89 protein-coding genes and 3 tRNA genes (2 of these 92 cut by a window edge) are annotated in these 115343 nt (G+C 57.1%); 38 read left to right on the plus strand and 54 right to left on the minus strand.

All coding sequences use genetic code 11. The annotated features are described in order from the left end of the window. Window positions 1–193, minus strand: partial view of a malate:quinone oxidoreductase gene (locus B3M52_RS05305; RefSeq protein WP_075194831.1) — the 5' end (the start) only. Its footprint begins 1256 nt before the window's first position; the window shows 193 of its 1449 coding nt (coding positions 1–193); it begins with the start codon at window positions 191–193; the stop codon falls past the left edge of the window. Window positions 194–418: 225 nt separating this feature from the next. Between B3M52_RS05305 and B3M52_RS05310 the strand changes: the two genes are divergently transcribed. The 5 genes from B3M52_RS05310 (at window position 419) to B3M52_RS05330 (ending at window position 7372) form a co-directional block, all read left to right on the plus strand. Next, window positions 419–1681: an MFS transporter gene (locus tag B3M52_RS05310; protein ID WP_127401235.1), complete on the plus strand. Its 1263-nt coding sequence runs from the start codon at window positions 419–421 to the stop codon at window positions 1679–1681. A 351-nt stretch (window positions 1682–2032) separates the two neighbouring features. Beyond that, window positions 2033–2938, plus strand: coding sequence for an ABC transporter substrate-binding protein (locus B3M52_RS05315; protein ID WP_227517740.1), 906 nt, complete (start codon window positions 2033–2035; stop codon window positions 2936–2938). A gap of 83 nt (window positions 2939–3021) precedes the next feature. Then, complete coding sequence (locus B3M52_RS05320) at window positions 3022–5025, plus strand: HAMP domain-containing methyl-accepting chemotaxis protein (protein ID WP_085680735.1); 2004 nt, start codon at window positions 3022–3024, stop codon at window positions 5023–5025. A 110-nt stretch (window positions 5026–5135) separates the two neighbouring features. Beyond that, window positions 5136–6056 carry a peptidoglycan-binding domain-containing protein gene (locus tag B3M52_RS05325; protein WP_286749058.1) on the plus strand — a complete coding sequence of 307 codons (921 nt, stop codon included), beginning with the start codon at window positions 5136–5138 and terminating at the stop codon, window positions 6054–6056. A 92-nt stretch (window positions 6057–6148) separates the two neighbouring features. After that, on the plus strand, window positions 6149–7372 hold the full coding sequence (locus tag B3M52_RS05330; RefSeq protein ID WP_051946929.1) for an MFS transporter: 1224 nt from the start codon (window positions 6149–6151) through the stop codon (window positions 7370–7372). Here B3M52_RS05330 and B3M52_RS05335 read toward each other — a convergent pair. Continuing rightward, the gene (locus B3M52_RS05335) at window positions 7356–8297 is read right to left on the minus strand and encodes a DMT family transporter (RefSeq protein ID WP_051946927.1); all 942 of its coding nucleotides are present in this window, start codon (window positions 8295–8297) and stop codon (window positions 7356–7358) included. The genes B3M52_RS05330 and B3M52_RS05335 overlap by 17 nt on opposite strands. A 247-nt stretch (window positions 8298–8544) precedes the next feature. Here B3M52_RS05335 and B3M52_RS05340 point away from each other — a divergent pair, with 247 nt between their 5' ends. Further along, complete coding sequence (locus tag B3M52_RS05340; RefSeq protein WP_286749059.1) at window positions 8545–9432, plus strand: LysR family transcriptional regulator; 888 nt, start codon at window positions 8545–8547, stop codon at window positions 9430–9432. Between the two features lie 19 nt (window positions 9433–9451). Here the strand turns inward: B3M52_RS05340 and B3M52_RS05345 are convergent, their stop codons facing one another. The 3 genes from B3M52_RS05345 to B3M52_RS05355 all read right to left on the minus strand — a co-directional run bounded on the left by B3M52_RS05345 (window position 9452) and on the right by B3M52_RS05355 (window position 10884). Next, window positions 9452–9604: a hypothetical protein gene (locus tag B3M52_RS05345; protein ID WP_167603990.1), complete on the minus strand. Its 153-nt coding sequence runs from the start codon at window positions 9602–9604 to the stop codon at window positions 9452–9454. Window positions 9605–9755: 151 nt separating this feature from the next. Beyond that, complete coding sequence (locus B3M52_RS05350) at window positions 9756–10010, minus strand: YdcH family protein (protein ID WP_036207155.1); 255 nt, start codon at window positions 10008–10010, stop codon at window positions 9756–9758. 91 nt (window positions 10011–10101) lie between these two features. Next, window positions 10102–10884: a hypothetical protein gene (locus B3M52_RS05355; RefSeq protein WP_286749060.1), complete on the minus strand. Its 783-nt coding sequence runs from the start codon at window positions 10882–10884 to the stop codon at window positions 10102–10104. Window positions 10885–11070: 186 nt separating this feature from the next. On the opposite strand from B3M52_RS05355, the gene B3M52_RS05360 reads away from it, so the two are divergent. The 4 genes from B3M52_RS05360 (at window position 11071) to B3M52_RS05375 (ending at window position 15369) form a co-directional block, all read left to right on the plus strand. Next, window positions 11071–12039: a beta-ketoacyl-ACP synthase III gene (locus B3M52_RS05360; protein WP_075194819.1), complete on the plus strand. Its 969-nt coding sequence runs from the start codon at window positions 11071–11073 to the stop codon at window positions 12037–12039. A 78-nt stretch (window positions 12040–12117) separates the two neighbouring features. Continuing rightward, on the plus strand, window positions 12118–13599 hold the full coding sequence (locus tag B3M52_RS05365) for a flavin-containing monooxygenase (protein ID WP_286749061.1): 1482 nt from the start codon (window positions 12118–12120) through the stop codon (window positions 13597–13599). An 88-nt stretch (window positions 13600–13687) separates the two neighbouring features. After that, window positions 13688–14368, plus strand: coding sequence for a FadR/GntR family transcriptional regulator (locus tag B3M52_RS05370; RefSeq protein WP_286749062.1), 681 nt, complete (start codon window positions 13688–13690; stop codon window positions 14366–14368). Next, the gene (locus B3M52_RS05375; RefSeq protein WP_286749063.1) at window positions 14365–15369 is read left to right on the plus strand and encodes a bile acid:sodium symporter family protein; all 1005 of its coding nucleotides are present in this window, start codon (window positions 14365–14367) and stop codon (window positions 15367–15369) included. The genes B3M52_RS05370 and B3M52_RS05375 overlap by 4 nt, the downstream gene beginning before the upstream one ends. Here B3M52_RS05375 and B3M52_RS05380 read toward each other — a convergent pair. Continuing rightward, window positions 15340–16008: a J domain-containing protein gene (locus B3M52_RS05380; protein ID WP_286749064.1), complete on the minus strand. Its 669-nt coding sequence runs from the start codon at window positions 16006–16008 to the stop codon at window positions 15340–15342. The genes B3M52_RS05375 and B3M52_RS05380 overlap by 30 nt on opposite strands. A gap of 129 nt (window positions 16009–16137) precedes the next feature. On the opposite strand from B3M52_RS05380, the gene B3M52_RS05385 reads away from it, so the two are divergent. The 3 genes from B3M52_RS05385 to B3M52_RS05395 are packed head-to-tail and all read left to right on the plus strand — an operon-like array spanning window position 16138 to window position 21291. Further along, window positions 16138–18333: a TonB-dependent receptor plug domain-containing protein gene (locus B3M52_RS05385; RefSeq protein ID WP_286749065.1), complete on the plus strand. Its 2196-nt coding sequence runs from the start codon at window positions 16138–16140 to the stop codon at window positions 18331–18333. A gap of 35 nt (window positions 18334–18368) precedes the next feature. Continuing rightward, window positions 18369–19355 (plus strand): ABC transporter substrate-binding protein, encoded by a 987-nt coding sequence (locus B3M52_RS05390; protein WP_286749066.1) that lies wholly within the window; start codon window positions 18369–18371, stop codon window positions 19353–19355. Further along, window positions 19348–21291, plus strand: a complete 1944-nt coding sequence (locus B3M52_RS05395) for an ATP-binding protein (protein ID WP_036207124.1) — start codon at window positions 19348–19350, stop codon at window positions 21289–21291. The genes B3M52_RS05390 and B3M52_RS05395 overlap by 8 nt, the downstream gene beginning before the upstream one ends. A 19-nt stretch (window positions 21292–21310) precedes the next feature. On the opposite strand, the gene gorA is transcribed toward B3M52_RS05395, so the two are convergent. The 11 genes from gorA to gspE all read right to left on the minus strand — a co-directional run bounded on the left by gorA (window position 21311) and on the right by gspE (window position 31250). Continuing rightward, a complete protein-coding gene (gene gorA, locus B3M52_RS05400; protein ID WP_036207121.1) occupies window positions 21311–22672 on the minus strand; it encodes a glutathione-disulfide reductase in 1362 nt (453 codons plus the stop codon). A 33-nt stretch (window positions 22673–22705) separates the two neighbouring features. After that, entirely contained in the window at window positions 22706–23371 is a 666-nt protein-coding gene (locus B3M52_RS05405; RefSeq protein ID WP_041334903.1) for a GNAT family N-acetyltransferase, read from the minus strand. Window positions 23372–23393: 22 nt separating this feature from the next. Beyond that, complete coding sequence (gene gspM, locus B3M52_RS05410; RefSeq protein ID WP_085680760.1) at window positions 23394–23924, minus strand: type II secretion system protein GspM; 531 nt, start codon at window positions 23922–23924, stop codon at window positions 23394–23396. A 4-nt stretch (window positions 23925–23928) separates the two neighbouring features. Beyond that, window positions 23929–25233, minus strand: a complete 1305-nt coding sequence (gspL, locus tag B3M52_RS05415) for a type II secretion system protein GspL (protein ID WP_085680762.1) — start codon at window positions 25231–25233, stop codon at window positions 23929–23931. A gap of 77 nt (window positions 25234–25310) precedes the next feature. Continuing rightward, window positions 25311–26324 carry a type II secretion system minor pseudopilin GspK gene (gspK, locus tag B3M52_RS05420; RefSeq protein WP_164732127.1) on the minus strand — a complete coding sequence of 338 codons (1014 nt, stop codon included), beginning with the start codon at window positions 26322–26324 and terminating at the stop codon, window positions 25311–25313. Beyond that, window positions 26317–27117: a type II secretion system minor pseudopilin GspJ gene (gspJ, locus tag B3M52_RS05425; RefSeq protein WP_286749068.1), complete on the minus strand. Its 801-nt coding sequence runs from the start codon at window positions 27115–27117 to the stop codon at window positions 26317–26319. Before gspJ ends, gspK begins: the two co-directional genes overlap by 8 nt. Next, complete coding sequence (gene gspI / locus B3M52_RS05430; RefSeq protein ID WP_036207111.1) at window positions 27117–27491, minus strand: type II secretion system minor pseudopilin GspI; 375 nt, start codon at window positions 27489–27491, stop codon at window positions 27117–27119. The genes gspJ and gspI overlap by 1 nt, the downstream gene beginning before the upstream one ends. Beyond that, window positions 27488–28042: a type II secretion system minor pseudopilin GspH gene (gene gspH / locus B3M52_RS05435; RefSeq protein ID WP_052479533.1), complete on the minus strand. Its 555-nt coding sequence runs from the start codon at window positions 28040–28042 to the stop codon at window positions 27488–27490. The genes gspI and gspH overlap by 4 nt, the downstream gene beginning before the upstream one ends. Further along, a complete protein-coding gene (gene gspG / locus B3M52_RS05440) occupies window positions 28024–28461 on the minus strand; it encodes a type II secretion system major pseudopilin GspG (protein WP_164732128.1) in 438 nt (145 codons plus the stop codon). Before gspG ends, gspH begins: the two co-directional genes overlap by 19 nt. Window positions 28462–28525: 64 nt before the next feature. Next, window positions 28526–29737, minus strand: a complete 1212-nt coding sequence (gspF, locus tag B3M52_RS05445; RefSeq protein ID WP_036207105.1) for a type II secretion system inner membrane protein GspF — start codon at window positions 29735–29737, stop codon at window positions 28526–28528. Between the two features lie 4 nt (window positions 29738–29741). Beyond that, complete coding sequence (gene gspE, locus B3M52_RS05450) at window positions 29742–31250, minus strand: type II secretion system ATPase GspE (RefSeq protein ID WP_036207103.1); 1509 nt, start codon at window positions 31248–31250, stop codon at window positions 29742–29744. Window positions 31251–31444: 194 nt separating this feature from the next. On the opposite strand from gspE, the gene B3M52_RS05455 reads away from it, so the two are divergent. The 7 genes from B3M52_RS05455 to B3M52_RS05485 all read left to right on the plus strand — a co-directional run bounded on the left by B3M52_RS05455 (window position 31445) and on the right by B3M52_RS05485 (window position 39254). Then, a complete protein-coding gene (locus B3M52_RS05455) occupies window positions 31445–32107 on the plus strand; it encodes a type II secretion system protein N (RefSeq protein ID WP_075194812.1) in 663 nt (220 codons plus the stop codon). A gap of 8 nt (window positions 32108–32115) precedes the next feature. Next, a complete protein-coding gene (locus B3M52_RS05460; protein ID WP_041334914.1) occupies window positions 32116–32778 on the plus strand; it encodes a transglutaminase-like cysteine peptidase in 663 nt (220 codons plus the stop codon). Window positions 32779–32905: 127 nt separating this feature from the next. Further along, window positions 32906–34501 carry an FAD-binding oxidoreductase gene (locus B3M52_RS05465; protein WP_286749070.1) on the plus strand — a complete coding sequence of 532 codons (1596 nt, stop codon included), beginning with the start codon at window positions 32906–32908 and terminating at the stop codon, window positions 34499–34501. Beyond that, complete coding sequence (locus tag B3M52_RS05470; protein ID WP_286749072.1) at window positions 34501–36129, plus strand: glycerol-3-phosphate dehydrogenase/oxidase; 1629 nt, start codon at window positions 34501–34503, stop codon at window positions 36127–36129. The genes B3M52_RS05465 and B3M52_RS05470 overlap by 1 nt, the downstream gene beginning before the upstream one ends. Next, a complete protein-coding gene (locus B3M52_RS05475) occupies window positions 36126–37688 on the plus strand; it encodes an FGGY-family carbohydrate kinase (protein WP_286749073.1) in 1563 nt (520 codons plus the stop codon). The genes B3M52_RS05470 and B3M52_RS05475 overlap by 4 nt, the downstream gene beginning before the upstream one ends. Window positions 37689–37797: 109 nt before the next feature. Continuing rightward, window positions 37798–38640, plus strand: coding sequence for a cytochrome c oxidase assembly protein (locus B3M52_RS05480; RefSeq protein WP_286749074.1), 843 nt, complete (start codon window positions 37798–37800; stop codon window positions 38638–38640). After that, window positions 38637–39254, plus strand: coding sequence for an SCO family protein (locus tag B3M52_RS05485; RefSeq protein WP_414673595.1), 618 nt, complete (start codon window positions 38637–38639; stop codon window positions 39252–39254). The genes B3M52_RS05480 and B3M52_RS05485 overlap by 4 nt, the downstream gene beginning before the upstream one ends. Before the next feature lie 12 nt (window positions 39255–39266). Here B3M52_RS05485 and B3M52_RS05490 read toward each other — a convergent pair whose 3' ends face one another. From B3M52_RS05490 to B3M52_RS05515, 6 genes are read right to left on the minus strand one after another with little or no spacing between them, the layout of a single operon-like run. After that, window positions 39267–40490: a CaiB/BaiF CoA transferase family protein gene (locus tag B3M52_RS05490; protein ID WP_286749075.1), complete on the minus strand. Its 1224-nt coding sequence runs from the start codon at window positions 40488–40490 to the stop codon at window positions 39267–39269. A gap of 31 nt (window positions 40491–40521) precedes the next feature. Continuing rightward, a complete protein-coding gene (locus B3M52_RS05495) occupies window positions 40522–41148 on the minus strand; it encodes a condensin complex protein MksE (protein ID WP_286749076.1) in 627 nt (208 codons plus the stop codon). Continuing rightward, window positions 41141–42541 carry a hypothetical protein gene (locus B3M52_RS05500; RefSeq protein ID WP_286749077.1) on the minus strand — a complete coding sequence of 467 codons (1401 nt, stop codon included), beginning with the start codon at window positions 42539–42541 and terminating at the stop codon, window positions 41141–41143. Before B3M52_RS05500 ends, B3M52_RS05495 begins: the two co-directional genes overlap by 8 nt. After that, window positions 42534–45473 carry a hypothetical protein gene (locus tag B3M52_RS05505; RefSeq protein ID WP_286749078.1) on the minus strand — a complete coding sequence of 980 codons (2940 nt, stop codon included), beginning with the start codon at window positions 45471–45473 and terminating at the stop codon, window positions 42534–42536. Before B3M52_RS05505 ends, B3M52_RS05500 begins: the two co-directional genes overlap by 8 nt. Beyond that, window positions 45466–46248, minus strand: a complete 783-nt coding sequence (locus B3M52_RS05510) for a hypothetical protein (protein WP_286749080.1) — start codon at window positions 46246–46248, stop codon at window positions 45466–45468. Before B3M52_RS05510 ends, B3M52_RS05505 begins: the two co-directional genes overlap by 8 nt. Window positions 46249–46292: 44 nt before the next feature. Continuing rightward, window positions 46293–46523: a hypothetical protein gene (locus B3M52_RS05515; RefSeq protein WP_051946922.1), complete on the minus strand. Its 231-nt coding sequence runs from the start codon at window positions 46521–46523 to the stop codon at window positions 46293–46295. A 191-nt stretch (window positions 46524–46714) separates the two neighbouring features. On the opposite strand from B3M52_RS05515, the gene B3M52_RS05520 reads away from it, so the two are divergent. Beyond that, window positions 46715–47590, plus strand: coding sequence for a hypothetical protein (locus tag B3M52_RS05520; RefSeq protein ID WP_156105494.1), 876 nt, complete (start codon window positions 46715–46717; stop codon window positions 47588–47590). Between the two features lie 4 nt (window positions 47591–47594). Further along, window positions 47595–48413 carry an SDR family NAD(P)-dependent oxidoreductase gene (locus B3M52_RS05525; RefSeq protein WP_286749084.1) on the plus strand — a complete coding sequence of 273 codons (819 nt, stop codon included), beginning with the start codon at window positions 47595–47597 and terminating at the stop codon, window positions 48411–48413. A 62-nt stretch (window positions 48414–48475) separates the two neighbouring features. Here B3M52_RS05525 and B3M52_RS05530 read toward each other — a convergent pair whose 3' ends face one another. From B3M52_RS05530 to B3M52_RS05630, 20 genes are all read right to left on the minus strand, one after another. Next, window positions 48476–52324: a DUF3427 domain-containing protein gene (locus B3M52_RS05530; RefSeq protein WP_286749085.1), complete on the minus strand. Its 3849-nt coding sequence runs from the start codon at window positions 52322–52324 to the stop codon at window positions 48476–48478. A 140-nt stretch (window positions 52325–52464) separates the two neighbouring features. Then, the gene (locus tag B3M52_RS05540) at window positions 52465–54849 is read right to left on the minus strand and encodes a DNA/RNA helicase domain-containing protein (protein ID WP_339664918.1); all 2385 of its coding nucleotides are present in this window, start codon (window positions 54847–54849) and stop codon (window positions 52465–52467) included. Window positions 54850–54858: 9 nt separating this feature from the next. Continuing rightward, window positions 54859–55269 carry a nucleotide pyrophosphohydrolase gene (locus tag B3M52_RS05545; protein ID WP_007152292.1) on the minus strand — a complete coding sequence of 137 codons (411 nt, stop codon included), beginning with the start codon at window positions 55267–55269 and terminating at the stop codon, window positions 54859–54861. Window positions 55270–55312: 43 nt separating this feature from the next. After that, complete coding sequence (locus B3M52_RS05550) at window positions 55313–57952, minus strand: AAA family ATPase (protein ID WP_286749086.1); 2640 nt, start codon at window positions 57950–57952, stop codon at window positions 55313–55315. Further along, window positions 57949–59094 (minus strand): metallophosphoesterase family protein, encoded by a 1146-nt coding sequence (locus B3M52_RS05555; RefSeq protein WP_286749087.1) that lies wholly within the window; start codon window positions 59092–59094, stop codon window positions 57949–57951. The genes B3M52_RS05550 and B3M52_RS05555 overlap by 4 nt, the downstream gene beginning before the upstream one ends. A gap of 176 nt (window positions 59095–59270) precedes the next feature. Then, the gene (locus tag B3M52_RS05560; protein ID WP_036207907.1) at window positions 59271–59981 is read right to left on the minus strand and encodes a hypothetical protein; all 711 of its coding nucleotides are present in this window, start codon (window positions 59979–59981) and stop codon (window positions 59271–59273) included. After that, window positions 59978–60538, minus strand: coding sequence for a hypothetical protein (locus B3M52_RS05565; protein ID WP_036207909.1), 561 nt, complete (start codon window positions 60536–60538; stop codon window positions 59978–59980). The genes B3M52_RS05560 and B3M52_RS05565 overlap by 4 nt, the downstream gene beginning before the upstream one ends. A gap of 83 nt (window positions 60539–60621) precedes the next feature. Then, window positions 60622–63507 carry a formate dehydrogenase subunit alpha gene (gene fdhF / locus B3M52_RS05570; protein WP_286749088.1) on the minus strand — a complete coding sequence of 962 codons (2886 nt, stop codon included), beginning with the start codon at window positions 63505–63507 and terminating at the stop codon, window positions 60622–60624. A gap of 10 nt (window positions 63508–63517) precedes the next feature. After that, window positions 63518–65233 (minus strand): NADH-ubiquinone oxidoreductase-F iron-sulfur binding region domain-containing protein, encoded by a 1716-nt coding sequence (locus B3M52_RS05575; RefSeq protein ID WP_286749089.1) that lies wholly within the window; start codon window positions 65231–65233, stop codon window positions 63518–63520. 184 nt (window positions 65234–65417) lie between these two features. Next, entirely contained in the window at window positions 65418–66647 is a 1230-nt protein-coding gene (locus B3M52_RS05580; protein ID WP_286749090.1) for a hypothetical protein, read from the minus strand. Continuing rightward, window positions 66644–66958, minus strand: a complete 315-nt coding sequence (locus tag B3M52_RS05585) for a hypothetical protein (RefSeq protein ID WP_286749091.1) — start codon at window positions 66956–66958, stop codon at window positions 66644–66646. Before B3M52_RS05585 ends, B3M52_RS05580 begins: the two co-directional genes overlap by 4 nt. Next, the gene (locus B3M52_RS05590; RefSeq protein WP_286749092.1) at window positions 66959–67675 is read right to left on the minus strand and encodes a sulfite exporter TauE/SafE family protein; all 717 of its coding nucleotides are present in this window, start codon (window positions 67673–67675) and stop codon (window positions 66959–66961) included. 14 nt (window positions 67676–67689) lie between these two features. After that, window positions 67690–71541 (minus strand): hypothetical protein, encoded by a 3852-nt coding sequence (locus B3M52_RS05595; protein ID WP_286749093.1) that lies wholly within the window; start codon window positions 71539–71541, stop codon window positions 67690–67692. After that, window positions 71538–75332, minus strand: coding sequence for a hypothetical protein (locus B3M52_RS05600; RefSeq protein ID WP_286749095.1), 3795 nt, complete (start codon window positions 75330–75332; stop codon window positions 71538–71540). Before B3M52_RS05600 ends, B3M52_RS05595 begins: the two co-directional genes overlap by 4 nt. Window positions 75333–75343: 11 nt before the next feature. Further along, window positions 75344–76306, minus strand: a complete 963-nt coding sequence (locus B3M52_RS05605; protein ID WP_286749097.1) for a hypothetical protein — start codon at window positions 76304–76306, stop codon at window positions 75344–75346. Then, entirely contained in the window at window positions 76303–78339 is a 2037-nt protein-coding gene (locus B3M52_RS05610; RefSeq protein ID WP_286749098.1) for a hypothetical protein, read from the minus strand. The genes B3M52_RS05605 and B3M52_RS05610 overlap by 4 nt, the downstream gene beginning before the upstream one ends. Before the next feature lie 59 nt (window positions 78340–78398). Continuing rightward, window positions 78399–88226: a DUF6603 domain-containing protein gene (locus B3M52_RS05615; RefSeq protein WP_286749100.1), complete on the minus strand. Its 9828-nt coding sequence runs from the start codon at window positions 88224–88226 to the stop codon at window positions 78399–78401. A gap of 1 nt (window position 88227) precedes the next feature. Beyond that, complete coding sequence (locus B3M52_RS05620; RefSeq protein WP_036207957.1) at window positions 88228–88824, minus strand: hypothetical protein; 597 nt, start codon at window positions 88822–88824, stop codon at window positions 88228–88230. 311 nt (window positions 88825–89135) lie between these two features. Beyond that, window positions 89136–89209 (minus strand) — tRNA-Cys (locus B3M52_RS05625). Window positions 89210–89275: 66 nt separating this feature from the next. Then, window positions 89276–89351 (minus strand) — tRNA-Gly (locus tag B3M52_RS05630). A gap of 182 nt (window positions 89352–89533) precedes the next feature. Between B3M52_RS05630 and B3M52_RS05635 the strand changes: the two genes are divergently transcribed. Genes B3M52_RS05635 through B3M52_RS05650 form a run of 4 tightly spaced genes read left to right on the plus strand, consistent with a single transcriptional unit; the run spans window position 89534 to window position 93047 of the window. Further along, the gene (locus tag B3M52_RS05635) at window positions 89534–90658 is read left to right on the plus strand and encodes an MlaE family ABC transporter permease (protein WP_286749101.1); all 1125 of its coding nucleotides are present in this window, start codon (window positions 89534–89536) and stop codon (window positions 90656–90658) included. Next, window positions 90655–91452, plus strand: a complete 798-nt coding sequence (locus B3M52_RS05640; RefSeq protein WP_091642133.1) for an ABC transporter ATP-binding protein — start codon at window positions 90655–90657, stop codon at window positions 91450–91452. The genes B3M52_RS05635 and B3M52_RS05640 overlap by 4 nt, the downstream gene beginning before the upstream one ends. 48 nt (window positions 91453–91500) lie before the next feature. Beyond that, window positions 91501–92439, plus strand: coding sequence for an MlaD family protein (locus B3M52_RS05645; protein ID WP_286749104.1), 939 nt, complete (start codon window positions 91501–91503; stop codon window positions 92437–92439). After that, window positions 92436–93047: an ABC-type transport auxiliary lipoprotein family protein gene (locus B3M52_RS05650; RefSeq protein ID WP_286749105.1), complete on the plus strand. Its 612-nt coding sequence runs from the start codon at window positions 92436–92438 to the stop codon at window positions 93045–93047. The genes B3M52_RS05645 and B3M52_RS05650 overlap by 4 nt, the downstream gene beginning before the upstream one ends. 4 nt (window positions 93048–93051) lie before the next feature. Here the strand turns inward: B3M52_RS05650 and pgsA are convergent, their stop codons facing one another. The 5 genes from pgsA to B3M52_RS05675 form a co-directional block, all read right to left on the minus strand. Beyond that, complete coding sequence (gene pgsA / locus B3M52_RS05655; protein ID WP_036207967.1) at window positions 93052–93609, minus strand: CDP-diacylglycerol--glycerol-3-phosphate 3-phosphatidyltransferase; 558 nt, start codon at window positions 93607–93609, stop codon at window positions 93052–93054. 7 nt (window positions 93610–93616) lie between these two features. Continuing rightward, window positions 93617–95494: an excinuclease ABC subunit UvrC gene (uvrC, locus tag B3M52_RS05660; RefSeq protein ID WP_091642127.1), complete on the minus strand. Its 1878-nt coding sequence runs from the start codon at window positions 95492–95494 to the stop codon at window positions 93617–93619. Continuing rightward, complete coding sequence (gene uvrY, locus B3M52_RS05665; protein ID WP_036207973.1) at window positions 95478–96143, minus strand: UvrY/SirA/GacA family response regulator transcription factor; 666 nt, start codon at window positions 96141–96143, stop codon at window positions 95478–95480. Before uvrY ends, uvrC begins: the two co-directional genes overlap by 17 nt. Before the next feature lie 110 nt (window positions 96144–96253). Then, complete coding sequence (locus tag B3M52_RS05670) at window positions 96254–96505, minus strand: hypothetical protein (protein WP_036208476.1); 252 nt, start codon at window positions 96503–96505, stop codon at window positions 96254–96256. A gap of 99 nt (window positions 96506–96604) precedes the next feature. Next, window positions 96605–98212 carry a methyl-accepting chemotaxis protein gene (locus B3M52_RS05675; RefSeq protein ID WP_286749107.1) on the minus strand — a complete coding sequence of 536 codons (1608 nt, stop codon included), beginning with the start codon at window positions 98210–98212 and terminating at the stop codon, window positions 96605–96607. A gap of 211 nt (window positions 98213–98423) precedes the next feature. Here B3M52_RS05675 and B3M52_RS05680 point away from each other — a divergent pair, with 211 nt between their 5' ends. The 3 genes from B3M52_RS05680 to B3M52_RS05690 are packed head-to-tail and all read left to right on the plus strand — an operon-like array spanning window position 98424 to window position 100289. Next, window positions 98424–99023, plus strand: coding sequence for a DUF938 domain-containing protein (locus B3M52_RS05680; protein WP_286749108.1), 600 nt, complete (start codon window positions 98424–98426; stop codon window positions 99021–99023). 31 nt (window positions 99024–99054) lie between these two features. Continuing rightward, a complete protein-coding gene (locus tag B3M52_RS05685; protein ID WP_036207982.1) occupies window positions 99055–99330 on the plus strand; it encodes an acylphosphatase in 276 nt (91 codons plus the stop codon). A gap of 11 nt (window positions 99331–99341) precedes the next feature. Beyond that, entirely contained in the window at window positions 99342–100289 is a 948-nt protein-coding gene (locus B3M52_RS05690) for an AEC family transporter (RefSeq protein ID WP_036207984.1), read from the plus strand. A 46-nt stretch (window positions 100290–100335) separates the two neighbouring features. Here B3M52_RS05690 and B3M52_RS05695 read toward each other — a convergent pair. Continuing rightward, window positions 100336–100426: transfer RNA gene (locus B3M52_RS05695), tRNA-Ser, on the minus strand. Window positions 100427–100631: 205 nt separating this feature from the next. On the opposite strand from B3M52_RS05695, the gene B3M52_RS05700 reads away from it, so the two are divergent. The 3 genes from B3M52_RS05700 (at window position 100632) to B3M52_RS05710 (ending at window position 104306) form a co-directional block, all read left to right on the plus strand. Next, entirely contained in the window at window positions 100632–101162 is a 531-nt protein-coding gene (locus B3M52_RS05700; RefSeq protein WP_036207985.1) for an isochorismatase family protein, read from the plus strand. Window positions 101163–101776: 614 nt separating this feature from the next. After that, complete coding sequence (locus B3M52_RS05705; protein WP_075196818.1) at window positions 101777–102838, plus strand: Glu/Leu/Phe/Val family dehydrogenase; 1062 nt, start codon at window positions 101777–101779, stop codon at window positions 102836–102838. Window positions 102839–102899: 61 nt separating this feature from the next. After that, entirely contained in the window at window positions 102900–104306 is a 1407-nt protein-coding gene (locus tag B3M52_RS05710; RefSeq protein WP_286749109.1) for a sodium-dependent transporter, read from the plus strand. A gap of 4 nt (window positions 104307–104310) precedes the next feature. Here the strand turns inward: B3M52_RS05710 and B3M52_RS05715 are convergent, their stop codons facing one another. From B3M52_RS05715 to B3M52_RS05725, 3 genes are read right to left on the minus strand one after another with little or no spacing between them, the layout of a single operon-like run. Continuing rightward, a complete protein-coding gene (locus B3M52_RS05715) occupies window positions 104311–105501 on the minus strand; it encodes an MFS transporter (RefSeq protein WP_286749110.1) in 1191 nt (396 codons plus the stop codon). A gap of 9 nt (window positions 105502–105510) precedes the next feature. After that, window positions 105511–106338, minus strand: coding sequence for a CheR family methyltransferase (locus B3M52_RS05720; protein WP_036207996.1), 828 nt, complete (start codon window positions 106336–106338; stop codon window positions 105511–105513). Between the two features lie 41 nt (window positions 106339–106379). Beyond that, window positions 106380–107312: a chemotaxis protein CheV gene (locus tag B3M52_RS05725; protein ID WP_127401150.1), complete on the minus strand. Its 933-nt coding sequence runs from the start codon at window positions 107310–107312 to the stop codon at window positions 106380–106382. Between the two features lie 198 nt (window positions 107313–107510). On the opposite strand from B3M52_RS05725, the gene flgA reads away from it, so the two are divergent. From flgA to B3M52_RS05740, 3 genes are all read left to right on the plus strand, one after another. Continuing rightward, on the plus strand, window positions 107511–108215 hold the full coding sequence (gene flgA / locus B3M52_RS05730; protein WP_136632845.1) for a flagellar basal body P-ring formation chaperone FlgA: 705 nt from the start codon (window positions 107511–107513) through the stop codon (window positions 108213–108215). Between the two features lie 178 nt (window positions 108216–108393). Continuing rightward, the gene (gene flgM / locus B3M52_RS05735) at window positions 108394–108720 is read left to right on the plus strand and encodes a flagellar biosynthesis anti-sigma factor FlgM (RefSeq protein ID WP_286749111.1); all 327 of its coding nucleotides are present in this window, start codon (window positions 108394–108396) and stop codon (window positions 108718–108720) included. A 7-nt stretch (window positions 108721–108727) separates the two neighbouring features. Beyond that, entirely contained in the window at window positions 108728–109198 is a 471-nt protein-coding gene (locus B3M52_RS05740; protein WP_036208010.1) for a flagella synthesis protein FlgN, read from the plus strand. Between the two features lie 42 nt (window positions 109199–109240). On the opposite strand, the gene B3M52_RS05745 is transcribed toward B3M52_RS05740, so the two are convergent. Continuing rightward, a complete protein-coding gene (locus B3M52_RS05745; protein WP_036208013.1) occupies window positions 109241–109978 on the minus strand; it encodes a hypothetical protein in 738 nt (245 codons plus the stop codon). 241 nt (window positions 109979–110219) lie between these two features. Here B3M52_RS05745 and B3M52_RS05750 point away from each other — a divergent pair, with 241 nt between their 5' ends. The 3 genes from B3M52_RS05750 to B3M52_RS05760 are packed head-to-tail and all read left to right on the plus strand — an operon-like array spanning window position 110220 to window position 113473. Beyond that, window positions 110220–110837, plus strand: a complete 618-nt coding sequence (locus B3M52_RS05750) for a peptidylprolyl isomerase (RefSeq protein WP_286749112.1) — start codon at window positions 110220–110222, stop codon at window positions 110835–110837. A 29-nt stretch (window positions 110838–110866) separates the two neighbouring features. Continuing rightward, window positions 110867–112780, plus strand: coding sequence for a bifunctional tRNA (5-methylaminomethyl-2-thiouridine)(34)-methyltransferase MnmD/FAD-dependent 5-carboxymethylaminomethyl-2-thiouridine(34) oxidoreductase MnmC (gene mnmC / locus B3M52_RS05755; protein WP_339665096.1), 1914 nt, complete (start codon window positions 110867–110869; stop codon window positions 112778–112780). 60 nt (window positions 112781–112840) lie between these two features. Continuing rightward, complete coding sequence (locus B3M52_RS05760; protein ID WP_126812834.1) at window positions 112841–113473, plus strand: CBS domain-containing protein; 633 nt, start codon at window positions 112841–112843, stop codon at window positions 113471–113473. Between the two features lie 25 nt (window positions 113474–113498). On the opposite strand, the gene B3M52_RS05765 is transcribed toward B3M52_RS05760, so the two are convergent. Continuing rightward, window positions 113499–115343: the 3' portion of a hypothetical protein gene (locus B3M52_RS05765; RefSeq protein WP_126812836.1), read on the minus strand. Its footprint extends 906 nt past the window's final position; the window shows 1845 of its 2751 coding nt (coding positions 907–2751); the start codon falls outside the window, past its right edge; it ends in the stop codon at window positions 113499–113501.

Below are 115343 nucleotides of genomic sequence, written 5' to 3' on the forward strand. Positions count from 1 at the left end.
CGTCCACCGGCGTGTAATTCAGCTCGCAGTTCGCCTCATGTCCCGTGCCGGCGTTGTTGAACACCCACGAGTTACCCTCTCCAGCGCTCTCCAATCTCTCCAGGATGGTGATATTCAACTCAGGAGCCAGCTCTTTTGCCAACGTGGCAAACGTGGTTCCCATAATCCCCGCGCCGATGATCATTACGTCCATAGAGTCTATCCACCCGCTTTAGTTTTCTGATATCCAACGATAAAGTTTGCTTGCCCGAAGGTACCACGCTTCCATCGAACACTGAAAACCTGCCACATTCCTGTTTTTCCATCTGGGCACTTCATCTGGCGTCCAGTTTCTACGCCAAATGCCGAATAGTGCATCAGTATACTGTGCCAGCCGGTCAGTCTACACTGATGGCCGCGACGGATATGGAGCGCATTTATGACGTCTGGACAATTTGAGGGGGCTACCCCCATCCCTTCAAGGTTTTTGCGCAGGCTTGGCCCCGTTGCGACAATCGCCCTCGCCCAACTGTTCGGAACATCGCTGTGGTTCAGCGCCAATAGTGCTACGGATACCCTGATGACCAGTTGGCAAATCAGTGCTGCTGATATTGGCTGGCTGACCAACGCAGTTCAGGGCGGCTTTATCCTGGGCACAATGATCATGGCTTTGGGAGGCCTGGCAGAGCGGTATCGTGCCAGTCTTATTTTTGTGGTGAGTGCGGCTTGCGGTGCTTTGTTCAATGCCTGCTTCGCCTGGTTTTCGGAGGGTCTGGCCAGTGGCATTGTGTTCCGCTTCCTGGTTGGCCTGAGTTTGGCGGGCATCTACCCCGTAGGCATGAAGTTGATCGTCAGCTGGGCTCCCGAGCGGACCGGGCAGGCCCTCGCCCAGCTTGTCGCCATGCTGACGCTCGGCACCGCACTGCCCCATGCATTGCGAGAAGCCGGTGCGGACCTGCCATGGCAGTACGTCATCCTGGCATCATCGCTACTTGCGCTATTTGGCGCCGTTCTTATCCATCTGCTTGGAGATGGCCCTCATTTACCAGGTGCAGGCCAGAAAAAACAATCATCGGGCACCGCCTCCGAGCGACCGCTGACGGTCTTTGACGCCTTCAAGGTCAATCGATTTCGTGCTGCAGCCCTGGGCTATTTCGGGCATATGTGGGAGCTTTACGCGTTCTGGACGGTCGTACCACTGCTTGTGGCCAATACGGCACTCATCAGTGAATACTCGGCCGTCGGATTATCCGGTATGGCGTTCAGTATCATTGGCATCGGCGCTTTGGGGTGTCTTGTTGGGGGATTCCTGTCACGTCGTATTGGGAGTGCAAAAGTTGCGGTCGGTGCACTGGCCTCCTCTTGTGTTTGCGCAGTGGTGTTTGCTCTCTTCTGGCGTGACTTGCCTGCCATGTGGCTGGGAATACTCCTACTCGCCTGGGGCGCGACCGTGATTGCGGATTCTCCCCAGTTCTCCGCCCTGTCCGCGCAAGCTTGCCCAAAGGAAGTAGTTGGTGCCGCGCTGGCGATTCAAAATTCCATCGGCTTTGCGATTACCGTGGTATCGATCGCTGCAACCACCGCGCTGTTCGATCGTATCGGTCTGGACGCGGCCTGGCTGCTGGTTCCCGGCCCAATTGTCGGATTACTGGGGTTCGCCTGGGCATCCCGCCGAGCCTCGACGTTCGAAACAGACGCCTGAGCCACGGAGACCGTCCCAACTTACCCTACCGAAGTCCGGATATCAGGACAGCACTGTCCGATAAATCAGACAGCTTTATCCCCATTCTGAACATTGTGTCGCTAAAACCAGACACTCAGAGCGGATGTTCCCAATCCCAACGCCTACCAATTCGCAAATGCTTCTATAAAACAATGACTTAGAAATCTGGCACGGTTCCTGTTTGGTTCAACGGAATAACGATAAAAACAAGCGCTTTCAACAAGAAAGAACGGGTGCAGACTTCACTCGGACAATAATAAGGAACACCCAATGCGTACGCTCCTCCTGGCTCTTCTGCTAGTAAGCCCCCTGTGTTTCAGCAAAACTGTGGTGATTATCGAGAGCTATCATCAAGGCTATAAATGGGACGCTGATTACATCGCCGCCGTCCAATCAGTGCTGGGCGACGACCACGACATTCACGTGCTTGCCCTCGACACTAAAAGATTGCCGAAATCAGAATGGCCCCAAAAAGTAGCCAGCCTCCAGCAATCCATTACCGAGATCCAGCCTGACATTGCCATTCTGGGAGACGACAACGCATTCTCCCTCATGGCCAACCACTTGGTTGAGCGGAAGATTCCGGTTGTTTTCCTGGGTGTCAACGGCGGTCCCGCGCAGCACCCTACCCTGGAACACGATTTGGTCGCCGGTTTGCTGGAACGGCCATTTTTTGAGGAGAGCATCCGTCATCTTCAGAAAGTATTGAAAGTGGATAAACACTTTCTTGTATTAATGGACGACTCACCCACCATGCGAAACGCAGTCAATGAATACTTCGGCGACAAGAGAAGTGCCGAAATATATGGCTCCAAACTGGACATCGTCCTTACCAACGACAAAGACACCTGGTTGCAGTCGGTTGTTCGGGCCCACGAACTGTACGATGCAATCATCGTTGGCACCCACCACACCATCCGGGATGCAGAGGGCACCTACATCGCACCGGACGAACTCATTACCAGAGCGTTCAATCAAAGCCGGGTTCCCATCTTTTCCTTTTGGGATATCAACATTGGTAAGCAGCAAGCCATTGGCGGCTTCACCATTTCAGCTCACCAGGAGGGCATTACCGCCGCTCGCTTGGCATCCCTCATCCTTAATGGAGTCAAGCCCGCCCGCATTCCGAAAATGAATTCCCTGAGCGGGCACTACATCTATAGCCGAAGCGGCATGGCTCATTGGAACCTGGAGCTTTCCCCCATGATTGCGACCCAAGCAAACTTCGTTGAATAAATTGGTTGGGCGGCTCCAGATTATGCCGGAACAGCCGTTAACCAAGAGATCTCGCACGCATACACGCATAGAGGGGCAGACCAGTGGCTGTAGAAAAACTAGAATTCATTGAACGCCGGCTTGGTGTAAGCGGAAAACTCCTGATAGCACCTGTTTTCATTCTGCTTTTGTTCGCCCTCGTCACCTTTTACAGCATCCGGGAATTTCAGAGCCTTGATGCGCGAATGGATACGGTGGCAAGGGATCTGGCACCGGAAACCGCCGTTGCGACCGGTGTGCTTATCAACCTTTACACCATGAGACTGAGAGTCTTCGACTACTACGCCACCGGTAACGAAGACATCCTGGCCCGCTTCGAGCAGTTGGAGACAGATTTCTTCAGGGAGTTGTCGGCAGCGCAACAGACGATCAAAAGTGCCGACCGTGTGCAACTGGTTGCAGAGATCGAAGAGGCGACTTTGCAGTACGCGAATGTCTTCAAAAGCGAACTGGTGCCCGCCAAGCAGCAAGTAAAAAATATCATTGCCGACGAACTGGACCAGTACGGCCCCACAGCATCAGAGGCACTGCGCAGGGCCATTGATGGCGTTACCAACAGAGAACCGGATAGCCGGTTGCGCGTCGTTCTGGAACAGCTGATTCACGATACCCTCATGATGCGAATGGCCTCACAGCGCTTCTTTGCCGATGGCGACGAATCCTCGGAAACTGCATTGGGTTATGCCATGGAGGATATTTCCGATGCGCTCGAGTTTCTGGACATGGATTCGGTCCCCGACTACGTCAGGCAGTATTTCGATACCGCGATAGCGGCACTCGAGAAATACCAGGCTTCGGTCAACGAGCTGCTGGTTCAGCAAAAGGCGATGATCCGAACAAAGGAAGACAGGCTTGACGTACTGGGCCCCCAAATCACTGACATGGCGAGGAATCTTGAGAAAGAGGTTTTTGCCTCCCTCGAAACCGTGGCCGACGAAGCGGAAGCAGAGACCGAGACGGCACTCAACCTGACACTCGCCGCATTCGTTGCGTCTGTCGTTCTGGGCCTGGTGGTCGCCCTGCTGATGAGCCGTATGATGGGTAACAGCGTCAAGCGTGCCCGGTCAGAAATTCTGGGTTACCTGGAAAACATTGGAAATAACGAAGGCGACGTTTCTACCCGGCTGACCAAGGGCCGCCCTGACGAGATTGGCGATTTCATCTCAGCGGTCAATGCCTTCCTGGAAACCCTGGAAGACATCATTTCCCGGATTGTCGCGTCGTCCCGGCGTCTCAGTACGGAATCTGAGTCATTGTCTGGCATTACAAACAGCACCACTGCCAATGCCGAACAACAACGGGACCAGGTGACTCAAGTTTCGGCGGCGATGCAGGAAATGGTCTCCACCTCCGACGAAATCGCGTCCAACACCAGTGACACAGATGAATCCGCACGCCAGGCCGCCGAGCTGGCAGGAACCGGCCAGGAAACGGTGTCGACCGCAGTTAAATCCGTTTCCCGACTCGCAGAACAGGTCGAGGCAGGGTCAAAGCGCATCCAACGGCTTGAGCAGGAATCCGGTGAGATCGGTAACGTACTGGACGTTATTCAGGCTATCGCAGAACAAACCAACCTCCTCGCCCTCAATGCCGCCATCGAAGCAGCACGTGCGGGAGACGCAGGCCGTGGGTTTTCGGTGGTTGCTGATGAGGTCCGGGGGCTTGCCAAGCGGGTTCAGGATTCAACGGTCGATATCGAGCGAATCGTCTCGAATCTGCAAAGCGGTGCCGCCGGCGCGGTGGTTGATATGAGCAAGGCCAAACAGATGGCCTCTGAAGCCAGTGAAGAAGCCGGCAAGTCTGGCGCTGCTCTGTCAGAAATCATGGCGGCCGTAAACCGGATTGTGGATATGACAACGCAGGTTGCAAGTGCCACTGAGCAACAGCGGGCGACCGCTGCTGAGATGACTCAGAACGTGGAGGCCAGTAGTAGTGCCATCGACAAGCTCACCGACGATATTGCCCACGTTAACCAATCCAGCAATTCCCTGGCGGAGATGGCGGAAGACCTTAACGGCCTGGTGCGTCGCTTTAAAACGTCGAACTAGGACCCTTTTCCGCTTGTGTTAACTGCGTCATGGGCGACATGTTCAATTACTGATACTTTCAATACTCAAACAATAGCTATAAATACAGCGTATCAGGGAGAGATTCACCCATGAGCCATTCACGTTTTACCAGGATGCCCGGCTTTCTTGCGGCGCTGACGGTGTCCTTTTGTGCAGTCGCTCAGGCCGATCCTGCCGACACCATCTTTGCTGCTGAAAATGCCCTCTACGGTGCTGGCTATGATATTGGCAAGGCCGATGGGTGGATGGACGACACCCTGCGCTCGGCCATCCGGAAGTATCAATCCGGTCGAGAGGGGTTGCAGGCCACTGGCGATCTGGACCCACAAACGTTGTCTGCCCTGGGAATCGCCGTTAAGGATGGCGATGCCGTGACTGGCAACAGCGCGCGAAGCCGTGAGGGGGCGATGGCTGACGCGGGAATCAGCAAGCAGCGTTTCGGGTCACCCAGTGCAAAACAACCCATTGCAGCTGCGCCTGAACCGAAGGTTAAGCCGGAGCCAGTGCCAGTATCGACTGAAGCGCCAACCTTGGAAGAAGAATCAGCACCTGCTCCGGAGACCATCGTAGCAACAAACGATAAGCCTGTGATTCAGCCCGAAACGGAATTAGCTAAAGATCCAAAGCCTGAACCTCAAATCGCAGAGGAACCTGAAACCGAACCCGTTGCAGTTGCGGCTGTTGAAGAGCCCTCAGCCATGGAGAAGCCCCAAACCATTGACGAGCCCTCAATTGTTGAAGAGACATCAACGGTCGAAGAGCTCTCAACCGTTGATGCAGAACCTTCCGTGGCTCTCAATGTGCCTTCCGAGGCGACCGAAGAGACATCAACGGATGTTGACTACCAGTTGCCAGAAGAACCGACGGCTTCTGGCAATCCGGAGATTTCGGAGTCATCGCAGGCAACGAGTTCGACCTCAGACAACACTTCGGAATCCACCACTGTCGCGAAAAGCAGTGGCGGTTTTTTCAGCTCGTTATTCGACTTCCTCTTCGGCTGGCTGATCTGAGGACATACGCGTATTCCGAAATGCGTTGGATTAGCTCACACTGGGCGGCCTTGTTTCAAATTTACTGACTTGCAGCCAAGGCCAACCACCCCATGCCCTCTCAATTGCAGGAAGCTCCCTACTCTCCCGCCAGGATTACACTGATCATATTCTCACTCGCCATGGGCGGGTTTGGGATAGGTACGGGAGAGTTTGCCATCATGGGGCTGATGCCCGGCGTTGCCGCGGATCTGGGGGTTACGGAACCACAGGTCGGCCACTTGATCAGTGCGTACGCGCTGGGCGTTGTCGTGGGAGCGCCGCTCCTGGCCATTGGCGGTGCCAGGCTTTATCGGCGGCACCTGCTGATCTTGTTGATGTCGTTCTACGCGCTGGGAAATATTGCCAGTGCCCTGGCGCCGGGGTACGGATCACTTCTGGTGTTCCGGTTCATCGCCGGCCTCCCCCATGGCGCCTATTTCGGTGTTGCCGCCCTGGTTGCCGCCTCACTCGTACCTTTTAACAAACGCGCCAAGGTCGTGAGCCTGGTCATGATGGGGCTTACCCTCGCGCTGTTGATCGGAAACCCACTGGCAACGATTCTTGGGCAACATCTGGATTGGCGGTATGCCTTTGGGTTTGTGGGTGCTATCGCAGCCCTTACCGGATTGATGATTGTTCTTTTCCTGCCTCTCAATCGACAAGAGGAACGGCAAAGCCCATTCTCGGAAATCCGGGCGTTCAATCGCCCGGAAATCTGGTATCCGCTCGCCATCGGCTCCATCGGGTTTGCCGGCATGTTTTGTGTATTCAGCTATATGGCTCCAACATTGTTGGAAGTCACCGGGGTCAATCCCTTCTGGATTCCAATCGCACTCGCGGTCTTCGGGCTCGGAGGATTCGTTGGCAACATCCTCGGAGGTTGGCTGTTTGATCGCCTCCAGTTCCGCAGCGTTGGCTGGATGTTGTTGTGGAGCATCAGCATGCTGCTTCTGTATCCCTACGCCACAGAAACCATCTGGACCATGCTGGTGATGTGCTTCCTGGTCGCCTTGATGGTTGGCCTTGGGCCCGCGCTGCAAACCCACCTGATGGACGTGGCGCACGGTGCCCAGACACTGGCCGCCGCCTCTCACCACGCAGCGTTCAACGTGGCCAATGCTCTTGGACCCTGGCTGGGCGGGATGGCTATCAGTGCCGGCCTTGGATGGCAGTCCACAGGGTATGTTGGTGCCACAACCGCCGTTGCCGGGCTCGCGATATTTCTATTGGCATGGCGTCAGCAGTCCGGCCCAGAGCGTGTCGACGACGACGTTGCGCTTAGCCAGGATTCCTGACCGCGTTGCAGGTTTTGCGTTCACGGGTGGCGCCGTTTGCCAGTACAACACCTATCAAGAGCAGCACCACGCCACCCCACACGGCCCAACCATAAGACTCACCAAAGAAAACGATCCCGAACAATAGGCCAGCGGGTGTAATCACGAACCCCAGTTGGCTGAGAAACGTTGGCGATGTCCGCTTCTGTAAGTGAAAGAAGCCGCGATAACTGATCGCAGTCAGGACAGACTGAACGGCCACAATGGTCCAGAGATCCATCCCGCTAACAAGCAGCGAATGTGCGCCCCCAGTCACCACGACCACCAGTAAAATCAGTACGGCACCGGCGAGAAGCATTCCAGGGGCCAGCTGCTCTGGAGTAGCCCCTTTCGGCCAGTGAGACGTGCGATACACATTGCCAATAGCGAGGGACAGTGGAACCAACATACCTAACAGCAGCCATGGCAGCGAGTCCGGATTGATGCCCGCCGGATTGGGCGACAGAATCCAGACACAACCGGCAACGCCCAGACTCAGCCCAATGGACTTTTTCCTGCTCAGTGTTTCCATGCCCAGAATGACGGAGATCCCGTAGGTGGCAAGGGATGGCAGCGCATAGAGAGTCGCCGTCAGGCCGGACCCAATATTCGCAACAACAATGAAGGCCAGCGCATTGGGTACGGCAATGGCGGTCAGTCCGCTGATGCCAAAGTATTGAAACAGGGGCCTGCTGAATCGCACCGGGGAACCCCGGCGACCGCAGAGAACCAGCAGGATACCGCCACCCAAAGCCTGCCAGAAGGCGTACGCCAGTGGTGTCATGCCGATGTCCATGGCGGCCCTGGAAAGCGGCAGCATCAGGGCAATCAGTACGCCAACGCCCAATAACAGAAGCATGGATGTTACATCGGGTTGATGAGATGCGGTACTCGCATGTTGTTTCATGGTTTTTTCTCCGTTGGTTGCGAGCCCTATCATCCCGATGCTGCGACCACGGATCACTACACGTTTCGTGAAAACTCCTTTGCCGATATGCGCGTCGATTCCCCGAAACTCATCGGTTTTTGTCAGCGCAGGCCCCTGTTTTGACGATTCAAAGGGTCTGGTCGGCAGACCCGGTAGAATTCAGCCACACTCTGGCGCTTGCCTGTATAATTCCCTCATCAATCAAGATCTGATGTGGAGCGCCGGCATGGACCGCCTCAAGGGTGTGGAGTATTTCAAGCGAATTTACGAGCTGGGCTCGTTTACGGCTGCTGCCGACGAGTTCCACTGCTCGAATGCAGTTATATCCAAGTATGTCCGGTTCCTCGAATCCTGGACGGGCTCGAAGCTGATCAACCGCAATACCCGTACGATCAGCTTTACGGACGAAGGCGAGCGATTCTACACCTATTGCCTTTCTATCAATGAGCAAACCAGCGAAATGCTCGATTCCGTTGCTGATACCGGCGATCTGTCGGGCGAGTTGGTTGTTGCCAGCCCGGTTTCCCTGTCCATCAAGGTTCTCAGCCCGTTGATTCTCCAGTTCAAGAAAGAACACCCGTCGCTGTCCCTTCGGCTACAGATGAGCGACCAACTTACCGATCTGGTTGGAAGCGGCGTTGATGTGGCCATTCGGGGGATAGAAGCACCGGAAGACTCATCGCTTGTTGCAATGCGGCTGGGGTCGCTCGATCGTATTCTGGTGGCGTCACCAGGTTATCTGGCCGAGGCAGGTGTGCCCGCCACGATCGATGATCTGCCTTCCCATCAATGCCTTGTGTACAGCATGAGCCCAGATGCAAAGCGATGGGAGTTCCTGCTCTCGACTGGCTCGGGCCAGACAAAATCTGTCAGCGTCGCCGGTCCGCTGGTTGCGGACAACTCCATGATGTTAATCGAGGCGGTAAAAAAGGGGCTGGGCATCGCAATGGTGCCTCGCGACTATGTGGCCGCGGAACTTGGAGCCGGCACGCTTCAGCATTTAAAGCTTGGCGCGGAGCCGGTACCCCGCTCGATCTACGCAATGTATTCGGATCGGCGGTACCTGCCAAGGCGTGCCAGGGAGTTCATCCAGTTTCTAAGGATGTCTCTATAGTCATCTGTTTTATAACAGATCAGAACTTCCAGAACGGTGTATCCAGACGCTGTGCAACAAGCTCAGGTGGGTAACCAACGTCCTTCAGAAGACGGGGTTCCATGGTCAGGACCAGGTGGAGGAAGTTACGCTTCATTCTCCACCCTTTGTACAGTGATGCGGCTCTTTTCATTTCAATCATCCATCTATCGATAACAACAAAGGGTTAAACCGTAATCGGTTTTAAGTAGTTACCATATTTTATGGATGATTCCTGTCCGGCCCCATACTTGGAAACCACTACGAGGCCTTGTTTTGGGGCCTTTGAGCCTAGCAACTTGTACCTATGCCGCCCCGTTCGACTTCTTTACAAGCGTCTTATACAGATCATCTTTCAGTTGCAGTCGCTGTTGTTTCATCTGGTGCAACTGATCGTCTCCGATCGGGGCATCCCTGCGTTCCAGGCCTTCGATTTCCTGGTCCAGCTCTGCGTACTGCCGAAAATGGTGCTGGAACGTCGGGTCGTTCTTTCTCAGTTCGTCGATCAATTCGCCAAACTGGGGGAATTCGTTATGAAGTTCGTGGTTGGAAATGCCCATTACCTCGTCTCCTTCTTTTCGCAGAGTGGTTAGTCAGGATGCCATTCATCACCGGGAGTTGTGAACCGTTAAAACGTTATAAAGCAGCTCCCTATAAATCCGAATCAAGCCGCTCCAATCCGAGAGTAGCTTTAAACTCAAGATACTCGTCACGATAGACAATGGCACCGAGAGCCATCGCAGCCTTGGTGGCCATGCGATCAAAGCTCTCCCGGATCAGTCGTGGGATCCTGGCTTTTGGTCTCACGCTGGCCGTTTCAATCAGCACGGCGCCCATAACGAGCAGTGCATCAATTCGACGGTTATCACGGTCGCCATCCATTATGTGGCGGGCGACCAATTGCGCATCGTTCAATATCACCTTCTCGTCGGCGTTCAGTGTGGCGCCGTCGAACGCCATAAAGCTTTGATAGCGACGTGCCCGCTTCAGCATGAAGGCCTCGCGCACTGCAGGGTCCGGTTTGCCGGAATCTGGTTTAGTGTTGAGAAGTCCGTGAAGACGGAAATCCACCTCCCCCGCTTCCCGTTTTTGTTCGAAGACGTGCTTGATATCTGCTCGCGCGATATCGGACGTGGTTTCCAGGGCCTCGGCGATCACGGCATCGAACGTGGTTTTCTCGACCACATCCAGGACGCGCCGAATGGTATGGATAGATTTCATAAGCTCCGACCACAGGCGCGGGTCCGCCTGGCCAGGTTCGTCCGGCATCCTGCTTTCGAGGGCCCGGGCGCAGAAAAACGCCTTTTCAACGTCACGAATCGCAATGCCCGGTTCGTTCGCAATCCATTTGACGCCATAGTCATTGAGGTCTTCAATCAGGCTTGAGGTGAGAATAAGCAGGTAATACTTCATACCGAGGGGAAGGTCTGTCATCAGCAGCACTCCTTCACAACAAGAGTTCCTGTCTACAGGTATAGCTGATTACAGGCTGAGTACCAGCTTTTCCGGGGTATCTCCCGCTCATCTTTGACAAAACGCTAATAGCTGGGGGCGATCAATAGGGTATAGGATGATTGAAAGAATCTGAGTATTGATCCGTTCACCTGAGGAAACTAGCACATGACGTACGCGCGAATTGTCGGCACGGGCTCCTATCTGCCTGAGAATGTCATGACAAACGAAGACATGGAGAAAATCGTCGACACCAGCGACCAGTGGATTCGTGAGCGTACCGGCATTGAGCAGCGACACATCGCTGTAGAAGGTGAAACCACCGTCGATCTTGCTGAAAAAGCATCCCGCAGGGCCATTGAAGCCGCCGGACTTCAGCCTGCCGACATTGACCTGATTGTGTTCGCCACATCCACCCCTGACAAGATCTTTCCCAGCTCGGCGTGCATTCTACAGGCGAGACTCGATATCCATGGCTGCCCGGCTTTCGATATCCAGGCTGTTTGCAGCGGGTTTGTCTATGCGTTATCGGTTGCTGACAAGTTCATCAAAACCGGCAGCAGCAAGAAGGTTCTGGTGGTTGGCGCAGAGCTGTTCTCCCGCATTCTGGACTGGGAAGACCGAGGCACCTGTGTGCTGTTCGGTGACGGTGCCGGCGCCGTAGTGTTGGAGGCCAGCGAGGAAACCGGCATTCTCTCGACCCACATCCATGCTGACGGCAAATACGAAGACCTGCTCCACGTACCCTTTGGTATTGGCGATGGCTTCGACCAGGTTCGGGCCGGCAAAGGCCATGTTCACATGAAGGGCAATGAAGTGTTCAAGATTGCCGTGAACACCCTGGGCAGAATTGTGGACGAAACCCTGGAAGCCAACCAGATGAAGAAATCCGATGTGGACTGGCTGGTACCGCACCAGGCGAATTTGAGGATTATCGCGGCCACGGCTCGCAAGCTGAACATGTCCATGGACCAGGTGGTGGTGACCGTCAACAAGCACGGTAACACCTCTGCTGCGTCAATTCCGCTGGCGCTGGACGTTGCCGTTCGCGATGGTCGCATCCAGAAAAATGAGGTGCTTCTGCTGGAAGCCTTTGGCGGCGGGTTTACATGGGGTTCTGCGTTAATCCGGTTCTGACCATCTACCGCAAGTCGCGTCAGACGTATACTCTACCCGGTATCCGAATTCCCATAATAACGTCAAAGGGAAGATTCCGTGAACGAGAGTGTCCGCAGTACCACACCGTCTGTGATCATCATTGGCACCGGTTTTGGCGGCCTGTGCATGGCCATCCAGCTCCGGAATGCCGGAATAGAAACCTTTACCCTCCTGGAAAAGGCGTCCGGGGTTGGAGGCACCTGGCGAGATAATACCTACCCCGGTGCGGCCTGTGATGTTCAGTCTCACTTGTACTCCTTCTCCTTTGAGCCCAAACACGACTGGTCAAGAAAGTTCGGATTGCAGCCGGAAATTCTTGATTATATGCAGCACTGTGTTGAGAAATATGATTTAGCGGGGCATATTCAGTTTAACAAGGAAGTCGCCAGCGCGGTTTTCAACGAAGCCACCAACACTTGGACCGTCACCACTACCGACGGAGAGTCTCAGACAGCCGATATCATTGTCACCGCTACCGGCCAGTTGAATCAGCCAGCATGGCCAAACATTCCCGGCCTGGATACCTTTGCAGGCACGACGTTCCATTCCGCCCGTTGGGACCATAACTACGACCTGAGCGGCAAGAATGTTGGCGTGATTGGCACCGGTGCCAGCGCCATTCAATTCGTGCCGGAAATAGTGCCAAAGGTAAGATCTCTCAGCCTTTTCCAGCGCTCCGCTGCCTGGGTGCTGCCGAAACCCGACCGACCGTTCTATAAATGGGAGCAGGCACTGTTCCAGAAGGCTCCAGCCTGGGACCGCATCTATCGTTCCCTGATCTATTGGAAGAATGAAACTCGCGCCCTGGCATTCACCCGTTTTAACAGCTTGCTCGAAATCTTTGCCTGGCAGGCGAAGCGTTTTGCCAAACACCAGGTTCGCGATCCCGAGAAGTTCAGGCATCTGGTTCCGGACTATAAGATCGGCTGCAAACGAATACTGATTTCCAACGACTGGTATTCAGCCGTTGATCAGTCTCACGTTGAGCTCGTCACCACTGGCATTGAGCGTGTCGTAGAGGAAGGCGTAATTACCACCGACGGCGCTCTGCACCGGTTAGACACGATAATCCTGGGGACCGGATTTGCAGCCTCGGAATTCCTGTCGCCGATGAACATCACCGGCCGCGACGGCGTGTCGCTTAACCAGGCTTGGGCCACTGGGTCGGAGGCCTACAAAGGCATTACAGTGTCCAGGTTCCCCAACCTTTTCATGCTCTACGGGCCCAACACAAACCTCGCCCACAACAGCATCGTGTACATGCTGGAATCTCAGGTCCGGTACGTGCTCGGTTGCATCAATACATTGAACGCAACACCCGGCACGGCGATGGATGTAAAACCAGATCGGCTTCGAGCGTTCTCTGAGGGCGTTCAGACAAAGCTTAAAAACAGCGTTTGGGACTCTGGTTGCCACTCCTGGTATCTGGACAGTGATGGTAAGAACACGGTGAACTGGCCCGGCTTTACCTTCACCTACCGCAAGGCCACGCGAGAGGTGAACCCGGATGACTACGAGTTCCTGAACCCTTCCGTTTAGCCTCTATTTGCTCTGTCCAAGCCCATTGATTTGACAGCTCGAGTTTATTCGTAGGATGATTGGGTCATCATTTACCAGGATCTTAAACATGCAGCTCGCCAGAATCTCCAAGGGTTCTCTCGTCGAAACCGCCATAGAAAGCCTGCGCCAGGCCATTGAAAAAGGGTATTGGGCGATTGGCGAACGTCTGCCCGTTGAAGCGCAACTGTCGGAGTCCCTCGGCGTGAGCCGTAACACCGTTCGTGAAGCGGTGAGAGTCCTGGTACATGTCGGCATGCTGGAGACACGTCAGGGGGATGGCACCTACGTTCGAGCCACAAAGGACGCGGGTGAAACCCTGCGAAGGATCAACCGCGCTCAGTTAAGAGACAAGCTCGAAGTAAGGATCATGCTGGAAACTGAGGCAGCGAAGCTCGCTGCGGAGCTTAGGGACGCAACGGACCTGGAGAAAATGACGCTTGCCCTGGATGAACGGGCGAAAGCCGGTAACGATGTTGAAAGCCGAATCCGTCACGATCATGCGTTTCATACGGCCCTGGTCGCAGCGTCACACAACCCCGCCCTGTCGGAGCTGTACGACTATTTTGCCCATTCGGTGACGCAAACTATTGAACTGACCGAACTCGACTCAGAACTTCCTGAACCTTCCCAGGAGGATCATGAACTGCTACTCGCCGCGATCCGACGACAGGACCCCGTGAAAGCGGAAGCTCTGTCGAGGGCCTTACTGCAGCCAAGCCTTAAAGCCTTGGGGAAAAATCGTCGATGAAATTCAGGCTCGATACTTTCACGCTACTGCTTTTGGGTGCGATTGTCCTTGCCACGTTCCTGCCGGTGCGTGGTGATGCCGCCAACGCCCTGGCAACCGCAGGCACTGTGGCCGTGGCACTCCTGTTTTTTCTTCATGGCGCGGCGCTTTCACGTGAACAGATCGTGGCCGGTGCCACCCATTGGCGCCTGCACATCATCATTACCGCTTTCACCTTCGTTTTTTTCCCCCTGGTGGCACTACCCATCAACGAAATCAGCCGCTTTGCGCCTCAGTGGATGCCGGCGGACCTGGGATTGGGGTTCCTGTATCTGGGCGTACTGCCGTCGGCCGTTTCTTCCTCGATCGCCTATACGGCCATGGCGAAGGGCAACGTGCCCGCCGCCATCTGCAGCGCCGCCGCTTCCAATGTGTTTGGCATGATGTTGACGCCATTCCTGCTGTTGCTACTGGTGAGCACGTCGGGCGACGGCGGGTTTTCGGTCGCTGAGGCGCTCAAAGACATCGTGCTACAACTGCTTCTGCCGTTTGCGGTTGGACACGGCCTGCGCCCTCTGCTGGGTGGTTTCCTGGCACGGCACGAAATGCTTGCTTCCCGCTACGACAAATTCGTGATCTGGCTGATCGTGTATTCCGCTTTTTCCCATTCCGTTGCAAGCGGCCTGTGGCAAAACCTGCCTTTGAAGGCGATTCTGCTGGCCATTGGGTTGTGCTTCGCGCTGTTGGGGTTCTTTATGGTGCTGGCGATGTTTGTGGTTCGCCGGTTTGGATTCAGCCTGGAGGACGAAGCCGCCGTGGTGTTCTGTGGCTCAAAGAAAAGCCTGGCCTCCGGTTTGCCCATGGCCAAGGTGCTGTTTTCCGGGCATCCGGGATTTGGCATGATCGTGCTGCCGATCATGTGTTACAACCAGATCCAGGTTATTGTAGGGGCGATGCTGGCCCAAACCTATCGCCGCAGGATTGAGGCTGCGTCAGCCGCCGCCCCCCATTCCACTGAATAAGGTTGCTAATACGGCCAAGCCGACAATCCAGCCTATCACCGCGGGCCAGAAGTTAACCATCTGCGGCGGCAGTTCTTCCTGTGGCTGCTGATCACCCGTTGGCGTTTCCGCCTCCATGTCCTCCTCGGCGTCATGCTCCTGCGCGTCCCGCAGGCTATACCAGTCGAACCATCCCGCCAGAAACTGCACAACCGGCGCCGGGAAACTGCCGTTTTCCGCCATCGGCCGAACCTGAGGCTCCAGCGCGTCGGCAATTTCCTTGCGAACATGAGGCTGATCTGCAGGAGGCTCCCCGAGAATGGCTTTCCAGATCTGCGCGTCCTTACTGCGGCTGGAATCGTTCAGCAGAGCTCGGACCTGAATCACGACCTCTCGTACCACCTGTCGTTCCGAGGCATCCAGCTCCTGGTCCTCCTGCCTCACTGCCACAGGGGTATCAGCAACCTGAGGCTGTTCTTCATTACCGGCATCGGACGGTTCGTTGTCCGTTTGCGGCTCGCCGCCCGTTGCTTCCTTGAAAGCCTGCCGCAACCGTTCAAGCTCCTCCCCAGAGGCGAACTTTTCCTGTTGCTCATAAGCCGCCCTGATACGGGCATGATCACCGGTGGGCTCGATACCCAATACTTCCCAACAATTCATAGAGTTATAACTCATTCATCAGACTTTCATTAAATTTTAGAGAGACAAATGTAATCTGGTCACATAGGATATAAAAAAAGCGTTCACCATAAAAAAATCCCACACTCGGCAAAGTATAAAACGACACTCATGCCCGTTACGACCTATCTCATTAAAATTCCGGGGCTTGTTCGCCCTAATGCGTATCGCAGTCGCCTGATCTCGGTGTTTGCGGGCACGTTCATCGCCGTTGTTCCGGTGGTAGCGGCGGTAGCGGAGGAAAGCAACGAGCAAACTTTCGAGCTGGCAGCGCTTGGCGATTCACCGGAAGCCTTTGAAATGGATTCCAGAATTCCAGAGGTACTGACCACAACCCGTCTCAGGCAACCGAAGTCACGTGTGCCCGGCACGACCACCATCATCACCGGCGAAATGATCCGGGATCTCGGCATCATGAACCTGGTTGAAGTATTTCGCCTGGTCCCTGGCATGACGGTAGCCGAGGTTGGGAGCAACAACCCGGTGACCAGTTACCACGGTACTGTACATTATGAGCAGCGCCGATTGCAGGTTCAGGTCGATGGCCGTACGTCATACCGCCCTAACCTGTCCGACATGGACTGGAATACCATGCCGGTTCCCCTGGAGCTGATAGAACGAATCGAGGTCAGCCGCGGCCCAAACAGCGCCGCGTATGGCATCAATGCCTTCCTCGGAACCATCAATATCATCACCCGCGCGCCCGAGGATACGGCCGGCGTTGAAACCCGCGCCATTACCGGTTCCAGAGGCTATAAACGGGTGTTTGGTTCCGCCGGCAACGTCTCAGGTGACTATAACTGGCGACTGGCCTACGAGAAACGCAAATCTGACGGTTTTGACGAGCAAGTAGACGACGACATCTACTACCCTTTCCATGATGGCTATGACATCAACACCTTTAACTACGACAGCAGTTTGTTCCTGAACAGCCAATACAGTTTGGACCTGCGCGGCGGTGTGGTGGATGGCGTCAATGAGGAGGACCAGATCAAGAACGGTAAGCTCGGCGCCGATGACCATCCTGACATCATCGTCGACGACTACTATCTACAAACCCGCCTGAACGTGACGACCTCCGAAAACCATTTCTATCATGTTCAGGCCAGCTTCCAGAACTATGATCGGCGGCAGCGCTGGAGCATATGCATTCCCGGGGATACCTTTAACAATATTCTTCAGGGAAACAGCTTTGATCTCGAACCCTGCACTGCCAACGAAGTAGACCCTTTCAGGGCAAATTTGAATGAAGACATTGAGGAATCCCGCCTGGAGTTCGAAATCCAGGATACCCTGTTGTTCAACCGGGATCTGAAGTTGGTATCGGGTCTTGGTTATCGTAAGGATACCTATCGATCAGAGACCTATTTCAATGGCCGCGGTAACAACTACCAGTCACAGGTTTTTGCGAACCTTGAGTACTCGCCTTTACGTTGGCTCACCCTGAACGCCGGCGGCAACTGGGAAAAAACCACCACCACGGACGAAGGCTACTTTTCACCCAGGGTGGCGGCCAACTTCATCCTGGCCAACAACCACACGCTCCGATTTGTCTACTCCGAGGCAGTACGCACACCGGATGCGTTCGAACAGAATCCGGACTGGTCCTATCGTCCCAGGAATGTTCAGCCACCGTACACGTTTCTTGAAGGGCAACGATTCCTGGTCGCGAATCTGGTCGACCCCGCCACGTCGACGTATGGTAAAACACTTGAAGAAGAGCACATAATCTCCCGGGAAATAAGCTATTTTGGCCAGTACTATCTGGACAGTTCCACCTTGTCACTGGAAGTTCGCTATTTCAACGACAAGCTTCGGGACATGATCAGCGGTATCATCAATGAAGAAGACTGGACCATCGACAACAATGTCGCACTCGATCAGAAAGGCTTTGAAGTAGAGGCGTCACTGGACTTTCCCGATACAAAACTGAGGATGAGCTATGCTTATCTGGATCAGGACGGCCGCTATACCGGCGCCAATGATCGTGATGCCGGTGACAAACAATATGCCATTGACCTGTTGGGGCGTTTGTCAGTCAGGCATTCAGGAAGTTTTGCGTGGATACAGGATCTGCCTTTCAACCTGACCTCATCGGCGGCATTCTATTTTGCGGATGAATTCCGGCGTTCACAGTTCGAACGTCTGGACCTGAGGCTGGCAAGGCACATTTTCAAAACCGGCTACAGCTATGAGTTTGCCGTTACCATGCAACACTATCTGGATAAGGACACGACGGATCTGAGTCCTGATAACATCATCAGGGATCATAACCAGTTCTTCGCTGAAGTCGGCGTAAGATTCTAAAGGCATCACACGGACGATACCCGACCCTGGACGGTATGAAACCAACGTACAACACCAAAATGGGGAAAGAATCAGGCGGCCATGCCAGTCGGCGCGCCCTGGGCGGTGCCGTACTGTTCCTGCTTTTCGTGTTGTCTGTGCCTTTTCAGCCTGTTTACGCGCAATCCTCGTCGGGTTCCCAGGTGTATCTGGCCGGTTCCGAGAACTCCGCTCTGAACCGCCGCATGATCACCCTTCTTAGGGAGGCGCTGGGCAGCACCGTCAACATTCGCTCCTTCAGCAGCGGCCAGACGTCTCAGGACAAAACCACGCCCGTTATTACGCTCGGGCCAGAAGCCTTTACTCGAGTTCGGCAAGAGAATCGTGATGTGCCTATCCTGGCTTTGCTTGTGGATCAATCGTTTATCAGTGGATATGCGGGACGCTCTGAAGGTTCGGTTTCAGGCATATTGTACAACCCCCCATTAATCAGGCAGGCCGTCGCTGGAAAGGAGATCCTGCCTCATGCCACCCGGGTGGCGATGCTTGCCCGTCCCGAGACCGTCGAACTCTACGAGTCCCTGGTTGATGAACTTCCAGCTTATGGGCTCCGGGCGCGAGTATTTGTCGTCAGTTCCGACAACGACCTGATACCAACACTCATTCACGCGCTGAACTACGGTGACTTTATTCTCGCCGCACCGGACAGTGGTATATACAACCCCCGAACCATCAAGCACATCTTGTTGACGGCCTATCGTCGTAACCGGATTGTCATCGGCCCGAGTCAGGCTTATGTCAAAGCGGGATCGCTGGCGTCTACCTATACCCCTTTAACCGAGATTGCCAAACTGGCAGCGAATTACATAGAACAATACCGCCGCGATGGTCAGTTCCCCCCGCCCGCCTATCCCGATGTCTTCAGGATTGAGCTCAACGACCAGGTTGCGCGTTCCCTGAACATTCCGCTGCCCGACCGTCAGGAGATCATCAACTCTATTAGCGAGCGGTTAGCCGGTTCTGAGGAGGCGTCTGATGAGTAAGCGTATGGGCAGGCCAGTCTCCCTCACGCGGAAGCTTCTGCTACTGGGTGCCGCACCAGCGATCGTCATGTTTATCGTATTGATGGTGTTCTTTACGTCTGCTCGGCTTGATGACGCCCGCAAGGACCTGGCTGACAGCAGTCAGATGCTGGCTGACAGCCTGGCGCCGGCGGTTGAATACGCCGTCGTTTCGGGGAACACGGCGTCCCTGGAACAGATACTGTCGCAATCGCTGCGGCGCAGCCGCGCCCAATGGATACGCGTCTCCAACGTGGTGGGCGAAGAGGTTGGCTTTGTGTCCACGGACGACCCGGGCAATATCAGTGCCGAGGAAACCTTCGACGTCTTCGAATCTGAGATACTGCAGCAACCGCTCGATCTGGGGGAGGATCGCCAGACCGAATGGTTTGAGCCCAACTACGGATTCGGGTCAGGAGCGCTTCGCGTCGGTACTGTTCAGGTGGGCGTCAACAAAGCCCAACTCGCAGCACGCCGGCAGGATATACTCTGGACATCACTGGCGGTTGGATTTTCACTGCTGCTGTTTACGCTACTAATCGTCAAACACTCGCTGAACAGTATCGTCTCACCGATCCATGGCCTGTCCCGCCGAGTTGCAAAACTGACCAATCGGGAATACGAGGAAGTTGAGGTCGGCCTTGCCGGCGCCACCCGCGAAACCCGGGAACTGGAGGAAAGCCTCAATGCTCTCTCCAGGCATCTGAGGAACCTTAAGGCATCCCGGGACGAAACCCTGGCTTCTTCTGAAAAAGCCCGGGAACGCGCGGAGATGGCGAATCGAGCCAAATCCGAATTTCTTGCCACCATGAGCCATGAGTTACGCACACCGCTCAATGGTGTTCTGGGAATGATCGAACTTGTGACCGACGAGGCCCTGAGTGCTCGGCAAAAGGACTATCTCCAAACGGCGCGGCAGTCCACTGAGGACTTGCTGACGGTCATCAATGACATCCTGGACTATTCCCATATTGACCGGGGTACGCTGGAACTGGATAACCGCGAGTTTGACCTGAAAGAACTCATCACCAACTGCACCGCCAGCTACCGTCATGTCGCCGAGCAGCAAGGTTTGGCGCTGTCCACCAAGTTTATCGGAGACTGGCCGGATCGCCTGCTTGTGCTGGGAGACTCACCACGCCTGCGCCAGATCCTGGCGGGTCTTATCGATAATGCCATCAAATTCACAGGCGACGGCTTCATCAAAGTACAGGCAAACTTTTTCTCTGTTGAGGATAACTGCCTGGTGCTCAACTGCACCGTCAGCGATTCCGGCTGCGGCATTCCTGTCGAACGGATTCACGACATCTTTAACTCATTTGAGCAACTCGATACGGGTGATTCACGCAGTTATGGTGGAACCGGCATGGGGCTTTCGCTGGTCCAGAGACTGGTTGAGCTGATGGGCGGTCACGTCAAAGTCGAGACCGACATTGGGAAAGGGTCGCAGTTCCGCTTCGAGCTGCCCTTTGAATTGGCAAACCGGGTCGATCATGTTGAGGCCGCAGATCAGGGCCCCATCAAAACCGGAGGCGAGCAAGCCCGTGCTCTTGTGGTGGAGGACAACATGGTGAACCAAAGGGTCGCCACTGCCCTGCTCCGGCGGCTGGGCTTTGAGACAGACGCTGCAGCCAATGGTGAGGAGGCACTGGAACTGGTTCGAACCAATCACTCCGGCTACGACGTTATCCTGATGGATTGCCAGATGCCGGTGATGGACGGCTATGAAACCACCCGCTGCATCCGGGAATGGGAAAAGAGCAACGGCCAGGGCGGAACTCCCATTATCGCACTGACAGCGGACGCCCTTCCGGGAACCGAGACCAGCTGTCGAGAGGCAGGCATGAACGATTACCTCGCCAAGCCAGTGAGAAAAGAAAACCTGAGAACGGTACTCAGCCGCTGGATACGGGTGTAACCAGCGGCTTTTAGCAAGATTACGCGACGGGCTCGCGCATGGTGACGAACTCTTCAGCGGAGGTCGGATGAATACCAATAGTGCTGTCGAACTGCGCTTTGGTCGCGCCAGCTTTCAGGGCAACCGCTATCCCCTGGGTTATTTCTCCGGCATCGGGCCCAACCATGTGAGCACCCAGCACCCGGTCAGTGTCAGCATCCACCACCAGTTTCATCAGTGACCGCTCATCCCGCCCACTCAAGGTATGTTTCATCGGTTTAAACTCCGACTGGTAGATACGGAGCTTATGCCCGGCTTCCCTCGCCTCTGCTTCCGTCAGGCCGACCGTTCCGATATTGGGCTGGCAGAAGACCGCCGTAGGAATGCAGGTATAGTCCATCTCGCCCTGGCCGTCTCCGAACAGTCGGCGGGACAGTACCATGCCTTGGGCAAGCGCCACCGGCGTCAGTTGCGGGGTGCCGATAACATCGCCAAGAGCTGTAATCGAGGGTACGGCGGACTGAAAGTGATCGTCCACAACCACATGGCCCGAGGCACTGAGCTGAACCCCAAGCGCCTCAAGTCCCAGGCCGTCCACCAACGCACGGCGCCCGGTCGCCGCCATCACAAGACCGGTATTCAGCCGGGAGCCATCGGTCAGGTTGACGTTGTAGTGAGTGTCCTCGCTCTCGATGGATTCGATATTGACGCCAAAGCGCAGGTCCACGCCCTTTTTCCGCATTTCCTGAGCGGTAAACTCACGAACGTCGTCATCGAAGCCCCGAAGGAACAGATCACCGCGATAGAGAAGTGTTGTCTCGACGCCAAGCCCGGCAAGAATACCGGCAAACTCCACCGCTATGTAGCCACCACCCCAGACCACTGCCTGCCTCGGCAGTTGCGGCAGATAGAACATCTCGTTCGAGGTAAGAACACATTCCTTGCCTGGCACATCCGGGACCACGGGCCAACTGCCGGTGGCAATAGTGATATGCTTCGCGGTATAGGACCGCTCTCCCACTACCACCGTGTGAGCATCGGTCAGTGTCGCGGTGCCTTCGATAACCGTAACGCCGGCATTGGCAAGCATGCGCCCATAGATACCGTTAAGACGTTCGATTTCGGCGTTTTTGTTGGCAACCAGCCTGGTCCAGTCAAAACTGACCTGATCTCCTGGCACGTTCCAGCCATAGCCCGCAGCGTCCTCGATGTCTTCACCCGCGTGGGAACCATAGACAAACAGTTTCTTGGGGACGCAGCCAACATTCACACAGGTTCCACCAAGATAGCGCGATTCCACCACAGCCACACGAGCGCCCTTGGCCGCGGACATGCGTGCCAGCCTGACACCACCGGAACCGGCACCCACAACAATAAGATCAAAATCCTGTCTGTCAGACACAGCGTCTCCTGTCTTTTTCGACAATCTGTTCGTTCAACCGGAGACCGCCGCCTGTTCGTCGGGGCGGACCTCACGGAATAGTATGTGATCCTCAAAGCTTCCCAGGCGAATGGTGCCAAGGCTCCGGAACCCTTCGGACTCGTAGAACGGAAGGTAGCGGCTGTTGCCTGTATCCAGGACAAGCCCGCTTCCCCGGGGATTTTCCGCACAGAGCTTCTCAACCGTGGATAACAGCAGTCGCCCATACCCCTTGTTCTGATAGTTCGGATTCACTCCCATCAATGGCAACTGGTGAGCCAGAGGCTGGGGTAGCATTTCCCGAATTTTCTCATGGTAATCCAGGTAACGACGGGTAGAGGCAAACCCGGCTGTCAGAACCATGCGAATGCGCCAGCTAAGCTGCTCCGCGAGGTTCAGCCGGAGCTCCGGCTCGCCAATGAAGGCAACGGCAACAAGTGTATCGTTCACCAGCACACCCACCGCATCCTGATTCAGACCAAAATAGAGATCAATCAGTTCCCGCACCGTGGCCCGCACGCGCTGCTGATAGCCAGGCCGACGATGATCAAACAGGTACTGGAACGTCGGTTCATCCCGATACGCATGGACTAATATGGAAATCGCCTCATTTCGGGCACTTCCATCGAGTCGAACAATGACTGGCTCCTGGCTATTCTTGTTCTGTGTGCCGTCACTCATCACATGTTCTCCAGTATCTGCCTCAAATCGTTAACGTCAGACGTACGGATACGATCCCTGGATCGTTCTGTCGGTCCATGGACGCTTGATCTATCTGAACACCGTGGCTAGTGTTCAGACGTTCCAACCAGTTGGCCACCTCGGTGAACGGTGCACCCTCGAGCCAGACGCGAATGGCGTTCTCACCACTGGGCTCGAAGCGCTGAAGCGAAAGGCCTGATTCGCTGGCACTGCGCGTCACCAGCGCCATAAGTGCTCTACCGTCTACCGGCGTATCAGAACCTGCGTCCCCCGAAGACGAGTTGGCACTGGACAGACGCTCCAATGACTGACGATTAGCCTCAAGCCACGCCAAGAGTTCAGTGGCACGCTCCCTAGACTCGACAGCTTCGTTGTGAAAACCCGTGGCAGGGCGCCAGACTCCGAAGTAGAGAATGCCGAGGAGAACGGCCACCGCAAGAACAGACAGAGCCTGCTGGTCCCTGCGAGGCAACTGGTCATACTGGGCGATGAGCTTTCCGACGGCTGGCTGCTCCTTGATCCTGTTTAACATGCCATTATCCTCCGGAAACCGTCAGACGCCCGCGGGCGCCATTGGATTCATTAACCACCGAGCCGATCTTCGCTTCCAATCCGCGACTGGTCAGGCCATTTCTCAGGGTGCTGAGCTTGTCATAGCTGTCTGCACGCACATCGACCACAAGTTCCCCGCGATTCTGGCTGTAGTTCACCGAATTGAAGGTGACAGCGCGTGAATCGGGAATCTTCGAGTACTGTTCACCCGTGTACTTCATCAACGTGAGAAAACCGGCGTTTGGCCCTTCCGCCTGAAGTTGACGCAACTGTCCCTCAACAACCCGGCGCACGTTACCGGAATGGGTCCTGGCGTCTCCCGGGAAAGCCTCACGATAAACTGCCATCGCCTGCTCCTGGATATCATCGGCTTGCTGCTGGTAGTAGAATCCCATGCCGACTTCCACGCCAATCTGGATCACAAACCATACGCAGGCCACGGCAACCAGCGGTTTCCATGCGCCCAGCGCACTCGATTTGCCCGTGCGGATGCTGTAGGCCCCCTGGCACAGGTTGATCGGTTGGCAAAGGTGATGATGGTGGGAGTGTGCCAGCAGTTCCAGTGGCATCAGTTCCAGCGTTTCCTCGCGAACTACCAGGCGCCCTGACGATTTCAGCTCGCTCAGGTCCGCCTGCTGGTGCTCAAATTCCTGCTCAGTGCCGTAAACGGTCACCGGCACCTCGGCGACCACCTCATCAGACGGTGGAAGCGCCAGCGTCTGCGCAAACATCGCGAGATTTCGCGCATGAACACTGAGCCACTCCCCCTGATCACTGGAAAGCATGGCGGAATCGCCATCCAAGCACACCGACCAGCCGCCTTCAGTCAACGGCAGCAAGCTTGAATCCGGGTAGATCGCATCCAGCTTAAGATGATTCCAACCACTGAACATCACCACCCATTCGGCCATTTGCCCGTGGTCTATGGCCGCCACCCGAAAACCTTTCTCCGTGCGGTTACCCAGGGCCAGATGAACACTTTCGATGTCCTGGGCAACCTGCTCCTCAACCGCGTAAGGGAGCGCCTGATGAACAAATCGCGTTTGTTTGGCGGGAATGTCCGCTACGCAGAAGAGCGCCTCGTCGCCGGGAATGAGACCCACCAACAGCACATTCTCAAGATCGTTCTGGGTCAGAGTCTGCTCGATGGTGTCTCGTGAATCCGCGGTTCCCCGGGCCTGGGCATCTCCACTGGCATCCACCAGCACCCAATTGTACAACTGGGCTTCCGGGTTGGCGTCGAGGTCCGCGAACGGTGGCCGTGGCCTGACGTAGAGGCGATATGACATTCTGAACAGTTTCCTTTTTCGAAACCCTCTGGGGGTTATCGGTTCTTTTTGTAACGGTTTTCCGGCTCCGGACTTCCCTATTCCCCGGAGATCGTGAACGGTTCCTTGGTAATACGATTCTTTTGCCCGGTGTCACGAGACACGGTTTGCATCTCGCCTTCCGGGCTTCGATAAACCGTGCTGACCAGGTTGGCAACCCGGTTATCGTAGGTAATCCGCGATACTACTTCAAAAAAACGGGTTTGCAGACCGAGGCCCGTGGGTTTCATCCCCCTCCCCGCAAATTCATCTATTGCCAGGAAGTCCTGTACATTCTCGAAGCGCTCTTCCGTGCGTCTTTCCAGAATAGCGTCTGCCTGAGCCTGTGTCAGTTCCTCATGGAGAGACCTGAGCACTGGTGCCGTCGCGGTGTTGACGTTGATGCCCAACCCCGTCACCGGTAACGCCGTTACGTGTGGTCTCAGTGCCCGATAAGCTTCCTCGGTCATACCATCAATCATGCGAAGCTCAGAAACATCAACAAAGGGTTGATTGCCGGCCCGGTAGGCCGGATCCGCAGAAAGGTACTGACCGTCCTCGGCCCCATACGCGCTGACGGTCTGGTCGTTCGGGTCGATCCAATCCACCAGCGCATCGACATTGACCGTGGTGATTTCGAGCACCTGGAGCAAACGGGCGATTCGATCACGAACAATGGGGTCGACCTGCCCGTTGGCGCTTACCAGGTCGTTGAGGTTGATCCTGCCACCGAGATCATCAATCTGGACCTCCGCCACGCCGTTGTCGTCCAGCGGGAGGATGGCGGCATTCTTTGCCCAGAATTCGTCCAGGCTGTCGACCATGAGGTTGTTCTCCTTGTCGTCCTCAAAGTCGCGCACCAGAATCTGGCGGGCAAAGGCTTCCGCACCCAGGGCCACGCTGTGCCCCTGCTGCTGGGCAAGGTAGTGGCTGGCTCGGAATACCCGCACGCTCTGCTGCTGTGTCATGCCTGTTGCCAGCATGACCACCAGCGCCATGGCGAGGAGCACCATGATCAGTGCAACGCCACTCTGGCGACCACCGTGCCTACCAATGAATGGATGTTTAGCCACCCGTCACTCCTGTCCCCGATGAGTCCTGGCCAGGGTTTGGGTTTGGATTCTGATCCTGATCCTGTTGTTGATCATCGTCCTGATCGTCTGCGGCATCGTTGACGCTATTCACCACACCCTGGGCAACGTCGTTGTCAAAATCAGGAAGCGTGAAGGTTCTTACCAGCTCTCCAAAACGTTCATGCTCAATGGTGACCTCAATACCCAGCGGTAAGGGAATATCGGGGCGCGTACCCGGTGTCATATTGGCCATACTCTCTTCATCAGGCCATTCATCCCGCCAGTTTCGCTGATCATCGAGAAAACGAACCGTGAACTCAGTGACGTTCGAGAGCAGAAGAAGGTCCTGGCTGTTGTCTTCCTGCCCCCTGTCGACGGTTACCCAGTACCGCCGGCGCAATTCATCCCCGGTGTATTCCCAGCCCACCCGCTGCAGACTGCTGCGGCGAGTGCCCAGTGGGTTGCGCCAGCCCTGGCGGGTGAGAATCAATGAAAACTCTTCCTCACGGCTGGTCAGAGCAGGACGGAAATCGCCGTAAATGTCACGGGCGGACCGGTTCACCACCTGGGTAATGTCCCGCTCCAGCAAGAGCATGGTGCGTTGAATATTATCAAACTGTTCCGCGACTTCGTTGACCCGGTCCCTGGACGAGACCACACTGCCCAACACCTGCCATACCCCTAGGCCGATAACAGCGGTGATGGTAACCGCGATCAGCACTTCCATCAGGGTAAAGCCAGCTTGGGCGGAGGGACGCGACCTGTGTTGAGCAATGATCATGGGGGCCGACATCAGTTCTCACCAATAAACGCAGACAGCGTGTGGATCGGGGCGGGCTCAGGTCTGTTGCCGCGATACTGAGCCACGGTGACCTCAACACGGAGAATGGACGGGTCTTCGGTGGCAAGGACAGCAGTGGTTACCTGCCATTGATACGAGCCGTATTCGATGTCTTCCGAGTTCTCTGAAATAGAGGGCAGGTTTTCCTGAAGCCGGATTTCGTTGATGCGATTGTCCGCCACCCAGCCAGCCAGTGTTTTGTCCCGAATCCGCTCATAGCTGGAAATATACTGACTACCCACCTCAGCGGCTGCGGTGGCAATCAGGCCGAAAACCAGCAGAGCCACCAGGACCTCAATCAGTGTGAAACCGCGCTGGCCCTTCATTCTTCCTCGACCTCCTCGCTTCCGGGATGGCGCCATTCCAAGGGAGAGACGCCATCAGACGCAATGGTATGCATCCGGGAATCATCGCGGCCAACAAGGAACTCAATCTCAAAGGGCGTGGTTTCGCCGCTGGAGAAAAACACCACATCCGGCCTCAGTTCATCTTCGTCAGACGCCAGGCGTGGGGTATCGCTTTCGATGTATTCAGTCGCCGTGATCCATTCCGGAAAACTCCGTGTCCGGAACATCCGCTCGGCTGGCTGTTTCCATTCGCCACTCAACTCTTCCCAGGCGACGAAACGATAGCTGTCTTCCTCGAGGATCAGGCCCAGTTCAGTATTGTTCAGTATCGCCTGCTCCGAGGCGGTCTGCATCAGCAGGTAGAGCTCGCGTACTTCATTTTCCATCTCGCGATCACGCGAGCTACCACCCATCGACATAACCGCAAGCGCCGCGAGCAGCCCAACCACCACCAAGACAACGAGTATTTCGATCAGTGTGAAGCCCGACTGTCGCGTCCTGGAGAGCACTATCAGTCCCTGACCTTCCATACGCTGATGTCGGCGTTATCACCGTCACCGCCCTCTCGGCCATCGGCACCGTACGAGTAGAGATCATAAGGGCCTTCCGTGCCTGGGTTCACATACTGGTATGGTGCACCCCAGGGATCTTCGGGAACGCTGTTCAGGTACCCTTCCGGATTCCAGTTCCGCGGCTCGGGGCTGCCACTGGGCTTGGACACCAATGCCTCAAGGCCCTGCTGGGTTGACGGGTAATGGCTGTTATCAAGGCGGTAGAGGTCCAACGCGTTAGCGATGTTGCTCATCTGGGTTTCGGCGACGGTCACGCGGGCCTGGTCACTTCGCCCCATGATGTTGGGAGCCACAATGGCTACCAGCAAGCCCAGAATAACCATGACCACCATGATTTCGATCAGGGTAAAACCCCGTTGTGCCATTTGATGTTTCATTGTTTCGCTCTTCATCTGTCCCTATCTCTGGGTTTGGAAATGGGGTTGGCCTGCCGGTCCTGGCCTAACCAACCAGGTTGCTCATATTCAGGATCGGAAGCATGATTGCCAGCACGATAATCAACACAACCACGCCCATCAACAGCAGCATCATCGGCTCGAACAGGCCCACGATGGCGGCAATCTTGGATTGCAGGGTGTTCTCCTGCATCGTCGCAGTCCGCTCCAGCATGCTGTCCAGCTCGCCGCTGGCTTCACCGCTGGCGATCATGTGCAGCATCATCGGTGGAAAGTACCCCGTCTGGTCCAGCGAGCGATGAAGGGAACCGCCTTCACTCACCTTTCTTGCTGCATCCCGCAGCTCCTGACGCAGGTGGTCATTTGAGAGCACCTCACCGGCAATACGCATGGCTTCCACCAACGGTACACCGCTGGTGGTCAGAATGCTCAGTGTACTGGCATAGCGTGCGGTGTTGACACCGCGAACCATGCCTGAAAACAGCGGCATGTTCAGCAGGCTTTTATGGAAGCGGAGCCGGAACGAGGGTTTCTTCAATGACCACCGGAAAACAACCAGTGCCATAATGATCAGTATCAGCAGATAGATACCGTAGTTGCCCAGAAAATCAGAGACTGCCAGCATGGCGGCCGTCAGCGCCGGAAGCTCCTGCCCCTGCTTTACAAACACCTCGATGATGTCCGGCACAACATAGGTCAACAGGAACACCACAATGGCAATGGCCACAACGCTGAGAATGATTGGGTAAATGGCCGCCAACTGGATTTTCTGACGGGCCTCCTGCCGGGCCTCGGTATAGTCCGCCAGCCGGTTGAGCACCAAATCCAGGTGCCCGGCGTGTTCACCCGCAGCCACGGTGGAGCGATAGAGCCGTGGAAATGCCCGTGGGAATTCACCCAGGCTGTCCGCCAGGCTGTACCCCTCCATGACCTTGGCGCGTATGGCAATCAGCATGCTGCGAATACGAGGCTTGGAAGACTGCTGGGCGGCCGCCGAAAGCGCCTGTTCAATGGGGATGCCGGACTGGATAAGCGTCGCCAACTGACGGGTCACCAGAGCCAGGTCCGCCGTTGCCAGGCTGCCCCGGCTGCTCAGTGGGTTGCTCCGCGCCTGTTTCTCCGAGGCCGGCTCCACCGCCAGGGGTGTCAGGCCCCGTTCCCGTAATTGCTGGCGAACCGCCCTTGGTGCATCGGCCTCGACAACGCCCTGTTTCTGTTTGCCGCGACTGTCGAGTGCCTTGTAATCGAATGCTGGCATGGAGTTACCTGCTCCGGTGGGTCACGCGAAGGACCTCTTCAACCGTGGTCACCCCATCCAGGATTTTCTGGACGCCATCGGCATGGATGCTCGGGCCATGAAGTCTGGCTTCGTGTTCGAGATCCAGCTCCCCTGCCCGCTTATGGATCAATGAGCTGATCTCCTCGTTGACCTCGACCACCTCGTAGATACCAATACGGCCCCGATACCCCAACTGGTTGCAGTGTTCGCAGCCCTTGGCGCGATGAATCGTCGGCGGATTGGCCGGGTCCTGCTGCAGGAATTCGCAATGCTCTTCGCTCGGTGTGTAGGGTTCACAACAGTCCTTGCAGAGCACGCGCACCAATCGCTGGGCCACGATGCCCACCAGACTGGAAGAAATCAGGAACGGCTCAATGCCCATGTCCATCAAGCGGGTAATCGCACCCACGGCGGTGTTGGTGTGGAGAGTCGACAACACCAGGTGCCCGGTCAAACTGGCCTGAACAGCGATTTCCGCCGTTTCCAGGTCACGGATTTCACCGATCATGACCACATCCGGGTCCTGACGCAGAATGGCCCGGAGCCCACGGGCGAAGGTCATATCCACCTTGGTGTTGACCTGGGTCTGGCCGATACCAGGCAGGTTGTACTCGATCGGGTCCTCAACGGTCAGTATGTTCCGGCTGCGATCATTGATTTCCTGCAGCGACGCATACAATGTTGTGGATTTACCGGAACCGGTGGGACCGGTTACCAGCAGGATGCCATAGGGCCGATAGATCAGCCGGCGCAGTATTTTAAGATCGCCGCCCGCCATACCAAGGGATTCCAGGCGAATGCTCCCGGCCTGCTTGTCCAGAAGACGCAATACCACCCGTTCACCGCTGGATGACGGCATGGTGGACACACGAATGTCGACTTCACGTCCGGCAACCCGCAGGGCGATACGACCATCCTGTGGCACCCGTTTCTCCGCGATGTCCAGCTTGGCCATAACCTTGATCCGCGACACCAGCAAGGGCGCCAGCGCTCGCTTGGGCTGTACCACTTCCCGCAGAACACCATCCACCCGGAAGCGAACCACAAGTCGTGTTTCGTAGGTTTCAATATGAACATCAGAGGCGCTGGTTTTGACCGCCTCGGTAAGAATGGCGTTGATAAGCCGAATGATCGGGGCGTCGTCTTCCTGCTCCAGCAGATCTTCGGTTTCGGGCACCGAATCCGCCAGCGACGCCAGGTCCATATCATCGCCAATACCTTCCACCATCTGCATGGCTTCGGCGGAATCATTCTGGTAGGCGGCGTTCAGCGCGGCGTCGAACCGGGCCGGATCAATGGGAGAAAACCTTGCACGCCCCCCGCTGATGCGGTTGGCTTCCGCCAGCGCTGAGTGACCCGCCCCGGGCCGTACCAGGATTACAGGGTCGCCATCGTCGTCACGTGTCAGAATCACACCGTTGCGTTTGGCGAACGTGAAAGGTAGACGGCCCAGCGGAGCATCCTGCGGCTGAAGTTCTGTGTCTGTGTCCACGGTCGTCCTCGTTTTGTTGCCGGGGCGGGAAGAAAAAAGTTCCGGAATCCCTTTCTATTCAATTAATTCAGAAAGGCTACCATAGGATATGGAACCGCTGAATAACTCTATACACTATACTGCCAATAAATCGTTGCAGTCTGATAACCTGTGAGCCTTTTGCCGGCCCACACCTGCTCTTTTCGGGACATTCAATGCTTTTTACCAGTTCAAGGTTACCACTGATACTCACCATCGTCGCAGGCATCGCCATGATCACTGTGACAGCGTGGCAGGGCGTTCGTTTCTGGCAGAATGAAACCAGTGCCGGCGACACCACTTCCACTGCTGACATGACAATGGCGGAAACCGACACCCGGAAGGTGCCAGAGGTAAACCTGGCCTCTTTTGCCTTGTTTGGAGAACCCGGTAAAGAGGCGCCCCAAACGGAACCCGATACTGAAAACCTGCCGGAAACCAATCTGCGGCTGTTTCTTCGCGGTGTGCTGGCCGCCTCGGGCGACTTTCCTGGTAGCGCGTTGATTGAAGACGACAAGCGAAACACCGAAGCCTATCTGGTGGGTGATGAGTTGCCTGGCAATGCGACCCTTCGTTCTGTTCGCCCCAATCGCATCATCATTGAACGCAGCGGCAAACTCGAGAACCTCTATTTTCCCGAAGATGAAGACAGAACGGGGCTCTCCATGGCTTCCACGCAAACCTCCAATGAGCAGGAGGAACCCAGTGGCACTCAAATTCGTCCAACTGGTGTGGACAGACGATCTACCTCCACCAACACAGACACCAGCGACCAACGCCGCGAGGAAATCCGGCAGCGCCTGGAACAACTTCGCGAACGCCTGAGAACCAACAACTGAGGACAGCCATGGAGACGGCCGCATCGAATCCTCGCCGCAGCGGCTCCCTGCTTTCCATGCTACTCATGGTCATCACGTTAACGGTGGCCGCCTTCGAACTCAGCGAACGGCTCATGACCTACGTGCGTTCGGAATTCGGCCAGGAGGCCCAGGACCGGCTGGAAACCTGGCAAAACCTTCACGATATGGCTTCCCGGGCAGCGGTCGACCGCCAGCTCCGGCTCGTGAATTCCTTCTTTAACCGGGTCCGGTTTGTCAGCGACATTGCCCACTGGGGCGAGGAAGACTACTGGGCGACGCCTGTTGAACTGCTGACCACCAATGGCGGCGATTGCGAGGACTTCTCCATCGCAAAATACCTCACCCTTAAATCCATGGGCGTTCCCGACGAGCAACTCCGCATCGTTTATGTCAAAGCTCTCAAGCTGAACCAGGCGCATATGGTACTGGCGTGGTATCCCGAGCCCGACGCTGATCCACTGATCCTCGACAACCTTATCAACGAGATCAAACCCGCGTCCCAGAGGCAGGACCTGGAACCGGTCTACAGTTTTAACGGTGACGGTCTGTGGCTGAACCGTTCCAGTGGTGACTCCGAACGAATCGGAGAAGCGAGAAAACTGGAGCAATGGCAGAGCCTCAATGATCGCATGGTGGACAGCCTTCGCTAGACTCGCCGCTGTCGGCATAAGACACAAGACTTGTCGCCAGGCGACACTGCGTTAACAGTACCCGGCGGTACAATCTGCCCCACGAGTAATCAGACGTACACACATTTACCAACGAGGAACGGCCAACATGCGACGCTGGAACGGCTGGGGAGATGACCAGTTCAATCTTGAATTACCCAAAGAGGGGCAGCGGTTTCTGGACGAGCGCGTAGGGAGTGCCGTTCCACTGGCGGATGTATCTCTGGATCAGGTTTGTGCCCAGGTGCCAGACAGTAAGCTGCCGCCAAACCCGGCCTGTATCGACGCGGCCGAAGATCGGGTGCGTCACGCCCGCGGGCAAAGCCTCGCCGACTGGCTCGCCATGCGCAGCGGCGACTTTGGCGTATTTCCCGATGGTGTTGCCTATCCGGAGTCGTCCCTGGATGTTCAGGCTCTGCTTCAGTATGCCGAAGAGAACGATGTTGCCCTCATCCCCTATGGCGGCGGCACCAGCGTGGCAGGCCACATCAACCCCGTGGACGGTGACCAGCCAGTGCTGACCGTTGATATGGGGCGGATGAATCGCCTGATAGACCTGGACAGGGAAAGCCAGATCGCCACCTTTGGGGCTGGCACCCCGGGCCCCTTGGTGGAGTCACAGTTACGGGCGCTGGGTTATACCCTGGGGCACTTTCCGCAGTCTTTCGAACTGTCCACCATTGGCGGCTGGGTCGCCAGCCGATCCAGTGGTCAGCAATCACTCCGTTACGGCCGTATCGAGCAGTTGTTTGCCGGGGGCCGCATCGAAACCCTGAAAGGTACGCTGGACATCCCCACGATTCCCGCCTCCAGTGCCGGCCCGGACATCCGCGAGATGATCCTGGGCTCCGAGGGTAGGATCGGCCTGATCACCGAAGTGAAAGTGCGCGTCACGCCACTGCCTGCCCATGAAAGCTTCCATGTCATGTTCTTCCCGTCGTGGGACAAGGCTCGAACAGCCTGTCGCAAGCTGGTGCAGAACCGCACCCAGCTCTCGATGCTTCGCCTGAGCAACGCCACCGAAACTGAAACCCAGCTCGCCCTTGCGGGACACCCCGGGATGATTGGCCTGCTGGAGTCCTATCTGGGCCTGCGGGGCGCCAAAGACGGCAAATGCATGATGACGTTTGGCCTCACAGGCAGCACACGCCAATGCCGGAACGCCCTCAAGGAAACCCGGGAACTCTGCCGGGAGTTTGGTGGGATCTACACCGGTAAAAAACTGGGCGACAAATGGGCCGCCAAACGCTTCACCATGCCCTACCTGCGAGAAGCCCTCTGGAAACTCGGGTACGCCGTCGACACCCTGGAAACCGCCACCGACTGGGACAACGTCGACAAACTCTTAAACCAGATTGAAGAAAACCTCCGTAACCAAGTGAATGAAAAGAAAGAGCTGGTTCATGTTTTCACCCATCTTTCGCATTTCTATACCCAGGGCTGCAGCCTCTACACCACCTATGTGTTCCGGGTGGCCGACAGCTACGAGGAAACCCTGGCGCGCTGGAAAACCCTGAAAACCAGCACGTCGGACATTATCGTTAACAACCGGGGCACCATTAGCCATCAACATGGCGTTGGCAAGGATCATGCGCCCTTCCTGCCCGTCGAAAAAGGCGAACTGGGCATGCTGGCCATCGGATCTCTTTGCCAGACATTCGATCCCGCCGGCTTGATGAATCCACAAACACTGGTTCAGAAGTAATGCCTCTAACGCGCGAACAAAAGCTTGACCAGCTGGCCCGTGGCGACGCCGCCTTCGATGTGGTTGTGGTCGGCGGGGGCATCACCGGAGCGGGCATCGCTCGCGAAGCCGCCGGCAGCGGCTTGAGCACCTTACTGGTGGAGCAACGGGACTTCTCCTGGGGGACCTCCAGCCGTTCTTCGAAAATGATCCACGGTGGTCTGCGCTACCTCGGCAGCGGGCACTTTCGCCTGACACGGGACGCGGTGCGGGAACGGGAGCGCCTGCTGGCAGAGGCGCCGGGGCTAATCGACCCCCTGCGCTTCATAATGCCTCACTACCAGAAACAGTTCCCCGGCCCTAAGCTGTTCCAGCTGCTGCTGCGTCTGTACGACCGACTTGCGGGCAAGCCGTCCAGGCATCGACTCAGCCCGGCAGACACATTGCAGTGGGTGCCGGGCCTCTCCACCAGCCATCTGACCGGTGCCAGCGGCTTCACCGATGCCGTTACCGACGATGCGCGTCTGGTGCAACGTGTACTCGAAGAAGCCGAGGCCGATGGTGCGATCTGCCTGAACTATATGCAGGCGCAGGCAGTTCTCCGCAACAGTGAGACCAACGCCGTCACAGGCGTTCACCTTCTGGACACCAGCGCGGATTCCCAAACGCCGGAAATGACCGTCAACACCCCACTGGTTATTAACGCCACGGGTGCCTGGGCGGGCCAGTTGAAGCAGACCGATAGTAGTGACACCCGAATACGTCCCCTGAGGGGAAGCCACCTGGTTGTTCCCTATTCGCGGCTTCCGGTGTCCTGCTCGGTGTCGCTGTTTCATCCGGAGGACCATCGGCCTGTATTTGCCTTCCCATGGCAAGGCACGACGGTGCTGGGGACCACGGACCTCGACCACACAGAGTCGCTGTCCCGTGAGCCGGCCATCAATCGGGAGGAGCTGGACTACCTGCTGCAGATCTCCTCAAGGCTGTTTCCCGCCAGTGCCATCACCGAGCGCGACGTGATCGCAACCTGGGCGGGAGTGCGCCCTGTCGTCACCCAATCACCCGTGCTTAATCAATCAAAGGGAACGCGAAAACCCTCAAAGGAGAATCGGGAACATGTGATTTGGTCCGACAATGGCCTGATCAGCGTCGCCGGTGGCAAGTTAACCACCTTCCGGTTGATTGCCCGGGAAGTACTCGAACGGGGGCAAATGCCGGGTTTTCACCTCAGAAACAATGCGCTGCCGGTATTTGCATCGCCCCCGGACCTCGAACGTCCTGACGCCATCAGCCATCAGAACTGGCATCGTTTGCAGGGCTTCTACGGCCCTGCTCTGCCAGAGGTCCTGCGTGCCGGCACTCATGAAACCGTTGCCGGCACCGACACCCTGTGGGCGGAGTTGGCCTGGGCGGCCGCCAATACCGGCGTGATCCACTTGGATGACCTGATGTTGCGCCGTACCCGGCTCGGGCTGGTGCTTCCAAAAGGCGGTGAAGACCTGCTCCCGGACATACGTTGCCTGTGCAAGCCCATCCTGGCCTGGGACGACACCACCTGGGAACGGGAAGAGGCACGTTATCTGGAACTCTGGCGATCTTGCTACTCGCTTCCGGCCACATTTCCGGCCAAACAAGAGGCCACTGGATGAACACGACCGAACCGCTCATCCTGGCTATCGACAACGGCACCCAGAGCGTGCGGGCCCTGCTGTTCGACACTCAGGGCAACCTCGTCGGCAAGGGCAAACAGGAGATTGAACCCTACTTCTCCGAGCAGCCGGGCTGGGCGGAACAACATCCGGAGTACTTTTGGGAAAACCTCGGTAAAGCGTGCCAACTGCTCTGGAAAAACACCGATGCATTGCCGACTCAAGTGGCCGGGGTAACGCTGACCACCCAGCGTGGCACCGTTGTAAATCTTGACGAACATGGCAATCCACTCCGGCCAGCCATCATCTGGCTCGACCAACGTCACGCCCGAGTTGAAGGGCCTGTGCCCGGTTTATGGGGCTGGTTGTTCAAACTGCTTCGTCTGGAATCCACCGTTGACCGCTTCCGAGAAAAAACCCAGGCCAACTGGATTGCCCAGAACCAACCCGAGATCTGGGCGGCCACCCGGCATTACCTGCTGCTGTCGGGCTACCTGAACTACCGTCTGACAGGCCAGTTCAGAGACTCCGTGGGCAGCCAGGTGGGGTATATCCCGTTCGACTACAAACGCCACCAGTGGGCCGGCCAACGCGATTTCAAGTGGCTCACCATGCCCGTTCGCCGAGAGATGTTGCCGGAACTGGTCAAGCCCGGCGACAAGATCGGCGACCTCACCGAAGACGCGGCCAGGCACCTTGGCCTGTCGGGGCCACTCCCGGTGATTGCTGCAGCATCGGACAAGGCCTGCGAAATCCTCGGCTCCGGTGGCCTGACACCAGATGTCGGCTGCATGAGCTACGGCACTACCGCTACCATCAACACCACCAGCAAGCGTTACCTGGAACCGGTGCGCATGATGCCCCCCTATCCCTCCGCCCTGCCCGGTCACTTTTCCACCGAGGTGATGATCTACCGGGGCTTCTGGATGGTGAGCTGGTTCAAGCGCGAATTCGGTCTGCGGGAACAGAAACTGGCGGAGCAGAAAGGCGTGGAGCCAGAAGTCCTGTTCGATGAACTGGTTCGGGCCGTTCCGGCCGGTTCCATGGGCTTAATGCTGCAACCCTACTGGTCACCCGGGGTTCGCCAGCCCGGGCCGGAAGCCAAGGGCTCCATTATCGGGTTTGGCGATGTCCACACCCGCTCCCACATCTACCGAGCCATACTGGAAGGCTTGGCCTACGCCCTGCGCGAAGGCAAGGAACGGATCGAGAAACGCAGTGGCGTCCCTATCCGTAGGCTGAGAGTCGCCGGGGGCGGTTCCCAGAGCGATGCTGCCATGCAACTGACCGCCGATGTTTTCGGACTGCCCGCAGAACGGCCTCATACCTACGAAACGTCCGGTCTTGGCGCCGCCATCGACGCCGCCGTTGGCCTGGGGCTTCATCCGGATTTCGAGACGGCGGTGAACGCAATGACCCGAGTGGGTGATGTCTTCCATCCGCAGGCCGACACCCAGAAACTCTATGAGCGCCTGTATCGTGAGGTGTACCTGAAGATGTATCCCCAGCTTCAGCCGCTGTACCGTAAAATTCGGGATATTACGGGGTACCCCGATTAACACAGCAAACCCAACAATCTCTTGAATTTAGCCGTCACTCCGGTAAAACTCTGGATCAGTCACAACAACAATCACCCGGTTCCACCCCCAGAGCACAAAGGCAAGCCCGATGTCGGCCTTAGACTACCTCGTACCCTATGACTTCTCGCCGCTCACCATATTGAGTTTCGTGCTCGTTCTGGCGTTCTACGGGTACGGCCTGGTCAGGATGCCTGCTGACGACCGGCCCGGAAGCGGCCGGATACTGGTGTTTGTGGTGGGCGTTATGCTTTGCTACGGCGTGATGCAAACCCGTTTCGATTACTACTCCCAGTACATGTTCTTCGTTCACCGGGGCCAGCATCTGATACTGCACCACCTGGGGCCGATCCTGATTGCCCTGTCCAATCCCCTTCCGGTGATGCGATTCCTCTACAGCCTGATCAATCCAGGCATACGGCGAGCGCTAATACCGCTGGGGTGGATTTACCGTTTTCTCCAGCACCCGGCGATTGCCTCATTCCTGTTTGTGGGGCTGATCTACTTCTGGCTCTGGCCGCCAATCCACTTCGACGCCATGCTCAGCCGGGATCTGTATTGGGTGATGAACTGGAGCATGCTACTGGACGGCATGCTGTTCTGGTGGTTGATCTTTGATCCACGTTCACCCGTCGTCAGCGACGCTCTGGGCTACGGCAAACGCATCCTTCTTCTGGCCCTGGTTGCCATCCCCCAGATGATTCTGGGCGCCACCATCGTGTTCTCAAGGGGCATGGTGTACGACGTGTACGAAGTCTGCGGTCGCGCCTGGCCAATGCCGCCAGAAACGGACCAGTTGCTGGGCGGATTGCTGACCTGGATTCCTCCGGCCATGATGAGCATCCTCGGCATTCTGATTATCCTTCGACGTGCCATGCGTGAAGATGGCAAGGTGTCGCCCTATAACGAAAAGCTGAAGGCCAGCCATTCATGAAAAACCGGTTCCTACCCTGCAGTCATAAAGCGATCTCTGCCATGGCACTTTTGGCGTCCCTGGTGATGCTCGGTGGGTGCTTTGGCGACGATGAAAACTGGAATGGCAAAGACATCAGCGGGCTGATGCCGGAACTGGCCTTCGAGCTGACTGGCACCTCCGGCGACACGGTGACGGCCAAGCAAACCGACGGCAATATCCGGCTGCTGTTCTTCGGCTTCACATCCTGCCCTGATATCTGCCCCGCCACACTCCAGAAACTGTCCAGAGCGGTGAAGGATTTGCCCGCGGAAATGCGAGCAAACACGCAGATTGTCTTTGTCAGCGTGGACCCACAACGGGACACCCCAGAACGCATCGACAGCTACGTAAGCTTTTTCAGCGACCGGGCCATCGGCCTGACCGGCGAGGAACCAGCGCTCAGGGAACTCAGTAAGCGTTACCGCACCACCTTTGGTTACGACGAGCCAGATGCGGAAGGCAACTACAACGTCTCACACAGCGGCGCCGTGTATGTGTTCGACCGCGAAGGAAAGGCCCGTCTGTTGATCCGTCCAGAGCTGAGCGTGGAGGATATACGTACGGATCTGGTGGCGTTGGCTGAGGAAAGCTAACGCAACACCAGATCACGAGACTATGCCGCGCTCCCTTAGGCTCTCTATTTCGCCAGAAGAGAGGCCAACAATAGTCTCAAGGACTTGTTTTGACTGTTCCCCCAACAGCGGAGGCGCCGTCCTGTAACTTACCGGTGTCAGCTTCAGCCTGATCGGATTGCCAACCGTCGGGACATCGCCCAGCGATGGATGCTGAACAGACTGTTTCATTCCCCGCGCAAGAACCTGTGGGTCTTCAAATACCTGATCCAGAGTGTTAACCGGCCCGCAGGGCACCCCTGAACGCTCCAGAATTTGTACCCATTCCTGTGTTGACCGCATCACCGTGGCCTGCCGCAGCCTGGGAATCAATTCCTTTCGATTCGCTACGCGGGCCCGATTTGTCGCAAAACGCTCATCGCTCGCCCACTCAGGATGCCCGAGCACATCGCACAACCGGGAGAACTGCTCATCGTTACCGACCGTTAGCACCATGTTGCCGTCTGCGGTAGGAAAATCCTGATACGGGACGATATTTGGGTGGGCGTTCCCCATCCGCCCCGGCGCCTGGCCCGTGGTCAGGTAATTCATGGCCTGATTCGCCAGACAGGCTACCTGCACATCCAGCAGCGCCGCCTCCACATACTGCCCCTCACCCGTACGGTCACGGTGACTCAGCGCAGCGAGCACACCAATGGTGGCATACAGCCCGGTCATGATGTCCGTCAGTGCCACGCCGACCTTCATCGGCCCGGCGCCGGGCTCGCCGTCCGGTTGCCCGGTGATACTCATAAGCCCACCCATGGCCTGGATCAGGAAATCATATCCGGGCCGGTTCGCGTAAGGGCCATCCTGGCCAAAGCCGGTGATCGAGCAGTAGATGAGTTTGGGGTTGATTTGCTTCAGGCTGTCATAATCCAGGCCATAACGTTTGAGGCCCCCGACCTTGAAGTTTTCAAGGATGACATCCGACTCTGCGACCAGTTTTCGGATCAGTGCCTGTCCTTCTGGATGGGCGATATCGACCGCCAGGGACTGCTTGTTTCGATTGGCGGTCAGGAAGTAGGCAGAGAGATCTGCGTTGCCATCGGCCCCCTGAAGATAAGGCGGCCCCCAGGAGCGCGTGTCGTCCCCGGATTTTGGGCGTTCAATTTTGATAACCTCTGCTCCGAGATCCCCAAGGATCTGCCCTGCCCAGGGACCAGCCAGCACCCTGGAAAGATCCAGGACACGCAAGTGAGATAGGGCACCAGTCATTTAATTCTCCTTTACTCAATCAATTTAGCTCCTATCCCCCCTCATACTCCCGGACCAGTGCCTCCAGAAAATAGAGACCAGCGGAGCTCAAAAAGCAGCGATCAGCTCCGGCGCGAAACAGCAGATTGCGTTTATCCAGATAATCCAGGGCTTCCGGCACCCCTTTTTCAAAGCGTGCCGCCCTGAGAATCTCCTGATACTCCTCATCGCCCGCCAGAGCCGCTAGGTCCTGCTCATTCAAACCGGCATCAGGTCGCCCAAGGTATTCGAGGTCTCGACCGCTGCGCGCGAAATAACGCCCGATCAGCAGCAAGATCACCTGCACCCGGAAGGCGTTCTCATCGTGCTCTTCGTTCTCTTCGTCACTGCTTTCCTTGAGAAAGAAAAACGCGCCGCGTTCGTTAAACACCAGCTCGCTGCCCAAGTGCTCGTAGAATGTCCGGAAATGGGACAGGTGGTTGTACAGCAAGTTGTAGAGCGGATTCGCCCGCAGCTCGGAGCGGTTGCTGTCCCACACATCCCGCACAATCACCCGGCCGGCCTGAAATTCCCGGTAGATCGCGGCGCTGTGGGCCGGCAGGATCTGCTCGAAGCTGCTCGAACTTTGGGTCTGGTCCGGGGATTCGGTGGTGTCCATCGCGTCAGAGAATTCAGGCATGGTGTTGCTCCAGGCGGCGCTTTCGGTAGACAAACTGTTCGCTGTCCGATGACTGGTCCAGGATTCGGAAGCGGTTGGTGGTCACCACTTGCAGTCTCTCCGGTGGTGAATTGATCAGCCGGTTCAGGGCTGCCAACAAGTCCGGAAAGCGATAACCGGGGATAAAACCGTCCAGGCGGCCGTGCAGCTCCCGCACAAGGTCCGTGGTGGGTCGCAGTTCGAGGGTTTCCAGCCATTGATACAGCTGGTTGATCCGCTGAACATCAATCCGGGTATGGCGGCCGCTGCCGTCCACGGCTGCCAGAACCGGTACCTCGGCTTTGCGACGAAGATCATTCAGGCGCAAGTCCAGCTCGCTGAACAACAACTGGTAGTAGCTGGACGATTCACCGAAAGCGTAATGCTTCGGGCGCTGCTGGGCCCGCAGGCCAACAAGGAAACCGGTGCTGCGGGCAAAATCACCGCCTTCCAGCCACTTTCGTTTCAGACTAAGGGTCTCAGTTTCGTCCTTGAGTGCCTGTAGTTTGGCGTAGAAATGCTCCATGGCGTTGTACTGAACCATGCCCTGGCGGGTCTTGCGCAGGAAGTGCTCCACCTCCTGGGCCACCGCCTGAATGGGTTTGTAGAGGGCGTTGAGGCTGATGGAGGAGCGGAACAACTGGTCCGCCAGGCTCTGGTCGTCGTGGGTTTCCAGCAGCCGGACGATGGCTTCCAGGGTCTCGAACAGGTTACTGCCGTCGGGCAGTCGCGTATCCGGGTTCAGAAACACCAGGGTCGGTTTGATGTGGCGCTCGTACAGGGTCACGATCTGCTCGAACAGGTTCTGGCGGAACTCCAGGTATTTCTCCGGCGCCCGGCTAGCGTCGCCGGACAGGTCCGCAAGTTGCGCACTGATCGTCTGCATGCGCAGCACATTCTGGCGCAACAATCCGATGAGCTGACTGACCCGCTCGTTCAGATCGTCCCGCAGTTCGGTGTAGTCCGGGTCCGCATCGCTGAAGCTGCTGGTTTCCAGGCGATTACGCACATCGCGCAAGGTCACCAGATGTCCTCTGAGCCTGGCATCGGTCAGTTCCTGATACAGCGAGGCGTTGCAGGCCCGCATCAAGTTGATTAGGGCATCCTGGAACACCAGTCGCCGCTCACCCTCGGCCTTGATGATGTCAATCACCAGGCCGCTGCGGAACAGGTTGTCAGTGTTCAGCGCCAGTCGCACCCGATCCCGGTCGGCCTTGCCGAGGGTTTGGGTGTAGTCCATCACCTCGGCCACCAGGTCGCTCTCGCGAATATACCGGGCCTCGTTCCGATCCATCCGCTCAATCATCCGGAACAGAATCTTCGGGTGCTCGAACAACAGCCGGGTGGTGTCCAAGGTGCTGAAGCGCTTACTCATCCGCCGGCTCCAGCAGGCTGTTCTGGGTCTGGTCACCCCAGTGGCTGAGCGATTCGCCGTTGGTGAACCCCTCGGCCCCGCCCCAGAACACCAGGGTGCGCTGCGGGCTGTAAGGCCTTGCCGTGCGCATCTGCCCTACTTCCAGGTGCCGGCCAATCAGATAAATCACTTCCGCACTGGCACTGTGGGTGGCGGCTGAGAACAGATTGAAGCCCTGGTTGCGCAACCGTTCCAGCAGCGAAGGCATCTGGCTAATGTCCACACTGGCCAGCTCGTCCAGCACCATGGGGAACGACAGCTGCACGCCGGGATACAGCACCCGTTTCAGCAGCCGGTACACCAGTTCCAGATTGATCAGCGCTGTGGTGGAGGTAGACTGGCCCTTCTTGTCCAGGTTCGCGGCGTTCTCCTTGCGGGTGCGGTAGGAAATGCCGGTGATCACCCGGTCCATGGTCAGCCGCTTGCTGCCGCCCTCCCCGAAAAAGTCCGCCACAAAAACCCGCAAACGATCATAGAACGCATCGGACTGCAGCTGGTTGCCATAAGGGTCGATGTTATTGGCTTCTTCCACCAGATTGCGGAATTTCGGATCGGTGTGAATATCCACCCGGATTTCCACCAGATCGTTGATGCGAACGCCGTCCAGTTCCCGGTTAAGCTGTGCCTCGAAACGGGCAATGTGCTCGTGGTTGGATTTTAGGGCCTGGCGGTAGCTGGCCACGGTTTCGTTGTGAATACCGACCTGCTGTTCGAGCACATTCCAGCGCTCGGCCATGCCGGCAAACAGGTCCGACAGGCTCTTGAAGGTCTCACGGATAACCGATGACGCCGGGCCGTCTTTCTGCAACTCACCTTCGGCATCGTCATGGATGCCCAGATACACGAACTGACGAAGGTGATCGAGGATGTTGCGGCGGCGCTCTTCCAGGTCGTCCAGTTGGGTTTGCAGATCGTCAAACGCCGCAACGGACACCTTTTCCATGTCCAGCGGCTGCTCCGCTTCCACGGTCTTCAGATGCGGGAAACGATGCTCCACGGTGCCCACGCTGCGGCTGAGGCCAGCCAGTTCCCGTTCCCGCTCTTCGATACGTTCCTTCTCGGCTTTGGCCCTGGCCACTTTTTGCTGTACGGCGTCCTGCTTTTCGTGCTCCAGCCTGGCCTGCTCTTCCAGCTTCGCCAACTGCTCCTCGGCGGCCTGCTTTTCTTCGGTGGCATCACGCAACGTGGTCGCCGACGCCGGATAACGGCTCAGGGTGTCCAGGTCTTTCTCGATGGAACGGATTTCTTTCTCCGTGCGCTCGATCAGCCGGGGCCGGTCATGTTCCTGATTGGCGGTGTCCGCCAATTCCGAGCGTTCCTTTTCAAGGCCGTATAGCTCGCCCTCAATATGCTGGCGCTGCTCGGAGAAGTTGGTTTGGCGAGCCGGCTGGGCCGGGTATTCGGCGTCGAACCAGTCGAAGCCCTTGTCATTGGGCACAAACAGCCGGGCAAAGGCTTCGATGGCGGCCTTGCTGTCGGCATCCAGATCCTGCCCGGGGCTGGCCATCACCAGACGGGCATCCACCGCCCGAAGTGGCGCGGCGGTGGCTTCATCCAACTGGTTCTGCAGTTGCCATTGCTGCTTGCTCTCGCGCTCCTTCAGGGCATCCAGCTTCCGGGTCAGATCCTGCTTCTGCCGCTGTAACTGCTCCAGCCGGATTTCTGCCTGGGCGGCGCTCTTCAAGGCGGCCAAGTGCCCTTTTTTGCTCTCGAGTTCCTCCTTCTGGATGTCCTCGATTTCCTGCAGGGTCATCTCGCCGTACTGGGACACCAGAAGGTCACCGTCTTTCTGGCTTTGCTCGGCCTGCTTGATGCGACGGTCGGCGGAACGGATCTCACCTTTCAGGCCGCTGGCTTCCTGCTCAAGCTTTTTCAGGGCCTGCAGCACATGGCGCAGGGTGTCGTTCTGTTCGTTGAACGTGGCCGCGGCAGCCGTGCGCTTCGCGGCAATGTCCTGCAAGGCATTCGTCACGCCATCCCGGAAAGCGGCGAAGTCATGCTGGCTGCTGAGCAGGGTCTGGTAGGCCTGGTAATCCCGGTACAGCTTCTCGAACCGGGGGCGCTCTTTCTCGATGCGGTTCAGTTGGGTCTGTTGCTGTTTCAACTGATCGTGGCGGTTGAGGAACTCGTCAATGTTGAAATCAAAGGCATCATCGGCAAACTTCTTGTCCGCCTCTATGATACTGGCCACCGCATTGGCCATGGCCTGGTCGTCTGCCTTCATTTCAAACAGCAACAGGATCAGCGTGCGCAACGACTGCACCCGCCGCTCGTCGGACTCACCCAGCGGCAGCACGGAATAGCGCACGGCATCTGCGTTCATTAGCTCGCTGCTGTAGAGCATGGATTTGAGTTTGGCCGGGTCATTCACCAGCCGGGTCTCCTTGGAGAGCTTCTTCAGCGTTTCCGACAACCGGCTGAACGACAGCTCCGGCACCGCCCTGCCAATGCCGTCCTCACCTTCACCGTTCCAGAACAAAGGCCGCAATTGATCGTAGCTGACCGGCACAAAGGCGCGGCCGTAGCTAAGCTGGCTGGCGCTGTCCCGGTACAGAATCTGGCAATGCACCCCGGCCGGGTTCTCCGCTTCCATGATCAGGAAGCTGAACTGACTGGGGAAATAATGCTGGTAGCTTTCTTCATTGCTGTAAAAGCTGCCGGCACTGGCGTTGCGAAAAGCAAACTTCTTGCGACTGTTCTTGAAGTTGTTTTCTGGCAACAGAAACAGGCGCAGGGAGTTCAGCAGACTGGACTTGCCCAGATTGCCCGGGCCCAGGATCAGCCCGTGGTTGTCCACCGGAATTTCCACGTAACAGAAGCCCGCCGAGTCCACCAACACCAGGCGGCGGATGCCAAAATTGAAATTGCCCGGGCTCCCCTGGGAGTCACTCATCCAGAATCATCTCCTGTTCCATAAATTTGCCGGTGGCCCGGAACGCCTCTGCCAGCGAGACGAACCCAAGCCCCTCCGCCAGCGCGATGGCTTTTGTAAATCGCTCGGTGCTGTCCGGTGTCTTGCAGAAACGGCCCTGCCAGGGCTGCCAGTCGCTGGGCTGCACAAACCACGCTTTGTTACCCAGAGCGGCAGCCATCGTCGAGAACATCTGCAGGCCACCCGCATCATAATCGAATGCGCAGAATACGTCTTTGTAGCCGGTCAACCAATCAAGGATCGCGGCCCGGGTAATCCGGTTGCCGCCCCCCAACACCACGTCACACTGAGGCAGCTCCAGGCGCCTGCCCAGAGCATCACCGGCAAAGTTCAACATGTCTCGATATTGGTAGAAATTGCGTTCGTTCTCAACGACCAGAACAGAGCTGGCGCGGTGAAAACCGCTATCAACGGAATCGTTACCGACAACCACCACATCCGGCCGGCTGGAAGCCAGGGCCTGGTGGTAAACGAGAAGGAAACTGACCTCGGTGCCATGGCGGTGAGAGTCGCCCTTTTTCGCGGCATCTACTCTGCTTACTGGAGCCTCGGCAACGCGCTTCAGCTCGGCAAAAGCAGTTTCATCCAGGACCGTGACCATCCAGCGATTGGCCTGGACTTTCTCCGTGGCAAACAGCTCTCTGTGGCGGCGGCGGAACTGCTCTGGGAGCTTCTTTAGAAAGGCCTCATAATTTATTGGCTGGCCTTTGAGGATTTTCTGTAGGTAGTTGTTCAAAATTGCTCCATGGGCCACTCCCCCCGCCTCGTGACCTGTCGCTTTCACTCGATTCGAACCGTTTCCAAAATGGAAACAGTTGCCTCCCGTTCAAGTTCCCCATCTTCATAAATATTTTTCAGGTGCTTGGAGACGGCTGCCTTCTGCACGTCAAAGATCGATGTCATCTGATCCTGGGTCAGCCAGACAGTTTCCTGATCGGCATCCAGCCGAACCTCGACCGCCTGATCGGCATTTTCATAGATAACAATGGGGCTGCTGTTTTCTTCACTCATGCTATTTTTCCATCCTTGAAAATTCACAACCGATCTTGGTTATATGGCTGGTGGCCCCGCTTATGAGACCGCCCATCAATTCCATTTCCAGAAATTTTGTTAAGCTCTACTTTAAAGCTCTATCGCAGATTCGCAATGATGCAAACAAAACGACTAGATAACGGCAGCGGCTTTCGCCTGAGGATGCAGGATTGGGTTCTGTTCTGATGAACCACAAACCGGTGATGAGCACAAATACCTTTTCCCTGAAGCTACAACAGCCCTTCAACCTGCGCATGACGGTGGAAAGCCACGGTTGGTGCCAAATTGCGCCCTGGCACTGGGACGGTCGGAGTCTTGAGCGAACAGTAAGAATAGGCACCAACGCAGAATGGGCCCGCGTTCACCAGCCCTCTGAAGATCAGCTTCTTATCGAAACCTCCTCATCAAGCACCGACGCAGTTTCCGAACGCGTCGCCCGCTGGCTGCAGCTGGACTGGGATCCCTCGGAGTTTCTTGCCCTTTGCGACAGGAACGATCCGGCCATCGCCCGCTTCATCCGGTCCGGTGGCGGGCGGTTCCTGCGGGGCGACACCTTCTTTGAGGATCTCATTAAAACGGTTTGCACCATCAACACGACCTGGAAACAGACCAAATCCATGGTCGCCTCTCTGGTTGCTTTGGGCGACGGCCTGTTCCCTGAGCCTGGAGAACTCCAGACGATCGGGCCCAGGCGATTGGCCGAGGAGTGCAAGCTGGGGTTCAGAGCCAGAACCGTCGATACAGTGACCGATCAATTACTGCAGGATCAAGCCATTCAAACCGATGGTTCAGCCCATAGTGACATCATTGACTACGACTACCTGATCTCCCTGAAGGGCATCGGGCCCTATGCCGCAGCACACACCATGATGCTTATGAGAGATTTTGAGACGCTTCCGGTCGACTCCGAAGTCAGCACCTATCTCCGGCAGCAAGGTTTCGACCCGAAGGATGCTCAAAGCGCGTTTCAACACTGGGGCGAGTACCGGTTTCTCGGCTATAAGCTGAAACGCATTGTCGATGAAGAAAACTGGATTGGGGAATGATGCAATGACCAAACTAGCCCTGGTAACCGGCGCCAGCGCCGGCATTGGCCGTGAGGCCTGCGCCCTCTTTGCCCGCAAAGGTTACCGGGTAATCGCCCTGTCCCGACAGCCGAGTGGCGTTGAGTCCGCTTCTATGGAACTGGCCCTGGATCTCGAGTCCTTTGAACAGATTGAAGGCCTTTCGGGCGCACTGGAGAGCGAAATCGCGGCCGCCGAGCGGGTTATTCTGGTCAACAACTCCGGTTACGGGCAGTTTGGGGCGCTTCGCGACCTGTCCGAATCCATGTGGCAAAAGCAATTCAGCACCCACGTATTCGGCCCGATTAAGCTGGCTGCTGTCTGCCTGAGGCTCTGCGAACAACTCGGGATACCCTTGCGGGTCATCGCCGTAAGCTCCGTTCTCTCCATCGCTCCCCAGAAAATGAAAGGCGCCTACTGCGCCGCCAAGTCCGCGATGAACACGGCCCATGAAAGCTTCTGGTTTGATGAACAGGGCAGCAAAAGCCTGGAAAGTGTCTCACTGGTGCTTCCCGGGCCCGTGAAGACCCGGTTCAGAGAACATGCCCTGGCCGCTTTGCGACCCGTGCTTGGCCGGGCGAGCGTGGTGCACCGGGAAAAGTACGAAGCAATGGAAGCAGCACTCGCGCCGGGCGCCAGAATAAAGCCCTTTACAGCCAGTGCGTCGGACGTCGCCGAAAAGATCTACCGGGCGGCCGAAGCGGCACGTCCCAAGCCTCGATATCTGGTTACACCGCAGACTTACATTGCCGAATTTATTACTCGATTTCTGCCCCATTCTATCCAGCGGAGAATATTGAGTTAGTTGTTTATTTTGCAGTTCGTTTTGGCGATGGCCGAATTACTAACTTCGGAGTCAGTTTGAACTCAATCCGTGGAACCAAGGCTGAACGTCACGCTTATTGGGCTGCTCCCCTCATGGCTCTGATACTCAACTGGGCCGAAATAAGTGAAGGGAGCAGCTTTACCATTACGTAGCTTATTTTCACGGACAAATAAGTGTACCGAGAGTCCAAGCTTTTGGTGTTCGATCAGTTCCCGGCCACGCTTGCTTTGAGGCGTGGTTGAGTTCTGGCTCTGCCAATGAAATGTTTGCTCATCAATCCAATGATCAACATAGCGGTGCTGAACGCCTTTTCCCTGTTTATTTAACGTCACAAGCAAAACATGTGCATTGGCATCTTTCAGAAAGACGTGACCGCTTTGCCAATTGCCAGGATTAAAAGTCGCTCCGAATAACGCCGGAATCTCCTCTCTCGGGATTTCCTGTCCGACAGCCATTTCCAATGGATCTATAATCTCGCAAAAGCGTGCGAACGTTCGAAACTGTTCGATGAGTTCGGGGGTGACAATGATGTCTTCATAATCTGGGTTAGCAGCTTCGAGCCGATATTGACCGACGGCGGACTTACGAACCGTCCGAAGAAGGTATTGTGTGTCGCCTGCCTCATCCATCCGTTCAATCGCGAGCGTTTTACCCGTGATCGATCCAGCTTGATTTGGATTGATCTGCTCGAGCAGCAGATAATCACCGTCTTGAATCGGCTGCTTTCCGCCATTCATAGAGTTACCCGATGCTCGGGCAATGAAATGACGATTTGGTTCTATCCGCCCGTGCCCCAATCCGATGGAACGGTACTCCGGCTCTTCCGCGTTACTGCTTCTAAAGTGCCCACACGCAATCTTCAAGGATGGGAAGTAAGGCAACTCCGTTCCTGAAGGAGTGAGCGGGACTAAATTTTCAGACGAAGATTGCTCTTGCTTGGAAGACTGCCGTGCTTCGTATGAGGCCAGGCGATAATCAATTAACTCCTGCACCATCTCCTCGAAAGGCGGTATCTGTTCACCTTCCAGCCCAATGACGGGCTTAAAGTGATCGCTCTCGACCTCAAAAACAGCTGGGGATTTATTGGTCCAATGATCGACCGGGTTCTTCTTCCAGTACTGTTGCCATTGAGGCGAGGAACCACCCACGTCCTTCACTGAAGAAGCAATTTCTTGATACAGCCTGGGACGGCGTTTCAGTGTTTCCCAAGATGTCTGGGCCAGTTTCGATAGCTTTGGCGGACTACGCCATCCGCTTAGCTGCTGGAACGCGTCTAGCAATATCATTTTGAATGATTTGCTCATGGCTGTCGTTTCAACTTCCAGCAAAAAGCTTTCGTAGAGGGACAAGAGTTCTGTCTCAATCTCGGTGAGATCGTCCATGTCCCGAACCAATCCAAACCAGCTTCCGTGCAGTTTGCGAGTTTTAGCGATACTGGCACCGAAATGATAGTACTCAGTGAGTGTTGGGCGACGACCCAACGTATCCTTCAATACTTGATAGTCTTTTTCAGCGCCCTGATGATCAAGGCCTTTAAGGAAGTCGATCACCTCCAGATCGTAATTGATAAAGCATCCGTCTGGCAGGTCCAACTGGTTCTTTTCAGCTTTCCTGGCAAACTCCGCTAACTGCCGGTGATTCATTGCCTGGCCAATAAGCGCCTGAGGTTTGTGCAGGAAACTCTGGTGGTTACCAACAAAATCCAGAATCACAAGCTTGTCTTTGCCAGTGGCCGCGCTTTTCCGTAGGCCCCGACCGATCTGCTGGAGGAAAAGGATCTTGGATTCCGTTGGGCGCAAGAGCAGCACCGTATCAATAGCGGGCAGATCGACACCCTCGTTGAACAGGTCAACGGAAAAGATCACATCGAGCTGACCGTTCTCCAACTTCTCCAAGGCCTCGCCACGAGACATCCCTGATTCACCGTGGACGGCTGCAGACCTTACTCCCTTTTTAGAGAATTGGTCTGCCATGAAATCAGCATGAACCCGCGAAACACAAAACGCCAAAGTCCGGCTTTGCTTCTGCTCGCCCCATACCCTGTGCACGTGTTTGGCACGTCCGTATGTAGCCAGTTTATTCGCGAGCAGATTGGGATCGAACTTTCCATTACGCCAGGGGATCTCGGTGTAATCGACAGTCTCGTCATAGATGCCGTAGTAGTGAAACGGCACCAGGAATTCTCCCTTAACGCCCTCGAACAACGGATACTCGAATACCAGGTTGTCATCGCATAACGACAAGATATCGGAGCGGTCCGTGCGATCTGGTGTCGCCGTTAATCCCAGTAGAAACTGGGGTGCGAAATAGTTCAGAAGCCGATGATAGACAGGCGCGGCGGCATGGTGGAATTCATCAACAACGATGTAATCGAAATGGCGTGGGTCGAATCGTTCCAGGTGGGTTTCTTTGCCGAGTGTCTGTACCGACGCACAAAGGATATCCACCGTCCGATCGCGCTGCTTACCCATGTAAAAACCAACGCGGCTATTCGGCTTGATCCGCAAGTAGGTTTCAGCCGCCTGATAAAGAATTTCTTCGCGGTGGGCGACAAAAAGAATCCGACGCGCACCCATTTGAACGGCATCAAACGCAGATAGCCAGGTTTTACCCAAGCCCGTTGCTAACACGACCAAGCCTCTTCGGTACCCTTCCACGCGTGTCAGGTCCAGTGCCTCTAGCGCTTCTTGTTGCACGTCATTAGGTGTCGGAACGTCCTGTTTCTCATCACTGCCCGGTTCCAGTGACTGTTCTGGTGGCTTTCTCCTTTTCTCGTACTCATCGATCCAGTTGTCAGTTAGCGGCACAACATTTGGGTGCTGAAACAGTTCATCGAACCTACTGGCAGCCTCGAGGTACCCCGAGTCGGGCGGGAAATCCACCTGATAATTCCATTCCACTCCGTCCTGAAGTGCTTGCCGGCTGATATTGCTGGAGCCAATAAACGCCCTACCCCACATTTGCCGATTCTCAACATGGCCAGCGAAGAGGTAAGCTTTCAAATGAAAACTGCTCCCCTGGCTCTGGTAAACACGTACCTGAGCTCCATGGTCATGCAACAGAACAAGCTTTCTTAGCGCCTCAGAATCAGTGATATCCAGATAATCGCTTGTGAGAATGCGGATACGGGCCGGATCAGATTCTCGCTGGAGCGCGCCCACCAAATCAGGAAACAATAGATTCAAGCCAGTAGTTTTCACAAACGCTACGGCCATCTCTATTCGATCAGCAGCTTTAATTGCCTGGCACAATTTCGGCAGAAAATGACGATCTTTACCGCCCGTCGTTAACTTCTCCGGTGAAGCCGGAGACTTGTTCAGAAGAATGTTCAACCATTGCTCATGCCTATCGGGGCGTTGATCATCAGTGCGCCACATCCGACAGGATTCAAATCCTGGCAGGTCCTGGACCCACTGCTCGGCAATCGATTCATCAGCATCAGTGAAGTGCCGGCCATTGTGGTTGCGCTCCCCCTTCCCAATCTTGAAACTCATGTAGAAGACGCCATCCGGTTTCAGGGCATTCCACAACCGGCCAATGACTTTTGGCACATCGCCAAGAGGCAAATGCAGAAGGCTTGCACAGGCCCATATACCATCGTAAGTATTGGATTCATGGATATCCGAGAAATAGCGATGCCGAACCGATAAACCGGTTTTTTCGCTGGCTAGAGAAGCAATGGTGCCTGAACCATCAAAAGCCGAAACACGGTAGCCCTTTCGACTGAAAAACAACGCGTCCCGACCCGAGCCACAGCCCGCATCTAGAATGTGTCCACCTTCGAGAACTAGCGGCAGGAACTCCTCGTATAGCTCTTCCATGCTGACTTCAAACGTTGACTCGACAAACTCATCGGCATGGCTTTCGTAATAGCTCAGCGTATCCTGCATTAGGTAGTTCCCTTGCGACTAATTAGCCTGGAGTCGATCTCGACCAGGCTACCAGGTGGACAAGTCGTCGCCAACAAACTCCTCGGATCTACTTCTGAACTTCATTTCAGTGAGCAGGACGGCTTTCAACTTAACTGGCCTCAGGCCAATACCGCAATAAACTCTCCAACGACTCTCAAATCGTGAAGATCATCGTCCTCAATAACGATATCCCGATAACCATGAGCGCTAGTGACGGGCCTCAAGATGACTTTTTCGTTAACGAGTTCATCGCCAGAAATCGTTTTTTCACTGCGATACAGTTTGACGGTAAGGCAACTGCCGTTGTCAGGGTCTTCAATAGCACGATGCTGCACCAAAACTATTTTGCCATTTCGCGTTCCGCCCGGATTGGCACTAAAGAGGCACCATGCGCCGTTAGGAATCCGTTTGTTCATGGACTCACCAACAACCTGAGCCACAAACTGGCCCGGTCTGGTGGCAAAATGTTCGGGCAATTTTACCCACTCAAAATCTTCATCGGGAGATTGGAGTTCACTGAATTCGCCTGCTGCTGCCTGTAGGTCGTAGAGGGGCACGAAGCCTTCATAAGGCAGTGCTGATTCATAATCAACTACTTCATACGGGACTTGCAGAGCGGAAACATCATTCTTCTGTTCCGCTATCTGGGTCTCTACAAAGCTACGGAAATGTTGTCTGGTTTCCGCATCGGCAGAGTAGATGTAGCACCCTTTCATGCCTCGCGTCATAAGGGTCCGGTAGGTGTTCTTGATGATCCTATCAGCATCTGCAAGAGCACTCTCCCGATCCTCTTTCAGCCTCTTCTTGTAACCACGTACGGACCGATCGGATTTTGAGCGCGCGCTAGCGTTTGTGACCGCAATCCCGTCCCGGATTACAAAATCATCTCCGATAATCACGCCTACGTAGTCGAGCTCTAACCCCTGGCAGGTATGAATACAGCCAATCTCACTTATCGAATCCTCAGCGATCAGCCATTTTGGGCCGTGCTTGTCCAGATTCCATCTTGCTCTGAAATCATGCTCAGGGAGCTCAATATCGAACTTTGCTGGATCCTTCCTGCTGGTCCAATCCCAGCAATACCCAGCCACCAACCGCGCCTTGTTGGCCCGGCGATTTTTCTCTTCAATAACATTCCGCAGCTCGTTCGGGTCGTCAAAGACCCGAAAATCATAGTCGATGCCATCCAGCGTTGTATTAGCTGTTTCCCGAATTTGCAGGACATGATCAATCCACGCCAGATAGCCATCAGAACCGTTGCAACGGAATTGTGAGCTCAGCTCCAGAACAGTCACTTCTGAACCTGCTTGCCTCGCAAAATGCCTGATCTCTTCCACCGTGCCGATATCTGAGAGTGTGACACGCTGGTCTTCATCAATAAAAAAGACTGAGGTTCGGGCGCTATTGATCAGCTCTTTTATCTGGTTCTCCCCGAGATTCCCATATAGGCCAGACTTCTCGTTTAGCCTGTGGGCCTCGTCAACGACCAGCAAATCAAAAAAGTTTGTCTCAGTATCGGTATAACCACCAGAACCACGAAACAGGTTATCGATGTGGGTTTTGCGCATGGTTCCTGTCAGACGGGCTTTGAAAACTTCCCGCGGCGCGGAATTCTTACTGACAAACTGGGTCAGCATCTCCCTATTGGTTGCTTCAACAATAAGGTTGATTGCAACAACGGATTTCCCCGTCCCCGGTCCACCCTTGACGATGAAAGTCTGCTTTGGATTTTCGCGCCCTTTTTCCGCTAGCTCCAGCGCGGTCTCGTAAACCAGCTTCTGCTCATCGAGCAGAATGAATTCCCTGTTGCCCCGAAGCATCGAGGCAAGGCTGTCAGCTAGTCCTTTTGACGGCTTGATCACACCATGTTCAATTCGATACATGATGTTGTCGCTATCGCCATATCGAATATTCCGCCTGAGGAAATCCGACAACTTCTTAGCATCGCTTGAAATAAAAACCGGCGCCCTATCGGTATGCTCATGATAACGGGAGTCATTAATCGCAGCTCCACTGTCCATATTATGCAGATAAGCGCAGGGCTGAAGACTGATATGTTCTTCTCGGACCGTTTCGTTATAGTCCTCAATCAGGGCTGAGTAAGACCAGGCCTGATAGGAAGGATGGTTAACTTCACGAATGGATCCATTTAGAAATGTTCGGACAATTGCGTCTTTGTCCGTAACCTCTGCCTCAGACCATTGTTTCAGTTCAACAATGATTGCTGTGTCATTGCGCGACGCATCTTTGCCCGTCAGAATAAAGTCCACACGGCGACTGGTCAGTGGAATCGTATACTCAACGGCTACACCTGCAGACGGTGGGATACCCTGATCCAACAACGCGTTAAACATGTACTGAAGTGAATTCTTCCAAGAAGCAATTTCGGATTTTGGGGTTCTTCGTTTGAGCCTTCTCCAGACCTCTTCCTCGATAACCTTCTCGATCTGATTGAACTTCACATGTTCAACGAATTCCGCCTTCGAAGCTGAATAGACGATCACAGATATCCCCTACAACTCATTATATTTATTGGACCTGCCTTTGGCTTTGGCAACAGGATATTTGAGAGCATTTGCCTCTATTTTTCGGGCAGATTCTTCAGCAATATCGACACCCAGAGAATCCGACAGAAGGATAAGGTACAACTGGATATCCGCGATTTCGTCTTTAACGGCTGCCAATCGCTTTTCACTTAGGTTTTTCGAATCTTCCTCGCTGAGCCATTGGAACTGCTCCGACAACTCACCCGCTTCACCACAAAGCGCCATGGTCAGGTTTTTCGGTGAGTGAAACTGACGCCAATCCCGTTCTTCAGCGAATTGCTTCAATTTCAGGCGCAACTCTTCCAGCGAATCCATTTTGATCAAAACCCCTTTGTTGATGCCATAATCATTTGCTCGATCTATTCGCACATTAACCATACTCGAGTGCACCGGTCCACATAATCCACGACGAACATGCAGGCTAAGAACGCTGCTCCTTAGATGCCTGAATATCCACCGGCGCAACCCCCAGGTCCTGCCACTTCTCCGGATGGCAAGTAAACAGCAGTATCTGATGCCGGCTGGCCGCATCAAAAAGAATGCGTTTCATATCTTCGAGCCGCTCGCTGTCACTGTGCACCAGGGTGTCGTCCAGTATCACCAGCGTCGGCCTTCCGGCTTCCCGCAGCAGATCGGCGTAGGCCAGGCGGCTGATCAGTCCCATTTGTTCCCGCGCACCAAAACTCAGTTCGGTGATCTGGCCCAGTTCGCTGCCCCGGCTGAAGGTGCCAGGCCGGAGCTGTTCGTCGACCTCCAGGGAGGCTTCCGGGAACAGCACTGACAGGTAGTGGTTTAGGTGCTTTTGCAGCGGTGCCTGTAGGCGACGTGTGAGGGCCTGGCGTTTTTCCGTGAGCAGGGTCAGCAGCAGATCCAGTGCCTGGGCACGGCGGTGCAATTCCTGATAGCGGCGGTTGCACTGGTCCAGCTCGGCTTCTTTTTCATTGAGCTGTTCTTCCAGCCCTTCCGCACCCCAGGCTTCCAGCCTGACCTTGATGTCCCGGAGTTCCCGCCCCCGGTTTTCCTGGGTCTGGCGCAGGTTATTAACCGCGTTCTGGTAGCGTTCGATGTCCTGTTTGAGAAACTCCGGGCGGGCTTCGCTGATTTCCCGTTCGCGGCGTTCGAGGCTGGCTTGCAATTCGGTCTGTTGTTTTTCGATGTTCGCCAGGTCGGTGGTTATCTGCTGAAGTTGCTGCTGGCGTTCCGGGCTCTTTTCTTCATCCGCCAGCCGCTGCCATTCGGTTTTGGCGTTGTCCCGGGCCTGTTTCAGTGCAGACAGCGTCGCCTGATGCTCGCGGTCATCGGATTCGGCCTTATCCAGCGTGGTGCCCGCCTGAACAAAAGAGGCCTCCGCTTCTTCCAGGGCGGGTAGGTTCTCTTTCTGGTCCGGTTCTGGCGTGGCCTGTAATTGGCTTCTGGCTTTCTCTAGCTCGCTTTCTGATTCACTCTGTTCGTCGACAAGTTGCTCGATGCCGGCCGGTGCCACGGATTTGAACAAGTCTTCGGCATGTTTCTGAGCTCTTCCGGCACTTTCAAAGGCTGAGAGGCGGTCCTCTGCCTGTTCCACCGATGTCACACTCAGGGTCTTCAGCTGTTCTGCAAAGCTGTCCTGGAGGATTTTGAGCTTCCTGCGGGTGCTGGCCAGCTCTTCGCCACCGGGGGTTATGTCCAGGGTACCCACGCCGGGGATAACCACGGTGGATTCTTCCAGAAGTTGCTGCTCGCCTTGTCCGGTCAGCTGCTCGTTGTTCAGTGTTAATGACGCGCTGGCGTCCAGCTGCCAGCTCAACCGGGTGGCGATGGTTCGTGAACGGATGGTTTCTTCGTTCAGGTGGTTCGCGGTCGCTTTCAGGTTTTTGACCGCTGCGGAATCAATCCGGTTGTCCCTAGCCTGCTGCCTGGCTTGCTCCAGCTGCTGATGGTAGTCCTTGGCTTTGGCGAGGTTCTGGGTCAGCACCTGTTTGTGCTGCTCAAGCCGTCGGACATCCTGCTCCAACCGTTCCCGGGTTTGCAGCAAACCGGCAAGCTTGCGTTGCTTTTCTGCCTGTTCGTAGGCGGTTCTGGCTTCGGCCAACCGACCGGTAATGGCCGGGGTCTGTGCTTCTGCCATGCTGAAATCGCGTTCGGCGCGGTCCAGTTCGGTTTTTCGGCTCTCCAGTTGGCGGCTCAAGCCTTCCAGATGTTCTTTGTTCTGCTGCGACAATCGGTGGTTCTGCTGCAGCTGGGAAAGCGTGGCTTTTTCCTGAGCTTGCTGTTGTTCCAGGCGCTCTACCTGCTGATAGCGCGTGCGGGCTTCCTCCAGCTGTCGCTGGGCGTCTTCCCAGGGGCGCTCGGCCTCTGCCTGATCGTAGTCCCGGGTGAGCTTGCCGAGTCGGTCGACCTGTTCCTGATATTGTTGTACCCGTTCCTTCAGCTCTTCGATGTCACGCTCATACAGGGCACGGTCTTTTTCCAGTTGCAGATAGTCGCCACGGGGCTTGCCGGTTCCGGTCAGCAGGGTGTCCCGTTGGCTGCGAACCGTCTCGATCAGGTCGTCGCCCCCGGAGCTGGCCACCTCTCCCACCATGGAATTCAGGGCGGACTTCAGATGATCACCGGCATGCTCTATGGCCTGTTCGATGTCCTGCCCGGTGCCCTGCTCCACCCACAGCAGTCCGGGTATGCCCCAGTGTTCGGCTTTGCTGGCGCCGCGTTTCGGGTACTGGTAGCCCAGTAACTCGGCGAGTTTTTCTTCCGCGTCGTCTTCGCTGTAGCTCTCGGTGCCGACGGTCAGGTCGCAGCGTTTGCGCTGCAGGAAGCTCTTGGTGAGATGCCAGTTCCGGTTGTCGTGCTCGAAATCCAGTTCGATGGTGGGCGCCGCGGCGGAATCGCCCCAGGGGCGAAGGTCGTCAACGGCGGTTGAGCGATAGCGCTCGAAAAAGGCCGCCCGGATTGATCGCACCAGGGTGCTTTTGCCGGACTCATTGGGGCCGTGAATCAGGTTGAGGCCGGGTTGCAGGTTGTCCAGCACAAAGGGTTTGCGGAACTGACGTAGCTGCTCAATGCGCATTCGCTCCAGTTTCATTGGCTGGCCTCCTGTTCCCGCTCTCTGAGCAATCCGGCCAGAATGGCCAGCGCATCCCGGGCGGCATCATCCTGTGCGCCTTCCTGCCCTTGATCTTCTCCTTGCCCTTGACGTTGCCGCAGGCTCTCAATCACTTCGCCTACATACCCATCGGCTTTGAGGGCGGCAATGTCTTCATCGGTGGGGGCAAGCTGTAAGCCGCTGCGCTCGCAACGGAGGCTGCGGAATTTGGCTTCCGCGACCGAGAGAGCCTTCAACAGTGTTTCCTCGCCGGCCAGGGTGACCGAGCCTTCGAGTCGCAGGTCGACCACGGCGGATTCGGGCAAGGCATCCAGCCGCTCCAGCAGTTGCTCAAGATCGGACTGGACCGCCAGGGTTTCCCGCCACTGGTGCCATTGATACCGCCCCGTTGGTAATTGGGTGACCTTGGGTGTTGCGCCGGGTTCGGCAACCTCAACAATCAGGGCATTGCCTGCTTCGTTGTTACGGAACCGTTCCGGCTCGGGGGTGCCGCTGTACCAGGTGCGGTCATTGATCTGCTTGGTGCCATGCCAGTCACCCAGCGCGAGGTAATCGAGCCGGCTGGATTCGGCACGGTCTGGCGCGATGGGGTTGGTGGAATCAATCTCCTCAGACAGCAGGCCCTGGACACTGCCGTGGGCAAGGCCGATCCTGGGGAAGCCTTCCGGCGACTCGTAGCCGCTGAAGGGGTCGGTCAGATCGCCGTAGGTATTGCGCTGGGTCAAGGGTGCGCAGAGTATGCTGAGTTTCTGAGGTTCCAGATCGATGACGCCGGGCTGAAGTGCAAGGTGTACGTTCTCGGGCACCGCACCCAGGCGCTGGGCTCGTGTCCAGACGCTCTCCGCGAGGGCGGCATCGTGGTTGCCAGGCAACATGACCCAGGGGCCGGCAAACGCCTTTGTGGCGTTGAACACCCTCCTGATAGTGCGGTCGGACACCGTTTGCGCATCGAAGACGTCACCGGCCACCAATACCGCATCGCACTGATGTTCATTGGCCAGTTGAGCAAGCGTTTCAATGGCCTCAAAGCGGGCCTCAACCAGGGCTGCACCGTCTTCGGTTTCAAAACGGGTAAAGGCCCGGCCCATCTGCCAGTCTGCCGTGTGCAAAAACTTTGGCATTTTAGGGTCCTGAAAGATCTGGGAATTTTGGCGCTATTCTAGACTACACACGGATACATTACAGGCGTGATGCGACACTGGAGGTCGTTCTGTAAGAGATGGCTTGCTTCGGACGCTAAACGGAGCTCAACCTGCACGTCGCATACTTGAACTTCGGAAAACACTATCGCTTCGCATCAATGCCCAAAATGGGTGAGAGTTTCAATCCGTTCAAACAAAATTTGCTCTCGCTCTGCATTACCACCCGTCTGGCTGTTAACGGCGTACTCAAAGTTGGTGTCTTGCAATAATTGGCTGAATTCCTCTGCCAGGTAACCTCGTAATTCTTCGGGCGCAGTTTTGACCTCATCGATCAATGACTCACGGCCATCAATCAAGGTGAGCAAGTCTTCGATGTCGTGGCTCGAGAGCGGGTCGCCCTTACCTCGGCCCTTGTATGCCTCCAACTTTGTCGCCAGAAAATACGGCGGATTTACCAGTCTGACGGAGAGATCGTCAGACAATTCGTAAGGCATGGCAGTCTTCAGCGCATTGCCATACCAACGGTTGCTGAACCCCAGGACCTGTGGATCGTCCGGCATAAAATCCACTCGTAAATCGCCCAGCTTCATAGCACACACGGGGGCGATTTCTTCCGGGTCTGGCGGCATGTCTTTAAAGCCTTTTGCTCTCAATACCTGCTGCAAAGTATGAAATCCCGGATAGCCCATTACATGGACGATCAGATCCACATCCTCGGTGTGGCGAACTTTCTCAAGTACGAACTCATCGGTTAATAAGAAGCTGGTGGTGCAACCTCCTACGAAGGCCACCTGCTCTCGCAGGTCGGGGCCAAGCGCCTCAGCAACTTTGCCGACCATCCACTTTTGTAACGTCGGTATGCTCATTCACTCACTTCCATGTGTTTTTTCAACAGGTCTTTTGCCAGATTTGCCTCACGCGGGCTGCCTATGCGTATTGCGTCTACCAGAGCCAGTAATGCGTAAAGCTCCGGGTCCCGGCGAACCGCGTGGCCTAGAGTTTTAAATAAAGGGGGAATCTCCAAGCCTTTGTTTTTGCCTCGCGCATCTGGCCATACTGGTAAAAGCTCGCCTGCGCTGAACACTCGATTTTCCAGCACGGGTGCGGCGAATGCAGTACCAATACCCCGCACTAACTGACCGGGTTTGGCAGGAAACACGTACTTGGCACCGTAGACGATGAATTCAAACAGGCTTTTTGTGTTGACACGAGGCACGCCGGAATTGCGATCCTTTTTAGCAAGGCCAACCTCAAAACAGCGGCGCAGTGAGTTGCTGACCTGGGATTTCCCGATGCCTGTTTCCAACTCGAGATTTCGCACTGTGTAGGCTGATGTGTCTACAACGCCTTCTGTCGCTTCTTGCTTTCGCAGCGAAACCAACTTAAGCAACAGGCCGAGATCTTGACTCTTGATTCCATCCATAGGCTGGATGTCCCTAGTTTTTGGACACGGGACAAGCGTTGCTTAGATCCAGATTAATTGCAAGCCCTCACCAACAGATTCCATTACGCCGGGCTCAGACTGCACGCCGCATACTTGAACTCCGGAATCTTCCCAAACGGGTCCAGCGCCGGGTTGGTGAGCAGGTTGGCCGCCGCCTCCACAAAGGCGAAGGGTATGAACACCATGCCCTCGGGCATGGCCTGGTCGGCCCTCGCTGTGAGGGTGATGCTGCCACGCCGGGTAGCAACCTGGATGGCCTCGCCCGGTGCAATGCCCAGTCGAGCCAGCTCCGCCGGTGCCAGATAGGCAGCCGCTTCGGGCTCGCGCTCATCCAGTACCCGGCTGCGACGGGTCATGGCGCCGGTGTGCCAGTGTTCAAGCAACCGCCCGGTGGTTAGAACGATGGGATAGGCCTCGTCCACCGGCTCGTCTGGCGGCAGCGGCCGGGTTGGCGATAGCTTGGCCCTGCCCCCGGCGCGGGGGAAGGCATCGGAGAAGACCACATCGTGCCCTGGCGCGTCGTCGGCCGGGCATGGGTAGGTTACGGAACCCTCCCGCTCCAGGCGGGACCAGGAGATATGATCCAGTGAATGCATGCCCTGTTTCATCTCGGCGAACACTTGCTCAGGGCCAGCGTAGTCCCACGCCAGTCCGAAACGCCGGGCGATTTCCTGGATGACCCACCAGTCAGGCTTTGCCTGCCCCGGAGGCGTCAGTGCGGGGCGGCCCATTTGCACCTGGCGGTTGGTGTTGGTGACAGTGCCGGACTTTTCCGACCAGGCGGCGGCAGGCAGGATGACGTCGGCAAACTGGGCGGTCTCGGTGACGAACAGGTCTTGCACTACCAGATGTTCCAGCGCGCCCAGTGCGGCCCGGGCGTGGGTCAGGTCCGGGTCGGACATGGCGGGGTTTTCACCGAGGATGTACATGCCCTTGATGGTGCCCGCCGTGATGGCGTCCATGATCTCCACAACGGTGAGCCCAGGCTCTGGGTCCAGCTCGGTGTTCCAGAGTTCTTCAAAGGCGGCGCGCAGCTGGGTGTCACCCACCGGTTGATAGTCGGGCAATACCATGGGAATCAGGCCGGCGTCGGAGGCGCCCTGAACGTTGTTCTGGCCACGCAACGGATGCAGTCCGGTGCCTGGCCGGCCCGTGTGGCCGCAGGTCAGAGCCATCGAGATCAGGCAGCGGGCGTTGTCGGTGCCGTGTACGTGCTGGGAAATGCCCATGCCCCAGAAGATCATAGCCCTTTCGGCGCCGGCGTAGGCGCGGGCCACTTCACGAATGGTGTCTGGTTCAACGCCGCAGATTGGGCTCATTGCCTCTGGCGTCATCTCCGCGACACTGGCTGCCAGTGCTCCGAAGCCTTCGGTGTGGGCATCAATGTAGGCCTGATCGTAGAGCCCTTCGCTGATGATCACATTGAGCATGGCGTTGAAGAGCGACACGTCGCCACCTGGCGAAAAACGCAGGCTGCGCCAGGCATAGGCATCCAGCGCCTGGCCCCGGGGGTCGATAATGATCAGTTTGGTGCCGTTTCGAGCAGCCTGTTTGAAGTAGGTGGCGGCGACCGGGTGGTTCACGGCCGGGTTGCAGCCGGTGAGGATGACCACATCCGACTGAAGCGCCTGCATGAAGGAGGCGGTAACGGCGCCGGAACCCAGGCATTCCATCAGCGCCGCCACGGAGCTGGCGTGGCAGAGCCGCGTGCAGTGATCCACGTGGTTGGAGCCGAAACCGGTGCGCACCAGTTTCTGGAACAGCCAGGCTTCTTCGTTGGAGCACTTGGCGCTGCCAAAGCCGGCGAGCGCACTCGGACCGCGTTGGCTTTTGAGTTCTGTCAGCCCGGTGGCCGCAAGTTCCAGTGCCTCTTCCCAGCTTGCCTCGCGAAAATGCGTTAAGGGATTGGCCGGATCAAAGTCGGGGTCGATGCCTTTGGCCACGCCCTCCTTGCGGATCAGCGGCCGGGTGAGCCGTGCCGGGTGCGAGGGATAATCGAAGCCAAAGCGGCCTTTTACACACAGCCGTCCCTGGTTGGAGGGGCCGTCTCTGCCTTCAACAAACAGGATGCGCCCCTGCTGTTCCCCTGCCCCGTTTTGGGCTGGCTCGTCCTTGACGTGATAGGTGAGCTGGCAGCCTACGCCGCAGTATGGGCAAACGGAGTCCACGGTGCGATCAGCTGTGGCGGAGTCGCCACGGCCTTCGGCATCGATCAGGGTGGCTGGCATCAGTGCCCCGGTCGGGCAGGCCTGCACGCATTCGCCGCAGGCCACGCAGGTGCTGTCGCCCATGGGGTCGTCAAAGTCGAAGATGACCTTGGACGCGGCGCCCCGGTGTGCGAGACCGATAACGTCATTGCCCTGCACTTCCCGGCAAGCGCGCTCGCACAAGCCGCAGGTGATGCAGGCGTCCAGATTGACGTTCATGGCCGAATGGGTGGCGTCGTGGCCCCGGGCGTGGGCCAACGAGTCAGACCGTAGCTCGACATGGTGCACCGTAGGCTCATTGCGTTCTGAATGAGCCGGGATGCGTTGGCGCACGGCACTGGCATCAATGGCCAGTTGATCCGCCGTTTGCCACAGATGGCTGGAGCGATCCGGGCTGTCTGCGCGCTCGGGCTGATCGGCCAGAAGCAATTCGAGAACGCCTTTGCGGGCTGCCTGAACACGTGAAGAGCCAGCGCTGCGAACCACCATGCCGGGCGCCGCCTCGCGAATGCAGCTTGCTGCGAGCACCCGTTCGCCCTCCACTTCCACCATGCAGGCCCGGCAATTGCCATCCGAGCGGTAACCTGGGGCGTCTTTGAAGCAAAGGTGTGGGATGGTCTCGCCGGCGCGTTTGGCGACCTGCCACAGGGTTTCGCCGGGGTGGGCCTGAACTTCGACATCGTCCAGTGTCAGGGTAAAGCTGGTGGTCGCATCGTTCATGCTTTTGCTGGAATGGCTCATGGCTGCCTCCCTACCCTTTGGCGATCAGGTTTTGGCTGGCAAGTTCGCTGCGGAAGTCTCGCAGCAGGCTCAGCACCGGATTGGGAGCGGCCTGGCCGAGACCACAGATGGAGGCATCCGCCATCACGCCGGCCAGCTGCTGGAGCGTTTCCTCATCCCAGGCATCCCGCTCCAGCAACGTCAGCATTTTCTCGGTACCTACACGGCAGGGGGTGCACTGCCCGCAGGACTCATCCGCGAAGAAGCCCAAAAGGTTGGCGGCCGCGGCTTGCAAATCGTCCTGATCGGAAAGAACGATCACGGCGGCGGAGCCGATAAAACAGCCGTGCTCCTGCAGGGTATCGAAATCCAGGGGAATATCGGCTTTCCTGGCCGGCAGTATCCCACCGGAGGCCCCGCCGGGCAGATAAGCGAGGAGACGATACCCTTCGGCCATGCCGCCGCAATATTCCTCGATTAATTCATTGAGGGTGATGCCCGCTGGCGCAACATGCACACCGGGCCGTGCGACCCGTCCGGACACTGAAAAGCTGCGAAGCCCCTTACGACCATGGCGTCCCTGGCTGGCGAACCATTCGGCACCCTGGGCGTGAATGCGCGGGATCCAGTAAACCGTCTCGACGTTGTTAACCAGCGTGGGCTGGCCAAACAGCCCTTTCTGGGCAACGAACGGCGGGCGGTGGCGTGGCTTGCCCGGTTTGCCTTCCAGGGATTCGATCAGGGCAGATTCCTCACCGCAAATATAGGCTCCAGCGCCGCGGCGCAGGATGATAAAGCCTGGCTCGACGATGTCGGCCGCTTCCAGCTCGGCCATGGCCTCTTTCAGAACACGGTGCAGGCCGGGGTATTCATCCCGGAGGTAGATGTAGAGGGCTTTTGCCTCGGCAGCCCAGGCACTGATTAGCGCACCCTCCAGGAAAACATGGGGTTCTCGCTCAAGGTAGTAACGGTCCTTGAAGGTGCCCGGCTCTCCTTCGTCGGCGTTGATCACTGCATATCGTGGCCCTGGCTCAGCGCGCACAGCCTGCCATTTGCGATAGGTGGGGAATCCGGCACCGCCGAGACCCCGCAGGCCGGCGTGCTCGAGTTCCTTGGCCAGCGATTCGACGCTCACCCGGCCTTCATGGCAATCGGTCAACAGTCCATAACCGCCGGTGGAACGATAATCCGCCAGACGTTTCCACTGGATTTCTTCGGGGTGAATCTGGCCCTGTTCTACCGCCGCTCCCACGGTCTGGGCATTGGCATGGCAAACGTGATGATGGCCGACTGCAACCACTGGCGCCGTGTCGCAGCGCCCCATGCAAGGTGCACGCCGCACACGCACATGGGCGGGATCGGCCCCGTCAGAGAGCGCCTGGTGCAGCGCCTCGGCTCCGGCCAGTTGGCACGAAAGCGAATCACATACCCGTAGGGTTATTGCCGGTGGTGGCGTTTGTTCATCGTGAACAACGTCGAAATGGGCGTAAAAGGTGGCCGTTTCATAAATGGCGGCCATAGGCAGGTTCATGAAAGACGCCAGGGCCCGGAGGTGAGGCATGGAGAGGTAACCGTAGGCATCCTGAACAACATGCAGGTGCTCGATCAGACGATCCCGGTGGCGCAATGACGAATCGGTACGTTCGTCACCGATCAGGTCCCGCAGCTCCGACATTACAGCCGGCTCCAGCTGCCGGCCACGAAGAGCGGAGCGCCGGCGTTTGACCATCTTATCGTCTGTGCTCATTGTTGTTGACCAGGCGCCGAGGAGCAGAAGACAGCCTTGTTGGCTGGCCTGACTATTTAACAGTCATTGAAGCATACCCGGCAGGATTGCCGCCAGCAGCCTGTCGGGTATGCACCGAACAACGTCGTTTTTAGTTGGCCTGTTTATAATGATTTGAGCTTCCATTGCTGCAATTTACGATTTTCTAGGGCTTGAACGTCAAAACCTGCGGAACAATGTTCGCCCTTCCCCCACCTCCCTGAAGTGTAAAGGCAGACGCCATCCAATAGGTTTTGCGGCGCGGGTCTGATTGGATATCGAGGTAGTCTCCCCATGCCCGAGCGTCGGGCTGGTGGGATGAGGCAGCGCCCAGAGCCATCTGCCAGTTTGGCAGAGCACTTGAATCGGTCTCATCCAACCATCCGACTCCCAGCGTCGGATGGCGGCCACCGCCACCACACACCGCGACTATGCCCACATCGCCCCGTTGGTTCGGGCAAACTGACGGATAGGCCCAGGCCCGGTCCGAATTCCATAAATCCGGCTCATCAATCAGCTCGTTCGTGCTCTTCTGAATTCTCACCACGCGCACGAAGGGAAACGGATGCTGACTGTCCGCCGAAGCTGCCCAGACGAAACCCAGAATACCGCCTGCCTCCCATGCGCCAAGAACGCGATCATCCATTCGGTTCATCCATTGGCTCGTCGCATCGTCGGATTTTGCGTACGGGCCGTCGCCCCACTGTCTGACCGTAACGGAAACTCGCGAAACATCGTCCTCACCGTCTAGCCAGCGAAACACCTCAAGAGATGGCTGAAGGTAGCTCAGGCTGGCGAAGATCGCCGTGCTTCCCATGCCGCGACAAAAACGGAGTGACCCGAATTCATCCGTCGACCAAGCTTCCTGAGACAGCTCTTTGCACGCTTTCAACTGATCCAATGACAGACGCAGCACCACCGCTCTCTGCCATCGGTCGGTGGTTGTGCTGAACACGTTGAATGACAGCAAGAGGTGGTGTTCTGATTCGGCCAAGTCTGGGTAGTCTAGCCAGGTTCCCGCCCACTGGTCGTCGATGTCAGTCGGAGTCGTGTCCCACCAGGTCCATGTGCCTGGCTTGCCGGATGAACTGACTGCGACGCGAATCAGATTGCCGCTGGTGGTCTTGGAAAACTGCAGCAGCCAGATCCACAGCCGTCTTGAAGAGCAGTAGTGAATGAGTTGGTCACAGCAAAATCCAGCACCCGCAGGAGGCAATTCGGTATAGGGGTCAACAAACGCCCAGTTGTCGCCGCCATCGGTAGACCGGGAACAAAACCAGTTGCCTGTCACGATAATGCGTTTGCCGGAGCACGCTAAAGCCGGTTCCAGAATGGTACCTGCCTGCCCTCCGATGTCCGTCTGGCTCAACCGCTTCGTGTCGACGATGGTCGTCATCGTTTTTTGCCTTTCCGACTTTTTGTAACCTCGTCAATTATGGCCTCGGGTGGTGCAGGTGTTTCCTCTTCCGATTCGCCTCCAGCTTCCGGCTCTGGCTGGCTTTCCGATGCCGGGCGAGAGGTTCTGCCGGGCCCCGGCGCCTTTCGGTACGGAGAAATGTTTTGATCTTTCTGATCGAAATCTGGTTTCCCGGGCGTTTGGTCCGAGGCCTCCTGTTCGGCTGTCTCCTTCGCTGGTCGTTTTTCAGGTGCCTGGTCAGTCAAAGAATGACGTTTTCCCACACCTTTCTTTTCTTTGGGCTCTGTCATTCACGCCACCAGTCGCACAATATATCCACCCATTACGGACCAGAACAGGACGCTATACCAGCGCTCTCCCAGCTCTCTGTTTATGGTCTTGCCCAGAAAAGTACAACCCGCCATAACCGGGATCAGAATACCTGCCAGCATCAGATGCTCGGTTTGAAGCAAACCGGCCTGACTGAAAACGAAGGCTTTGGTCATATCGCCGACCAGGGACACCAGCGAGGCGGCACCTACAAGGTAGAAGCGTTCGAGCTGAAGGCTGCGCAGGGCGACACCTTTCAGGGGCCCCGACGTGCCCGAAATACCCGAGGTGCCGCCAGAGAAAAACGCAAGGCCAACGCCCCAGGCTTTTTTCGCCCGGTGATGTGATGAGAATTCCCACAACAGGGTCGCAAGAATCATCAGCGCAACGGCATATCGAACCCACAGTTCAGGCAGTTGGAGCATTAAGGTCGCTCCCAGTGCACTGCCCAGAAAAACGGCGACAATGACAGAGCCCGACGCTCGCCATGGCAGGTTTTTTCGATACACCGCCACCTTCGCAACGTTGTTGCAGGCTAACAGCAAAGCGGCCACGGCAATTCCCTCTTTGGTGCCGATCGCCATCATCATGGCGGGCACCAGAATGAGAGAACCGCCAAGACCAGCCGAAGCGGAAAGAACAAACGAGGCCGGGATCGCCAGCGTCAGAATGATGATCGAGATCGTGTCGATTTCCATAAGGGCACCCTTGCTTAGGGGAAAAGTTGATTGCCAGGCCGCGGCCAGACACTAACGACCCGTGCTGCAGCGTGAGGCCAGTTGCGCACCAGATTCTCGACCGAGGTGACTGGACCCGTCGGCACCGCCGAAAACACGTCATTGGTTGAACCGACAATGGCCAGCAGCAGTACCCGATGCCCCGTCGACACAGCAGAGAAATCCACATTGATGGAAACAGCTCTGGGCATACGCGCGGCCAGGTCGACCGACAACCGGTTCAAGGGTGTACCGTCAGCCGCCAGAGATACGTTCCACCCTGCTGGTGTGGGCTGCGGTGCTCCGCCGGTCAGGCTCCGGACATAGGGCAAAAGGTTTGTGCAGTCTGTTCCCAACAGAGTGTTCTGTGACGCTCCTGATCGCCATAACAGCACAGAAAAAGCGCCATTGGCGGCAACCGGGCGGGTGTCCCGATGATGCAACAGTACATCCACCGTGCTGCGCTCTCGATACACCTGCCAGACCGAGTTCCTGTCACGCCGAGGCACCACCGTTTCCATCAGATCAATCTCCGAACCGGGTAGCGCCGGTACGGCCGCGTTTTGCCACGGTGCCCTGTAAACACCGGGCGAGCCGTTCTCGTCCAGGGCGTTGGCCATCACATCCGTCCACAGGGCGGCATCTATTCGTCTTGCGCCGGGGTTTGCAATGCCTCTCAGGCGGCGGTGGCGTTCAACAAGATCACCCATTTGATCGCTCCACTCACCGTTTGGAATCACGCTGGGATAAAGCCACCGAAAGGCGGTTTGAAACGTCCAAAGTTGATAGCGTAAGTTGCCGTTCCAGATGTTGGTTCCTCGAAACGATGGCGTGGTGCCTACCGGGGCCTCTGGCCGCACAACGATATCCGGACTTGCAAAGAAAGGCTCTGCGGTGGCCCCCGGACGACGACGGGGATTTTGCATGGGCGTCGGAAACATTCGGCGGTCGTCCCGAAGATGAACCCGCACATAGGTTCGGGCAGGCTCAGGCGCAGCAAGATTGACCTCCCACACGCCTCGGGACTGCAACGTGGCTCTCATCAAACGGGGTGACGTGGCCGCGCCTGCGGGGTCCTGCCAGATGTGAAGATCCTGCACGACCGCTTCCGGTAACCCGTTCACGAATAGCTGCCAGGGGCCGTGGGCGTTACCCGCGATTTTGGTTGAGGTCCATACGGCAGTAGACGTGCCGACATAAACGGTATTGGGGTTGGCCGGGTCAACCGTTACGGAGTACGCCGGATCGATCGGGCTGGCCGCAATCGGTGGCATCGGCGGCAAGGCCTGACCAAGACCGGTCAGCCGGCAACCGCCGGCGGCATCATCGTAGTAGAAACAGGAGTCTGCAGCGGCGGTTGGCGAGGCGGCGGCCACGGCTGCGGATGTCGGCGTTGCGGGAATGGCCGGGGTCCAGGTGTTGGTTTGGCCGGTGGTGACCAGATAAAAATCGCTGGTTCCCGGTACCGGAGCAATATCCGTAAAAAACGTTGCCTGTGGCGTGACCAGCGGTGCTGCGGGTGCCGCAACCCCCGGCCCAATCACCGCTGTTGAGGTCCAGCGACCCGGATTCCCCGGATCCTCGCTGTAACGGATAACCCCCTGGTTGAATAAAGCCAACAGATTGCGTTCATCAACCCATTTCACCGTGACCACCGGCCCAAAACCTGCTGGCGGCACCCCAAAGGCCATATTGGCCGCTGTACTCGGTGTTCGATTGCCCGGACGGCCATCCCGCCACTGCACGAACGTTCCGACGGCGGTAATGGGCAACACTCGCCAGGTGTTCGGATTGCTGGTACCCAGATTGTCGGTCACCCAAACCCGATTGGTTCCCAATGCAATTCTCGCCAGGTTGCCGGCGGCTCGTCGCACAGTGTCGATGCCTGAGTAAAAATTACTCGCCCCGTTTGCTTGCTCCGGGTCATTGTTGACCAGATTACACGGCGCTCGATATCGGCCCGCCGGGTCACAGGCCCAGTCTGCGTTAGCGAATTGCCCCATCACGTAATGGGACTGAACGGGATGAAAAGTCACACCACCGCCGTCGCCCTGCATGGACGTTTTCATCTCCCAAACGGTGCTCCCCACCCTGACCTGCCGGCCATTGTCCTGACACCCGAGCATCGAAAAATGACTGGATGTGGGGTGACTTGCGCTGAAGATGGATTCGATGGAGGCAAGACCCACGTTTCGGCTGCTGAACGTGTTGGTTTGCCCGTCACGGAGGGAAACGAATACCCCGCCATCGCAACCCACCCAGATTTGTCGGGATCCGTCCGCATTGGTGGCTTTCTTAAGAGCATGCACGTCCGGGTGGACCGCATCACCGATCAGTCCTGGCTGAGTGGCTCCCGCGTTCGTACCGACGGGCTGATCCGATACGGCCGGCGATGGCACGAGGTTATTGCCGTTCACATCGAAGGCCCAAATCGACGCGTTCCAATTATTGACCTGAATCAGCGACCCGCCGATATAGACCCGGTCTGTCCGAACCGGCGGAGGGGCCAAAGCGGTATTACGGGTCGTGACGACGATGGCCTGATCATAATCACGCTGGCCTGGCCAAAGATTGGCAGCAGATGGAACGTTATTCAGTGGGTTAGCAACCGGCGCAGGATCGCCGGGGTTGGCGATCTGCCAGACATGGGGTACGGGATTACCGCCGGGGGGATTGGTGTTGACTTCACCCAGCACATAGAGGGTGTTGTTGTCGTCGTTCACCGCCATGCTCATTCTTCCATCCAACCGTCCCGTGGCCGGAACCGTCGGCGCTGGGAGAAAGTTCTGCGTAATCCAGTTGAAGGTGTTGCCGTGATCGTCCGAGAACGCGATACCTGAACTGCGGAAACACACGAACAGTCGATTGCCGACATAACACAGGTCTGTGGGGGCCCGGTTAACCTGGGCCATGGTTGCGGCGTTTGCAGGCGGCGACGGTGCTGGTACAGGCAGCGGCAAAGCCGCCCAGGTAAACGCCAGGTCACCACCCACCATGGATCGCGTGCCCAGATAAAGCCCCCCGCCCTGGGTATTCCAGTTAAGATCCAGGCCACCCGAGGTTGCGGCAATCACCCGGTCACCGGCAGCACCGGCTGCAGAGCCCGGAACCCGAACCATCCGTGAAATAGAGACTCCCTCCAAAGCGGCAATGCCCGCTGAGGTTTCCCACGGGTCCGAACTGACCGTGCCGGCTGCGGGTCCTGTTGCGGCAAGAATGCCAACGCCGCGAATAGGGTTCGCACCATCAACGCCCTGCATGGCGTCAAATTCACCGGTACCCACCATCACAGAATCAGCAGCGGCGCTAGCACCGAAGTTCACCAGCAAACACCCACAAGCGAGGGCGCTGGTGTTCCCGCCAAACCGGCGGGGCTCGTTGGCCCAGCCGCCCACGGGTTCCCAGGTAGCACCGCCGTCGTCGGTATACCAGACGCCGCCTTTGGCGGTACCTGCGTAGGCCCGTTGGCCATCGGGGCTGATGGCCAAATCACGAATTCGCCCGGAAACTCTCGGCCTTCCCTCAGCCTGCCCTTGGCGAACAACCGAGGGCCCGATGGGTACCCAGCGATTGGCATTGTTCGCAGGAAACGCCATGGGGGCTGGACCGGGGCCCGCGGCAGCACGTGCAGAAGGGCTGGCCGGTGGTTCACCGAATGGACCAACACCCTCACGCTCCATGAACGCTCTCATTGAGTCGGCCAGCGCCTGTTTGTCCGGTGAACCTGATATTGAATTCAAAAAACTGTCTCTCGCGACCGCATTTTTTCGTTTCTCGGCTTTCCGTTTGCGGCGCCTTTCCAGCGCCTGCTCCTGAGCGAGAGTCGGATCTGCAGGCACATCACTCATGACTGATCCTCCTCAATGATCCGAATCCAACCCTCCTGGAACTCGTGGGGCGTTCGCGGCAGCAATGCTGACTGTGTAGCGGAAACGATGGGGTCGTCTCGCCAGGTTAACGGGCCGGTGCGGCGTGTGAATTGTTGTTTCTCGCCCAGAAGATTGACCTTGGGTAGCCTTATCTCTTCCGGATCAACGAGCACCGGACCTACACGGATGGAAGGAATCACTCGTTTTAGACCCTGATTGATCCAGGCGTCATTGAGGGCCAGGGACTTCTTTGGCAGAACTCCGGAGGTTAGATGTACCTTGCCAGCAGGCAGCATCAGTAGCGTCAGGGTATGGCAGGTGCCGGGCCGAATGTAGAAAAGATCTTCTTCGATCAGATAAGGATGGCTGAGCGGCTGGACATCGGGCACGCGAACCTTGCCCAGTAAACCCAACTGCCCACGCCGACGGCCGCTCTCCCGGGCTAACGCACCGACGGCTTTGTCGACGAGATGGAACTGGTCATAGTTGTCATCCACGAAATAACCGAGCAAACAATCGTCACTGCGCTGGAGATCCCCCAACCGTACTGGAAATGCCTGATCCCGAAGCGCCTCGAATGCGGCCTTCCGCGTATTCGCCGTGTCGACTGAATCCACCCGCACATCCTCGAGATCGTCAGGCACATCCAATCTCAGCGTCGCTTTAACCACAGCGATGGGACGACCTACCAGGCCGGCAATCGACGACGACCCCAAAGTGCTGTAGGTATCCACTGTCCACAATGTGGTGTCGATTGCCCTCAGCAAACCGGTCAGAGAGCTTTCGGTGTTTGGCAGCTCTCCCTTCCGATGCTGCACGTCCGTTCTAATAACACCAACAACAAGATTGCCGACGGGCGCTGCATCGGGCGGGAGATCCGCCATAGGCCCAGCGCCCGGGGGCAAGGGCCGCCCCGGAGCGGGCTCCCAGCGAACCGCGCCGGTCAGCTCATGATGACTGATCTGGCCCAATGGATTGCCCCGAGTATCGAAAGCTTCGAGAGATTCATCAATATGGTCTGGCAAAAGGAAGCCAGCGACAGGGTTAACCGCCAGTGTTGGCTCCAGCTGATTCACAAAAGCTTCTGGAGCCAGGGCCGGGGCGCCCTGATACGCAGGGTCAACCAACCGGAAAAGCCAGCGTCCGCCGCCTTGTATGCGTAGTGGCATCTTCATGGCAGACGTGTCATCTGGAATTTCCAGTGGTGTGGTGGTTTGAATGTCCGTGGTGGGCACATCGAGGACACGTCCAAACGCATCCACCAAACGCAGTGCCTTGAAGGAAATGGTTCCCCCAAACAGGGTCAAGGGATCGGCAATGACCTCCGGTCGGTCATCGGCACCAGGCTCGGAGAAAAAACCGCCCAGATAGTCCAGACCCAGGAGTTGTTCCCTGACGCCGTCCAAAGAGGCCGACGCCAGATCCTGTGGTTTGATGAAATCCGCCAGGGTATTCAGCGTGTTTTCCTGTGAGTCCGTCAGAGTATCGCCTGTGGCTTCCCGTTCCTGCTCAGCCGCAACCCAACGGCTGATACCTGCCTGAAGAGCCGTCCCTAAACCCCGGTGGAGAGGGCTACGTCCTATAATTTCAATCATCTGGACATCATTGGCGTCGGTTCTTCGAACCATCTCCAATTCATCGAGCTGCCAATCGCTCAGGCGAGTCGAGCCTTCCAGTTCGATCCGCCATTCCAGCCAAAGCGGCACCCATGGCTGACGCCAGGCAGTAACGCCCAGTGGGCTCGGGCTCAGACCATCAAGGTAAGAAGCAACCGCCAGCTGAGCCGCGACCTGCCTTTTCAATGACGTATTGCGGAAGGAGAATTGCTGCCAGGTTTCTTGTCCTGGCGCTTGCGGATTCGACAGACTGCCGGACAGTGTGTATTCCCCACTGCCGTCATAGCGGCCATCTGCAGAGTAAAGCCGGAGCATTTCTCCTTCGATGCGGCTCTGATACTGGGGACGAGCGTCTTCTTTGTCGGTGGCGGCATTGGCCAGCCAGCGGCTGCAGTATGGGTTCAAAACCAAAGCTTCACGAACAATGGTCAACACTTCCGGAGGGATTGCACCAGATCCCAGCGTGGGCACCAGGTCCTTCGCCTTGACCACACCCTTGATGCCTTTCACTGCCTCATTGGGATAACGGCAGCGCAAACGGCCGTTATCGTCGTGCAGTCCGTCATAATGATGGCGAAGGCTCGGCTTCGCGCCTTTTATGGCGAGCGACGGCGGCTGGGGAATGAAAAGACGCGGGGCGGGTCGTTCAACGGTGCGCCGGTCTTTGAGAGCGTTCTGAACCGCCTCGGATTTAAGCTCGAACGGGGGGGCTTTCGGCGCTTTCATCTCCTCACTGAACACCACTTTGTCGCGCCAGCGAGGCAGCGGCGACACCAGCTCCGCGGTGCTCTGCTTGCTCATCCGCGCCCGACCTTTTCGCCCGACCGACGTGGCGTTAACCGAGGCAGAGTCCTCGACGCGCAAATGATCGAGCTTGGCAGCAGGCAAGGGTTGGCCAGGACGAGAGCTGAACATGTCATCGTGCTCTCTTTCGGCAATATCCCGAAGCCCATCTTGAGTGCCCATTCGGTCCATCAAATCGCTGGTGAATGCCGCGGCCAGCATTTCAGCGGCGCGTCTCTGGGAAACGCTGTCACCGATGACATCCGCACCCAGGGCGGTAACAAGATCGTCGGTATCAAACCCGGCCGCCACCGACAGGGCATCTGAAGAGGGGCGCTCGTCAATGGCGGGCAGGCTTTCCCCGATGGGCACGCCAGAAATCATGCCGTGGAAGAGTGACATGAAGGTGGGAGATTTCTGGGCAATAAACAACTTGGACGCTTTATCCACCGGCAGGCCCATTTCCGGCGTCATGTCGGCATAGGTGAAAGATTCGACCCGCCCTTTTGCCACAAACTTGGTTGGCGTTGCCTCAGCTGGTTGCTTCATTTCCCCTTTTGATAACAAGCGTTCCAATACCGCCAGATCCGGTTCATTGCTGGGCGGCTCGGCTTCCGGGTCCAGATACCAGCCAAGATCGGCCATAACATCCAGCAAATCTTTTTTGCTGACCACGGCCAGAGGGTCGTTGTCCATGTCCGTATACCAGCCCGCCACGGTGTAGGTGGCGGCGTCTTTCTCAAAGCCGTCTTTGGCCGTTTCTCGAAGATCTGGCAGGTCTTCCAGGGCGTCATGAAACGCGAAACGCGAAGCGCTGGCGTGGTAGGACGCGGTCCAGAGCGGTGATCCGCCGACAGTCCCATCCAACGGGTCATAGGTGGGTTGTTCTGAGGTGCCGAAATTCGATCCATTAAAGGAACCCAATGGACGAATGCTCGTGGTTTTCGCATCGATCACCCAGCCTCTGATCATCGGCCGTTTAATCCCGACGGGGAAAAGCGCTCGCACCACGACCCAGTGATTGGGCAGCTCTGTCATTTCCAGCTCGCCGCCTGCTTCTGATTCTCCACCCCGGAGAAGGGCATCGGGAAGCGCCCAGTGCAGGTGAACACCGTTTGCCGGAACCTGCCCCTCGGCAAAAGGCACCGGATCGCCTGGTCCGCCGGTTACGGGCACCAACGGTTCCGGATTGGATTCGCTTGCCACATAAGCCTGAACGTCAATAGGAACGAATATGCGTTTGTTCCGCCGCAGGTCCGGGTCCCAGGTGTTGACGGCGGCCAGATCGGTATCAGCGCGAACCAGCCAGGCCCAGCGCTCGTCATACACCGCTTTGGTGAGGGTCTTGTTCTTCAGTAGATGTTTGAACATAGTCCGCCATCTCAAAGCTTGAATGTGGCGTTAACCATGGGCTCATAAGCCACGGTTGCGCGGAACATAGCGGATATCGGAGGCACCTGGACCTCACCAAACACCTGCCGCCAGGGGAATCGAATCAGCTGCAGAGCGTACTCCGCGCTATCGAGGCCATCTCCCGCGCCGGTTTCCTCATGCTCTGCCAACGCAGCGGATAGCCGGCGAATATCCACAACACCGGATGACCCCACGCGGAACGGCACGTTTATGTCATCCACGTCGAGGTAGCTAAAGTCCTCTTTGTCGCGAGGGGTCAGCGTGGCCGAACGTTGGTTGCCGTTATCCTCGTGTTTGAAGCCGAACTGGATGCCCTGGCGCGGCTCTTCCAGGTGAACCACTTTGGGAATGCCATCAAACAGGCAGAGCAACACGGCGGGCGCCAGTCTTTCCAGCCGCAACAGCCGGATTCGTCTGGGATCATCCTCATCAAACCGGGCTTCGTCGCCCTCCTCCGGGTCTACGTCGAAGGCTCGAACGTGCATGCCCGGCCAACCAGAAACGGCGGCAGAGCGGAGCAGAAATCCGGTTATAGGTCCTGTCTGTCCACTGAGACGCGTAGCGCCTTTGCGACGACGCACGTTGCGTTCTTCCGTATCCAGTTCCGCACGGATGGCGTCGTATTGGGCATCCAGTTGAATGCGGTCATCACTGTTAACGGTGCCAACGCTTAGCGCGCCCTGAACCAGCGCATCCGTCCAACGTCGATCCATGTAGAACCATCGAATCGACTCCTGGGGTAGTAATTCCGAGTCCGCCACCAGGTTGGCAAAGGGAACCCCATTGAGGAGGCGCAAACTGACCAGCCAGTTCCGTAACTCCGCAGGCATCGCGGTGTTTTGATCAAGCTTGAATTCAGTGAGCGGAGCCCGAGCGGTTCTTTCCAGTTCGCGGCCCAGATTTTCGAGAATGTCCTGGTTTTTATTGATCATGACTCGTCCTCATCCGTGAAATCTCTGGGACGGTCCCGCAGGATCACGTCGAGATTGTCATTGAAGTCCTCTCTGATCAGTCGGTCGGTCACCGGGAATGCCGGGCCGGTCAGGTGCTCGTTGATCAGTTCATTGGAGAGCGTGCTGGACACCAGATCGACACGCTGCCGGTCCAGATCCGCCTCCAGGGTTTCACGCAAGTCGACGCGGCCCAATTCCCGGGTAAGCAGAACTTCTTTTGGCACTTCAACTCCCTGCAGGCCTTCGAGGACTTTAGTGAGGTCGCCAACGAATAAAGCAGGCTCCAGCCCCAGTCCCCGAGCCAACACAGCAGTCGGTTGCCCATCGAACTCCAGTGGCCGCCCCGGGCGGACTTGCGGCATTGGGTTTCCCAGAAACTTTTCGGGGGTTCTCACCACGGCATCGGCAAAAAAACGTCCGGCCAGCCGGCCCAAATGGCGAAGATCGATCTGGTCGATGCCTACGCCGAGCACCTCCTCCCAGAGGGCCTTGTTCTTTATGAGTAAAGATTTCAGTCGAGCGGCGTGATAATCGCCCTGTCGCCAGCGCATCAACGAAGCGATGATCGACGGTTGCGACAGCGTGAGAAGACGGCCGGTTTCAAAGGCGGTGGCCAGAGACAGATCCTCCCGGCCATCCGGTATAACCACTCTGAGCTGATCTGAACTGTGCGCCAGTTTCAGCCGGTCAGCTCCGGTATTACGGGTGGGATGCGGCACCAGCGGTCCACGGTACCAGGACCGCACCTTGTCACCTTCCCGAGTTTGGTGGCCAAGGCCGACATGTCCGCTTTCAGCGACTTCCAGAGGCAGGCGGCCACTCGGGGCTTTCTGGCCCTGCCCGACATCGCCAAGCAAGCTGGAATCCAGGTTTTCCATCAACGATCGGAAAGTGGTATCGCCGGTGGTCGTAAAACTCCAGTGCAGCAGAACCGGGAAACGGTATTCGGGATCCAAAAGGAGCGCTTCAAAAGTCTGAATAATCCGGAAGGGCTCGGCCATTTTGAGCGCAACATCTGCAGACGTGGTGCCCTTTGACTTTTTGATGGCCCAGGTACCGGACCCGGAATAGGGAGTTGCTCCCGCAGTCGCCGCTGCCCCGGATTTGAATTGGGTGGATCGTGAACCTTTCACGCCGGGCGCCATGGGAACAGGCTGCGTCAGATTCTCAAGGTCGCCGGGATTAATGCCCGGACTTACTGGAGCCAGCGCGGTGCCCATCACCTGATGGTCATCGTAGGTAGCCATAGTGTGGTTGACGGTGGTCTTGACCATGAACGACGTGACAAACGATGGCACCGGATCCGGAGACCGGTCCAGCAACACATCGTACTGGCCCTCAAGATTTACCAGGCAGGCCAGATACTTCACCGGGGCATCATTGCCCTCCTCGTCCTTACCGGGCACCGGCAGGCGGTTGCTGATGACGACCGACAGAAACCCGTCATCATCACCCATCATCAATTCGGTATCGTGGATGTCCACCTCCCGGGCATGGGCCAGCAGGTCAACGTCGTTTTTGGTGGGGAATACCTTGTCGATGATCGATTTCCTGACGGCCAGACAGTTGCCCTTGGCGACTTCTTTTAATCCCTCGAGTTCAACCCCCTCCGTTACGCAATTTGCGACATCAACTCCGGTTTCCAGCCTGGCTTCGCCTTCGGCAATCAGCACAAGCGCCAACCAGGGCGTTTTGGCGGGTGCACCGTCCAGGCGACGCTCCCAGGGCAGAGTTCGCCTTTTGATGACCACTTGAGGCAGGCGGCTGCCATAGCTTCCAAAGGAATTGGCCGGTGGATAGGTCGACAGAATCTGGTCCGGAGGCAGAATGTAGCGTGGCGACCGAATCCTCAGGTGGATATTTTCCTCGTCCACTTTCAGCGCGCTGGCGTCGAGGCTGGCCTCTGGCGTTTGCGCTGAAAACTTCTGGTTGGCCCGTATTCGCCACAGTCCGGCTTCCAGAGGCGGATTCAGCTTGGCGTAGAGCTTGAACTTTCCTTCACCAACAGGCATCGCTTGCTTCCTTTTCTTACTAACCGTTTTAGCCGGCCTCTGCGCGGATCTGCCCGGCGTTAATCATCCTGTGCAGCCACCCACTCGATCTCGCAGTTGCTGCCGCCAACGGCACGCAGTCGTGAAACCGTTGCTGGCAATCCTTTTTCAGCGATCAATTCCGCCATCGCCTCAGCCGACGCGTTCGCCCCAATCATTCCCGCGATTTCACGAGTGCCCCCTTGAAGGGCCCGAACGGAAATACCGGAATGGCCGGCAAGCGCATTGATTTCAAACAGCAGGACCGAGCGCGCCCCTGCCTGAACAACCACCGGCTGAACCGGCTGCTGACGATGCCGGGCACCGTGCAGCTCTATTTCCACATCACTGGCAGACCGTCCCTCGCCAGCTTTCAGAATCACACCAACACAGGTGACGGTCTGGTCGAACCGGGTGGACACCGCAGCCGCACCGCGCACCAAATCCTGGCCCAGGTGCCATCCCACCGACGCTTTACCGGCAGTGCCGTTGAGCGACAGGACACAGCCGGCCCCGAGGGCTGACCGACCGGTCAGGCGAACAAGTCTCGATTGATCGTGCCAGCCCAAAATTCTCAGCCCGGTGGGGCGACCATCGCCTCCACCACTGGCCTGAACGGCAATTGTCGCTGCGTGTTTGGGAACGGCGATCTGACGATCCGTAACCTGCTCGTCTGCAACCACAGCACCGTTCCCCAACAGCATGACCACCCGCGCAGCCCCGGTGATCCGAAGCTCGGGACGCGCATCTTCCCCATCAATTGCGGCATCCGGGGAGCGCATGGTGACGATATCGCCCGGTCGCAGTTTGCTCTCAGGCGCTTGCGGAACAGGCCCGACTGCTCTGCCAAAGCCCTTCACATAGGCATTCCCTGCCCCCGATCCAACCCGGCCGCCGAGGTAGGTCTGGCTGGCACCGGTAACGCTGGTACGAGGCACAGAGCCGCGAACCACCACCGTCAGGTCGTTAAAGGTCGAGGGGGCATGGGTTGTGTTCAGTTTGATGGGCAGGCTGCGGCCGAGACGACCGCGAACCGATTCGGTGGAGGGTGCCGGACGGCGCTTGATGCGCTTGTCCGCGACGGTCGTGGTCGCATCCCGAAGTGCCACGCCCGCCCCACTGCTCATGAACCCGGTCACGAACGGCTTCATCGGTTTGATAACCTGCAGGCCGTCATCCAGGGACATCACTGCGGTTGAAGCGTTATCGGCATTCGCTGCCTCAAGGCCATCCATCAACGTGCCGAACATGGGTGGCGCGGTACGGGAGTTCTGGTAGATGGCTTGCGCTTTTGCGCTCCGCTGCCCCGTGGCCAACAAACCCTCGGGCAACGCTTCGGAACCGGCCGCAAACAGGTACTTCCGGGCCTCGACAAAGGCTTCCTCAATGGTCGCGCTCTCTGCAACGACACCCATCGCGGTGGCTCGGTTCAGGTTATCGGCCCGCAGCGTACCAGCGGCAGACAACGGCAGTGGGCGTCGGCCTGCTTCGACCCGGTAGTAGTCGATTTCGGGGCCGGTTTGAGAACTCATGTCCGCCTCGGCAACCATTTTCAACCGGCTGCCCGCGAAAATAACGTCGCCTTTCGGAATCGGACTAGAGGGTTGATCGGCATCTTCTGGCGGCCCCCAAACACCGATTGGGAACGCTTCAAGGCCATAGGTGGGGCCTTCTTCGGTGTTTTTTTCGTCCTTCATGCCCTCCACCAGCGGGCGCAGATCCGACGTGCGATCGGTCCAGTCATTCCCAACCCAGCGCTCAAGGCGAATTTCCAACTCACCGCTCAAACCTGAGGCGTTCATGGGGCTCAGACCCATCGCCACTGAAGCGCCATTCGGCAATTTTGGCGTAATACTCTTGTCGAGGGCCGGGTTGTCGAAGTCAAACCGGGTGACCGGGCCAGTTGAGACAACAGACACCTCGAACTCCGCAAAGACTTCGAAGGGCCGTTCATAGCTACCGTCACTGGACGGCGCAGAGGTTTCGCCCCCTGTGGAGGCGGGCAAAGCGCCCTTACCCGCTACCCCGGAAAGCGTCCGCGCCCGGCCTGGCGAGGTTTCTTCCAGATACTTGGGTACGAATTCATCCCAGTCCACGAAGATGCCGCGAATCTCGCGGGAACTGCCAAACTTCACCTTGATGTCGCACGGACCTACTTCTATGGTCGCTTTACCCCGGAAATCTGGCCCCTCAACCTCAATACGCGCACCCAGGCTGATGCTGATTCGAATGGTGCCGAGGAAAGTTTTTATCTTCACACCGGCGGAAATGCGGGCGTAGGCATCGGCCATGAAGTAGAAAGGATCGAAATAGACGATGGCGTTCGCGCCGAAGGCAATGCGGGCCCAGGCAAAGCCGAAATCGGCACTGACCTCCACTTCCACGCCTGCCATCAGGGCTTCCGATGTGAGCGCGAAGTAAGAGCCACCTTTGATTACAATCGCGTTGGAAACCCGCCATTGCAGCCCCAATCGAGCCACCACAGGGTAACCATCGCGCTGAAAGCTGGGGTGATAGCCCCCCAGAGTCAGAACAAACTGGCCAGCGTTGGGCCCGAGCCACCAGGTCGCAAACGCAAAGCCGCCGGTCAGTCGCACTTCGGGATACAACAGCCAGCTATTATCTGTGAGCTGGGCCTGAATCAGGAACAGCCCCTCGGAGGATGAGAACCGGGCAAGCAGACCCAATTCAATCGATACCAGTGCGGCCTGGGGCCGAGGCAAAGCCATTCGCGCCAGACCAAAGAGATTAAGCTCCAACCCGTTGCCAACGGACACCGACAACACGGCGACACCGTCCACCAGAGAGAAACTGGTGAAACTGATACCGGCAGCAAACCAGAAGTTACCGGGCTCCGGCGGGAAGTACGCGGCAAGCTTTCGCAACTCCTCCAACGGATCGGAGGAAACGCTGGCTGCGGGATCCAGCGCCTTGATAAAGGGATATTCACCAAACTTTGACAGGTCATCCGGAACGCGAAGGCCTCGCTTGATGCCCAAGCCACCCCCAATGCCGGTCAGGAAGAAGGCTGGTGGACCACCAATGGGGCCTTGAATCGCGCCGAAAACAAAGAACGAAGGCAGTCCGTTGTCGTCGCTGTATCCCCCGAACAAAGAGAGCCCATAGACACCGAAGCGACCCATCAACATTCCGACGTAGCCGATCTGTCCCTCCAGGTCTGTTTTCAGGAGACCACCAGCGATGGACAAACCACTGAAGTCCCCGGAAACACCCAGCCCTTTCAAATCGACCGCCCAGTTATTCAATTCGAACACATCACCACCGAGCCAATGCAGGCCGAGTTCTTCAACCGATGCCGTCAGCCCGAACAGCGAGACGCGCGCATCGAACAGCAGCGAGATCCCCGTCACGGAACCATCAACTTCTGTGACGTCGAAACCGAATTGCTCCAGGTAGAGCGGGCCCAGTTGCCTCTGGATAGCCAGCCACCAGGGGCCGGGTGGATCCCCTGCCCGCAATGAGATGCCTAGATCGCCGCCCGGATTCTTCTGGATCGCCAATGCCGGGCTGAAAGCAGGACGGGCCGAGGGCGAAGCGTCGTTTCCGGCATCGCTCATAATGTTATTGGCAACGGCATTGTCCCCGCCGGCTGCCGAGGGCACGATGGCCAGTCCGTCCAGCTGAACCTGAACACCGCCACCCAATCCTGCTGGCACAGCCTCGCCGTACAAATGAACGCCGATGGCGTCGATACTCATGATGCCCAGATTCAACAAAGGCCCTGCGTTTTTGCCAACGCGAACGCCCAGACCGGCGATGGAGAAACCGGCGTTCAGCTGAAAATCGTTGCCCACCTTTTCAACGAGCAAAATCGAGAGTCCCGGGGCAATCCCTGGCGATGTCACCCAGTTGGCGACCACCTCAAGATCAACCGACGGGTCGCTGCCCCCGAGTGAGATTCGCTCGCCCGGCGGCAAAGACACGAAGATTCCGGCCAGATCGCCGTTGCGGGTGAAGCCGACATCCACTTTGCCATCGATTGTGATTTTGAGATTGTGGTCGGCCAGGTTGAAGCCGAGCTGGAACAGGCGTTTCAACAACGCCTCGGGATCGGCGATGTCGTCAAACAGCGTTGGGTCCAGAGTTGGGGTGCCGCCGGTGAACAGAACATCCTGCAACGCATCGACCGCATCCGTGCCCAGGGAACCAAGCGCTTCCAGCGTTACACCCGCTGCCATGGAAACAGCCTGGGACAACAGTGCCAGCGCCACCGCTGCGGGCTCGTTGTCTTCCGTTTCACCGGAAAGTGTCTCTTCGACCACAACCACCCGTGGCGGCGTCTCGTTCAACGCCCAACGAAATTGAACAGACTCGTCTCCCATGCCATCAGTGACAAGACCAACGCCGGCCATTCGTGTGAAGCCACTGCCAGACACGCCGGCCTCAATTTTCGCTATGGGACGAAGAATCAGACCGTTGCCAACGTCGAACCCATCTGCCACGTAGGAGACAGCAACGGCAACGCCGTTCGCGCTGAGTCGCACCCGGTCAAATCCAACCGTGCCGACATCCGCAATCGACAACGCCGCAGCCACTTCAATGGCCGGCCCTGCGGGACTGGCATCCAGAGTGATCTCCACGGGGTCCGTGCTGCCCAGGGACAATCGACAGATTCCGGTCGCCGGCGTCGAGGTTGCAACAACGGTTCCCGCGGGATCGAGAGCACTGGCCAGCCGGGATATCGCGGTAACAACAAGATTGGGCAAGCGGGATATCAGTGCCGCGGCGGGGTCGACAGCGAACGTCTGAATTCTGGCGTCGGCAAACTGGCTGGATTCCAGAAGATCCAGTGCGCTACCCAATTCAAACACCGCGATAGCCACATCTTTTTGTAGTGACGGCGTCGGATTCGTTCGCTCGGCAATCAACGCGTTGAGCGCGACCGGAATGGCCATCCCTGCCCCGGTCGCCAGAAGCGATCCCAGGCCCGGTCCCGAGGGATAAATCTTCATGGGCGCTGCAGGCGCAGCTCGCAGGAGGTCAATGCGAACATCTGGCGAGAGGGAGATAGCGATCCCCTTTCCGTCGAAGGTCGCCGAACTGGCAACGAGGGGTTCAACCGAGCCGTTGGTAGCAATAGACAGGCCGCCGCCCAGGCTGATGATGACCGGCGTCGGGCCCAAAGAATGACTGGTCTCGATGGTGACGGCCAGATTCAGCCGGCCTGAGGCCACGCCATAAGCCACGGAAACCTCGTTACTGAAATCGAACCCGCTCCCCGTGAAGCCCGGTATCAGCAACTGGCCGACCGCATCAAACGTCTGAATCGCCTGTCCAAACGGATCGGCTCTCCAGGGTGCCGCGCCCTTCTTCAGCCAGCCTGCCGGGTCCATGAACAGTGCCCAGGGCAACAACACCCGACGGGAGGGCAATTCAGAAACCGGCGCCAGCAACCCCAGGCCCTCCATGATCACCTCGATGGTGACCCTGGCATCGTCAGAAGCCGTTTCACGGAGGTGATCAACCAATCCCGCCAGAAGAGTCGACGGTATAAACGCCGCTCCCAGTTTTGCCAGGGCTGCTTGCTCGGAGGAGCTGAGAGATGACAGAAGATTGATCGACGTGGCTGACAGCGAACCCGGTGTTTGCCAATCAACGTTGAGGGCGGGTGATACGCCGCCCGTCGCTGCACTTGCCTCAAGCCTTAGTCCACCGACGCCTGGTTCGATTGCACCGATTGCACCCGATATGGAAGCCGAGGATGCCGACGCGAATAGCGAAACGCTGAGTGGAATCAGGTCCGCTGCCACGTGGGCTACGTCCATTCCAAGCGCACGGGTATTCAGATCGACGGCAATGGTTGCCGCGTCCAGGGTCCAGGCAATCTCAGACCCTGCACCACCAAATCCGCCAAGCGCCCTGACTGAGCCGGCAAGACTGGCCGGAGAGGCATTTACCGCCGCATTGATCGCCGCTCTGGCATCTACAATGAGCTGATCAAAGCCCTCTGGATCGTACCCACCTCCTGCAACCAGCCCGATATCGGCAAGCAGCTGGCTGAGATCCGGCGATGCCGCAGCCAATCGAGCAACGACGTCGGCGAGAATGAGGTGAACGTCAGGCGTGGGCAGGCTTGGCGAGGCGACGCCCGCCCCGTTTTCAATAACCCACTGATCCCGACGCACCCCGAAGCAGTTGGCCTCGTGCAGAACGATCCGAGCACCGGAAACCCGCGCGCTGCCTGCCAGGGGCAGATACAACCGGGCAGACACCCAGCGCACTTCAATGTCGTTCTGGCTGGCGCCCGGGCCGCCAACAAGCCAGCCGTCCTGAACACCGAAGTGCAGATCCAGAATCACCTGCCTGTCTGTTTGAACCTCAAAGCCATCCCCACTGGGCCCGCGATCACAGGTAGCCAGTTCGAGGATGACCCCTGCCCCGACAAAAACGCCGCCGATGTTGGCATCGATGACCGGCAGATCAACGCCCGCATGCAGTTTGGTCGGTGGCGTTGCCGGGGGCTCATAGCTTGCATGACGGTCGGCAATGGCATCAGCAACGGTTACCGCAAGACCGGCTTCCAGGGCTTCAGCGTCAAGGGCGCCAAATACCGCGTCCACCTGAAGGCCGGACCGGCGTGTTTGTTCATCCGCTCGCAGAAAATCATCGAGGCTGTCGGGTGTTAACCCGGCTGCCTGGGACGCCCGCTCGAGAATATAGCCAAACTGCAGGAGCGCATTGGACTCTCCCGCAATTTCCTCCTCGTTGATCGTTTCGGGCTCTGGCCGTTGAAGCTGCAAGAGCAGCCGCAGCGCGTCCCCGCTCAAGCCCGATAACAAACCATTCAAGGAAACCGGCGCCCAGGGCGAGCCCACCGTTACCACCCGATCGATCGCGGTGATCGTGTTCGCCGCTTTGATGGCTGCTGCCCCGGCGGAACCGAAGGCAACGACAGTCATGGGCGTGGCCCGATCTTGCAATACATCGATCAGGCGGTGGCATTGTTCGTCTATGGCACCACGATCCGGCCTGGCTGCGGCGGCCGCCGCCGGATCGGGCAAGCAGACGGACCAGTGCCCGTTGATGGACGCCGGAACGCCGAGCTCGCTGAGGTCTTCCCGGGCGTCCAGACTGTCGCTGCCGAAACAGGTGCTCCAGAGGTCCTCACAGCCAACGTAAACCACCGCATCCGGTGCGCTGCCGAAGGCTTCCTGCGGCAACAGGTTTATGGCACCGAACGCGACCAGTTCGCGATAGCTCAAGCCGCCAATGTCTACGCCATTAACGCCGGTTGGTAACGAAGCTGGGCGTCCAATCAGACCATCTGTGCCGGTGAAGCGATCGATTAATGCCTGAAACCCCTCGTCCAGCCGGCCCCGGCCCGTCATCAGATCGGCGAGGTCCGGAAGCTCGGTACCTGCCGCCCGAATCGCTTCGGCAATGGAGGCTAACTCCGTCGGGTCGCTGGAATCGAAATTGCCAGCCGGAGGTTGATAGCGGCCACGGTGGATATCGCAGCCTGGGTCCAGCCAGACCGCCACCCCTGGCGCCCGGGGTTCTGCGGCAATGGCGGCTCGATAAGGCGTGCGTTCGTTGCCGTTACCCAACGGTGCCCATTGCCGGAAACCGCTGAACAGGTAGGACATCGGGGCCATTGCCACACGAACATTGCTGCAATTCAAAACCAGATCGCCCATCCAGGATTTCAGAGCGGATTCCGGATTGTTCAATAACGCCTCAATGGATAGGCGAGCGCCGTCGCCATTCCAGCCGATCAGGTCGGTAAGGGCAGTGATGATCGGCGAGCCCAGTCGCCGAAGCAACGCGGCAACAGCGTTTTCAATGGCCTCCCAATCCGGGCTGAAGCTAACCGTGCCATCGCTGTGGAACTCCGGCAGAGGCAGCGCGGCTTCAATGGTTGAACTGTCGGATCCATCAACCGCTTCAACCTCGACCATCAGGGCTGGAGCGTCCACACGAACGGCAAAGCCCGTTGAGGCGCCCCACCCCACTGACGCACCGATCGACCGGGCTGAGACATCAACCGGGCCCATATCCAGCCGGATGTCAGAGTCATCGCCTTCCCGAAGCCGGGTGCCTGCGTCGATTCGGCTGAGGAACTCCGCAGCCAGGGAGGAGAAATTCAGTCGCAATAGCCTTGCGCTGACAAAAACGTCTGATCGCTTGTCGTCTAAAACCGTGTTCTCGATGCGAGCTTCCAGATCAAAATTAACCCAGTCACCGTCGATCGAAACCTCGAGCGCCACAGGGTCCAGATCAATGACCCAGGGATCAGCTACCGTGCCAGCCCCGGAAACACTGGTCGAGTTACCGGTGATTAGCTCCTGTGTTGACGTCAAAACGACCGCCATGGCCGCAGGCGAGGCAGCCAGTGAATTCCAGTAGGCAGCGGTCTTACCCAGTGGGTCGGTTAAAAGCTCAACTGCGGAAGGACCGGAAATGCCAGTGGGCGGATCAAGACCCAGCAGTTGAGAACAGATTTCGCCGGGGCGACCGAGACTGGCCAGTGCCGACACCAGAGCGCCGTCGACCAGACTCTCGGCGGCGTCCAGCGCGGTATCGGGAGAGGACAGGTCCAATAGTTCATGACTGGTGCCGCCAAGCGTGACGTTGTGGGCCGTCAATGCAAAAGCCGGTTTGCCGTCCGCCAGGACAATGCCGGCCTTGATCGATCCAATGCCCGGATCGCCGGCAAGCAGTGGCGTTCCCAGGCCCGCCGCCTGACCAAACACAGCCAGAAGCGACAGGTTCGGCACGGCCTTGATGCTGCCATCCAGGGTTTTCAGTGTCAGCAGGTCCGCCTGCGCTTTCACTTCCGCCCCGGTTTGAGGCCTTAGCGAACCTTCCAGCCAGGGCGTGATGATCAATCCCCCTGCGGCCGACGACGCCACGCGCAAGCCAATGGCGCCCGCCAATGCTCCGTCACTGAACTCAATGGCGCTGCGGGCAGAATTGACCGTGCCCCCAAGCAGCGTGGCCCACTGCCCGAGCCAGGCAGTGCGAGCGGATGTCGAAGCGAGAATGGATTCAATCCAGCCCGTCAGCGCAGAGACGCCATTCGCAATCAGTGACTCCAGCGGAAACGGCGGAATGTTCGGAACAGACCTCAAGCCCAGCAAACCGGTGAGCGCGGCAAACGGCGCCGTTGCCGGGTTGGTGGAGTCAAGCGCCTCAGCCTGGGCCTGAATCAGGCCGGTCATGAATTCGAGAAAGTCGGAACCCAGGTCGTTGATGTTATCCACGGTGAGTTCAAAATCCCTCGGTGCATTGGTTCCGGGGAGTTGAAGCCGCTCAAAGCCAAGACTGAATTCAAGATCGTCAGAAGGGCTGGTTGGAACGTCAACGCCGACGGACACAGCGCCGATGTATAGATCGCCCGGCGCAGGTGCATCATTGGAAATGATGACTTTGATGGCCAATTCGATGCGCGCGTCGTCCCGCCCCAACACCAGCCAGTCGGGTTGCCCCCCTGAAATGTCCAGTGCCCCCGCACCTTCCCGTTCGAACTGGAAAACCGGAACATGCGCTCTGACAGAAATCGCCGGCACAGAGCTGCCACTGTCGTACTCAATGCCGAACCCGACTCTGGCGCCGTTGTCGGCCTCCTCAACCACCACGAAAACGGTTGCACCGGAGTCACGGAAAAGCGGCACCCAGATGGCGCCCCCTTGTTCTTCCCTGTCGGGCGCACCCAGCACATCATCGACAAAAGCGATCAATGCCTCTCGCTGCTCGTCGAGGTACATCATCGAACTGATGCCACGCTTGCTTCCGTTGGGATTGCCTAGCGGGTCCTGAAACCAATCACCCTGTAGTTCACCATCACGGGTCAGGCCAACTGCTTCCGCCAGCGTGCCAAAAACATCCAGATTCTGATCAGCACCCATGTCAGGCTCCCGGCATCAGTGAAAACCGGGCAACGGGCTGCACCAGCATTTTCTTCGGCGCGGCGGCAATAGCGCCGGGTACGAGCGGCAAACCACGCTTGTCGTTACCAACCTCGGCGCAGAGCACGGAGGCCACTTCAAGCACGGATTCCCAGGCGAAAGCCTGAATCGCATCCCGCCATGCCGATATCAGTTCTTCCGGTCCCTCAAGGTCTTCGAATGTGGACATGACGAGACCGCTCGGAGACTGTTTGGTGCCAACGCCAATCGGCACCGGAATGCGGAGCTTTCCATGCTCTTCGCACTCGGCGGTCACCGTTACCGTGATTACGCCGCTGGAGAACTGAATGCGAGTTTGGTCACTGTGGATGAGCAGTTCGCTGTCGCCTTTGGTCCAGACAACCAGGGGCGTGCTGTTTCGTGGCAGGTCGAGAACAAGTCGAACCACTTCCGAAAGCAGAGCTTGGGCGTCTTTGGCGGGAACAGTAAGCAGGTCGGGTGACCGGTCGCCGACATCGAGCAAAACGTCTGCATCGATGCGTTCAAGCCAGTCGAACTGGGAAAAGTCGACGGTGGTGAATCGGGCGAAATTTGCCATAGCGATCCCTCGCAGCGAATGACTTGCGCAGGATTCGTGACCGGCCGGAAAAACATCCTTATTTCCCTTGGTAGCCGGACTGCAGCATCAAAACCCTGTTGCGTGGAGTCGGGCCAAAGGCCCCTGAACAGCGAACAGCGTCATGACTTCAGGCTATGACATAAGGGAGTATAGGCGGGGTTCAGGAGGGTGCAAAAAAATTGGAGAAATTCCATCCAGATGGGCCGATTAACCATACAGATGAGGGCATTGGCCAAGGCGTAGGCCTCTCGGCACGTAAGGAGGTAGTTTGTTGATTTTTACGGGTAAAATGGAGGCGCGGGTCGGAATCGAACCGGCGTACACGGAGTTGCAGTCCGCTGCATAACCACTCTGCCACCGCGCCGGGAAAAGTTCGAAGGGGATTCGATACTTTTATGCTCTCAGGTGGGCATTGAGAGACTGTGTTAATTGGAGCGGGAAACGAGATTCGAACTCGCGACCCCAACCTTGGCAAGGTTGTGCTCTACCAACTGAGCTATTCCCGCTTGATCAACGAGGGCGTATTCTACGGATTAGGCCGTTTGCGTCAACAACTTTTTTCAACTTTCTGTTTTAGTTCAGATTCTGATCGATTGCCCTCGAACGCAGCAACCCCCAACACGCGAATTTGAGCTAGTATCAAAGAACACCCATCGCCAATCCTCAACAAAGGAGACGGGATTTCCAGATGCCCTCCCCTGGCAAGCTTGATTTCCAGAACGGCCAACTGACCGTCTCGGGCGACTGGACGCTTCCGAACTACGGCCGCTTGAAGCGGGACGTCCAAAAAACCGCCGCAATGGAGTCACCTAACGGGTATTCCGTCAATCTGGCAACAATCAATGCGCTGGATACCGCCGGCGCATCCCTGCTGGTGGACCTTCTGGGTGCCCGTCAACTCCATGAGCTTACCGAGCAAACCCCCGGGCTTTCCAGCGAACGTCAGGAACTGCTGCGCCTGGTTGCCAACGCGATGGCCAGCCCTGAAGGCGAAACGGCCCTCCGATCCAACCCGATCACGGAGTTCCTGGCGGGTGTTGGCGAAAAAATCGAAGACTTCTGGCATCAACAACGTCTGTTGATTGGTTTTACCGGCCAGATACTGGCGACATTGGCGAGCATCCTTGCAACACCCTGGCGATGGCGGATCACCTCACTGGTGGCCCATGTCCATCAGACCGGGCTGAATGCCCTTCCCATCGTGGCGCTGCTGACGTTTCTGGTGGGCGCGGTCGTTGCGTTTCTGGGCGCCACCATTCTCGATGATTTCGGCGCCACCATTTACACCGTGAACCTGGTGGCCTTCTCGTTCCTGCGGGAATTCGGTGTTCTGCTGGCCGCTATCCTTCTGGCCGGCCGCACAGCCAGCGCCTTTACCGCGCAACTGGGCTCTATGAAAGCCAATGAGGAGATTGACGCCCTACGCACCTTCGGCCTGAGCCCCGTGGAACTGTTGGTTATCCCCCGGGTGCTGGCGATGGTGATTTCGCTTCCCATATTGACCTTCGTCGGCATGATCAGCGGCATTGTTGGTGGTTCGCTGGTGTGCGTCGTGGCGCTGGATATCTCGGTTCCGCAAATCCTGAATATCCTCGAAACCAAGGTAAGGGTCGTCCACCTCCTGGTTGGGCTGGGGAAAGCCCCTATCTTTGCGTTTGTGATTGCCGTTATCGGCTGCCTTGAGGGCTTCAAGGCCAGTGGAAGTGCCCAGTCCGTCGGTGAGCACACCACCTCCGCCGTGGTACAGTCGATCTTTATGGTGATTCTGCTGGATTCCATAGCAGCGATATTCTTCATGGAGATGGGCTGGTGAGAAAAGAGGCCGCGCACCAGGATGTGGTTATCAGCGTGAAGGGCCTTTGTAACCGCTTCGGTGGTCATGAGGTACATACGGATCTCAATCTTGACCTTTATCACCGGGAAATACTGGGGGTGGTTGGCGGCTCGGGAACCGGCAAGTCGGTGCTGCTGAGGAGTATTGTCGGGCTGCATACGCCGGATTCCGGGACCATAGAGGTCTTTGGTGAGCAGTTGCAGGCTCTTTCTCAACAACAACGCTCCCGTGTAGAACGGCGCTTTGGCGTGCTGTTTCAGAGCGGTGCCCTGTTCAGCTCCCTGACTCTCCAGGAAAACGTTGCCCTGCCGCTGATTGAGCATGCCAAACTGTCCCGTACTGACGCGGAACACTTGGCCCGGGTGAAGCTCGCACTGGTCGGCCTGCCAGCCAACGCGGCCGGAAAGTACCCCGCCCAGCTGTCAGGTGGCATGGTCAAAAGAGCCTCGCTCGCAAGGGCCCTGGCGCTGGACCCGGAGGTGTTGTTTCTGGACGAGCCCACGGCCGGGCTCGACCCGATTGGCGCCGCTGCCTTTGACCGACTGATTGTTACGCTTCGGGACGCCCTTGGCTTCAGCGTGTTTCTGGTGACCCATGATCTGGACACCCTTTACACCACCTGTGACCGGGTGGCCGTGTTAGCCTCGCGGAGCGTACTGGTGGCGGACCGGCTGGCGGTGGTTGAGGCCACCGACGACCCCTGGATTCGTGATTACTTCCATGGGCCCAGAGGCCGCGCCGTCAATCGCATCAGGCCGGCCACGGGGCAATAAACGTAAACAACCGGAAAGCAGCAAGGAAGTCGGGAGAGGCACGCTGATATGGAACCCAGAGCACATCACGTCCTGATTGGGCTGTTCACATTGGTTGCGCTTGCCAGTGCGCTCGCGTTCGCCTTGTGGCTGGGCCAGGCGGGCAACGACCGCGATTATGCCTGGTACGAAATAATTTTTGATCGGGGCGTCAGCGGGCTCTCGGAGGGCAGCCCGGTCAAATACAGCGGCATTGAGGTGGGCGACGTGGCCGAACTGAGCCTCGACCCAAATGACCCGCGCAACGTCAGGGTGCTCATTCGGGTATACGACGATGTGCCCATTAAGGAAGACACCCGGGCTGGCCTGGCGTTAACCAACATTACCGGCAGCATGAACATCGAACTGAAGGGCGGCACCCCCGGCAGCAAAAAGCTGACTGGGAGCCTTGAATCCCCACCGACCATCCAGGCCGAACCCTCGGCCTTTACCACCCTGATGGCTTCCAGTGAGGAACTGTTTGCCAAGCTTGATAAATTTCTCACCAACGCAAATGCCATGGTGTCCAAGGAAAACTCCCGCAACCTCACCCGCAGCCTCAAGAACATCGAGGCCGTGTCGTCTGGGTTGATGGATCAACGCAGCGAACTGAGCAATCTGGTGACGAGTTTCGATCAACTCAGTGTACAAACCGAAGCCACGCTGAAAACCTTCCGTCAATTTGGCAGCACAGCCAACAGCTTGCTGAACAAGGAAGGCCGCCAGTTGATGGCCACTGCCCAGAGCGCCATGGATTCACTGGAAGCCGCTACCGCGCGGCTTGAAGCACTCACCGCCCGCAACGAGGGCTCCCTGGACCAGGGAATGCAGGGTATCGGGGAACTGGCGCCGGCCATGCGGGAGCTGAGATCAACGCTGCAAAACATGGACAGTCTTATCCACCGCCTGGAGGACGACCCGGCCGGCCTTCTGCTGGGCCGCGAGCCGATACAGGAGTTTAATCCATGACACTGACTGCATCACGGGCACTGCTCTGCATGGTCGTTGCCGCCACGTTATCCGCTTGTACTCTGTTCCCGGATCGACCGGCCAATCGAATATTTCAGTTACCGGCTTCCACGGTTGAGGAATCCATCACTGACAACAAACCATTCAGCACAACCCTTCGGTTCGTAACGCCCCTGGCAGAAGGCCCTGTTGATAGCTCGCGTATTCTGGTGAAACCGGAGGGCAACGAAATAAAGGCCTATCAGGGAGCGCGCTGGAGTAAGAAGTCTCCCGTCCTGGTTCGGGACCAACTGATCGATGCCTTTCGCCGGGATGGCCGCTTCGCTGGCGTTATTACCGGAACCAGTCCGGCCCGCAGTGATCTGACCATGGCAGGAGAACTAAGCGCGTTCCAGAGCGAGTATCAGGACGGCATGCCGGTAGCGCTGATCAGGCTGGACCTGCATCTCATCGACGAACGCACCCGCAATACCCTTGCCAGCAAACGCTTTGAGTACCAGCATCCGGCGACAGGGGAACAAGTTGAAGCAGTCGTGGAGGCATTTGGTGAGGCCAGTAGCGCACTGGCCCGCGAGGTGATTCGCTGGACGGTCGAACAGCGCCCCTAACCCGTTAACCCTGGTGTTTTTCCGGAAAAAGGTCCGGCCAGGCGGCCTTGAGATAGAGAATCATCGACCAGAACGTCAGTACCGCTGCCACGTACAACAGGGCCGTACCGGCCTGGGCCCAGACGACACCAGGAGGAAATGCCAGCAGCATGATAATGGCCACCATCTGCGCTGTTGTCTTGATCTTGCCAATGTAGGAAACCGCCACACTCGCACGGCTGCCGATTTCCGCCATCCACTCCCGCAATGCTGAAATCACGATCTCACGACCGATAATCACCGTGGCGGGAATCGTCAGAATGAAACTCGCGTGGGCTTCAATCAGTACGGTCAGTGCTACCGCCACCATAAGTTTGTCTGCAACGGGGTCCAGGAAGGCACCAAATGGTGTGCTCTGGTTCAGTTTCCGGGCCAGGTAACCATCCAACCAGTCCGTCGCCGCCGCCAGCGCAAACAGGCCGGCACTGACGAGGTAGCTCCATTGCGCCGGCAGGTAGTAGATAATCACGAAAACCGGGATCATCAGAATCCGGGAAAGGGTGAGAATGTTCGGTAAATTCATGCTATCCCTACTCGTCATGCAGTACTGCGTAGATGGTTTCTGCCAGGTTCCTGCTGATTCCCTGAACCTTGGACATTTCGTCGATACTCGCCTTGCGTAGCTCCTGGATGCCGCCAAAATAACGTATCAGATCGCGGCGGCGTTTGGGCCCTACACCTTCGATTCCCTCAAGGGTGGATTGCCGGCGTTTCTTGTCACGCCGGGCCCGATGGCCAGTGATGGCGAAACGGTGCGACTCGTCTCGGATATGCTGGATCAGGTGCAGTGCCGGCGAGTCCGCGGGGACCCGATAGAGGTCGCCGGTCATGGCATCAATCAACTGTTCCATACCCGCGCGCCGGGTGACACCCTTGGCAACACCAATCAGCGGAATGTCGGTAACACCAAGTTCATCAAACACTTCCCGGGCAATGTTCAACTGGCCCTTACCACCATCGATGAACACCAGGTCCGGGCGTTTGCCCTCACCTGCCACCATGCGTTTATATCGGCGCGTCAAAACCTGGCGCATGGCTCCATAGTCATCACCGCCGGTGACACCCTCGATATTGTAGAGCCGGTAGTCGCTTTTCAGCGGCCCATTCTCGTCGAAAACCACGCAGGATGCGACCGTGTTTTCACCATGGCTATGACTGATGTCAAAGCACTCCATACGTGACGGCGTTTCAGCGAGATCCAGCAGGTCGCGCAGGGCCAGCAGGCGGCGATAGACCGTTTCCTTGCTGGCCAGGTGGGTCAGCAATGTCTGCCTGGCATTCGTCATGGCCAGATCCAGCCAGCGCCGGCGTTCTCCCCGCACATTCTTGCGTACCCGGGTGTCACGACCGGCGGATTCTGTCAGCGCCTGGGACAGCAGTTCCTGGCCGTCGACGTCCACCGGCACCAGGATGTCCGGTGGAATTTCCCGGCGGGTGCTACCGCCGAAATAATACTGCCCCAGAAAAGCACTTAACAACTCAGCTTCAGACTGCTCAATACTGTATCGCGGAAAATAGTCCTTGGTACCGAGCACGCGCCCACCGCGCACGATGATCACCACGATGCACACCACTCCAGCATCCTGGGCAATGGCCACCACGTCGGCATCACCCCCTTCGCCGTCCACGCTTTGCTGCTCCTGAACGTGCCGCAGGTGATTTATTTGGTCGCGGTAGACACCGGCTTTCTCAAATTCCAGATTCTTAGCCGCGGTTTCCATGGCCGCCATCAGATCCTGCAGGATCGCGGGGTTCTTGCCTTCGAGGAACATGGTGGCGTGGCGCATGTCTTCCCGATAATCCTCGGGGGAAATATAACCGACACACGGTGCCGTGCAACGGTTGATCTGATACTGAAGACAAGGACGTGTGCGGTTTCGGAAATAGCTTTCACTACAGGATCTTATACGGAAAATCTTTTGTAGAATATTAAGACTTTCCTTGACCGCTCCAGAGCTCGGAAATGGTCCATACCAGGTACCGCCGCCTTTCTTAGTGCGCCCCCTGCGAAACGTCAGGGAGGGATAATCGTCGTGTGAGGAAAGGTAGATATAGGGATAGGATTTATCATCCCGCAGCAGGATATTGTAAGGCGGCCGCAGGGATTTGATCAGGTTCTGTTCAAGCAGGAGGGCTTCGGTTTCACTGCTGGTGATGGTGACTTCGATGGAGTCAATTCGGGAAACCAGGGCTTCGGTCTTGGGCGCCAGGCCGGATTTGCGGAAGTAGCTGGTCACCCGTTTCTTGAGGTTCCGGGCCTTACCCACATACAGCACATTGCCAGCGGCGTCGTACATGCGGTAAACGCCGGGCCGCTCGGTCAACTGTTTCAGGAAGCTTTTGGTGTCGAACTCCCTGTTGTTCCCTGCCTCGGCAGAATCAGCCGGTGCGTCAGACCTTGTCGGCATCGAGCAACCCGAGCCTGACCGCCATCAGCGCCAACTCAACGTCACTGGAAATTTCCAGCTTCTCGAAAATGCGGTAGCGGTAGCTGTTTACAGTTTTTGGGCTGAGGCAAAGCTTGTCGGAAATGTCCTGCACTTTCTGGCAGTCCACCACCATCATGGCAATCTGCATTTCGCGCTCGGACAAACGGTCAAACAGGGATAGCTCGCCGTCTTCGTCCCGAGCATCGCCACCTCCAAGCTGCTTGAGTGCCATTTTCTGGGCAATTTCCGGGCTGATGTAACGCTGCCCGGAATGCGCCATGCGGATGGCACGCACCATTTCCTTGATGTCGGCGCCCTTGGTGATATAAGCCGATGCGCCGGCCTGCATCACCCTCGTTGGATAGGGGTCATCAGCACAGGCAGTCACTACGATCACCCGCACAGCGTCGTCAATGCGCAGGATTCGCCGTGTCGCTTCCAGCCCCCCGATACCAGGCATGCGGATGTCCATCAACACGATGTCCGGGCTGTCTTTACGCACAGAATCAATAGCATCCTCGCCTGAAGATGCTTCGCCGATGACTTCAATATCGGGGTTGTCCGCCAGCATCCGGGTAATACCGGACCTGACCAGTTCATGGTCGTCAACAACCAATACCCTGATCAAAACTCACCTCGCACGCGGCTTTTATGGGAATTTACGAATTGTACCGGTTAAGGGTTCCCGACGGTAGATGCATCCATCAATACCGGGACCCACTGCTCAGGACACAATCATCAGCGGGGCACGCCCAGGCTTGCGGTATTCTCTACCGGATCGAACCAGACCACCAGATCCCCCCGCCGAGCCGCCGATTTTACCCGCTCACGCTCTGCCATGGGGTTCTCAGTGTCGTTCAGGCCGTGGTACCGAGTGCAGTATTCGTCAACCAGCCCGTCAAGCTGATCCTCTGAAAGCAGCCCCACATCCACTACGAATTTCTCTTCACGTGGGTCCGGCTGGGGCTCGTGGCCTGCTTCGTCGGTCATTTTCAACTCCACCTCAAAGCAGCCATGGTAATGGGTTTGGCGAGGCTGTAGAAGACCGATTATCAGGCTTTTTTTCACCACTTGGCGTTGACCGCTCGGTCAGGCTGCCTTAAACCGGGAAATCAGTTGACGCATGGTGACCGATTCCTGTCTCAGGTATTCACTGATCTGGCGGGTGTTATCAACACTGGTGATCAGGGAACCCGAACTGTCATCAAGCGCCCTTGACCGCCGCCCGACACGGTCAATCTCTTCCCTCTGAACCGCAACCGCATCCCCAATTTCAGCACTGCGAAGCTCCAGCTCCGTGAACTGACTCGCGAGACGCTCCAGGTGGTCTTTCAGGGCATCAAGGTTCCGCCGGTTCATGCCACCGGCGTCGCGCATCTCGTCCAGCAGACCCTCAACGCCGGAAACCCCGGTTACCAGGTCGGTCACCCATTGGCGAATTTCCCTGGTGGAGTCCGACGTACGCTTCGACAGGGTGCGCACTTCGTCTGCCACCACGGCAAACCCCCGACCGTGTTCGCCGGCACGGGCCGCTTCAATCGCTGCATTCAATGCCAGCAAATTGGTCTGCTCCGCGATATCGGCAATCACGCCGATCACGCTCTCGATTTTGCCCGAGGATTCACTCAATGCCTGGATAGACAGGGACACCCGCCCAATCACCTCCACCGTGTGTTCAGCTGCCTGCTCACTGTTTCTGAGCCCTTCCTGAACCACCGCATTGGCCGCCACGGCATCTCGTACCGTAGTGGCTGAGTTCTCGGTGGCTAAATCAATGGCCGACGCCTGGTTCGCAATGGCCGCCATTGACTGGCTGACATCATGAATCTGCCGGCGGGTAGTATCAGTGGACGCCTGGACGTCCTCTGCCTGAGAGTCCAACGATGTGGACCGGTCATTGATGCTGTGGGCAGCCGTTCTCACTTCTCCGATAAAGAGCTCAAACCGGCTAACCAACCCTACCAGCGCGCGCGTCACACCAGCCACTTCATCGTGTCCGGTAATAACCGGGCGCCGGGAAAGATCTGAGGTCTCGTCCATTTCCCGGAGGCCGGACTCCAGCAACTGCAGGCGGCCAATCACTGAGCGCCGAAGCCAGAGCGTCATCAAGACCACAGACATCAGGAATACAGCAGAGCCGGCCAACAGCCAGATTTTCTGGGTATCCAGAAAGGCCAGCAGGTCCTGACTACGAACTTCAATGATGTTGCGGCTGGCTTCCTTACGGTTGTTGATCGCCGTGAGCATCGGGCCGAGGGCCGGGAACAAGTCAAAATCCACCACTTGCCCTACTCGATAGTAGCTCCGCCCTTCGATACCCGGTCTCATGGATTCGATGAGCGCCAACACGCTCTCGAACAAGGCTCGATTATCCGTCGCCCACTCGCTCAGCCCGGCATTGTTCTCGATAGCACGCCAGTGCTCCGGCAGCACCTCGGTCAATGCCTGGAATTCCGCATCGATTTCATCCCAGAGCATCAGCTGCGCCTTGATCTTGTAGGCGAGATCCTGCAGGCGGCGATGGTCCTGCTCAAGGTCTTCCAGCAGCCACGACTCCATAAGACTTTCCCGAACCAATGCCTCTGAAGCGGACTCAGCACGGGTCATAATGCTCGATGACAGGGCCGCCAATGCGGCCAAAGCAAACACCGATAGAAAGGAAAAGAACAGAATACGGCTGCGGACAGTTCTGAGCATGGTATCTCCACTGGGGGTATCGTCCAATGGAGCTTATGCCTGTTTTGTGACACTTTTATGTCGCGAATGGCGCCATTTTCCAGTCGGGAAGCCTCCGATAGACCATCATCGAATGTCGAATACGCGGGAAATCCCCTACGCTCATTCTTTTACCCATTGCGCCCAGCGCGATATTCTTTAGGTTGGCACTGATTCCGAACAGGCGTAAACGATGGTCCACAGCAAGCCTTTTTCACAGGCCTGTGTAAATAACAGGCAACCAATACTGGAATGCATCAAAACGGTGTTCACCGAGTCGGCCACCATATTGGAAATTGGAACGGGAACGGGGCAACACGCTGTTTATTTTGCAGCAGAGCTCCCCCACCTGACGTGGCAGCCCAGTGATCGGCCTGGAGGCGCCGATCATTCCCTCGGCTGGATCGAGGAGGCTGACCTTGCCAATATTCGCCCACCTCTAGAACTGGACGTTTCCCTGGGAAGCTGGCCGGTAGACACCATTGATGGCGCCTATTCCGCCAACACGGCTCACATCATGTCGTGGGAAGAGGTAGAGGCAATGTTCGCCGGGCTGGCTAAACGCCTCATTGCCGGCGGCCTGTTCTGCCTCTATGGGCCGTTTAATTATGAGGGGCAATTTACCAGCGACAGCAATCGACAGTTCGATCACCACCTGCGGAGTCAGGCCCAGCACATGGGCATCAGGAACATGGATGACATGCTGGAACTGGCGGGCCGAGTTCGGTTCGGGCTTGAAAGCGATTTCGAAATGCCTGCCAACAATCGACTGCTGGTATGGCGCAAACTGTAAAAAGCCACTCTATGTCAGGAGGGATCACGCAATGAGCCACCAGAGACTCACAATGCTGATCAGCGGCAAGGTCCAGGGCGTCTGCTATCGCGCCTCCGCGGCCGACATGGCCAACAGCCTGGGTGTTACCGGCTACGCCAGAAACCTGCCGGATGGCCGCGTAGAAATTGTTGCAGAGGGCTCACCGGCGTCACTGGTTTCGCTCAGACAATGGTGCCGGGACGGCCCTCCCTCGGCAATCGTCGACAAAATTAACACCACCGAAGACTCTGCAACCGGTGAGTTCACTAACTTTGGAGTTCGGTAACCACCGGCTGGATGACACTACTCGGAACATTTCTTCACACCCTTGAGACCACGCTGCCGGTATTCGCCATGGTGTTTATCGGCCTTGGTCTCAAGCGGCTCGGCTGGATCGATACCAACTTTATCAACACGGCGTCGGCACTGGTCTTCCGCGCGACTCTGCCAACCCTGGTATTCCTCAGTATTGTGCGCGCGGACCTGGATACCACCCTCAACCCCGCACTGCTTGGATTCTTCGTAGCCGCCACCCTCGCCAGCTTCCTCTTCTGCTGGCTTTGGGCCATACGTGCCGCACCAACGATTGACCGGGGCGTGTATGTGCAGGGCGCTTTCAGGGGCAACTGCGGTATTGTGGGCCTCGCCCTGGCGGCAAGCCTCTATGGCGACTTTGGGCTTTCCGCCGGGGGCCTGCTCCTGGGCGTGGTCATTATTTCCTACAATGCGCTCTCCGTGGTTGTCCTGACAGCCTACCAGCCGGGTCAGACGGCCAGCTGGGGGCGCATTCTCGGTGATATCGGGCGCAACCCGCTCATTCTGGCGGTGGTCATCGCCGTTCCCTTCGCCTGGTCCGGGTTACAACTGCCGAACTGGCTGATGACCAGCGGTGACTATTTCGCCTCACTTACCTTGCCCCTGGCGCTGATGTGCATTGGCGGCACGCTCTCCTTGAGCGCCATGCGTACCGATCGCAAGCTGGCGATCAGTGCCAGTGTGATGAAGATGGTGACGTTACCGGTATTGTGTACGTTCGCTGCCTGGCTGGCCGGGTTTGAAGGGCGCGAACTTGGGCTGATGTTCCTGTTCTTCGCCAGCCCGACAGCCGCCGCCAGTTTTGTCATGGTCAAGGCGCTGGGCGGCAACGACCGCCTGGCAGCCAATATCGTGGCTTTGACCACGTTAATGGCCAGTGTAACGGTTACGGCAGGGGTGTTTGTGTTGCGGACGGCAGGGGTGGCTTAAGTGACATGCAATAAAAAACCCCAGCATCTCTGCTGGGGTTTTGTATTGGCGGAGAGGGAGGGATTCGAACCCTCGATACGCTATTAACGTATACACACTTTCCAGGCGTGCGCCTTCAGCCACTCGGCCACCTCTCCAATACTCTTTAGATAATTCGTTCCAAATCAGCAACGTCGTCGCTCATTTGAGGGCGCAAACTCTAATGGTTTTGTTCCGGTTTGGCAACTCCAATTTTCAAATCCTTTTCTGACCAACCACGGCGACCACAGAAACCTGATGACCGCCTGTGCGATACTGGCATAGTTACCCAATACCCTAAACACCGCTCGGGGGCGACCCGTTATGATGATGAAAGCCGACGAATCCACGCTGGTACTGATTGACCTCCAGAAAAAACTCATGCCTGTCATCAGCCACGGAAATTTAATGCTGGCAGAGAGCGTTAGACTTGCGCAGATTGCCAAGCTGCTTGATGTGCCGGTGATTGCCACGGAACAGATCCCGGAGAAGCTTGGACACAACGACGAACAGATCAGTGCTCTCGCTGATCAAACCTTGTCCAAGACTCACTTTGATGCCTGCGGTGGAGGGCTGGTGGAGGCCATTGCCGATAACCGGAAACAGGTGGTTATTGGCGGTTGCGAAGCGCATGTATGCCTGTTGCAAACCGCCCTATCCCTCCTCGCTGCGGGTTTTCGTGTATGGGTGGTGGAAAACGCGACCGGCTCACGCCATGACAACGACCGGGATGCTGCCCTGGAACGAATGCAGCAGGCCGGGGCCGTTATCGTAACGCTTGAGATGGTGGCTTTTGAGTGGATGCGGGACTGCGAGCACCCACGTTTCCGGGAAGTTCAGAAACTGATCAAGTGACGAAGCGAATATCACCAATGCTGTCACTGGAATCACATCAGGGTTCCAGTGAGACACATTAGGGAAACTGTTGCTGAATTGGGGCGCCCCAAATATTTACGTTTACGTAAAGTAGATGTATCTGCCTGTTACCGCTGGAATTTTCAAAATCACCAAAAAATGCATGAATTTCAACCATTGACGACGATGTAAAAGCTATCTAGTCTTCTCTCGTTGAGCCCCAAAAGGGTATCAACACATGAAATCATGCCAACCGGCCTATCTGCCGGGGCACAACAACAATATTGACCACGGAAGCCGTGATCCGGCCTGGTGGAAGAGGATTTCAGCATGTCACTGGTAAAACAGTCCCTGAGCATGGGCCCATGCGCCCACACCCTGCAACACCCTACAGCTCCTTTCCTTTCTCTGACGTTTTGTGCATTCCGATCGCTCCGACCGGATCTTTCACGACTATCCACACTCGTGCAATTACCAAATCTGACCGGCAGTTAATCGCGTCCAACACCCGATAGCGATTGAGTTTCGGTAGCGCCCGCAATCTACCCGCCGGCCTCCGTAACTAAGGGCGACTCCCTGTGCAAGAACAACCCGGAGCAAAAGGAATCCAAACAATGACTGTATTTACCCATCCTGAATTCGACCACCACGAACATCTGACGTTTTGCTGCGATCCGGAGACCGGGCTGCGCGCCATTATCGCCGTACACAATACCTCTCGTGGACCCGCTCTAGGCGGATGCCGCATGTATCCGTACGCCAGCGACGACGAGGCTCTGACAGACGTGCTCCGCCTGTCACGAGGAATGACCTACAAGTCGGCGCTGGCCAACCTTGATCTCGGCGGCGGCAAGTCCGTCATCATCGGCGATCCACGCCAGCACAAAACCGAAGCCTTGCTCGAATCCATGGGCCGCTTCCTGGAACAGCTCGGCGGACTTTATATCGCTGCCGAGGATTCGGGCACCAGCGTAGCCGACCTCCAGGTTATGGGCCGCAAAACATCCAATGTGGCTGGTATCAGCGAACGCCCGGGTTTTGATGGCAGGCCCAGCAACGGCGACCCCTCTCCCGCTACCGCCTGGGGCACCTTCGTGGGCATTAATGCTGCCGTTAAGCACAAGCTTGGCCGCAGCGACCTGGAGGGGTTGAATGTGGCGGTACAGGGCATTGGCAACGTTGGTTACCGCCTGGCCCGACACCTCAAAGAAGCAGGCGCGAAGCTTTGGGTCTACGACGTCCACCAGGATCAGATGGATCGCGCAGTGGCAGAGTTGGGCGCCACCCCGGCTACCGCCGACGAAATCCTCTACCTGCCGGTAGACGTGGTTGCGCCCTGCGCCATGGGCGCCGTCCTGAATGATCACTCCATTCGTAAGCTACAGGCCACCATCGTGGCCGGCGCCGCTAACAATCAGTTGGCTACCCCGGCTCATGACCAGGCACTGTTCGAACGTGGAGTGCTCTATGCCCCAGACTTTGTAATCAACGCTGGCGGCATTATCGACGTGTGTTACGAGCGCAAGGGGCCCGACCCCCAGGCCGTCCGCAAACACGTCGATTCCATAGCCAATACCCTGGAGGAGATCTTCCAGCGCTCGGATCGCGATGGCCTGCCCACCGGGCAGATCGCCGATCAACTCGCAGAGGAGCGATTCCGGCATAAATCCCGTTGATGGCGGCTAAACCGCCGCCACTCACTCCCCCGAAAACAAAAACAGTAAGCAGGAGAATACAATGAGTAATGCTTCTTCATCCGCTGAAGGCGGTGCCATAGGCCAGGCGACAGCGAAGCGTGGGCTGTGGTCCTCGCGCCTGGCATTCATACTTGCCGCAACAGGCTCAGCGGTGGGCCTGGGTAATATCTGGAAATTCCCCTACATCACCGGTGAAAACGGCGGTGGTGCCTTTGTTCTGGTTTATCTGCTGTGCATTGCGGCGGTGGGTCTTCCGATCATGATGGCTGAAGTACTAGTCGGTCGCCGTGGTGGTCTCAGCCCCGTCAACAGCATGCGGGCCATAACCGGCCAGGAAGGCCTGAAACCAGCCTGGCGCTGGGTGGCTGCCGTCGGGGTTCTGGCGGGGTTCCTAATTCTATCGTTCTATTCTGTGATTGGCGGATGGGCGATTTCCTATGTGGGCACCGCCGCCACGGGCCAGTTGGCTGGCCAGTCGGCAGAGTCCATAGGTGCCATCTTCTCCGGCCTGTTGGGCGACCCGATGAAGCTGCTTCTTTGGCACACCCTGTTTATGGCGTTGGTCATGGTTGTGGTTGCACGAGGCGTACGTTCCGGGCTTGAGCGTGCTGTCAGTATTCTGATGCCAGCCCTGTTCGTGCTCCTGCTGATTGTCGTGGGCTATGCAATGACCACTGGCCACTTTGGTCAGGCCGTCGCCTTCCTGTTCCAGCCTGACTTCTCAAAGCTCACCACTTCGGGCGTTTTGGTTGCCCTGGGCCACGCGTTTTTCACGCTCAGCCTCGGCATGGGTGTCATGATGGCCTACGGCTCCTATCTGCCAAAAAACATCTCCATCGCCAAAACCTCCGTGACTGTCTCAATCATGGATACCGCCGTGGCCTTGCTGGCCGGGCTGGCTATCTTCCCGATCGTATTCGCCAATGGCCTTGAGCCAGGTGCCGGCCCCGGCCTGATTTTCCAAACCCTGCCACTGGCGTTCGGACAAATGCCCATGGGCAGCCTCTTCGGTACGCTGTTCTTCGTGTTGCTGATCTTTGCCGCCTGGACATCCGGCATTTCCCTGCTGGAGCCGATTGTTGAATGGCTTGAGGAACAGAAAGGTATGAACCGCACGGTGAGTACCGTCGGGGCAGGCATCGTGTGCTGGTTATTGGGTGTGGCCTCCGTGCTTTCGCTAAACCTGTGGTCGGACGTGACACCGCTGGGCATGTTTGCGATGTTCGAAGGCAAAACCATCTTCGACCTTCTGGACTTCCTGACCGCTAATATCCTGTTGCCCCTGGGCGGACTGCTGGTCGCCGTGTTTGTCGGCTGGACAATGTCTCGACAGGCGCTGGAAAGCGAACTGGGCATGTCAGCGGGCACATTCTCGCTCTGGTATCGCGTACTGCGTTACTTCACGCCCGTTGCTGTAGCCATCGTCTTCGTCTACAACCTGGTATAAACATTCAAGCGGGATGCCGGCCCCTATTCTGGGGCCGGCTCATCAGCCAAACGGCCATCAAGACACCGTGTAACACCAGGAACGGTATGGCAATCAGCAACAATCCATTCCAGTCAAACGCCGCCAATACCGCACCAGCACTCAGTGCAGCTGTCGCCTGCGAGCCGAATACCATCAGGTCGTTGAGCCCCTGAACACGGAACCGCTCCTCATCGCGATATCCCTGCGGTAATAGCGTGGTGCCGCCGACAAACAGGAAGTTCCAGCCTACTCCCAACAGGATGAGTGCAAACAGGTAGTGGTGAAAGCTGATACCGCTGAACGCCAGGGCCACACACCCCAGATAGGCCAGCAATCCCAGCCCCATCATCCTCGGAATACCCACCACACGAATGAACCAGCCACTGATCAGCGACGGCAGATACATGGCCATGATGTGAATCTGAATGACCCACTTGGCATCTTCAAGCGGGTGGTCGGCCACTTCCGTCATACTCAGTGGTGTTGCCGTCATGATAAAGCTCATGAGGGCATAACCGATGGCCGCGGAACTGATCGCCGCCCAAATGACCGGTTGCCTCAGGATGTTGGCCATTGGACGACCGCCCTCCCCCAAGGCTTCCCGTACTCGCTCCCCGCTGGCGCGGTACCCGAAAACCAGTACGACCATGGCAACCACCTGCACGGCACTCAATGCAAGCCAGCCGCCCATGAAAGGGTGCTCGGCTTGGCCTCCACCGCCCAAAAGCGCAATTTCCGGCCCCAGCCACGCCGCTACGAGGCCGCCTAAAAGCACCCTGGCTGCTGCGGAGCCAGCCATCTCGGGCGCTACCGACTCCATGGCCGCAAAGCGGTATTGGTGAACCACCGCCAGCCCGGTTCCGCCCACAACCGCCGCAGCGCACAAGAACGGGAAACTCGCACTCCAGGCTGCCAGCGCACCGAACAACCCGGACACCGCACCCGCCAGCGTGCCAAGCAACATAACCGGCTTGCGCCCCAGGCGTTCCATCAGCCACGTAGCAGGCTTTATAGCCAGGACCGTTCCAACTACCACAAGGCCCACGGGCAAGGTTGCCCACTCAGGTGATGGCGCCAGAAGACGTCCGTGAATGCTTCCGATAAAGACGATGAAAGGCGCTGTACACATGGCAAGCGCCTGGGCGGCGACCAGTATCCATACATTGATCGGCATTGGGTGGGCCTATTTCTTGCGGTAGATGATCCCTGGGTGGCACTGCACCATTTCGTAGAGATGAGGCAACCCGTTCAGCGATTCCGATGCTCCCAGTATCAGGTAACCACCGGGATTGAGAGTGGCATGGATACGGGTCAGGATGTCCTTTTTAAGCTCTGCCGAGAAGTAGATCAGTACGTTCCGGCACATAACAATATCAAACTTCCCGAGCATGTAGCGTTCAAGCAGGTTCAGCTCCCTGAACTCCACCATGCTCTTGATTTGCGGTCGGATCTGCCAACTGCCATTCATCGCAGGGGTGAAAAACTGCTTTTGCCGCTCGGGTGACAGGCCCCGGCCAATGGCGATCATTTCGTACTCGCCACGGCGCGCAACCTCTAGAACGCTTTTGGAGATGTCGGTGGCGGTGATCTTCACATCCCGCAGCCTACCCGGCCGCTGGCGACGAAATTCTTCAATAATCATCGCTACCGAATAGGGCTCCTGGCCTGTCGAACAGGCTGCAGACCAGATACGAAGTGACTGCGCTGATTTTCTGTCGCCGAATTCCGGCAGCAGCTTTTCCTGCAGGATGCGGAACGGGTGATTGTCCCGAAACCAGAGGGTTTCATTCGTCGTCATCGCGTCGATCACGACTTCCTTCAAACTGCTACGTCCGGTTCGCTTCACGCGATCCAGCAGATCACCCAGGGTTCTCAGCTCGTTCTCTTCCATGATCCGCCGCAGACGGCTTTTTACCAAATACTGCTTGTTCTCCCCGAGCAAAATGCCACACGCATCCTGCAGGAATGATTTAAAGGCCTCGTATTCCTGTGGCGTTATTTCAGCTTTCATTGGATCTCATTATCGAGTGAGTCGGGAGTAACGGAGGAGCGTCACTGCTCGCGGTCAACAATCTCCATGACCCTTTCAGCCAACTCATCGGGGCTGAACTTAGCCATAAAATCGTCAGCGCCTACCTTCTGCACCATCGCCTTGTTGAACACGCCACTCAGGGACGTGTGCAGCATGATAAATACATCCTTGATTGCAGGCTCATTTTTACACTTGGTGACCAGAGTGTACCCGTCCATTTCCGGCATTTCGACATCGGATATGATCAAACACAGGTGATCGATGGCGCGAGAGCCATCTGCCGTAACTTCTTTTAGGTAATCCAAGGCCTGCTTGCCATCATTTTTTGTCACCACTTCCATACCGATAGCCGTGAGGCAACGCTCGATCTGACGTCGGGCCACTGCGGAATCATCCACGACAAGCACTGGCAGATGACCGGGCACCCGCTCTGAACTGCGGTTGCGAACGTCTTCGGTGACATCTTCCTCAAACGGCGACACTTCAGACAGGATCTTTTCAACATCGATAATCTCAATCAGCTTGTCTTCAAAGTGCGTTACCGCTGTCAGGTAAACGTCTTTGCCCGCCCCCTTGGGTGGCGGCAGGATGTCTTCCCAGTTCATATTCACGATGCGGTCGACACCAGCCACCAGGAAACCCTGGGTTTTTCGGTTGTACTCAGTAATGATCACGAAGCTGGTGGCCATCTCTTCCTTGGGAATACCGGGAAGCCGGATTGACATACCAAGGTCAATGATTGGGATAGTCTCGCCACGAATATGGGCCACGCCCCGAACCATAGGGCGACTGTTCGGCAACGATGACAGCCTGGGGCACTGCAACACTTCCTTGACCTTGAAGACGTTGATGCCGTACATCTGCCGGCCACGAAGGCGAAATAACAGAAGCTCCAGACGATTCTGGCCCACCAGCTGGGTGCGCTGATTTACACTGTCCAATACCCCTGCCATCGTTTATATCTCCCACTCGAAACGTCTTGCTGCCGGCACGCATCTTGCTGCGTTATTCTAAAAAGTCGCGTGGAACCGGCTATGTGCCGGTTTATTGACTCACTCGATAGGCTTAACGGCCGAATCCGGAAATCATTAGGATATTCCTGAACTCGGGGCTTTACCCGGTTAATGACAGCATAGGACAAACTGCCGCGTATGCGCATTACCAATTTCGCCATCATATTGTTATTCGCCGTAACAGCCGGCCCGGCAATGGCCTCCACGACCACGTCCGAACAAATTCAAAGCAGCGCGGAACAATTTCTGGAGGCATTTTCAGAGGCTCAGGCAAACGAAGGCTTTACGGTTTCCCACGATACCGGCCAACTCGACGCACGCCTCTCGCTCGCAACCTGTGATACCCCACTCAGCGTATCGTTCAGCGGCGACCCCTGGAGGACCACCCAACCCTCGCTACTGGTTTCCTGCGAGGGCGAGCGCCCCTGGCGCATGTTCCTTCCGGTATCCGTCACGATAACCGGTGAAGCCATGGTCGCCGCCCGCCCCCTGGGGCGCGGCGAACGACTGACAAAAGCAGCAATACAGTCGGATAACGTGGTGGTGAATTCGATTCGACGGGGCGCAATAACCAATGTCGACCAGTTAGTGGGCATGGAAATGCGCCGCGGCGTGAACGCCGGTACCGTATTTACACCGGATTTGGTGCTGGCTCCGGCAGCGATCGAACGCGGAGACCATGTTATCATCAGCGCCCGCAGCGGAAATTTTTCGGTAAACTCAAGGGGTAAGGCCCTGGCCAGTGCCGGGATTGGAGAACAGGTTCTGGTTGAGAACCTCTCGTCCTCCCGCACCGTGCGTGCCCGTGTGACTGCTCCCGGGCATGTCGAGATTCCCATGTAACCTCGTTCCCGGCATTGATTCACCGGAAACGGCAATCTGTTGCCGGTTTTTTTGAAAGATGACAAGAGTGTCATTTAACTCTTGCAAAAATCGCTAAAGAAACGTCAGGCCATGCCGATAGACAGGTATGAAATTTTGGAGCCGCCCAACGCGGCCGACCAGTTAAGCAGGTAACGTTATGTCAGTTGACTTTAATGGAATAGGCCCAGGCCAGGTCAACACCCAGAAAACCACGGCCGATAAATCTTCCGCTACCCAGAGCACTCAGCCCTCTACAGCTGAGCAGGCAAAGACCCAGGCGCAAGGCGCCCGTGGCGAAAATGTCAATTTGAGCAGCCAGGCGAAGAACCTGAAACAGCTCGAACAAAAGCTCGGCAGTTATCCGGAAATGGACGATGACCGTATCGAGCAGATCCGCTCTGCCCTTGAAAGCGGCTCCTACAAGGTTGATGCGGAGAAACTGGCCCAGAAAATGCATGAGATGGATGAAAGCATTTTCGGGTGAGTAGATCATGGCCGCAATTGATGAACTGAAAGACCTTTTATCTCAGGATATCCGTCAACTCGAATCCCTGGCGGACGTCCTGCAGCAGGAAAAAGCCTGCCTTTCCACATCTGATATCCGTAAACTCGAATCACTGACTGGCGAGAAAAACACTCTGTTGGGTCAGATTCGCGAACGGGCCAAACTCAAAATCCGCCTTCTGGTGTCGATGGGGTTTCGACCTGAAAACGGAGCACCCTCACGGTTTATTCTCAGCGCCGGCCTGTCAGATGTTTACGACTTGTGGCGGGAGGCCGACGAACGCCTTAAGACCTGTCACCAGTTGAATAGCAATAATGGGCGGGTTGTCAGTCACCTTCAGAAGCGCCTTTCACGTCTTACTGATATATTCCGCGGCGTTTCCGGGCACCAGACCCTCTACGGTGCTCAGGGCGAGCAAAAGGCCGTATCACACCGTACCGTTCTGGCGAGCGCCTGACGGCTTCTGGGCTCCGCAAACGTCGGAGCCCAACGCATCCCATCAGCGAGTATAGATCGTCATCTGTGAATCGGGATGGAAGCGGATATTGTCGAGTGCAATGTTCCCCATGGACGGTCCCTGACTGCCGCTGACCCGTATATTGTCCATGCGGATCTGTTCGATCCTTTCCGGGAACGCCAGGGTGAGTCCGCCATCATCACGAACCGTGTAACGGGGAACATCATCCCGATAATGCACACCGGATATCGTAAGATCAGAATCCAGGAAGTTCAGTACCGGCACGAAAATGTTCGCTGTTAGTTTCAGGCCTTCGATGACATCCGGATCAACCTCTCCTGTCCCGTCGTTACTTCCGGTCATGGCAGATACCGTGGCGATACGATCCAACAAGGATTGATCACCCTGCCCCGACACGCCGGCCATCTCGTCATCATTAAGCGGCGCCAAACCGGCACGCTCGTACAATTGCGCGGCGTCCGTAACGTCTCGTGAATCATTCGTGGTGCTGCCAGCGGCAAAACTGACCAATGGCTGAAAAGGCAATACCGCCATAGTGACCAGTGCAGCCGCGTTGCGGTAACGGGATTGGTGCTTGAGAACCCGATGCAACTCGCGCTCGGTAATCCAGCCGGACTGTATAAACACCTCGCCGAGCCGTTGACCGGTCTCATGCTGTAGGCGCAGGCCCTCTTCCAACTGAATTTCGGAAAGGTATCCCCGGTTTATCAGCAACCGACCGAGACGGGATTTTTCTTCGAAGCCCTGACGGATTTTCAAGGTATGCCTCCAATAGCTTCACAGTGATTGCCGTACAACCTGGCCCGGTCAGAGTGCATCAATGCCACTGATGCGATAAAAGGTTAGCTGATAGTCATGAACTCCGCAGGGAATATGCCCGACTTGACAAGTATTATCTGCTAACATCCTGCAACAGACTGGATTCATGGGAACAGTATCGCAGCAAACATTCCCGAAGCTACCTACTATTCCCTGAACTAACTACGTGAGCCATTATAGAATGACAAATTTCGTAAAACCGTTTCGTTATGTGATGCAAATCGCTCTATCTGTAACCTTCATGCTGGGTATCGCCAACTGCCTGGCGGCAGAAGGGCAACAGAATGAGCTGCCCCAGGTGATTATTGAAACCAGCGAAGGTGCCATTGAGGTGACTCTGCGCCCGGACATCGCTCCCGAGACCGTTGAGAATTTTATTACCTATGCCAAAAACGGGTTCTACGAGGGAACGCTGTTCCATAGGGTCATTCCAGGTTTCATGATCCAGGGCGGCGGTTTTGATCAGGATCTAAACCAGAAGCAGACCCGTAGCCCCATCCGGAACGAAGCCAGGCCAACCGCCAAAAACCTTCGCGGAACCATCGCCATGGCCCGCACAAGCTCACCGGACTCCGCCACGTCCCAGTTTTTTATCAACCTGACCGACAATGATTTCCTGAACGCAGGTGTCCGCGGCCCGGGCTACGCGGTATTTGGCAAGGTGACAGGGGGAATGGGTGTTGTGGATGCCATCGCCAGCAAGAAAACGGTGAGATCCCGAGGCATGGCGGATGTACCCCAGGAACCCGTCATTATTCGTAGCGTTTCGGTCCGGCAAACCGATACCGCGGCAGAGTAGCCCATCAAGCCTACTGACCGGATACGACGATTGTGACTGACCCCAGGCTACCGTCCATTGAAACCGCCGACATTGATTGGAGCAGTGGCGCACCCCGCTGTCGCCGCTTTGGCGATGTTTACTTCTGCAGCGAGAACGGCCTTGAAGAAGCGCGGTATGTGTTTATCGGCCAGAACCGGCTTCGCGAACGTTTCTCCTTATTGCCCGCAGCCTCCTCCTTCGTCATCGCGGAAACTGGGTTTGGCACTGGCCTGAATTTCCTCGCAGCCTGGCAAGCCTGGAATGAAACAGCCACACCACGCAACGGCTGCCTGCATTTCGTCTCCGCCGAACGCCACCCGTTGACTCCGGAGGACCTTGCCCGAGCACTTACGATGTGGCCGGAGCTCAAGGTTTACGCTGACCAACTGCTTGAACAATATCCTGCCCCCATCACCGGTACCCATCGCCTGGTACTCGCCGGCGGTCACGTCAGGCTGACCCTGTTTTTCGGCGACGTAGCCGATGCCTGGCGTGAGCTGGATTTTCAGGCGGATGCCTGGTTCCTGGACGGTTTCGCGCCCGCTAAAAATCCGGGCATGTGGACGAGTGAAGTCATCGACGCGATGCCGGGCCACAGCAAGCCCGGCGCGACGATCGCCACCTTTACATCCGTTGGCGAGGTGCGGAGACGGCTGATTGCTGCTGGCTTTGCCATGCGAAAAGCACCCGGATTTGGCCAGAAATGGGACATGTTGACCGGCACACTGGGTGATGCCACCAGCCCCGGAACACCACCAGCCGCGAATGATGTTGAATCCATTGCCATCATCGGCGCCGGGGTTGCCGGCAGCCTGCTCGCCCGGAATCTGGCGGAGCGGGGATTGCATGTCACGGTGATTGACCAGGCTCAAGAGGCTGGAACAGCCGCCTCTGGCAATATCCAGGGTGCGCTGTATGTCAAACTGGGCATTGAGTTCAACGATCAGGCAAAGCTCGGTCTCTCATCGTTGCTGTTCAGTCAACGTTACTATCAACAGTTCGGCGGGGAGCACTGGCATCCTTCCGGGCTTGTTCAACTGGCGCACAGTGATAGCGAGCAAGACCGTCAGAACCGCTTCATCGCCCGCAACGACTATCCAAGCGCCGTATTGCAGCAAATCAGCCCGGAACAGGCGTCTGAGCTTGCAGGCATTCCCCTGACTCGGGGAGGTCTCTGGTTCCCTCGCAGTGGATGGCTTGAGCCCGGCGGCCTTTGCCGGGCATTGATAGAGCACGAGCGGATTTTTCAATGTTTTGGGTTTGACGTCCACCGACTTACTCCCTGCAACGGCAAATGGCATATCGCAGGTAACGGCGAGCAGGATGTTGTGGTCGACAGGGTGGTGATATGCGCCGGCCATCAGACACCGGACCTGATTCCGCTGAAGGGCAGCTTCCGTTTTCGCGCGATTCGAGGGCAAGTAACCCACTTGCCTGCGACGGCGGTGAAGTGCCCTGATGTAGTGGTATGTGGATCAGGGTATCTCAATCCCGCCCACGGTGGCATGACACTGGCGGGTGCCACCTTCGATCTTCATGACTCATCGCCAACCCTTTCCACCGAAAGCCACCGGGATAACCTGTCAATGCTGGATGCGATGGTTCCAGGCGCGGTAGACAGGGATTCGGGCGACGTTGATCCGGCAAAACTCGATGGTAAAGTCGGGTTTCGTTGCACTACCCATGATTATCAGCCGGTCGCTGGTCCGCTAATGGACGCTTACGGGCAACCACTGGAAGGCATCAACCTGTTTACCGGCTTGGGTAGCAAGGGGTTAAGTTACGCTCCCCTGCTCGCAGAATACCTTGCCGACCGGCTCTCCGGGCAGCCTGTCTGCCTCCCCGGATCCCTCGCAAAACGGGTCGCGACGGGCCGCTGCCACCGCGTGGAAATAACAGAGCAGGAAACTATTAGCGCCTGAAGAAATCCAATTGTCTGCCGATAACCGGAGAAGGCCCTGTTGTAACCGGAGCAGATCATTATGTCCATTCATGTCAGTGAACCCGGCAGACCCGTTGGGACGCGCCTGCCGGAGATATTCCGGGGCCGCCGCGTAGGTGACGTTACAGAACTGAGCGAATCCCACAATATCGATGTTCAGCACAGTGAGGCAACCGACGCCGAGTTCCAGCTTGCCGCCCGCTCCGGCCGGCAGCGTGCCATTGAGGAATACGGTGCCGCAGCGTCCGGTGAACCCAAAGAGCGGCGGGCCTACCTGCCGGTATCCCAGATCTGCACCCCTGCCCTGCACTCTCTGCCAGCCACCGCAAGCGTTGCTGACGCGATGGATGCCATGGATGAAAACGGCGTTAACCATCTCGTGATTACCGCAGACGGTAACGTAGCAGGACTCGTGGATCTACGCTGGTTACTGGCCTGGCTCCACGAAACCGATGCGAACGCCATGAGCGCGAGCTTCGTGAATATCGAACTACCAGCCTTCCTGACCTCGTCGCCCGAGACCGATGCCCACCAGTTGGCAAGGCTGATGCTCGCCCACCAACTGAATGCGGCCCTGGTGGTTGATGAGCGGGGCCAGTCAACAGGTATCGTCACCAGCACTGATTACCTGAAGTTGTACGCCAACGCCAGCCGGCACGAGGGTAGCGTATAGCAGTGGGCACATCGCCCGCATTCGATTAATGCAACGGCAGCCCCTCTCCAGTAAACAGCCGAACCTCCCAGGTCTCAGAGGCACCACTGATGATTTTGACCAGGGCCGTTATTTCGTCATCGCGGTAATTTTCCAGCCGTTCTATTTCGCCCTCCGCGCCTTCCAGCGGCAACTGAGTTCTCCATTCCCGGCTGCGGTCAGTGCCATCATCGCTGCTTTCGTCCAGCGAAACTCTCGCCAGGATCGGATGAATCTGGCTGTTTCCTTCGCTCTCGCTGAAATTACCGTTGGTACTTCCTGCAACCAGGATATCCCGGTCGTAAGAGCGCACCGCACGTAGCGACTCAGTGGATGTATCATCCGTGTCATTGAACGTAAAAGCGCGGGTGACATCGCCCAACGCTGTGTAAGACAACGCAAAACCGGCCTGGCTGTTGATCTGACGGCGCTGCAGTGAGCGGTTTCCGTCGCCAGATTCGACGCGATAATTGCCGGTACCCTGGCCCACCAGCCAGACATTGTTGGTCCCGTAGATGCCGTCGGAGAGATCTTCGTTGCCAGAGGTGCCACGCTGCCTGACGTTAATCGTACTGTCTGCGCTGGAGGCGATATAAAAGAACGCGTCTTTTCCGCCAAGTTGGGGTTGGCCACTCACCGCGCCTGAGGAATCCCCGATCAGCAGCGGACTGCTGGTGGACGTACTGCCTCCCACAACCGACTCATCATGCCCTGCCGATCCTACCTGTCTTGTCCAGGCAACCACCGGCACAACCGAGTTGCCGTCAACGGTGGTGTCGATTCTCTGGAGAAAACTGTCCACGCCACCAGCAGCGTTTTCGTTCGGCCACTGGCCATCGGTTTCCCCGGCGTTCACGACGTAACCACCATCTTCATCAATCCCGGTCCATCGGGGAAAATCATCACCGGATGTGCCGGTCACAATGCTCCAAACCGGTACATAACTGTTCGGATCCTGAGCGGTGTCGAAGAAGTAAAGCAGGGTATGAACATCCACACCATTGCCGCCAGGGGCACCGTCCGGTGTCTGTTCACTGCCGAACGACACGACGAATTCGTAGCGGGTAACGTCGTCATCTCCTTCCTTAAAGTTACGTTCGACAAAACCGATAACCGGTTCTCCACCCTGGGCAATAGCGGCCTCTGACAACGGCTGCTCCGTTACTGCCCCTTTCTGCGTGACGATACGCACCCAGGGACGGTCACCATCATCGATACGATAGCCTGCGATGAAAAGGCGACCGTTGTGCCCGAAAGCCGTGTCGGTGGGAACAAAGGCCGCACTGTTGCCCACCTCAAGCGGTGAAGTCAGTTCGTTGATGTTCACCCGCAGTTTGTCGGCATCCGCCGAGGCCGCGAAATTCTCCCTTCCGGACTGATAACGTTCGTCCAGACCCAAAAGAAGGAAACGATCGTTTTCCAGCTGGCCGTTGGTGTAGTCGGCGGGAATGCGGATACGAAAGCGCATCTCCTCAACGCCCTCGGCAAAGGTGAGAAGATCCCCTTCCACCCATTCACCGTCCTCGTCCCGGACCTCCACAAGGAAATCCTCCCCTAGGACCACATCGGAGTCATCATCCTCTCCAAGTTTCACGCTATAGGCACCGGCACGTTCGCCGCTGATTAACGCAACATACTCCCGAACATCACCGACATTAAGCGCATCTCGGGTGCCACCAGCCCCGGTTTCGAGTCGCACTGTTGGCTCGTTGTCCGCAATCCGCAGTAATTCCCTGACCCCGGAATTGGAGCTGCCAAGCCCGGCGAGGCCGGACCTTACCTCGGTCAGTCGGATGTTCAGGGTTTCCAGGGGTTCGGCCTCGGTGTCCTCAATGACTTCCAGGCGGATGTA

Origin of the sequence: Marinobacter sp. UBA2688, from assembly GCF_002352785.1 — a bacterium.
GTDB classification, from domain to species: Bacteria; Pseudomonadota; Gammaproteobacteria; order Pseudomonadales; family Oleiphilaceae; genus Marinobacter; species Marinobacter salarius.

Bases quoted from the DNA above. Each gene is read 5' to 3' on its own strand.
- B3M52_RS05310 (WP_127401235.1), top strand. From the start codon at position 419: ATGACGTCTGGACAATTTGAGGGGGCTACCCCCATCCCTTCAAGGTTT.
- B3M52_RS05325 (WP_286749058.1), top strand. From the start codon at position 5,136: ATGAGCCATTCACGTTTTACCAGGATGCCCGGCTTTCTTGCGGCGCTG.
- B3M52_RS05330 (WP_051946929.1), top strand. From the start codon at position 6,149: ATGCCCTCTCAATTGCAGGAAGCTCCCTACTCTCCCGCCAGGATTACA.
- B3M52_RS05335 (WP_051946927.1), bottom strand. From the start codon at position 8,297: ATGAAACAACATGCGAGTACCGCATCTCATCAACCCGATGTAACATCC.
- B3M52_RS05340 (WP_286749059.1), top strand. From the start codon at position 8,545: ATGGACCGCCTCAAGGGTGTGGAGTATTTCAAGCGAATTTACGAGCTG.
- B3M52_RS05345 (WP_167603990.1), bottom strand. From the start codon at position 9,604: ATGAAAAGAGCCGCATCACTGTACAAAGGGTGGAGAATGAAGCGTAAC.
- B3M52_RS05350 (WP_036207155.1), bottom strand. From the start codon at position 10,010: ATGGGCATTTCCAACCACGAACTTCATAACGAATTCCCCCAGTTTGGC.
- B3M52_RS05355 (WP_286749060.1), bottom strand. From the start codon at position 10,884: ATGACAGACCTTCCCCTCGGTATGAAGTATTACCTGCTTATTCTCACC.
- B3M52_RS05360 (WP_075194819.1), top strand. From the start codon at position 11,071: ATGACGTACGCGCGAATTGTCGGCACGGGCTCCTATCTGCCTGAGAAT.
- B3M52_RS05370 (WP_286749062.1), top strand. From the start codon at position 13,688: ATGCAGCTCGCCAGAATCTCCAAGGGTTCTCTCGTCGAAACCGCCATA.
- B3M52_RS05375 (WP_286749063.1), top strand. From the start codon at position 14,365: ATGAAATTCAGGCTCGATACTTTCACGCTACTGCTTTTGGGTGCGATT.
- B3M52_RS05380 (WP_286749064.1), bottom strand. From the start codon at position 16,008: ATGAATTGTTGGGAAGTATTGGGTATCGAGCCCACCGGTGATCATGCC.
- B3M52_RS05385 (WP_286749065.1), top strand. From the start codon at position 16,138: ATGCCCGTTACGACCTATCTCATTAAAATTCCGGGGCTTGTTCGCCCT.
- B3M52_RS05390 (WP_286749066.1), top strand. From the start codon at position 18,369: ATGAAACCAACGTACAACACCAAAATGGGGAAAGAATCAGGCGGCCAT.
- B3M52_RS05395 (WP_036207124.1), top strand. From the start codon at position 19,348: ATGAGTAAGCGTATGGGCAGGCCAGTCTCCCTCACGCGGAAGCTTCTG.
- B3M52_RS05405 (WP_041334903.1), bottom strand. From the start codon at position 23,371: ATGAGTGACGGCACACAGAACAAGAATAGCCAGGAGCCAGTCATTGTT.
- gspM (WP_085680760.1), bottom strand. From the start codon at position 23,924: ATGTTAAACAGGATCAAGGAGCAGCCAGCCGTCGGAAAGCTCATCGCC.
- gspL (WP_085680762.1), bottom strand. From the start codon at position 25,233: ATGTCATATCGCCTCTACGTCAGGCCACGGCCACCGTTCGCGGACCTC.
- gspJ (WP_286749068.1), bottom strand. From the start codon at position 27,117: ATGTCGGCCCCCATGATCATTGCTCAACACAGGTCGCGTCCCTCCGCC.
- gspI (WP_036207111.1), bottom strand. From the start codon at position 27,491: ATGAAGGGCCAGCGCGGTTTCACACTGATTGAGGTCCTGGTGGCTCTG.
- gspH (WP_052479533.1), bottom strand. From the start codon at position 28,042: ATGGAAGGTCAGGGACTGATAGTGCTCTCCAGGACGCGACAGTCGGGC.
- gspG (WP_164732128.1), bottom strand. From the start codon at position 28,461: ATGAAACATCAAATGGCACAACGGGGTTTTACCCTGATCGAAATCATG.
- gspF (WP_036207105.1), bottom strand. From the start codon at position 29,737: ATGCCAGCATTCGATTACAAGGCACTCGACAGTCGCGGCAAACAGAAA.
- B3M52_RS05455 (WP_075194812.1), top strand. From the start codon at position 31,445: ATGCTTTTTACCAGTTCAAGGTTACCACTGATACTCACCATCGTCGCA.
- B3M52_RS05460 (WP_041334914.1), top strand. From the start codon at position 32,116: ATGGAGACGGCCGCATCGAATCCTCGCCGCAGCGGCTCCCTGCTTTCC.
- B3M52_RS05465 (WP_286749070.1), top strand. From the start codon at position 32,906: ATGCGACGCTGGAACGGCTGGGGAGATGACCAGTTCAATCTTGAATTA.
- B3M52_RS05470 (WP_286749072.1), top strand. From the start codon at position 34,501: ATGCCTCTAACGCGCGAACAAAAGCTTGACCAGCTGGCCCGTGGCGAC.
- B3M52_RS05475 (WP_286749073.1), top strand. From the start codon at position 36,126: ATGAACACGACCGAACCGCTCATCCTGGCTATCGACAACGGCACCCAG.
- B3M52_RS05480 (WP_286749074.1), top strand. From the start codon at position 37,798: ATGTCGGCCTTAGACTACCTCGTACCCTATGACTTCTCGCCGCTCACC.
- B3M52_RS05485 (WP_414673595.1), top strand. From the start codon at position 38,637: ATGAAAAACCGGTTCCTACCCTGCAGTCATAAAGCGATCTCTGCCATG.
- B3M52_RS05490 (WP_286749075.1), bottom strand. From the start codon at position 40,490: ATGACTGGTGCCCTATCTCACTTGCGTGTCCTGGATCTTTCCAGGGTG.
- B3M52_RS05495 (WP_286749076.1), bottom strand. From the start codon at position 41,148: ATGCCTGAATTCTCTGACGCGATGGACACCACCGAATCCCCGGACCAG.
- B3M52_RS05500 (WP_286749077.1), bottom strand. From the start codon at position 42,541: ATGAGTAAGCGCTTCAGCACCTTGGACACCACCCGGCTGTTGTTCGAG.
- B3M52_RS05505 (WP_286749078.1), bottom strand. From the start codon at position 45,473: ATGAGTGACTCCCAGGGGAGCCCGGGCAATTTCAATTTTGGCATCCGC.
- B3M52_RS05515 (WP_051946922.1), bottom strand. From the start codon at position 46,523: ATGAGTGAAGAAAACAGCAGCCCCATTGTTATCTATGAAAATGCCGAT.
- B3M52_RS05525 (WP_286749084.1), top strand. From the start codon at position 47,595: ATGACCAAACTAGCCCTGGTAACCGGCGCCAGCGCCGGCATTGGCCGT.
- B3M52_RS05530 (WP_286749085.1), bottom strand. From the start codon at position 52,324: ATGCAGGATACGCTGAGCTATTACGAAAGCCATGCCGATGAGTTTGTC.
- B3M52_RS05545 (WP_007152292.1), bottom strand. From the start codon at position 55,269: ATGGTTAATGTGCGAATAGATCGAGCAAATGATTATGGCATCAACAAA.
- B3M52_RS05550 (WP_286749086.1), bottom strand. From the start codon at position 57,952: ATGAAACTGGAGCGAATGCGCATTGAGCAGCTACGTCAGTTCCGCAAA.
- B3M52_RS05555 (WP_286749087.1), bottom strand. From the start codon at position 59,094: ATGCCAAAGTTTTTGCACACGGCAGACTGGCAGATGGGCCGGGCCTTT.
- B3M52_RS05560 (WP_036207907.1), bottom strand. From the start codon at position 59,981: ATGAGCATACCGACGTTACAAAAGTGGATGGTCGGCAAAGTTGCTGAG.
- B3M52_RS05565 (WP_036207909.1), bottom strand. From the start codon at position 60,538: ATGGATGGAATCAAGAGTCAAGATCTCGGCCTGTTGCTTAAGTTGGTT.
- fdhF (WP_286749088.1), bottom strand. From the start codon at position 63,507: ATGAGCCATTCCAGCAAAAGCATGAACGATGCGACCACCAGCTTTACC.
- B3M52_RS05575 (WP_286749089.1), bottom strand. From the start codon at position 65,233: ATGAGCACAGACGATAAGATGGTCAAACGCCGGCGCTCCGCTCTTCGT.
- B3M52_RS05580 (WP_286749090.1), bottom strand. From the start codon at position 66,647: ATGACGACCATCGTCGACACGAAGCGGTTGAGCCAGACGGACATCGGA.
- B3M52_RS05585 (WP_286749091.1), bottom strand. From the start codon at position 66,958: ATGACAGAGCCCAAAGAAAAGAAAGGTGTGGGAAAACGTCATTCTTTG.
- B3M52_RS05590 (WP_286749092.1), bottom strand. From the start codon at position 67,675: ATGGAAATCGACACGATCTCGATCATCATTCTGACGCTGGCGATCCCG.
- B3M52_RS05595 (WP_286749093.1), bottom strand. From the start codon at position 71,541: ATGAGTGATGTGCCTGCAGATCCGACTCTCGCTCAGGAGCAGGCGCTG.
- B3M52_RS05600 (WP_286749095.1), bottom strand. From the start codon at position 75,332: ATGTTCAAACATCTACTGAAGAACAAGACCCTCACCAAAGCGGTGTAT.
- B3M52_RS05605 (WP_286749097.1), bottom strand. From the start codon at position 76,306: ATGATCAATAAAAACCAGGACATTCTCGAAAATCTGGGCCGCGAACTG.
- B3M52_RS05610 (WP_286749098.1), bottom strand. From the start codon at position 78,339: ATGCCTGTTGGTGAAGGAAAGTTCAAGCTCTACGCCAAGCTGAATCCG.
- B3M52_RS05615 (WP_286749100.1), bottom strand. From the start codon at position 88,226: ATGGGTGCTGATCAGAATCTGGATGTTTTTGGCACGCTGGCGGAAGCA.
- B3M52_RS05620 (WP_036207957.1), bottom strand. From the start codon at position 88,824: ATGGCAAATTTCGCCCGATTCACCACCGTCGACTTTTCCCAGTTCGAC.
- B3M52_RS05635 (WP_286749101.1), top strand. From the start codon at position 89,534: ATGCCCTCCCCTGGCAAGCTTGATTTCCAGAACGGCCAACTGACCGTC.
- B3M52_RS05645 (WP_286749104.1), top strand. From the start codon at position 91,501: ATGGAACCCAGAGCACATCACGTCCTGATTGGGCTGTTCACATTGGTT.
- B3M52_RS05650 (WP_286749105.1), top strand. From the start codon at position 92,436: ATGACACTGACTGCATCACGGGCACTGCTCTGCATGGTCGTTGCCGCC.
- pgsA (WP_036207967.1), bottom strand. From the start codon at position 93,609: ATGAATTTACCGAACATTCTCACCCTTTCCCGGATTCTGATGATCCCG.
- uvrC (WP_091642127.1), bottom strand. From the start codon at position 95,494: ATGCCGACAAGGTCTGACGCACCGGCTGATTCTGCCGAGGCAGGGAAC.
- B3M52_RS05670 (WP_036208476.1), bottom strand. From the start codon at position 96,505: ATGACCGACGAAGCAGGCCACGAGCCCCAGCCGGACCCACGTGAAGAG.
- B3M52_RS05675 (WP_286749107.1), bottom strand. From the start codon at position 98,212: ATGCTCAGAACTGTCCGCAGCCGTATTCTGTTCTTTTCCTTTCTATCG.
- B3M52_RS05680 (WP_286749108.1), top strand. From the start codon at position 98,424: ATGGTCCACAGCAAGCCTTTTTCACAGGCCTGTGTAAATAACAGGCAA.
- B3M52_RS05685 (WP_036207982.1), top strand. From the start codon at position 99,055: ATGAGCCACCAGAGACTCACAATGCTGATCAGCGGCAAGGTCCAGGGC.
- B3M52_RS05690 (WP_036207984.1), top strand. From the start codon at position 99,342: ATGACACTACTCGGAACATTTCTTCACACCCTTGAGACCACGCTGCCG.
- B3M52_RS05700 (WP_036207985.1), top strand. From the start codon at position 100,632: ATGATGATGAAAGCCGACGAATCCACGCTGGTACTGATTGACCTCCAG.
- B3M52_RS05705 (WP_075196818.1), top strand. From the start codon at position 101,777: ATGACTGTATTTACCCATCCTGAATTCGACCACCACGAACATCTGACG.
- B3M52_RS05710 (WP_286749109.1), top strand. From the start codon at position 102,900: ATGAGTAATGCTTCTTCATCCGCTGAAGGCGGTGCCATAGGCCAGGCG.
- B3M52_RS05715 (WP_286749110.1), bottom strand. From the start codon at position 105,501: ATGCCGATCAATGTATGGATACTGGTCGCCGCCCAGGCGCTTGCCATG.
- B3M52_RS05720 (WP_036207996.1), bottom strand. From the start codon at position 106,338: ATGAAAGCTGAAATAACGCCACAGGAATACGAGGCCTTTAAATCATTC.
- B3M52_RS05725 (WP_127401150.1), bottom strand. From the start codon at position 107,312: ATGGCAGGGGTATTGGACAGTGTAAATCAGCGCACCCAGCTGGTGGGC.
- flgA (WP_136632845.1), top strand. From the start codon at position 107,511: ATGCGCATTACCAATTTCGCCATCATATTGTTATTCGCCGTAACAGCC.
- flgM (WP_286749111.1), top strand. From the start codon at position 108,394: ATGTCAGTTGACTTTAATGGAATAGGCCCAGGCCAGGTCAACACCCAG.
- B3M52_RS05740 (WP_036208010.1), top strand. From the start codon at position 108,728: ATGGCCGCAATTGATGAACTGAAAGACCTTTTATCTCAGGATATCCGT.
- B3M52_RS05750 (WP_286749112.1), top strand. From the start codon at position 110,220: ATGACAAATTTCGTAAAACCGTTTCGTTATGTGATGCAAATCGCTCTA.
- B3M52_RS05760 (WP_126812834.1), top strand. From the start codon at position 112,841: ATGTCCATTCATGTCAGTGAACCCGGCAGACCCGTTGGGACGCGCCTG.